We start from the raw sequence: 112547 nt of genomic DNA, 5'->3' as shown, positions 1-112547 counted from the left end.
GCCGACATGCAGCGGGCGGTCCGGATCGGCGAGACGGATGAGCGCGGCGGCCTCGGCCTCCGCCTCGGCGAGGTGTTGGCGCCACGTCCAGGTCCGCTCGCCGTGGGCGATCGCGGCGGTGTCGTCGTTGCGGCGCCGCCGCAGCAGCTGCTGAACCGTCTCCGGCCCTGGTGCGCTCATCGGGTCGTCAGCACCAATCCGGCATAGCCGTGTTCGGCCACCGCCTCGCAATGGCGCCGGTACGTGCCGAATCCGCCGGCGTAGGGCATGAAGACCCGTTTCTTGCCCTCGATGTTGGCGCCCAGATACCACGACGACGAAGCCTTCGGGAACAACGTCTTCCCGGCGGCTTGTGCGACCTCATCGGTCCAGGCGTCCGCCGCATCCCGGCGGGGCTCGACCTCGCGCACGCCCAGCCGGCGGGCCGTCAACATCAGTTCCAGGACCCAGTCGACCTGAACCTCGGCGTGCAGCACCATGTTGGCCAGCACGGACGGGCTGCCGGGGCCGCTGATGGCGAACAGATTCGGCAGGCCGGGGACCATCAGCCCCAGAAACGTCACGGGGCCGTCGGCCCAGATGTCGCGCAGCCGGTCCCCCCGGGGCCCGGTCGGGTCGATGCGGGCCAGCGCGCCGGTCAGCGCGTCGAAGCCGGTCGCGAAGACGAGCACGTCGCACGGGTAGGTCGCCGCGGCGGTTCGCACCCCCTCGGGGACGATCGCGTCGATCGGCTCGCGCCGCAGGTTCACCAGCCGGACGTTGTCCCGGTTGAAGGTGGCGTAGTAGCCGGCGTCGGTGCAGATGCGCTTGGTACCGATCGGGTGGTCGACCGGGATCAGGTCCGCGGCGACGACGGGATCGTGGACGATCTCCCTGATCCGCTCCTCGGCGAACTCCCGGGCGACGTCGTTGGCGGCGGGGTCGGAGTTCTGGTCGGGGAAGGTTTTGGCGAACAGGACCCCGCCCTCGCGCCAGCGCCGCCACAGGGCTTCGGTCCGCTCGTGCGGTTCGGTGTCGAGCGCCTTTTTGTGGTAGGTGCCGTGCGGTGTGCCCGCCGACGCATAGGCCGAGAGCCGGCGCCGCTCGGGATAGTCCTCCCGGATCCGCCGCTGTTCCTCCGCGGTCCACGGGCGATTGGGCATCGGGATGCTGTAGTTCGCCGATCGCTGGAACACCACGAGTCGCTCGGCCTCGCCGGCGATGATCGGAACCGCCTGAATCCCAGACGAACCCGTGCCGATCAGCCCGACCCGCTTGCCGCGCAGCTCGGGATCCTCCCCCGGCCAGGCGGCGGTGAAGTACACCTCGCCCGCGAAATCCCCGACGCCGGGGATGTCGGGGCGGTTCACCGCGGACAGGCAGCCGGTGGCACACACGAGAAACTGCGCGGTGTACGCCTCGCCGGCCTCCGCAACACCGGCCGTGCGCACGCGCCAGCGCCCGGCCGCTTGCTCGAAATCGGCACCGATCACGTCGACGCCGAACCGGTAGTGGCGGCGCAGATGGAATCGATCGGCCACGTGCCGCAGATAGGCCAGGATCTCCGGCTGCGCGGCGAAGCGTTCGCTCCACGTCCAGCTCTGCTGCAGCTCGGCGTCGAAAGAGTATGAGTAGTCGACGCTTTCGACGTCGCAACGCGCGCCGGGGTACCGGTTCCAATACCAGGTGCCCCCCACGTCGGGAGCCGCCTCGATGCCGATCACCGACAGGCCCGCCGAGGCGGCCCGGTGCACGGCGTAGAGCCCGCCGAATCCCGCGCCGATGACGATGACGTCGGCCGAAGGCATCGGGGTCACCTCGACTCACAGCGAATCGGGGCGAGCAGCTCCCGGAGGTCGGCGCATACCAGCTCGCGCGCCGAATCCGCGGGCGGGAAGGGCTGGATCGTCAGGAAGCCGTGGAACAACCCGGGAAAGTCCCGGTGCACGACGGGCACTCCGGCGTCGCGTAGCCGGCGCGCGTAGTCGCATCCCTCGCTGTGCAAGGGGTCCAGGCCCGCGGTCACGATCACCGCCGGGGGCAGGTCGGTGTGACTTTCCGCGCGAGCCGGCGCGACGATCCAGGGTGGGTCGAAATCCCGTTCGCCGCCGAGGTATTGATGCCAATACCACTGCATTGCCGCCCGGGTGTTGAAGTAGCCGGTGCCGTAGCGGTGGTAGGTGTCCGTGTCGAACGACGGATCGACGGCCGGGTAGAGCAACAACTGCGCGGCGGGACGGGCGACGCCGTTCTCGCGGCACAGGATCGCGGTGACCGCGGCCAGGTTCGCGCCGGCGCTGTCGCCGGCGACCGCGGTCCGGCTGGCGTCGACGCCAAGGCCGTCCGCGTGTTCGATCACCCACCGGAATGCCGCGAACGCGTCGAGCGCGGCCGCGGGCGCGGGGTGCTCGGGTGCCAGCCGGTAGCCGACGGACGCGACGACGGCCTGGGTGCCGCGCGCCAGGGCCCGGCAGAAGCCGTCGTGGGATTCGATGTCGCAGAACACGAATCCGCCGCCGTGGTAGAAGACGATCCCGGCGCGCGGGCCGTCGGCCTTTCCGTGCGGGTGATAGACGCGCAATGCGATGGCGCCGGCCGGGCCCGGGATTGCATGGTCGACGGTGTTGCGGACGTCCGCGATGTTGGTGGCCGGCACGCGCCGGGCGGCCACCGCGGCCCGCGCCTCCGGACCGGTCATCGCCTCGACGTGGGGGAAGCCGGCGTTCAACTCGCGCAACATCGCCCGCACGGTGCCGTCGGGGCCGTCGGGGCCGTCGGGGGCCTGGTCCATGTGCGCCTCCGCCCGCACCGTTGCGTCGGTCATGCCGGCCGGTACCTCAGCAAAGTGATTTTGTCGTCAAGATCGTAGAACACGGGCCGCACGCGCATCCCGATCCGAATGTCGCCCGGGTCGACGTCCACCAGTTCGGTGCTGATCCGCGGCCCGGCGTCCCACTGCACCACCGCGAGCAGCTGCGGCACCGCGTCCGCCCAGGGCGGCGCGGTCGGCCTTCGGGCGACCGTGTAGGTGTAGAGCGTTCCCCCGCCGTCGATCTCGCGCCACTCCAGGTCATCGGCGAGCGAACCCGGCGCGAGGGTGCGGGGATAGAAAACGTAGCGCCCCAGCGACGGCGAGTACTGCACGACGATGCGGTGCCGGGCCAGGCCGTCCCAAAAGGGCCGGGAGACCGGCGTCGGCTCGGGCACGGGTACGGGCACTGTCCCCATTGCTAGTCCCCCTGCATCAGCAGCGCGACCTGTTCGCTCATGATGCCGCCGTTGCCGGTGACGAACGCGGTGTGGCAGTCGCGCACCTGCGCGTCGGCGGCCCGGCCCATGACCTGGCGTGCCGCATCCACGACGTGGTGCATGCCGCCGGCCATCCCGGCCTGGCCGAAGGACAGTTGACCGCCGGCGGTGTTGAGCGGGAAGTCGCCGCGGTGGGTCAGGTCGTGGCCGGTAACCCACGACATGCCTTCGCCCTTGCCGCAGAAGCCGGCGTCTTCCAGGCTCATCAGCACCGTGATGGTGTAGCAGTCGTAGATCGACGCGACGTCGACGTCGGCGCGGTCCAGCCCGGCCATCGCGAACGCCTTGCCGGCGGCGCGGGCGATCGGTGTGTGCATCAGGTCCTCGGCGTAGGTGGGGGTCTTGAACGCGATGTGTTCGCCGAAGCCCTTGATCCACACCGGACGACGGCGGCTTCGGCGCGCGATGTCCGCGTTGGCGATCAACACGCCGGCCCCGCCGTGCACCCGCATCACCGTCTCGAGCATGTGGATGGGGTCGGCGATCATCGGGCTGGCGAGCACGTCGTCGACCGTGATCGGGGTGCCGTGGAAGACCGCGCCAGGATGCGCGCACGCGTTGGTGCGCTGGTCGACGGCGATCTTGGCGACGGCCTCGGGGTCGTAGCCGAATTCGGCGGCGTAGCGCTGGGCGATCTGCGCGTACGGCGCGTTCTGGCCCACGTTGCCGTACGGGATCTCGAATTCGGCCTGCGGCGAGCCGTAGTTGTTGGACGACGCCCCATACCAATTCGGGGCGGGTGGCGGCCTGGTGTCGGATTGCGGCTGCGCACCCGAACCCGGAACCACCGCGAGAGCCGCGTCGCAGATGCCGAGCTCCACCGCCGCCGCCGCCCGCCAGACCATCCCCGCCGAGGTGGCCCCGCCCAGGTCGACGCGTTCCCCGAAATCCAGTGCGATGCCGAGGTATTCGCACAGCGTGGCGGGCGCAAACATCGCGGACTCGGCCACCCCGTGGGTGAGCAGGCCGTTGACGCACGCCGGGTCGACGCCGGCGTCCTCGATCACCAGCTTCGCCAGCAGGGCGTACTGGTCGAGCGTGAACCGCGGGGGCCCGGTGGGGCGCCGTTGCGCGGGCAACTCGGCAATGCCGACGATGGCCGCCTCGCCACGCAGACCCGTCACGACGGCGTTCCGCGCCGCGGCAGTTCGACCGTCGCGGTTCCCGGCATCAGCACGGTGGCGTCGCGGCGGCCGGAGATCTCGAGATCCACCAGCCCCGCGCCACTTTCGCTGAGGCGCTTCCCGGTCACCTCGCCGCCGAAGCTGAGGCGCTGGCCGGGATACGCGACGGCGCGGTTCTGCACCGAGAACGACACCAGGCGGCCGCGTCCACCGATCCAGTCGCCGAGCGCGCGGGCCAGCAGCGCCGCCTGCAGCGGGCCCTGGACCAGCACGTCGTCGTAGCCCTCGACCCCGCGGGCCCAGTCCTTGTCGTAATGGATGCGGTGGCCGTTGTAGGTGGCGGCGCTGAAGAAGAAGAGCTGCGTCTCGTCGACGGAGACGGCCAGCGCCGGAATCGAATCCCCCACGCCGACGTCTTCGTAGAACACCTGGTTGCCGGTCACGAGCGATCCTAGGGCCGGGCGATCATCGACGTCGACGCTTCGGCGACGAGATCGCGGTGTTGGTTGCGGTACACCGTGTGCCAGGTGACCAGGACGAATCTCCCCGAGCGGCCATGCTTTTCGACGATCGCCTCGATGGTGCGGACCATCTCGATCTCGTCGCGATGGTAGGCGGGGAGGTGAAAGGTGAAGCTCTCGCCGCCGGCCATCCGCTTGGGTGCGCGGGGAAACGCGAGACCGCCGGAGACGGCGCCGGACGACCCGTCGGGCCGCAGCGCCTCGAGGTGCGTGATGCCGAGCACCGCGTACTGCAGGAACAGCGGAGGGCAGATGATGTCGCGAAAGCCGTTGGCGCGCGCGTATTCCGGGTCGTACCAGAGCGGGTTGTGGTCACCGACCGCGGCCGCCCACCGCTGCCAGTCGCGCCGATTCACCTCGCCGGTGGCAGAGGCGGCAACGGTGCCCACCCGCGATGCCGACTCGGCGTCGATCAGGGAGTCGTCATTCACCGGCTCGCTCCTCTTCCAGCCAGGCCGCGGCGACGTCGGGTCCGCCGCCCAGCGTCGAGCCCAGCCTCGCTCGTTCGCTCCACAGATGCAGGTCGGTCTCGGTGACGTAGCCCATTCCGCCGTGCAATTGGTGGGCGTCCAGGGTGACCAGCCTCGCGGCGGTGGCGGCGTGCAGGCGCGCGATCGCCGTTTCCCTGCTCGCGAGCCGGCCGCGGGCCAGCCAGAAGATCGCCGAGTGCGCGGCCAATCGCGCGGCGGCCAAGGCGATGTGCATGTTGGAGATCAGGTGCTGGGCGGCCTGAAACGACGCGATCGGGCGGCCGAACTGGTGGCGCAGCTTGGTGTACTCGACGGTCCGTTCCAGCACCGCCTGCCCGACCCCGACCAGGTCGAGCGATCCGAGCGCCACCGCCGTGTTCGCGACGCGGCGCAGCCCCCGCCGGTCCGCCTCGGCGAGCAGCGCGCCGGCGCCGGCGGTCACGTCGTCGAAGCGCACGGTGAACGCCCGGTGGCCCCCCGCCATCGCCAGCGGGTCCGCGGTCACCCCGGTCGCGTGCGCGTCCGCGACGAAGACGAGCGTGCGCCCGGCCGCGGCGGCCGACACCACGATCAGGTCGGCGACGTCGGCGTCGGCGACGTAGTCCGCTGTTCCGGTGAGCCGCCAGGCACCGCCGGAGTCGGGATGGGCTGCCAGCGCGGGCGAGACGTCCGCGGCGTCGCGAGCACTCCACAACGCCGTGGTGCCGCGGATCGCGCCGCTCGCCAGCCCCGGAAGCCACCCGGACTTGCCCGCGGGCGGTGCGAGTTGATCGATCGCCAGCGCGGCCGCAATGGTGCTGTGCACGGTCGTCGGGCACAGGGCACGGCCCGCCTCCGTGCAGAACACGCCGAGGTCGTCCAGGGAGCCGCCGGAGCCGCCGTCGTGCGGGGCGACGGCGAGGCCGAAAACACCGGCGTCCGCAAGGGCCTTCCACAGCGCCGGGGTGCTTCGGTCGGCGCCGGGTTCGTGCAGGCCGCGAACGAGGCCGGCGGGGCTCTCCGCCGCGAGCAGCTTGCGCAGCGTCGCGGCGAACTGGCGCTGCTCGGCGCTGGGTCTAACGTCCATACGAGGGCATTCCGTGGCCGCGCTGGGCGATGATGTCGCGCAGGACTTCGTTGGTACCCCCGCCGAACCGCATCAAGGGGGCGGCGCGGTACAGCCGTTCGAACCTGCCGGCCAGCGGCGCGTCCGGTCCGCGATGCGCGAGCAGGCCGTCGGGCCCCAGCAGGTCCAGCGCCAGGTCGGCGATGCGCTGGCGCAGCTCGCTGGTGAAGACCTTCTCCACGCTGACTTCCACGGTCGGGATGGCGCCGCCGTCCAGGATCGACGCGGCCTCGTAGCCCATGAGCGTCGCCACCTCCACGTCGGCTTCGGCACGCGCCAGCCTGCGCCGAAGCGCGGGGTCGTCGGCGGGCACCGTGCCGTCACGCCGTGGGCCGCGCGCGAGCAGCAGCAAGTCGTCGACCGCGCGGCGCAGGTCGCCCGCGTTGGTCAGCGCCCCACGCTCTAAATCGAGCGCGCCGGTGATGTACGTCCACCCCCGGTTGACCTCACCGATCAGGTTGGTGACCGGCACCCGCACGTCGCGAAAATGCACCTCGTTGGTGCGATAGCCCGACCAGGAGTAGAGCGGGCGGATCTCGATGCCCGGGCTGTCGATCGGCACGATGATCACCGAAATGCCCTTGTGCCGCACCGCATTCGGATCCGTCCGCACGCACAGCCATTCGTGGGTGGCACGCTGCGCCGCGCTGTTCCAGATCTTGGTGCCGCTGATCACCCAATCCTGGCCGTCGAGCGTCGCGCGCGTGCGCAGGGCGGCCAGATCGGTGCCCGCGTCCGGCTCGGAATATCCGACCGCGCAGACCATTTCGCCCTTGGCGATCAACGGTAGCCATTCATTCTTGTTCCGCTCGGTGCCGTGGCGCATGATCATCGGCGCCACCGAGGTGACCGTCAGGTCGGGGCCGGGCACACCCCAGTATTCGAACTCGCTCATCAGCAGGTGCTGATGAAGCGCGCCGAGCCCCAGTCCCCCGTACTCGCGCGGCCAGTTGAGGCCGAACCAGCCCTTCTCGCCGATCTTGCGGCGAAACCGTGCCACCTCGCCGTCGCGCAGCTCCAGATCGTGCTCGGCCAGTTCGGCCCGCAACTCGGGGGTGACGTTCTCCTGCAGGAACTCACGAACCTCGCTCAGCCACGCGCGTTGCCCGGCGTCGAGTTCGAAGTCCATCCCGGCAACCTAACCCTTCCATCAGGCCGCGTCAGCGTAACGCCATCGCGAAATTCACTCCGGCATTTCGCCCGGCCTTCACGCCCGGCGCGATGAGCCGGCGCCGCCCGGCGCTCACCGATCGGCTGCGCGTTCACGGCCACGTCACCGAACCGGGCTCGACTGTAAAAACCCTGTCAACCTCCCGTAAAAACGCTTCGCCGCCGTCGCGTATCCGGCCGTTGGCTGCGAAAATTTGTTGCACAGAGTTTCGGTACGGCCTCGTAGAGGAAGAAACCATGCCCACCCTTGAGACACGCCTCCGCCAGGAGTTGCGCGACTGCGCGCTCGAGTTACGGCAACTTGCCTACACGGTGCCGCACGGGGTGGGCGAACATGCTCTGCTGCAGTTGTCGGACCGGATGCGGGCGGCCGCCGAGCAAGCGGTGCGCAAGGGCGCCTAGGGCGTTGAGTGTGAACCCAGGGCGTTGCGTGTGAGCGCAAGGCCTTCTGTGTGAAGCCAGGGCGGAACAATCGCGATTTCGCCGCCCTGAGTGCACACTGAACACCCTGACCGCACACTCAAACGCCAGCTCACGATCACCCGCCCTTGAGGCGAATCTTCCAGCGCACGAAGCCCAGATACACGATGCTGAGCACGATCAGCATGCCCATGTCGAACCACCAGGCGCCGAGCGTGTGACGCCAATGCGAGTCGTGCGGCACCGAGGGGACGGCCTGTTCCAGGGTGAGCAGGTCGACGGTGGAGGCCGATGCCGCGAAGCCCCACCTTGCCGGTGTCGCCCAAGACATTTGGTCCAGGCCGATCCGGCCGGTGACGGGAATCATGCCCCCGGAGAACACCAACTGCGACATGACCGCCACCACCAGCAACGGCATGATCTGTTCGTTGGACTTGGCGATGGATGACAACACGAGCCCGAGCATCGCCGAGGCGACGGTGGTCATCGCGATGTCGACGAACAGCTCCACGTTGGGTATGCCCAACGCCACCGCGCCCTGGGTCGGGCCGCCTTTGCCGACGATCGTGATGATCGTGACGATCGCGGATTGAATGACCGCGAACACCGTGTAGACGAAGACCTTCGCCAGCAGGTACGCCGACGTGGACAGGCCAACCGCCTGTTCGCGCAGGAAGATGGCGCGTTCACCGATCAGGTCGCGGATCGTCAGCGCGGTCCCCATGAAGACCGCACCGACATTGAGCAGCACCAGGATCTGCCCGGGCTCGGTGGGCGCCGCGCCCATCGGGTTCGGTTTGCCGAAGCCGACATCGCCGGGTACCGACATCGACAGCGAGCCCATGATGAACGGCAGCAGCGCCAGGAACACGAAGTAGCCGCGGTCCGAGACGATCAGCCGCACCTGGCGCCGCGCGATCGTGGAGAACTGCCGGAGCAGGCTGGTGTGCGACGGATCGCCGATTTCGGCGGGTTGCTCGGCGGGTGGTGGCGGCGGGGGCGGGCCCGTCCGCGCCAGGTAGCGCGCCTTGGCGCCGTCGGGGTCGCCCGCGACCGTGCTGAAGATGTCGGCCCAGTTCGTCGTGCCCATGGCCGGACCGATCTGGCTGGGCGGCCCGCAGAACGCGGTCTTGCCGCCGGGCGCCAGCAACAGCACCTGATCGCAGACGTCCAGGTAGGTCAGCGAGTGGGTGACCACGAGCACCACACGGCCGGCGTCGGCCAACTGCCGCAGCATCGTCATGACCTGCCGGTCCAGCGCGGGGTCCAGGCCCGACGTCGGCTCGTCGAGGATCAGCAGCGACGGCCCGGTCAGCAGCTCCAGTGCGACCGAGGCGCGCTTGCGCTGACCGCCGGACAGCTTGTCGACGCGGGTGTGCAGGTGCTGGGTCATCTCGAGTTCCTCGAGGACCCGGGCCACCACCTGTTCGCGGTCGGCCTTGGTGGTGTCGGGCGGCAGCCGCAGTTCGGCGGCGTACATCAGGGCCTGCTGGACAGTCAGCTGACCGTGCACCACGTCGTCCTGCGGCACCATCCCGATCCTGCTGCGCAGCGAGGCGTATTCGGCGTGCACGTTGTGGCCCTCGAAGGAAACCGTGCCCTTGCTCGGGTGCGTGTAGCCGGCCACCAACCGGGCGAACGTCGACTTTCCCGCGCCCGACGGACCGATCACGGCCGTCAGCGTGCCCGGTTGTGCGCCCAGCGAGATGTCGTCGAGCAGGACCTTGTTGTTCTCGATCGTCCACGTCACCCCGCGCACGTCCAGGCCGCCGGTGCGCGTCGCGGTCGCCGTCTCGTCACGGCGGGCCAGGGTGCCGCCTGCGAAGACGAGGTCGATGTTGCCGATCGTGACGACGTCGCCGTCGTGCAGCACGGCCGTCTCGACGCGGGCGCCGTTGACGAATGTGCCGTTGATGCTGCGGTTGTCATGGATTTCGGTGCCGTGCGCCGTGGGGATCAAGGTGGCGTGGTGCCGTGAGGCCAACACCTCGGGAATGACGATGTCGTTGTCGTTGGCCCGGCCGATCTTGATCGCGCCGGGCATCGACTCCACCGACGTGCGGCCCGGCCGGAGGATCTTCATCATCGACGTGGCGATGTTGGTGGCATCGGCGACGCGGCCGGTCTCGCCTGCCGCGGGCTCCGCAACGCGGGCGGTCTCCGGCTGCCCCGCGGCGACGTGCGGCAGCTGCCCGGTCTGGGGGCGGTAGATCTTCGGCGCCTGCTGCGGGCCACTGGACGGGTGGACGGGCTGGTATCCGCTCGGCGGATGAACCGGTTGCGGACCGGTGGGCGGGTGGACCGGCCGCGGAGCGGGTGGATGCGGCTGCTGGCGGACTGGTCCCGACGGCTGCTGCGGCGGGCCGGGCCACTGCGGGGCGCCCTGCTGCGGCTGGCTCTGGGGCGCCCTGGCGCCCGGCCCGCTGGCCGGGTTGTAGATCGGTATGGACGTCGTCAGCGGGGGCCGTCCGGCCGAACCTTGGTGGCGGCCGACCTCGAAGGTCAGCGCCGGGCCGTCCGGGTTGCCGATGTTGACCCGCATGCCGTCCTGGATGTCGACGACGGGGACACGACGGTTGTGTACGTAGAGCCCATTGAGGCTGCCGTTGTCGATGGCGATCCATCGCCCCTGGTCGAACCGCACGATGAGGTGGGTCCGCGAGATCAGCGGGTGCGCCACGCGCACGTCCGCGCGGAGATCGCGCCCGATGACGACGTCGGTGCCTGCTGCGAAGGTGCGCTCGGATCCCTCGTACCGCACGGTCAGCACAGGTGGGACTGGTGGGCTCACGAGCACCCACTGTATCGGCAGCGGGCCCGATTGCGGCCCAAGTCGCCGACGCGGTTCACCGGCGGCGGGTCACCGCCGCGTGCACCCGCAGAGTGGGCAAAACCGAGCGACGACGAATGATTGCCGACGGATTTTGCACCCGAGATTCGGTCTGGCGCTTCGGCGGGTCGCCGCGGTATGCGTTATCCGGCCGCGGCGGCGAAATTCGACCGTTGCCGCGCGAGGTCGTGTCGGCGGCGGCTGGGCAAACCCTCCATTGCACCGCTGACTTCTTTGATGAAGTCGCCGATGTAGCGAATCGCCCGCCTTCCTTCCGGCAGGATGTCGGCCGCGATGGGGAAGTCGTGAATTTGGCGGTCCCACAGGTGCAGATCGCAGCGAACTCCGCTGAGTTGCAACCGTTCTGCCATGAGCTCGGCGTCCGGAAGCAGCAACTCGTCGGAGCTGGCGTGGATGGCCACCGGGGGCAACGACGAGAGATCCGCGTCCACCGGTGACTCGATGCGCGTGCACGTTTCCCCGTCGTGCGGAAGTCGCGCCTCGCCGAGGTAGCGGGCAAACATCGACAACGCCGCCCGCGTGAACATGGAGCACCGGCGCGCGTTGCGGTGCCGCAGTTTGCGGGCGGGGTCGGCGTCGGTGAACGGCGAGATCGCCGCGATGCCGGCGGGCCGCAGGAAACGGGTCCGAATGGCCGCCAGCGTGATCATGAACGCCAGGTATCCACCGGCCGAGTCGCCCGCCACGACGATCCGGTCCCCGCCGTAGCCGCGCTCCTCCAGCCAGCGCAGGCCGTTCATGCCGTCCTCGATCGCGTCGGCGATCTGATGTGTGGGCAACTTTCGGTACCCGACGGTCAGCACACCGGCGTCCGCGGCCTTCGACAGGCGCGTCACCAGGGACCGGTGCGTGTTCAGGCCGCAGGTGAGGAACGCGCCGCCGTGCAGGTAGAGGATCGCCCGCTGGGCGGACACGCCGGGCACCCGCACCCATTCGGCAGCACAGTTCTCGAGCCGGATCGGTTCGATCTTTGCCGAGTGCGTGACATGGGGTATCAAGCCCGCCAAACCGTCCACGTATTGAAAGGGCCAGTGCAGATTCGGCTGAATGGCCCAAGCGCGCACCACATTTTTCACCAGCAACCGGCTGGCCAGCGACACAGCAAAGGACTGCGGGCTGTGGCCATGGTGAACTCGCCGGTTCATTGCCTGGCTGGGCAATATGTGATAACGGTTCGCGCTCATGGTCATTCGCATTCAACTCCTAGTGCAAGCGGGAGTACCCGCCGCCGCAGCGCGAAAACGGTGGGTGAATCCTTGGCAAATGTCGCCTTCATCACTGTTTGAGGGGCAGGCGGGGTGGGTACCGCTACCGCTCTCGCAGGTGGCTCAAGATATTGGGCATGGATGAGGCGACGCGCGGAACCGCGCTGCTGGCCGACCGGGTCGCGGTGGTGACCGGGGGCGGTGGCGGTATCGGAGCGGCGACCGCGCGGCTGTTCGCCCTGCACGGCGCGCACGTCGTCATCGCGGACATCGACGAGAAGCTGGCCGGGCAGACCGCCGAGGACATCGCGGCGTCGGGTGGCTCGGCCCTGCCGGTCGTGATCGACGTCCGCGAGGCCGAGCAGGTCAGCGGCCTGGCGCGGTCGGTGCTCGATCGCTACGGCCGCATCGACGTGCTGGTGAACAACGTGGGCCATTGGTTGCGGCATCCGGGCAATTTCGTCGATACCGACCCGCGGCTGTGGGACGACTTGTACCGCGTCAACCTGCACCACGTCTTCCTCCTCACCCGCGCATTCCTGCCTGCGATGGTCGCGCAGCGCGCCGGCGCGATCGTCAACGTCTCGTCGGTCGAGGGGCTTCGCGGCTACCCCGAGGACCCGGTCTATGCCGCCTTCAAGGCCGCCGTCATCCACTTCACCCGCAGCCTCGCGGTGCAGGTGGGTCGGGACGGCGTGCGGGTCAACGCGATCGGGCCCGACGTCACCGAATCGCTGCAGGTGCCGTACTCGCAGTGGCTGTCGGCCGAGGAGCAGACGCAGTGGCCGCAGTGGGTGCCGGTCGGACGGATGGGGCTGCCCGAGGATCAGGCCCGCGTGATCCTGTTCCTGGCCTCCGACCTGTCTTCCTTTGTCACCGGCCACACCATCCCCACCGACGGTGGGACCGGCGCGGCGGGCGGATGGTTCCGCTCGTCGCGCCGGCCCGGGCGGGCGTGGACGAATCGTCCCTTTCAAGCCTGAACACCCTGATCGTTAGGCGTAGCCCAATGCGGCGTTCTCCGCGCGGATCCGCACGTTCAGCACCACCGCGTTGGCGACGCTGAACATGATTGCCGTCAGCCACGCCGAATGCACCAGCGGCAGCGCCGCCACCTCTGCCGCCACCGCCGTGTAGTTGGGGTGCCGGACCCATCGATACAGCCCGTCCCGGATCACCGGCGCACCGGGGATCACGATCAACCGCGGGTTCCAGTGCTTGCCGAGCACGGCGACACAACGCCACCGGACCGCGGTGCTCAGCGCCACGACGCCGAGCATCGGCCATCCGAGCCAACCGATGAACGGCCGGCCCAGGGTCCACACTTCGACGACGCACGAGATCAGCAGCAGCGCATGCATGCTGACCATCGCCGGGTAATGATCGCGGCCGAACTCCTTGCCGCCGTGGGCGAATGACCACCTCGCGTTCCGCTGGGCGACCGCAAGCTCGACCAATCGCTCCGCACCGATGGCGAGGATGAGCAGGTAGTAATACATGGTCTAGTTCCTCACCACTGGAGTAGAAGCAGTTCGAAGCTGAAGCCCGGACCCATCGCGAGCATCACCCCGTAGGATCCCGCCTTCGGCGGCTCGGCCAGGGTTCTGCGCAGGACGTCAAGCACGGACGCCGACGAGATGTTTCCGTTCTCGCGCATGGAGTTTCGGCTGTGCACCAACGCTTGCGGTGACAGACCAAGGGCGTTCTCGATCGAGTCGAGGACCTTCGGACCACCGGGATGGCACACCCAGGTCGTGATATCCGCGACCGACAGGCCGTGATCGGCCAGGAAGGTGTCGACCTCGCCGCGCAGATAGTCGTCGGCCATCTTCGGGACGTCACGCGACATCACCAGCTGGAACCCGTTGGAGCTGACGTTCCACCCCATGACGTCGACCGTCTCGGCGACCACGCGGCTCCGCGTCGCGAGGACGCGCGGACCTTGACTCGCCTTGTCCCCCAACGGGAGCCGGTCCGCACCGGTGGCAACGACTGCCGCCGCGCCGTCGCCGAACAGCGACACGCCGATCAGGGCCGGGATGGAGGTGTCGCTCCGCTGCAGCGTGAGCGAACACAGCTCGACCGACAACAGCACAGCCACATCCCCCGGGTAGCCGTGCAAGTAGTCGTAGACGCGTGCCATGCCCGCCGCACCGGCCACGCAGCCGAGCCCGAACAGTGGGACGCGTTTGATGTTGGGCCGCAGCCCGACTCGCGACATCAGCCGCGCGTCGATCGTCGGCACCGCTATGCCGGTGCTGGAGACCATCACGATGGTGTCGACCTCGGCGGGTTCGATGTTCGCCGCGGCCAGCGCCGAGCGCACCGCCCGCTCGCCCAGGTCGACGGCGACCTCGAGGTAGGCGTTGTTGGCCTCGGTGAACCCGGTCAGCTTCGGGTAACGCGACAGCGGCAGCGCGAGGCTGCGATTGTCGACGCCCGCCGTCCGCGCGAACCGGATGAAGCCCGGTTCCACGAATTCGGTGAGCTCGCGCGCCACCTCGTCCTGGTCGTAGCGGTGCGGGGTGAACGCCACCGCGGTGCCGGCGATGCGCGGGGCGCCTCGCGCGTCGACGGCGGCATGGGTTGTGGATGTGGAATACCTGGTTGCAGTCATGCCCAGCCGACGACCGCCGCCCCACCGCGGTTCATCGGATCGTCGGGAAGGTGAGCCGAAACACAATCCGGCGCGGCCCCTCACAGCGGTGGTGAACCGGGCCGGCGTCCCCGTCGTGTGTGTGGTCAGCTTCCGGGGACCGACAGGGTGGCCTGCTGCTCCACCTGCAGGCCTTGCTGCTCATCTTGCTGGGCTTGCTGAAGGTCCAGTTGCTCTTGCTGTTCGGCCTGCTGCTCGGCCTGCTGCATCTGCTGGTCGGCCTGCAGCTGTTGCTGAAGTTGGGCTTCGTCGTCGTCGCCATCGGCTCGGTTCACCACGCTCATCGACCCTGGTGTCCCAACGGTTTTCGGGTAGTCGGATTGCGCGGCGTGAAACAGCACCAGCGCTGCGAAGGTCGCGACGCCGGCGAAAATCGTTCGTATGATTGTGGTTTGCATGTGCGCCATGCCGCCAAGGCTGCGCCCCGGTGTTAGCAGCGGGCTGGATCGTGGTTATCGATTCGCTGTGAGGTCGGCCCGAAATCGCGCCTGCTCGTCGATGATCGTCACCGGGATGCCGTTCAGGGCCCCGTTGCCCGACGGTTCGTCGATGAACGTCGGCGGTGAGAGCACGTTGGTGTTGGCCCCCGGCGAGCTGTTGGCCACCGACAGGCGGGTGCCCGGCTTGCCGTGCCCCCAGCCGTGCGGCAGGGACACCACGCCGGGCCTGATCGCGTCGGTGACCTCGACGGGCACCCTGATCTCGCCGGCCTCCGACTTCACGGTGACGACGTCGGCGTCGGCGACGCCGCAGCGGGCGGCGTCGTCGGGGTGGATCAGCAGCGTGCAACGGTCCCTGCCCCTCATCAGCGCGGGCGCGTTGTGCATCCAGGTGTTGTTCGATCGCAGGTGCCTGCGGCTCACGAGCACCAGCGGCTCCACCGGCCGCTCCAGCCGCGCGGCCAGCCGCGGCAGGTCGTCGAGCAGGTATTGCGGCGCGAGACGGATCTTCTTGTCGAGGGTGCCCAGGATGTCGGGCAGCTGCGGCACCATCGGGCCGAAGTCGATTCCGTTCGGGTTGGCCTTGAGCATGTCCAGGGTGAGCCCGCCCGGGTTCTTGCCGTACTGATCTCCGAAGGGCCCGGTCCGCAGCGTGAGGTCGAGCATCCGCTCGGGTCCGCCATGCTCGTACAGCTTCCGGATCTCCGCACCGTCGACTCCGCGGGTGAACGCCAGGTAGTCGAAGAACCCGTCGTCGATCGCGGCGACGTCGACGTCCTCGGCCGGTGTGCCGGTGCACAGGCCGGTCAACCGGATCAGGATCTCCCATTCGTGCGGGCGATCGCCGGGATCGAACACCGGCGCCGAGTAGTTCGCGATGCTGTGGATCGCGAACAGCAGGATCAGGTCGTCGTGGTGCGGCTGCTCGAGGGGCGACAGCCCCGGCAGGATGACGTCGGCGTGGCGCGTCGTCTCGTTGAGCCAAAGGTCAACGGAGATCATGGCTTCCAGCATCGGCAGCACCTCGTCGAGCTTGTCGCCGCCGGGTGTGGACAGCACCGGGTTGCCGGCGACGGTGATCAACGCCTTGAGTTGGCCCTCGCCGGGTGTGGCGATCTCCTCGGCCATGCACGACACCGGGGCCTGGCCCAGGACCTCCTTGGCGCCGCGGACCCGGGTGCGCCAGCGACCGAACTCGGGAAGGCCGCCTTCGAGACCCGGCAACGGCTGCGTGGTGATCGACCAGGCCGCCGGCCTGGGGAACATCGCGCCGCCGGGGGTGTCGAAATGGCCGGTCAAAATGTTGATGACGTCGACCAGCCAGCTGGCCAGGCTGCCGAATTCCTGATTGCACAAGCCGATTCGGCCATACACCACCGACCTCTCCGTGCCGGCGAGTTCGCGCGCCAGTGTGCGGATGCGGTCTTCGTCGATCCCCGTGGCGGCGCTGACCCGCTCGGGCGGCCAGTCCGCGGCGACGCGGCGCATCGTCTCCACACCGTCGACGTGCGGGCCGGGATCGACCAGGCCCTCGTCGAAGAGGGTGTGCGCGACGGCGAGCAGCAGCGCCGCGTCGGTGCCCGGCACGATCGGCAGCCACTCGTCGGCCTGGGCGGCGGTCTGGGTGCGGACCGGGTCGATCACGATCACCTTGCCGCGTCTGCGAATCCCGTTGATCAGCCCCATCACGTCCGGCGCGGCCAGCAGCGACCCCTGCGATGCCGCGGGGTTGGCGCCCATGATGACCAACAGGTCGGTGCGCTCGATGTCGGGAACCGGGAAATTCCACCACAGGCCGTACATCAGGTGCGACGACAGGTTTTTGGGCCATTGGTCGACGGTGCCCGGCGAATACGTCACCGGCATCCCCGACATGCCCAGCAGCACGCCCGCATACCGGGCCAACGAAAACGAGTGCGCCAGTGGGTTACCCGTGTAGGCGGTGACCGCAGCGATGCCGTACTTCTCGATCACCGGGGTCAGCAGTTCGGTGCAGCGGCGAAACGCCGCGTCCCAGCTGACCTCGTGCCATTGGCCGTCGAGTTTGATCATCGGGCGGCGGAGGCGGTCCGGGTCGTCGTGCACCTGGGCCAGCGATACGCCCTTCGGGCACAGGTGTCCGCGGCTCCAGACGTCGTCGCGGTTGCCGCGGATGCCGGTGACCCTGCCGCCTTCGACGTGAATCTCCAAGCCGCACATGGCTTCACACAGGGGGCAGGTGCGCAGATGCCTGCCGTCGTCGCCGGTCGCCACCCACCCACTGTATTCCGCTACTGTCGGTAGCGGAAGTGGCAAAATTCCCCGTCAGGACGCCCAGGGGCCGATGCCGCCGACCTTGTCGATGCGGATGCGGGTGAGCAGTCCCGGCGGCGCATCGTCCGGCGGGAATTTCATGTTCGGGTCGCCCAGGACCGGGTTGAGCTCGCTGAGCAGCTCGGGTGCGCCACCCTCGACGATTCGGGCGGTTCCGGCGATCGAGAGGTACGGCCGCATCCCCGGGCTCGGGCCGAGCGACACGATGGTGACGGCGACGCGCGGATCCCTGCGGATATTGCGCACCTTCTTGTGTTCGGCCAGGTGCGCGGTGACGAATTCGTCCCCGTCGGGCGTCGACTGCAGGGCGGCCCAGACCAGGCTCACCTGGGGGCTGCCGTCGGGATTGATGGTGACCAGGGTGGCGTCGGCCCCCTTGCCGATGAGTTCGCGAGCGGCGTCGTTGAGTCTCATGCGTTGTTCTACCGGCACAGGCCGCGATTCATTCCCGTCTGAATCAGATTTGAATATGGCCAGTCGGCTGTACACCCCTGGCCGTCGCTTCTAGCGTCGTCATCGACATGACCGATCACCAGCCGCCGACCTGCATCGAGTACCTTCGCCGCGAGTTGCTCGACCGAATGGACGCCCAACCGTTCGACGACTGGTCCCCCGCGCTGTTGCGTGCCCTCATCGCGGTCTTCGAACTGAACGGGATCACCCCGGCGCCGGCGCACCGCGGTTTCCGGCCCTATCTCGTGAGGTAACGCGATTAGGCTCACGCCGGTGGAGATGTGGGAACTGGCCGCCCGTGAGCGGATCCGCGACACGCTCGCGCGCTACAACTGGTCGGGCGATGCCGGCCGGCCCGACGGCCTCGCCGAAACGTTCTGCGCGGACGGCATCCTCGAGGTTCGCGGGTCGGAGCCGTTGCGCGGGCGGGCCGAGATCGCGTCCTTCCTCGGCGGCATCACCGGGCGCGTCGCCGCCCGCGCCGGCCTCAAGCCCGTAGTCCGGCACATCGTCACCAACGTGCTGTTCACCGGTCTCACGCCCGACGAGGCGCAGGTGGCGTCCTACTTCACCGTGGTCACCCAGATCGGGCTCGATCATTTCGGTCGTTATCGCGACATCCTGGTGCCCGACGGTGGGACCTGGCTGATCAGGCATCGGACGGTGTCGACGGATTGGGCGGCCCCGGGCTCGACGATGGCCCGGCCGCCGCCCCGATCGTCAGGACGCTGAGCCGGCAGCCCTGCGGGCCGGCGAGCCAGGCGTGGTCGACGCCGGTGACCACCACGCTGTCGCCGACCGTCAGCCGGTGCGTTCCGTCGTCCAGGATCAAATCCACCGAGCCCGTCAGCACCACGTCGAAATCGACGGTGTCGGTGTGGTGCATGGAGAACTCCGCGCCCGGTGCGTACTCGATCGCCGTCCAGCGCAGCGCGCCGGGCGCCACCACCAGGTCGAGAAGGTCCGCGGATCGCCCTCCCCCGGTCGACATCGCCGGAAGGGACGGCGAGGCGTAGAGCACCGAATACAGGAGGCCGCCGCGGCCGGCGTCGCCCTGCATTGCGACGGTGGCGTCTTCCGCGGCGCACGACCGCCCCGATTCGTCCACGCCGGTGACCAGCAACCGCATGCCCGAAGACTGTAGACCAGGGCCCGGCCGACCGATGGGCGGAACACCGCTCCCGCTCGGCGGGGCGGCATGGCAGGGTGACATCCGTGGCCAACAGTGCGAAAGCGACCGTCGAGCAAGACCTCCGCGAAATCAGCACCCCGAAAGGGGCTTTGCGCTATTACGAGGGCGGCCCGGATTCCGCTCCGGTGCTGCTCTTCCTGCATGGCTCGGGCCCGGGCGTCACCGGCTGGCGCAACTTTCGCGGGATCCTGCCCGCGTTCGCCGAGCACTACCGCTGCCTGGTCCTGGAATTCCCGGGATTCGGGGTCAGCGACGACTTCGGCGGGCACCCGATGGTGGACGCCTTCGGCGCCGTCTCGCCGTTGCTGGACACGCTGGGCGTCGACAAGGTGCACATCGTCGGCAACTCGATGGGCGGCGGTGTCGGCATCAACTTCGCCATCCGCAACCCGGACCGCGTTGGCCGGCTGGTGACGATCGGCGGAATCGGCACCAACATCTTCAGCCCCAGCCCCAGTGAGGGCATCCGGCTGCTGCAGGAGTTCGTCGAGGACCCGACCCGCCAGCGGCTCGTCGACTGGCTCAAGTCGATGGTGTACGACCAGTCCCTCGTCACCGACGAACTCATCGAGGAACGCTGGCAACTGGCGACCGATCCCGAGACCCTGGCCGCCGCGCGCCGGATGTACGGCAAGGCGGCATTCGCCGCGATGAACGCCGCGATGGCGGCCTCCGACCGGCCGCAGCCGTGGGCGGTGATGCACAAGCTGGCGGCGCCGACCCTGCTGACCTGGGGCCGCGATGACCGGGTGAGCCCACCGGACATGGCGCTGATCCCGATGCGCACGATCCCCAACGCCGAACTGCACATCTTCCCCAACTCGGGACACTGGGCCATGATCGAGGCCAAGGAGGCGTTCGAAAGCACGGTGCTGGCGTTCCTGAAGCGCTAGCGGCCCGCCAGGCCCCTCGTCAAGAGCGCGTGCGCGTCGGGATTGCCGTCGAGGACCCGGCTGGTGCGGGTGGTGATCTGCCAGCCGTCGTCGGTCCTCCACAGCGCGAAGTGGTGGGCGGTGGCCCGCCACACGCGATAGCCGTCACCGTCGCGGACGAGCACCAGGGATTCGCAGACCGCCACCGCCCGGTCGCCGTCGAGCGTGACGACGCACGGCCCCAGGAAGTGGCTGCAGCCCTTGGCCACCAGCTTCTGGTGGGCCTCCGAGGCGACCATCGCGCGAACGTCCGCCCGGCTCGCCATGCACCAGCCGTCGACGTCGTAGACGCCGTCGCTCGCCCACAGCCCCGCGGCCGCATCCGCGTCCCCGGCGTCCACCGCCGGGCCGTAGGACGCGATCAGCTGTCTGATGTCGCGGTCGTCCTCGAGCCGGCGCAGTCGGGCCGCCAGGTCGTCCAGATCGGTCATGGATTGTGCTCCTCCTTTTCGTCCGCTCGCCCGGAATGCCTTCGGGTTTGGCGCAGACTGCGGTAGACCATTACCTAAGCCCCCGGACGTTAGGACGACAAGATGAGCGAGCGGGTTATCGACCACGTGATCGCCATGGCCGATCAGCTGCGCGACCAGGCGGCCGAAGCCGAACGAATCGGCCGGCTCACCGACGACACCGTCAAGCTCATGAAGGGGGCCGGCCTGATCCGGCTGCTGCAGCCCAAGGGCTACCAGGGGTTCGAGGTCCACCCCCGTGAGTTCGCCGAGACGGTGATGGCCACGGCGGCGCTGGACCCGGCCGCCGGCTGGATCGTCGGCGTGGTGGGCGTGCACCCCTACCAGCTGGCCTACGCCGATCCCAAAGTGCCCGCCGAGGTCTGGGCCGACGACGTCGACACCTGGATGGCGTCCCCTTACGCGCCGCAGGGCGTGGCCAAGCAGGTCGACGGCGGGTATGTGTTCAACGGCCGCTGGCAGTTCAGTTCCGGCACCGACCACTGCGACTGGATCATCCTGGGCGCGATGCTCGGCAACGAGCAGGGCATCCCGATCATGCCGCCGCAGATGCTGCACATGATCCTGCCGCGCAAGGACTATGAGATCGTCGAGGACTCGTGGAATGTGGTGGGGCTGCGCGGAACCGGCTCCAAGGACGTGATCGTCAAGGACGCGTTCGTTCCCGCCTACCGGACCATGGACGCGACCAAGGTGATGGACGGCACCGCGCAGCGTGAGGCCGGCATGACCGAGCCGCTGTATCTGATGCCGTGGTCGACGATGTTCCCGCTGGGCATCTCGGCGGCGACCATCGGCATCGCCGAGGGAGCGCTGGCCGCGCACCTCGACTACCAACGGGAACGCGTCGGCGCCACCGGCACCGCGATCAAGGACGACCCGTACGTCATGCACGCGATCGGCGAGGCGGCGGCCGACATCAACGCCGCCCGCCAGGAGCTGCTGGCCAACGCCGACCGCATCTACGACATGGTCGCCGCGGGCAAGGAGGTGTCGTTCGCCGACCGCGCGGCGGGGCGGCGCACCCAGATCCGCGCCGTGTGGCGCGCGGTCGGCGCGGTCGACGAGATCTTCGCCAGGTCGGGGGGTAACGCCGCGCGCATGGACAAGCCGCTTCAGCGGTACTGGCGCGACGCGCACGTCGGCCTGCTGCACGCCATTCACGTCCCCGGCACCACGTATCACGCGTCGGCGCTGAGTTCCCTGGGCATCGAGCCGCCCGAGGGTCCGCTGCGGGCCCTGATCTAGGAGGACGCGACCGTGAGTGACCTGAAAAGCCTTGGCTACATTACGATTTCGACCGCCGAGATCGACCGCTGGCGGCATTTCGCGTTCGGCGTCCTCGGCTTCGCGGAGGGTAAGGGGCCGGACCCGTCGGCGCTGTACCTGCGGATGGACGAGCGTGCGGCGCGGCTCATCGTCTTCCCGGGCGAGACCGACCGGGTGCTCACCATCGGCTGGGAGGTGCGTGACGACGCGGCGCTGCAACGGGTCAAGGCCACCCTTGACGGCGCCGGCGTCGCGTTCAAGCAGCTGTCGGTCGATGAGGCCGAGAGCCGCCGGGTGGAAGAGGTGATCAGCTTCGACGACCCGGCCGGCACCACGATCGAGGTGTTTCACGGCGCGGTGCTGGACCACAGCCCGGTGATCACCCCGTTCGGCGCGAAGTTCGTCACCGGCGACCAGGGCATGGGCCATGTCGTGGTGCCGACTATGGATCCGGGCGGGCTGTTCGACTTCTACACCGAGGTTCTGGGTTTCCGTTCTCGCGGCGCGTTCCGGGTGCCGTTGCCCAAGGAGTTCGGCCCGGTGCGGGTGCGCTTCCTCGGCATCAACGAGCGCCATCACAGCATGGCGATCGTCCCCGCGATGCACCAGCGCGATCCGCGCCTGGTGCACATCATGGTCGAGGTCGACAGCCTCGACGCGGTGGGTCAGGCGCTGGACCGCGTCAACGCCGAGGGCTTCCAGCTGTCGTCCACCCTGGGGCGCCACACCAACGACAAGATGGTCTCGTTCTACGTCCGGGCGCCGGGCGACTGGGACATCGAGTTCGGCACCGACGGCATGCGCGTCGACGAAACCTATTACACCGCAGAGGAAATCACCGCCGACAGCTACTGGGGTCACCAGTGGATCGGTGAGATGCCCGCCGCGATGAAGCCATGACGCTCGACCGGGACGTCACGCCGCTTCCGGCGTCCTCGATCGCGTCGTGGGACGACGAGGCCGACGTCGTCGTCGCCGGGTACGGGGTCGCCGGCGCAGCCGCGGCGGTGGAGGCGGCCCGCTCCGGCGCCTCCGTTCTGGTGCTGGAACGCACCGGGTCCTGGGGTGGCGCGGCGGCGATGGCGGGTGGCTTCATCTATCTCGGCGGCGGCACGCCACTGCAGAAGGCCTGCGGCTTCGACGATTCCGTCGAGAACATGGCGGCCTTCCTCAACGTCGCGATGGGCCCCGGCGCCGACGAGGACCGGATCGCCGACTACTGCGCCGGCAGCGTCGCCCATTTCGAATGGCTCGTCGGCTGCGGCGTGCCGTTCAAGGCGGAGTTCTTCGCCGAACCGGGCTGGGAACCGATGGGCGACCAGGGCCTGATGTACAGCGGCGGCGAAAACGCCTACCCGTTCAACACGATCGCCACGCCGGCCCCGCGCGGCCACGTCCCGCAGATGTCGAACAAGAAGCAGGGCGAAGCCAGCGCCGGCTACATGCTGATGAAGCCGCTCGTCGAAACCGCCACCGCCGCCGGCGCGCGGGCGCTCTACGACGTGCGCGCGCAACGCCTGATCGTCGAGTCCGACGGCAGGGTCGTCGGGATCCAAGCCCGGCAATACGGCAATGAGATGTGCGTTCGTGCCCGGCGGGGCGTCGTACTCGCGACGGGCAGCTTCGCCTACAACGACGCGATGGTGGCGCGGTACGCGCCGCGGATCGCCGGGCGCCCGGCGGCGTCCATCGAGCAACACGACGGTCAGGCGATCCGGATGGCCCAGGCGCTGGGCGCCGACCTGGCCCACATGGACGCCACCGAGGTCGCGATCTTCATCGATCCGCAGCAACTGGTGCGGGGCATCCTGGTCAACGGCCGCGGGCAGCGTTACGTCCCCGAGGACACCTACCCGGGCCGGATCGGGCAGCTCACCCTGTACCAGCAGGACAACATCGCGTACCTCATCATCGACGACGAGGCGCAGCAGGAGGCGATGGCCTCCTGGTCGCCGAAGTTCATGCTGCGGCAACCGACCTGGGTGGCCGATAGCGTCGCCGAGCTGGAACAGGACATCGGCCTGGCGCCCGGTTCGCTGCAGGCGACCGTCGCCGCCTACAACGAGGGCGCCACGCGAGGCGAGGACCCGCTGCTGCACAAGAAGCCGGAATGGGTCAAGCCGATCGGTTCGCCGGTCGGGGCAATCGATCTGCGGGAGAACACCGGCGGGTTCACCCTGGGTGGGCTGGCCACCACGCTGGAAGCAGAGGTGCTGCACGTCAGCGGCGAGCCCATCCCGGGGCTATACGCCGCCGGCCGCTCGACCGCGGGGCTGGCCGCGTGGGGTTACGCCAGCGGCGTCTCGCTCGGGGACGGCAGCTTCTACGGCCGCCGCGCGGGCCGGTCGGCGGCTTGCCGGCGAGCGTAACCACACCGCGAAAACCCCCGCCGAAAATGGCAGCCAGGTTACGTTCGCGAGCCCGTGAGGCGTGACAGCCGGACGCTCGAAGCGCTGCGGCCTTGGTGCCGCTGCAAGGACGAGACTTCTCTTTCGCCGCCGCGGCGGCATACGGTGCTGAACGTGGCCTCGCACAGCAGGACGATCCCGGCCGGCCTCACCGTCGCCGACACGACCGTGGATCTGCTGGTGGTGGGCTCGGGCACCGGCCTGGCCGCCGCGCTCGCCGCCCGCGAACGCGGCCTGTCCGTGCTGATCGTCGAGAAGTCGTCGTACGTGGGCGGTTCGACCGCGCGGTCCGGGGGCGCGCTCTGGCTGCCCGCGAGCCCCGTGCTGCGGGAGGCGGGCGCCGACGACACCGTTGATCGCGCGGCGGCCTACCTGTGCTCGGTGGTGGCCGGGTCGGCTCCCCCACACCGCTCGACCGAATTCCTCGCGCATGTGCCAGCGACGGTCGACATGCTCCGGCGAACGACCCCCTTGCGGCTGTTCTGGGCCCGCGACTACTCCGACTACCACCCCGAGGAGTCGGGCGGCAGCGCGGCCGGCCGCACCTGCGAGTGCCACCCGCTGGACACCGCGATCCTCGGCGAGCACCGCACCCGGCTTCGGCCCGGCGTGCTGGAGGCCGGCTTTTCGATACCGACGACCGGTGCCGACTACCGGTGGATGAATCTGGTGACGCGGGTCCCGGCCAAGGGCATTCCCACCTTCGGCAAGCGGCTGGCCCAGGGCTTCGGCGGCCGGCTGATCGGCCGGCGCTACGCCGCCGGCGGGCAGGGGCTGATGGCCGGGTTGTTCGCGGGCGTGCTGCGCGCCGGGATCCCGGTGTGGACCGACACCGCGCTCACGCGCCTGAAAGGCGACGGTGAGCGGGTGACCGGCGCGGTGGTGGACCACGACGGACGGGAGGTGACGATCGCCGCCCGGCGCGGGGTGGTGCTGGCCACCGGCGGCTTCGACCACAGCATGGACATGCGCTGGAAGTTCCAGTCAGAGTCGTTGGGACCCAACCTCAGCCTGGGCGCGGAGTCCAACACCGGCGATGGGATCCGCGCGGGTCAGGAACTGGGCGCCGACATCGGGTTGATGGATCAGGCGTGGTGGTTTCCCGCCATCGCGCCCCTGCCCGGCAAGGCGCCGGCGGTGATGCTGGCCGAACGGTCGCTGCCCGGTTGTCTGATCGTTGACCACAACGGCCGCCGGTTCGCCAACGAGTCGGCGGATTACATGTCGTTCGGTCAGCGGCTGCTCGCGCTGGAGCGGTCCGGCAGTCCGGTCGAAACGATGTGGATCGTGTTCGATCAGCAGTACCGGAACAGCTATGTCTTTGGCGCCCAACTGTTCCCGCGCATGCGTATCCCGCAGGCGTGGTACGACGCCGGCATCGCGGTACGGGCCGAAGACCTGTCCGGGCTCGCCGCACTGATGAAGGTCCCGGTGCCGGAGTTTCGCGGGACGATGACGCGATTCAATCAAAACGCCGCTGCCGGTGTCGATCCCGACTTCGGCCGGGGCCGCAGCGCGTACGACCGGTACTACGGCGACCCGACGATCAAACCGAACCCGAACCTGCGCCCTTTGCTCAAAGGCCCCTTCTACGCCGTGAAAATGGTGCTCAGCGACCTGGGTACGTGCGGCGGGCTCCAGACCGACTCGGCGGCGCGCGTGCTGCGCGAAGACGGCGGGGCGATCGCCGGGCTTTACGCCATCGGCAATACCGCCGCGAACGCCTTCGGCACAACCTATCCGGGGGCGGGCGCGACGATCGCGCAGGGGCTCGTGTACGGCTACATCGCGGCGCGCAATGCGGCCGGTTAGACGCTTGGCTCGAATGGAAGACACGGACAGAACCGCGCGGTCACGCCGCTCGTGGCCGCGCACCGCCGTCATCGCCGCCGGCGTCTTGGCCGTTGCCCTCGTCGTCGGCGGCGTCATCGTCGGCGTCCGCCTGGCCGGCTCCCGGCACAGCGCTTCCTCGCCGACGTCGGCGACGGCACCGCACGGAGCCCCGGCCTCTCCGAAACCGCCGGGTTGCGACATCACGTCGCTGCTCGCATCGATGTCGAACCGGGACAAGCTGGCGCAGCTGCTGATGGTCGGTGTGACCGATGCGGACGACGCGCGCGCGGTCGTCGCCAACCACCACGTCGGCGGCATCTTCGTCGCCAGCTGGACGAACCTGTCCATGCTCACGGACGGGTCCCTGGCCGAGATCGCCCGCTCGGCGGGGCCCTTGCACCTGGCGGTCAGCGTCGACGAGGAGGGTGGCCGGGTCGAGCGGCTGTCGTCGCTGATCGGTCAGGCACCGTCGGCGCGCTTACTGGCGCGAAGCGAGCCGGCCGACCAGGTATACCAACTCGCGCTGGACCGCGGCCGCAAGATGCGCCAGCTCGGCATAACCATCGATTTCGCCCCGGTCGTCGACGTCACCGACGCGCCCGACCAGACCGTGATCGGCGACAGGTCGTTCAGCGACGACCCCGCGGTGGTCACCCGGTACGCGAGCGCCTACGCGCGCGGCCTGCGTGACGCCGGAGTCCTGCCGGTGCTCAAGCACTTTCCCGGCCACGGGCGCGCGTCCGGTGACTCCCACGCCACCGGGGTGGTGACGCCGCCGCTGGACGAGATGCAAGGGGCCGACCTGGTGCCTTATCGGACGCTGGTCGCCCAGGTGCCGGTGGGAGTGATGATCGGTCACATGCAGGTTCCCGGCCTGACCGGAAGCGAGCCCGCCAGCCTGAGCGCGGCCGCGATCGCATTGTTGCGCAACGGAATCGGCTACGGCGCACCTCCGTTCGACGGCCCGGTCTTCACCGACGACCTGGGGAGCATGCGGGCGATCACCGATCGCTACGGCGTCGCCGAGGCGGTACTGAAGGCCTTGCAGGCCGGCAATGACACCGCGCTGTGGGTGAGCACCACCGCGGTTCCGGCGGTGCTCGACCGGTTGGTGTCGGCGCTCAACGAAGGCGAGTTGAGCCTGCCGAGCATCGAAACATCGGTGCGCCGGATGGCCGCAGCCAAGGCTTTCAATTCGCCTTGCGGTCACTGACTTTCGGACATTGCCACCCGCCCAGGCTCGTCAATCGCGCAGCGTGCGCCCCTGTGCGTCGGGGACCTTGCCCATGATGATCATGATTCCGTCGATCAACGGCCACAGGGCGCCGATGCCGCAGGTAAGCAGCGACACCGCGATCTGGGCGATGGCGATGTTGGTGTAACCGAGGTAGAAGCGACCCACGGCGAACGTCGAGAGAAAGATCTGCAGCAGCCCCGCGACCACCTTGCTCTTGTCGGAGAGCGGGCGGCCGTAGGCGTCGACGCCGTACGGCGCGCCGCCGCCGTACGGGGCGACACCCGAGGCCGGCGTAGCCGCTTCCGCGCGCCATTGCCGGCCGTCCCAATACATTTGCCCGGGCCCGCCGCTCGGGTCGGGGTACCATCCCGCGGCTGGTTGTTCGGTCATCGTGTTGCCCTCTCTTCTGAAGGTCGATCGGTGTTGTTACGGGTCGTTGCGGCCGGTCACGGCGATGTTGGCGTAGACACCTTGGAGGATTCTTGGCGCATGAATTCCACTGCGGCTCAGCCGATTACGCTCCGGCCGGGCGCAGCCTTCACAGTTGGCCTGCTGCATCAGCACCACTTCTCGCCAGGGGCATTGACCTGCCGTGATCAATGTCGAGGCTCATCATTGCACCGGCGACCCGGATTTGTCCCGCGATGGGCTTGATGAGACCGTCAGTCGTCGCGCAGACGTTCGACGATGACGGCGCGCGCGGCGCGGCCCTCCGGCGTCGGCGTGAGCGGATACACGTGGACCAGGCCGCGTCGTTCGTGGTAGTCGACGTCGACGCCGGCCGCCGCGGCCTTGTCGGCCAGTAGCCGCGCGTCGGGGTTGAGGATGTCCCGGGTGCCGCTGAACACCGTCAAGGGTCCCAAGCCGGCCAGCCCGCCGTGCAACGGGCTCACCATCGGGTCGGTCCTCGGCAGGTCGTCGCGCCAGCGAGCGGCGAATGCGAGCAGTCCGTCGCGGGTGAGCCACGGATCGTCGACGCCGGCGATCAACGGGTTCGTCAGCGCAACGTCGAGGACCGGCGAGATCAACACGGTCCGCGGAAACACGAGGCGGCGCTCGTCGCGCAGCATCAGCGCCACCGACAAAGCCATCTGTCCCCCGGCGGAATCTCCGGCCAGACACACGCTGTGGTCGGGCTCCGCCTTCTCGGCCACCAACTCGGCGACCGCGGGCATGACGTCCTTGGCGGTGGCGAACGGCACCAGCGGATAGATCGGCACGACCACCCGCACTCCCGCCTGCGCGGCGATCTGCGCAGCCAATCGCCAATGCTGCGAGGTGATCTCGTTGACCCAGGCACCGCCGTGGAGGTAGAAGACGGTGCGGCGCGCCGTCGTGCCGTCCTTCGGAGTCAGGGTGTATATGGGCCAGTCCGAGCGAAGCTCCATCTGGACGTCGACGTCGGAACGCAACCGGGGCGGCGGCCCGAACGACTGCCGAAGCGACGCCCGCTGCTCGATGTGCTCGCGGGCGCTCTGCGCGGTTCGGTAGGTGCGGCCGCGGGTAAGGCGGAGCACCGTGGGCAGGGCCCGGCTTCGCAGGCTGAGGCTCACCTGATCCGAAACCCCCGCCTGCGGACCCACAGCAGGGCGGCAACGGTCCCCGCAACGTAAACGCCGGTGGCGATGGCCAGGTGGACGAAGCTTTTCGTGTCCCGTCCGAACACCGGCCAGATCAGTTTGGGCACTTGCGTCCACAGCACCCGGTGCTCGACGCCGTTCATCGGGTCGGCGACGTAGTACAGCGCATACGGCAGCATCAGGGCCAGCAGCCAGCCGCGGATGCGGCGGCGATCGCCGCGCTGCCGCCACCGGCGGATCAGCGGCTGAACGCTCACCGGGTGCAGTACCGAGACGAAGTTGCCGACACCCAGCCAGGACACGATGGGCACCGCGACGGTGGGGATCGTTATCCCCAGGCGCGCGGGCGTTTCCAACCACAGCGTCAGGGCCATCGCCGCCACCAATGTCGGCAGGCCGACGATCGTCAGCAGGGCCAGATTCTTGATCAACAGCAGCCGCCAGAACGGCACCCCGTCGGACAGCGCCTGCCGCACGCGGTAGTGATCGGCGCCGAGCAGGTTGGTGGTGGTCACATCGGCGAGCACCCACGAGGAAAAGTACGTGCCGATCAGGATCACCCAGTCGGAGTGGTGGCGGCCGGTGGTCAGCGGCTGCACCAGTAACCACGTCGCGGCGAAGACGATGTTGGCCAGCACTCCCATCAGCCAGGTGCGGGGCGGCGTGAACGCCCAGCGGATCTCGGCGCCCACCGCCGTCCACAGGTCTTGCTGCAAATCCTTGGCGGCCTGCCGAGCCGCCGCGGGGCGGGGGGCCGATGCCCGCACCGCGGCGCGCAGCGCGCCGTCCACCCACGGACGCACCGCCGCGTCAAACTCCGACATCTGCTCCCCCGCAAGGGTCGTTAAAGACTGCCCTCTCAATGCAATTCGTTACCCATCCCGCTCGCCCTTCCCGATGATGCGGCTATGTAACTCCTCGGTGAGGATGTGGATTTGACGGGTCAGCTCGAGGTCGGTCTTGAGCTCCAATTCCTGCGCCTGGAAGTCATGGTCGGCTCGCGCCTGCTGGAAGGCCGCCTGACGGTTCTGCCCGATCATCACAAACGTCGACAGAAAGATCGCCTCCAGCGACACCGCCAGTGTCAGCGTCGGCCAGGGGCTGCGTTCCAACAACAGCATCCACGCGCCGAACAGGGCCGCATGCAGCCAGACGAAATTCATCGATCCGGCAAACGCGGTGATCCGGTCGGCCAGGCGCAGCTGGAAGTTGCCGCTGCGCCTGCGGGCCTCGTCCAGAACGGCCGGGTGGTGAACCTGCCCGCCCCGCAGGAGCCGGCGCGGAATCAACTGCGGATTGTGGCGATGCACGGCGGCCGGTGTCGTCATCTGAGCCGCTCCTTTCGTCGTTCTCGGACAAGTGCTCGACGGGCCGAGGGGCCGCTGGCTCATGCTACTGGCTGGTGGGTGAGCCGACGCCCAATGACGCCCCGGTAGAACGTGTTACAGTTTGCCCACCTGGGGGCGGGGGCGGGACGCCAACCGGGCGTCGCGCGGGAAGGAAAGCGTCGCGTGATGGTGACATGAACCGCAGGCGCGTGGTCATCGCCGGACTGGGCGATGTCGGTGTCCTGACCGCGATCCGGCTGGCCCGGCACGCCGAGGTCGTCGGCATTTCCAGCAAACCCGCGCTGGTCAGCGGCCAAGAGCTCGGCGTCCGGCTCTCCCGCCCCGACGACTGGGCGCGCGACTACTGGATCCCCTTCGACAGGTTTCGCCGTCTCGACGGGGTGCGCACGGAGCAGGCCCGGTTGACGGGGCTGGATCTGGCGGGCCGTACCGTCCTGGGCCGGCGCGCGGACGGCACACCCGTTGCCGAGGAATACGACGCGCTGGTCATATCGACGGGAGTCAGCAACGGATTCTGGCGTCTGCCGACGCTGCAGTCGCCTGGCGACATCGGCGCCGAGCTGCGCGCCGCGCACGACCGGCTGTCCGCCGCCGATTCGGTGATCGTCGTCGGTGGCGGCGCGGCCGCGGTCAGCAGCGCCGTCAACATGGCGACCACCTGGCCGGACAAGCGCATCGACCTGTACTTCCCCGGAGAACGCGCCCTGGGCGAGTACCACCCCGCCACCTGGCGGCGCATCCGCAACCGACTCACCGGCCTCGGGGTGGGCCTGCACCCCGGGCATCGCGCCCTGGTTTGCGACGGTTTCGCCGGCGACCGGATCACCGCCGAACCGGTCCACTGGAGCACCGGCCAGCCGCCGGCCGCCGCCGCCGCCGTGCTGTGGGCGATAGGCCGGGCCCGACCCAACACCGACTGGCTGCCGCGCGAACTGCTTGACGGACACGGGTTCGTGCGGGTGACGCCGGAGCTGCGGGTGCCCGGTCATCGGGGCGTCTTCGCGGTCGGCGACGTCGCGGCCACCGACCCGCTCCGCAGCTCGGCGCGCAATCGTGGGGATGCGCTGGTGGCCCGCAACATTCGCGCCGAGTTCGCCGGCCGTGACCTGCGGCGCTTCCGGACGCCCGGACGCCGGTGGGGTTCGTTGCTGGGTATCCAGCCCAACGGGCTCGAGGTCTTCTTCCCGACGGGTCAGGCGTTCCGCTTCCCGCCATGGGCGGTCGAGCGGGTGGTGATGCCCTGGATCGTCCGGTGGGGCATGTACCGCGGAGTCCGGGAAAACCGGCCACTCGGGGAGTCGCCGGTGCGTGGGATCAGCTCTTGATCTCGCCCGTGTCCTGGTCGCGTGCCCTAATCGCCGGTGCGCGTGAGCGTCTCGTCGTAATCCAGGCTCCACTGGCAGTTGGGGCCGCCGGACTCGTCCAGGTGATTGTGTCCGGTGAGCACCGCGATGGGATCCTGTGGCGGCTGTGGCAGTGGGTATTGCCCCGTGGCTTTCGCGTACACCGGCCCGCCACAGCCGGGGTCGTTGTCGTCATGCTCGACGTGCAGGTTCCAGACTCCGCCCGCAAACAGCAGCGGCGTGTCGATCGTCTTGGAGTGCAGATAACTCATGCACCGGTCCCCGGTTCGCAGGCAGTCGGTGACGACGGCCTGGTCGCCCTGCTGGGGCGGGACGGCTCTCTTGAATTTTCGCGTGACGTGGTAGCGGCCCTGTAGCGCTTCGGCGGGCGACGCGACCCGCGGTGGCAGGGCACCCGGGTCGGGGAGCTTGGTGATGTCGACGTCTCCGGTGCGGGTGAAGGTCACCGTTCGCTTTTCGTTGCAGGCGTTTTCGGATGCGCCCCGGTATTCGCCGGTCAGGGTGCCGTCGGGCCGAGGCTGCAGGGTCAGCACTTGCCAGACCTCGGCCTTCGGGGAGTCCCTGCACTTGTCCGAGCCCAGGCTCACGGCCACCCAGCGCCCGTCTACCTCGTCGAACACCGAGGTCGGCGCGAGCCTCAGCTCGCCGCTGAGCCTTGCCGCGGTCGCCCGGCAGCCGGTCGGCCCGCACGCCGAACGAACCGCGTAGGTGTCCGTCGTCGGCGCGGCGGCCGAGGCAGGGACATCGTCGAGGGTGCCGCCCTGCCCGAAATGCGCCTGGTATTCCCCGGTGAACGGGCCCGTGTTCGGCGCCGGGGCCGCGGAATTGCCCTGCGCCCCAGCCGGATTCGGCCCGACGGCGTGGCGCGAATCGTGGTGCCGCAGGAGTTTCAGACCGGCGAAGACCCCAGCCGACACGAGGAGCAACGCGACACCCGCCAGCGCGCCGATCAGCACGCGCGGACGCCGCCCGGGCCGCATGGCGGCGGTCGGTCGCAAGGCGGGGATGGTCGCCTCCACCGCGGGCTGGGTTTCGAGGAGAGCGGCGGCGCGGGGCCCGGAGGGGCCGGCGCCCAGCGCTGCGGCCAGGTGGTCGGCGAATTCGCGGCAGCTGCCGAACCTGCGCGCGGGCTCCTTGGCCATCGCGGTGGCGAACACCGGATCGAGGGCGGCCAGTTCGGGCCGCCGCGCTGCGAGGGAGGGCGGTGGCGCACCGATGTGTTGGCTGATCACCACCGCGGGATTGGAGTCGAGGTACGGCGCCGCACCGGTCAGCAGGTGAAAGGCCGTGCACGCCAACGCGTATTGGTCGGCGCGCCCGTCGATCGCCTCGCCCTTGAGTTGCTCGGGCGCCGCGTAGGCCGCGGTGCCCACCGTCATGTTGGTCGCCGTCAGCCCGGTCGCATCCTCGACCCGGCGCGCGACGCCGAAGTCGGCCAGCAGGATCCGGCGTCCCTGCGCGTCGGGATCGGTCAGCAAGATGCTGGCCGGCTTGACGTCACGGTGCAGCAGCCCCCGATGGTGCGCGTAATCCAGCGCCGAGCCGACGGCGGTCGCGATGGCGACCACCAATTCGGGCGGCATTCCGCCGGGGTGGCTTTCGCTCAGCAACCGGCCGGCATCGGTGCCGGCCACGTAATCCATTGCGATCCAAAGCCGGCCGTCTTCCTCACCGCGATCATGGATCGCCACGATGTGCGGATGCGACAGCCCCGCCGCCAGGTCTGCCTCGCGCAGGAAGCGGGCCCGGAACTCGGGGTCGCCGGCCGATTCGGCCGACAGGACCTTGAGCGCGTCCTCGCGCGGCAGCCTTGGGTGCGCCGCGAGATAGACCTGGCCCATGCCGCCCGAGCCCAGCATCCGCAGGATCGTGTATCCGGCGAACACCTGGCCGACTTCAAGCGACATGGGCAGATCGTAGATGCTGAGGCCGCCGCCGCACCGGCAATTCGCACAGGACCGGACTCGCCACCGGTGGGGCTGCCGGCACCGTAGGCCTAATCGCCGGTGCGCGTGAAGGTTTGGTCGAAATCGGCGTTGAGCGGGCAGGGCGCGGTCTGTTCCTGGTGGCCGCGCCCGGTGAGCTTCGCGATGGGATCCTGCGGCGGTTGCGGCAACGGGTACTGGCCGGTTGATTTGAGGTGCGTGGTGTCCGACGACCTCGGACACATGCTGGTGGCGTCGACGTTCCAGGTCCATGTTCCGGCCGCGAACACCAACGGCAGGTCGTTCGACGGTTCGTGGAAGTAGCTCATGCAGCGGTCACCGGTGCGCAGGCAGTGGGTGCTGACGGCGGTGTCGAATTCCTGCAGCCGAGTCCCGTCCGCCAGCGTCCACGTCACGTGGTAGTGGCCGAAGAGCCCCTGGGCCGGCGAGACCACCCGCGGCGGGTTGGCGGCCGGGTCGGGAACGGCGTTGACGTCGACGTCCCCGGTGCGGGTGAAGGTCACGGTCCGCTTCTCCGCGCAGGCATTGGCGGTGGTCGCGGTGTAGTCGCCGGAAAGGCTCGCACCGGGGCCCGGTCGCAGCGTGAACACCTGCCAGAACTCCGTTGGCGTGTCGCGGCAGTTGTCCGACGCGGTCGCCACCGCCACCCAGCTTTCGCCGATCTGGTCGAACACCAGCGTGGGTGCGCCCACGGCGCCGCCGTTCAGGCGTTGCGCCGTCATGACGCAGCCATTCGGGCGGCATACCGAACGGAGCCCGTAGGTGCTCGTCAGCGCGGGTGGCGCAGCGGAATCCGCAGTGTCGTCCAGCGCGGTGGGCAGCCCGAAGTCGGTGCGGTACGTGCCCGTGAAGGGTCCCGCGGCCGGGACCGGGTGATGTTGCCCGGTGAGTTTCAGGCCCGCGATCACGCCGGCCGCGACCAGCACCAGGATGCCGGCCACGATGCCGATCACCGCGGCGGGGCGCCGGCCCGACCGGCCCGGCGATGACGCCGTGGGCGGCGCGGCGAGCGCGGGCGCGGTGAGGTGCTGATGCAATTGCCGGGCGAACTCCCCGCAGCTGCCGAACCGCCCGGACGGCTCCTTGGCCATCGCGGTGGCGAACACCGGGTCCAGCGCGGCCAGCTCCGGCCGGTGGGCGCCGATCGAAGGCGGCGGGGCGCTGAGCTGCTGGCCGATGACAACCGCATGGTTGGGGCCGCCGTACGGCGGCACACCGGCCAGGAGATGAAAGGCTGTGCACGCCAAGGCATATTGGTCCGCCCGACCGTCCACCGGTCGGGCCATCAGCTGCTCGGGCGCCGCGTAGGCGACCGTACCGACCGCGAGCTTGGCCGACGTCAGGGCCGCCGCATCATCGATGCGCCGCGCAATGCCGAAGTCGGCCAGAAAGATTCGCCGCCCCTGCTCGTCCGACTCGGTGACCAGGATGTTGGCCGGCTTGACATCACGGTGCAGCAAGCCGCGATGATGCGCGTAATCCAGCGCCGAGGCGACCGCGGTGATGATCGCCATCGCCTCGTCCACCGGCATCCCGCCCGGAAACCGCTCGCGCAGGAGGCGGGCCACGTCGGCGCCGGCGATGTAGTCCATCGAGATCCAGAACCGGCCCTCGAATTCACCGCGGTCGTGGACGCCCACGATGTGCGGATGCGAGAGACCGGCGGCCAGCTCGGCCTCGCGCTCAAACCGCTCGCGGTACTGCGGATCGGCGGTCACTTCCGGCGGCAACACCTTGAGCGCGTCCTCACGCGGCAATCGTGGGTGCGCGGCCAGGTACACCCGACCCATGCCGCCCGCGCCCAGCACCCGCAGGATCGTGTACCCGGCGAACACCCGCCCTGGGTCAAGCGACATGGGCAAATCGTAAGGTCTGCCGCCTCAGGTGCAGTTCAGCAGCAGCATCAGGCCGTAGTCCATGTGGATCTGCTGATGGCAGTGCAACAGCGACAGGCCGGGTTGGTCGGCGACGAAGTCGACCTCCATGCTCTGGTAGCCGCCCAACATCGCGACGTCCTTGCGCACGCCGGCGGTGGGTGTGCCGGCGATCCGGGTGATTTCGAAGGTGTGCCGGTGGACGTGCATCGGGTGCAGGTCGTCGCTCGCGTTGCGGAAGCGCAGCCGGTAGCGCTTGTCCCGTTGCACATCGAGGACGGGTTGGTTGGTGTCCATCGAAAAGGGCGTGCCGTTGATCGTCCAGCGGTTGAAGCCGTTGTCGGCGGCGTTGCGCTTTTCGATCAGCATCTCGATGGTGCGGTCGGGCGCCGGGGGCGGCGCGGGGTTGGGCGGCGCGAACAGCCGGTAGTCCCACTTGAACGGTGGCGGCGGCGCCCATTGCGGGTCCCCGCCGCGCCCGGCGTATTCCACCACGATGCCCATGCCGTGGCCGCGGTCGTCGTCGGAGAGGTCCCCCAGGACCCACACCCCCGGATTGTTCATGGTCACCACCGCCGAAATGCGTTCGGCCGCACCGAGCCAGAGCACCGGCACGGATGCGGGGTTCGGCACCGGGTTGCCGTCCAGCGCGACGACGTTGAAGGTGTGCCCGGGCAACGCCAGGCTGCGGGACTCGGTGGCGCTGCCGTTGAGGACGTGCAGCAGCACCCGCTGACCGGTTTGGACGCGGATGGGGTCGCCGTGGCCGAGCATGCGCCCGTTGATCGCGAACGCCCCGTAGCTGACCTCGTAGCCGCGCGGGTCGCCGCGGTCAAGTGAGGCCTTCATCGACGATTCGCCCTTGTCCTTGAGGTCGGGTTCGGGCTCGCCGGCCAGGAAGTCGGCGGCCATGTCGCCGCCCCGGCTGAAAGTGGGGTCGAATTCCTTGAGGGTCAGGAAGATCTCTTGGTCGTAGGAACCGGCGTTTTCTCGCGGTTCGATGTAGACGGGCCCGACCTGGCCGCTGTATTGGCCGCGGGACAGATCCGCGCGCGGGACGACGTGGGTGTGATAGAAGCGGAAGCCCGCCGGGCCGGGGACGAACGAGATGCGCCGCATGCCACGCGCGGGGATGTAGGGCGTGCCCTCCTCGGCGGAGCCGTCGACGTCGACACCCACGTGCTGGCCGTGCCAGTGCAACTGCTCGGGGGAATCGGTGTCGTTGAAGATGTCCACCCAGGTGCGTTGGCCCTCCTTGAACCGCAACAGCGGACCGGGGAATTGGCCGTTGTAGGTCAGGGTCGACACGATGTGGTCGGGTGCCAGCTCCACCGGTCCGGTGCCGATCCGCAGGGTGTAGTCGGGTTTGCCGTTGGGCGGACCGGGTGGCGCGCTTCGCGAACACGCCTCCGCTGCCAGGCCGGCGCTGCCGCCCGCGGCGATCAACGCCAGCCCACCGCCTTTCAGGAATCGACGTCGATCGACGGTCATCATCACCTTTCCCGGGGCGACGGGTGCAGGGCCAGCACGGGCAGCAGGGAGTCGATGCGACTGTCCAGTTCGGTTGCCACGCGGCGGAATTCGCGGTAGCTCGCCCGGCTTCCGCCGGTCACCGCCGACGGGTCGGGCAGGCTCCAATGCATCGCGGCGGCCACGCCGTGCTCGTGAGCGTATTCGCGGACCTTGTCGCACAACGTGATCACGTAATCGAAGCGCCGGCGAGCGACCGCCGACAGCGGCCGGGGCCGGCTGCCGGCGAGGTCGATGCCGTACACGTCGCGCATGATCCGTACCGCGTTGGGGTGCATCTGCGCCTTGGGATGACTGCCCGCGCTCGCGGCACGGACGCGGCCGCCGCCCTTCTTTCGCAGCAGCGCCTCGGCGATCGGCGAGCGCGCGCTGTTCCCGGAGCACAAGAACAGCACCGACCCGGCCGGCCGTGTCGTCGGGGCCGTCGCGAGCGACGGATGCAGCGCAGTCGCCGCGTCGGCGAACGCACCCGCACACCTGGCCAGGTTCAGCCGGTAATAGGTGTCGCGGCCGTCGAAGTTGCTTCGCCGGGCGTCGATGAGGCCGGCCGAACGCAGGAGCCGCAGGTGGTAGGAGACCAGGTTTTGCGGCTCGTCAACGGCGGCAGCCAACTCCCGCACGCGGTGGTCGCTGTTCGCGAGCTCGGTCAGCAGCGCCCAGCGCACCGGATGCGACGCCATCTGCATCAGCTGCGGGACCACAGCCCGATCGGTCGCTGCCACCCTTCGGACAATACATCAAACTGGTTTGATATGTTAGCGCCCGTGGACGCGACCAACCGTGATCTTCGGCGCACCCTCGGAGTGTTCGACGCGGTGGTGATCGGCCTGGGGTCCATGATCGGCGCCGGGATTTTCGCCGCGCTCGGCCCCGCCGCGCGTGCCGCCGGCACCGGGCTGCTGCTGGGCCTCGCGGTGGCGGCGGTGGTGGCCTACTGCAACGCCACCTCCTCAGCGCGGCTGGCCGCCCTCTACCCCGCCTCCGGCGGCACGTACGTCTACGGGCGCGAGCGGCTCGGCGATTTCTGGGGATACCTGGCGGGTTGGGGCTTCGTCGTCGGCAAGACCGCATCCTGCGCGGCGATGGCTCTGACCGTGGGCGCCTACGCGTGGCCGTCGCAGGCGCACGCGGTGGCCGTCGCCGCGGTGGTCGCCCTGACGGCGGTGAACTACGCCGGCGTGCAGAAGTCGGCCTGGCTGACCCGCATCATCGTCGCGGTGGTGCTGGCGGTGCTGGCCGGGGTGGTCGTCGCCGTGTTCAGTTCCCGCAGCGTCGGCGCCGACCCCCTGCGGCTGACGGGTGTCACCGTCGGCGGAGTGATCCAGGCGGCGGGGCTGTTGTTCTTCGCGTTTGCCGGCTACGCCCGCATCGCCACGTTGGGCGAGGAGGTGCGCGACCCGGCGCGCACCATCCCTCGGGCGATCCCGCTCGCGCTCGGCATCGCCCTGGCCGTCTACGCGCTGGTGGCCGTCGCCGCGCTCACCGCGTTGGGGCCGCGCCGCCTGGCCGAGTCCCCGGCGCCGCTGTCGGATGCGGTGCGGGCGGCGGGGATCGGCTGGCTGGCGCCGGTGGTCCAGGTCGGCGCGACGGTGGCGGCGGTGGGCTCGCTGCTCGCGCTGATCCTCGGGGTCTCCCGCACCACCCTGGCCATGGCGCGCGACCACCACCTGCCGCACGCGCTGACCGCCGTGCACCCGAGGTTTCGGGTCCCGCACCGCGCCGAGCTGCTGATTGGCGCCCTGGTGGCGGTCGCGGCCGCCACCGTCGACCTCCGGGGAGCGATCGGTTTTTCGTCGTTCGCCGTACTGATCTACTACGCGGTCGCGAACGCCTCGGCTTTCACCCTGCGACCCGATGAGGGCCGACCGCACCGCGCGCTCCCCGTGATCGGGTTGGTCGGGTGCATCGTTCTGGCCTTCGCGATGCCGCTGTCTTCGGTGCTGGCTGGCGCGATCGTGCTGGGCATTGGTGTCGCCGCCTACGCGCTGCGGCGGGGGCTGCGCCAAGGCTGACGGCAGCTGGGCTTGCGCACTGATTCGATGAATGCTTATATAGATGGATGTCGAATCAGAGCCGCGGGTGTTGCCCGACGCTCGGCGCCGCCGCCATGGACGAGGCGCAGTCCGCGGACCTGGCGGCGATGTTCAAGGCGTTGGGCGACCCGGTGCGTCTGCGCTTGTTGAGCCTGATCGCCAGCCATCCGGGCGGCGAGGCCTGCGTCTGTGAGATTTCCGCGACGTTCGACGTCTCGCAGCCGACGATCTCTCATCACCTCAAGCTGCTGCGTTCGGCCGGTCTGCTGGACTGCGAGCGGCGGGGCACCTGGGTCTACTACTGGGTGATTCCTTCTGCCTTGCAACAGCTTTCGAATGTCCTGCGCGTGGACACCGGATCATGACCGAAACGGTGACCGCCCCGGACGCCATCGCGCCCCGCCTGTCCATGCTGGACCGGTTCCTGCCGGTGTGGATCGGAGCGGCGATGGCCGTCGGCCTGTTGCTGGGCCGACTCATTCCAGGTCTCGGATCGGCGTTGAGCGCCATTGCGGTACAAGGCATTTCACTGCCCATCGCGATCGGCCTGCTGGTCATGATGTATCCGGTGTTGGCCAAGGTCCGCTACGACCGGCTCGACGAGGTCACCGCCGACCGCCGGCTGATGGTGAGCTCGCTGGTGCTCAATTGGCTGATCGGGCCCGCGGTGATGTTCGCCCTGGCCTGGCTGCTGCTGGCGGACCTCCCCGAGTACCGCACCGGGCTGATCATCGTCGGGCTGGCGCGCTGCATCGCGATGGTCATCATCTGGAACGACCTGGCCCGCGGCGACCGCGAAGCCGCGGCCGTGCTGGTCGCGTTGAACTCGTTGTTCCAGGTCGCCATGTTCGCCGCGCTGGGCTGGTTCTATCTCGCGGTGCTGCCGGGCCTGCTCGGACTGCCGCGAACCGGCATCGACGTTTCCCCTTGGCGCATCGCCCAATCCGTGCTCGTCTTCCTGGGCATCCCGCTGCTGGCCGGGTACCTGTCGCGGCGGCTGGGTGAACGATCCCGCGGGCGCGACTGGTACGAGGCCCGCTTCTTGCCCCGCATCGGACCGTGGGCCCTGTACGGGTTGCTGTTCACCATCGTCATCCTGTTCGCCCTACAGGGCCACCAGATCACCTCGCGGCCTTGGGATGTCGCCCGTATCGCGTTACCTCTGCTGGCCTACTTCGCGATCATGTGGGCCGGCGGATATGCCCTTGGGTTGTTGCTCCGGCTGGGCTACGCCCGCACCACCACCCTGGCGTTCACCGCCGCCGGCAACAATTTCGAATTGGCCATCGCCGTAGCCATCGCCACCTACGGCGCGGCTTCCGGGCAGGCCCTGGCCGGGGTGGTCGGGCCGCTGATCGAAGTGCCCGTGCTGGTCGGGCTGGTCTACGTATCGCTGGCGCTGCGCGCCCGGTTGTTCCGAACCGAGCCGAACCCCACGGGCCGCCGATGACCGACAAACCAAGCGTCCTGTTCGTCTGCGTCCACAACGCCGGACGCTCGCAGATGGCCGCCGCGCTGCTGAGCCGCATGGCGGGACACCGGATCGAAGTCCGCTCCGCCGGAACCGAGCCCGCCGACGAGGTCAACCCCGTCGCCGTCGCGGCCATGGCCGAAATCGGCATCGACATCACGGCCGCCACCCCGACCGTCCTCACCGCCGACGCCGCGCGGACCAGCGACGTCGTGATCACCATGGGCTGCGGCGACGCCTGCCCCTACTTCCCCGGCGTGTCCTACCGCGACTGGCAGCTGCCCGACCCCGCGGGCCAACCGCTGGCGACCGTGCGCGCCATCCGCGACGACATCGCCGACCGCGTCCGCGCGTTGATCACCGAACTCCTGCCCACGTCCACCACCACATGACCCGCACCCGCAAAGGAGCCAACATGTCCCGCGTCCAACTCGCGCTCAACGTCGACGACCTCGACGAGGCGATCGCGTTCTACTCCAAACTGTTCGACACCGAACCCGCCAAGGTCAAACCCGGCTACGCCAACTTCGCGGTCGCCGAGCCCCCGCTCAAGCTGGTGTTGCTCGAGAACCCGGGCCACGGCGGCACCCTCAACCACCTCGGCGTCGAAGTCGCCTCCAGCGACACCGTGCACGCCGAGATCGCCCGTCTCAGCGATCAGGGGCTGGTCACCGACGAGGAGCTGAACACCACCTGCTGCTTCGCCGCCCAGGACAAAGTGTGGGTGACCGGCCCGGGTGGGGAACGCTGGGAGGTCTACACCGTCATCGCCGACTCGGACACCTTCGGAGCAACCACCGACGAGCCCTGCTGCCAGGCCTAGGGGTCCCGCCACGATTCCCGAGCGACCCGAACGGGAAGACTGAGCGGATGGCCGAGCCCGGAGCGGAAGAGTCCGCAACAGCGGAAGCGTTCGAAAAGCTGGTAGCCCTGCTGGACTATCCGATGTTCGTGGTGACCACGCACGCCGACGGCGTCGACGCCGGCTGCCTGGTCGGGTTCGCCAGCCAAACGAGCATCCACCCGCCGCGCTTCCTGGTCGGGCTTTCCAAGAAGAACCACACGTTCCGGGTCGCCGCCGACGCCGGCCATCTCGCGGTGCACGTCTTCGACCGCGAGCACATCGACGTCCCGGAATTCTTCGGCAGCCAGACCGGCGACACCGTCAACAAGTTCGAGCGGTGCGCGTGGCATCGCGGGCCGGCGGACCTGCCCATCCTCGACGACGCGGCGGCCTGGTTCGTCGGCAAGATCCTCGATCGGTTCTCCCTCGGTGATCACGTCGGGCATCTGCTGGAGCCGGTCGACGGTCAGCCGCCCCGGGAGCTGGAGGATTGGGTGACGTTCGGGGACGTGCGCCACCTGGAACCCGGCCACGAGGCCTGACGTGGCCGATCCTGTCCGGGTGGGCGCCGTCGGCGACGTCACCGAACTGGCGTCGCACTACGCCGATCCCCCGGCCGGGGTGCGCGCCAACATGATCTTCAGCGCCGACGGCGCGGCCGCCTTCGGTGGTCGCGCCGGGCCGCTGTCGTGCCCCACCGATCAGCACCTGCTGCGGATCCTGCGCGGCTTCGCCGACGTCGTCCTGGTCGGCGCCGGTACCGCGCGCGCCGAGAACTACGGCCCGGTGCGGCTCACCGATGCCCAACGGGAGAGGCGGGACGCCGAAGGGCGGACGGCGCCGCCCCCGATCGCGGTGGTCAGCCGGACCGGTGAACTGCCGACCAGGCTGTTCAGCGAGCGCGGTCAGCCGCCGATCCTGGTGACCTGCGCCCGGTCCGCGGCGCGGGGCGGCCTCGGCGACGATCGGCGGCCGCGGGCGCTGGTGGCCGGGGACGATTCCGTCGACGTGGGCCGTGCCGTCGCGCTGTTGCACGCACAGGGCATGGACCGCATCCTGTGCGAGGGCGGACCCACCCTGCTGGACGAACTGGTGGACGCCGACGCCATCGCCGAGATCTGCGTGACGCTGGCGCCCAAGCTCGCCGGCGGCCAGCCCGTGGGCCTGCGGCGGACCGCACGACTGTCGGTGCCGGTCGCGATGCGGCTCGAGCACGCGTTGGCCTACGACGACTATCTGTTCCTGAAATATCGCCGCTGAGGGGTCAGCCGCGGGGGTAGCCCCGGCGCACGGTGCGGTCGAGGATGCCGAGGGTCGCCCGTAGGGCGCCCTCGGACAGCACCGGGAAGATTCCGGCGTCCCGCCACTTCGGGTCGATGTCCGACCAGTCGTAAAACGAGGTGACCACGGTGGACGCACCGTCGTCGGCGGGTTCGAGCCGATAACCGTACACGTGGCCGATCTGCGGGCGGATCTGACCGAGAACCGTCCACGAGATCAGCCGATCCCGCTCGAAGTCTTTGATGCTGACGGTGACGCCGTATTTGCCCAATTGCGGGAAGTCGTTGAGCGACTCGCGGTCCATGTGCACCACGAAGCTGTCGCCGGCCGCCGTCACCGGGTCGCCCTCGGCGCCCTGCAGCATGCCCGACGAGTCGATCGCGACGTGGCCCTGCGGGTCACACAGCACGGCGAAGACGTCGGCCGCGGGAGCCGGGATGGTGCGACTGGTCTCGATGCGTTCGGTCATCAGTCCTCGCAGCCGGCGGAGATAGCCATTAATTGCGCTGGAGGTCACTCTACGTCGCGTCGGCCGGTCGACGGGAGTGCCGTCGCGATTGCTGGACGGCCGCTCGGCATGCAGCGGGTGGTGCGGCTTCCTATGATGAAAGCTTGGAATATTTTCGTCGAATTGCCTGCGCGACACTACCTTCAGTCCGTCGTCGTCCAACCACTCGCGGGCACCGGAAAGGAGGGTCAGCGGCCACGTGAGCGATTCGAACGACGAGGACGAATACCGCAATCTGGCGGTCAACCGGCTACGGCCCGGTGAACTGCAGTGGGCGCTCAACCACGACTCGGTGCACGGCATCGCGTACGCGTTCCGCAACCCCGTCGCCGTCGCGGAATCCCTCGACGATCCGCACGACGACCGAAAGACATACCTGATCCGGGTCAGGCGCGACGACCTGGCCAGCGCCCTGGGAAAGATCAACGAGTGGATCGGCAAGAATCCCGGCCCGGCGGGGATGCAGGCTTACGGCTTCGTGCGGGCGCTGTCCCGGGAGGGGCTCAGCGAGCGCAAAGCCGGCGACGAGGAATGTCGCTGATCCGGTCGCGGCCCCGCCCCGCCCCGGCGGTCCGGCCCTGAGGCCCTGAGCCGCGATCGCCAGCAAAGCCGCCGTGAGTCGGCTTTCTCCCTATTCACAGTGCCCCCAAGTCGCCGAAACCATTAGCCTTATGCCTGGCAGGCCACGCTTCCCTGTGTTTGCGGCGCGCGGCGGCGGGTGAGGAGTCGGCGATGGGTGACACGACCGCGGATTCGCGGGAGGGTTCGCAGTTCGGGCCGTATCGGCTGCGGCGGCTGGTGGGTCGTGGGGGCATGGGCGACGTCTACGAGGCCGAGGACACCGTGCGGGAACGGATCGTGGCGCTCAAGCTGATGTCGCCGACCCTGTCCGGCGATCCGGTCTTCCGCTCGCGCATGCAGCGCGAGGCCCGCACCGCGGGCCGGCTGCAGGAACCCCACGTGGTGCCGATTCACGACTTCGGTGAGATCGACGGCCAGCTTTACGTGGATATGCGCCTCATCGACGGCAAGAACCTGGCAACCACGCTGAGTCGCTTCGGGCCGCTCTCGCCGCCCAGGGCGGTGGCGATCGTGCGCCAGATCGGCTCGGCGCTCGACGCCGCGCATGCCGCCGGGGTGATGCATCGCGACGTGAAACCCGAGAACATCCTCGTCAGCGCCGACGATTTCGCGTATCTCGTCGACTTCGGGATCGCGAGCGCCACGTCGGACGAAAAGCTGACGCAGTTCGGAACCACCGTCGGCACCGTCAAATACATGGCCCCCGAGCGGTTCAGCGACGGCGAGGTGACCTATCGCGCCGACATCTACGCCCTGGCCTGCGTGCTGTACGAATGCCTGACTGGCACGCCGCCGTACACGGGCGACACCGTCAGCGTGATGGGAGCCCACCTCAACAAGGCGATCCCGCGGCCCAGCGTCGCGCGCCCGAGCATTCCGACGGCGTTCGATGCGGTGATCGCCCGCGGCATGGCCAAGGACCCCGCCGAGCGCTATGCCACCTGCGGCGACCTGTCGTCGGCCGCCTACGCGGCGCTGGCCACACCCGACCAGGATCGGGCCACCGACATCCTGGAGCGCAGCCAGGTGGCCAAGCTGCCCGCCGCGTTCGCCGGCCAGCAACCAAGCGGGTATGCGTCCGTGCCGCCGCCCGCCATGGCGAACCACGGGCCGCCGCAGGCTCCGGTGTGGCCGGCGACCCCGGCCACCGGGTCACCGGTGATCGGTGGCGGGCCGGTGCCGCAGCCGACGGGGTGGCCCGGCACGCCGACGTGGGGCACGGGCGACATGGGCAGCGGCGCCGCAGCGTTGTGGGGCCAGCCGCCGCGGGCCGGACGCAAGCCGTGGCTGTGGGTGGGCGCGGCCGTGACCGTCGTGGTGGCCGTCGTCGGCGTATTGGCCCTCGTCGCCACCCATCCGTGGCAATCGTCGCCGCCGCGGGCCACGTCCAGCCCGACGCCGGCGCCGCCCCCGCCCGACGCGGTCGAGCTGCGCGTGCTCGACGACGGCGTGTCCATCGGCAGCTCGGCGGCACCGACGACGATCGACATCTTCAACGAGCCCATCTGCCCGCCGTGCGGCAGCTTCATCCGGTCGAACGCCGCCGACATCGACAACGCGGTGAACAACAAGAAGTTGGCGGTGCGCTATCACCTGCTCAACTTCCTCGATGACAAGTCACACAGCAAGACCTACTCGACGCGCGCGGTGGCCGCCACGTATTGCGTTGCGGCACAGGAGGACCCGAAGCTGTACTCCGCCTTCTACTCCGGGTTGTTCGCCAGCACCTTCCAGCCCGCGGAGAACGCCCCCGAAGACCGCACCGATGGCGAGCTCGCCCAACTGGCCAAGACCGTCGGCGTCGACGCCAGCGTGATCGACTGCATCAAAGGCGGCGACGACGTCGGCACCGCCAAAGCCAAGGCCGCGGCGGGCGACGCGACGTTGAGCGGGCTCAACGCCACCGGCACGCCGTTCGTCTGGGACGGCACCAAGTCCGTCAACTACCAGGACGCGACCTGGCTCACCAAGCTGATCGGATGAGGCTGCTGCACTAGCCGATTCGGCGCGCGCGGCGCTTTACGGGTGCGGCGTCGGCGGGGTGGACGTCGTGGGCGTCTGCGGCGGCCCCATCATGCCGCCCGGGCCCATCATCCCGCCGGGGCCCATCATCCCGGGGCCCATCATGCCGCCGGATCCCGTCATCGGGCAGGTGCCGGCGTGGCCGCCGTAATACCCGCGGTACCAGCCGTAGTGGCTGCCGGAGGACCAACCCAACAACAGCCCCCAGAACAGGATCACCGAGACGACGAAGAGCGTCCCGGCGACGATGACCACCCACGCCGCAGCCTGGCCCAGCCGGCTCGGCGCGCCGTATCGGTTGTCATACCGGGGCTGTCCGGTCACTGTGGTCGGTTCGATCGTGGGTTCTGGTGTTTCCGTCATGGCTCGAAGGATCCCACACATATACCCACCGGGGGTAGGGACCATCGGCCCTAGCTCGCGGGCCGCGAAGGTGGTCAGCTTGGCCCCGGACGGTGCGGCAGAACGTGGAGGTAGGGCAATGGCTGAGTTCACGCGGCGGGCGGCACTTGCCGCGCTCGGGGCATTCGGTGCGGCCGGCGCCCTTGGTCTGCGAATAGTGCGCTGGGGCCTGCCCGCATCCGGCAATGCCCAGATCCGCCTCACCAACGGAGGGGGCTTCATGGGTGCCGATTCGATGGACATGAGCCGCTACATGGAGATGTTCGCGCGGCATCGCGAGATCAGCCGCGCCGTGGAAGAGATTCCGGGCGGGGTCCGCACCACCACCGAATCGAAATCCCCGGAGCTTGCGGCCCAATTGCAGGCGCATGTCTCGAGCATGTACGCCCACCTCGATCAGGGGTCCGAGGTCCGATGCATGAGCCAGAGCCTGCCGACGCTGTTTCGCCACGCCGGCGGCTACCGCCGCCAATTCACCTTCACCGCAACCGGTGTGGTTGCCGAGGAGACCGCCGACGACCCCGCCCTGACCGATACCATCCGCGCGCATGCGCGGGAGGTCACCGGGTTCGTGGAGCAGGGCATGCCCGCGATGATGCAGCAGATGATGGGCGGCTGCATGATGGGTCCGCGCGGCGGCCGGTGAAGCCCCCGGCCCCGCCGGCGGCCACGCCGCGGCCAGCGACCGGGCCCGCCTAATCGCCGGTGCGCGCGAACTTCACGTCGATGTCGGTGCTTTTACAAGGCGACGGTGGCCCCGTCACGTCCTCGTGGCCGCGGCCGCTGATCAACGTGATCGGGTCCTCCGGCGGTTGCGGCAAGGGAAAATGCGCCACGATCCTGGTGTGTTCCACGGCAGCGCCCCTGGTGCAGGGCATGTCGAACTCGCGGTCGTAAGTCCAAGCGCCGCCGTCGAATACCAGCGCCATCGCCGACAGGGGTGGTTTGTGGAAGAAGCTCATGCACCGGTCGCCGGTGCGCAGGCAGTCCGTGCGGACCGCAAAGTCGTTCTGCTCCCGGTAGCCGTTCGGCTGGGTGCCCGTCTCCCGGTAATGGCCGTGCACCCCCGCGGCCGGCGACACCACCCGCGGCGGCAGGGTGTTGGGGTCGGCCACGCTCTTGACGTCGACGTCTCCGGTGCGGGTGAAGGTCACGTTCCGTTTGTTGGCGCAACCTTTGGCCATCATCTCGGTGGCCTCGCCGGCGAGCGTGCCGTCGGGACGCGGTTGCAGCGTGAACGTTTCCCAGATTTCGCCCTCGGCGTTGTTGCACGTGCTCGATCCCGCGGTCACCGACACCCAACTCCCGTCGACCTGGTCGAGCACGATCGTCGGCACCTGCATCGTTTCGCCGGTGAGACGTGTCGCGGTTGCCACGCACCCGGTGGGGCGGCATGCCGAGCTCACCCCCCACGTCTCGGTCGTCGGCGCGGCACCCGGCGGCGGCATCCCCTCGATGCTGGTGATCCGCGCAAAGTCGGCCCGGTACACGCCCGTGAAGGGACCGGTGTTGGGCGGCGGGGGCTTGGGTGTCGGCGCCGCGGTGGACGCCGCGGCGTTCGCCGGCTCATGCGACCGGGTGAGCCGGTCCCCCGCCAGGACGCCGCCCGCGATCAGCAGCGCGACGCCCGCGACGGCCGGGACCAGAACGGCGGGGCGCCGGCCCCACCGTTTCTTCGGCGGCAGCGGCACCGTGGGCGCGGCGACGCCGAACGAAGGCTGGGTGGTTTCGCTGTCCGGACGGGGCGGAATCTGACCGGCGTACGCGTAGCCCGGGCTCGCCTGACCGCCCAGCAGGGCGGCGAACTCCCCGCAGCTGCCGAACCGGCGCGCGGGCTCCTTGGCCATCGCGGTGGCGAACACCGGATCGAGGGCGGCCAGTTCGGGCCGCCGCGCTGCGAGGGAGGGCGGTGGGGCGTTGACGTGCTGGCTGATCACCACGGCGGGATTGGAGTCGAGGTACGGCGCCGCGCCGGTCAGCAGGTGAAAGGCCGTGCACGCCAACGCGTATTGGTCGGCGCGCCCGTCGATCGGCTCGCCCTTGAGTTGCTCGGGCGCCGCGTAGGCCGCCGTGCCCACCGTCATGTTGGTGGCCGTCAGGCCCGTCGCGTCCTCGATGCGCCGCGCGATGCCGAAGTCGGCCAGAAAGACCCGCCGCCCTTGCGCGTCGGTATCGGTCAGCAAGATGTTGGCCGGCTTGACGTCGCGGTGCAGCAGCCCCCGATGGTGCGCGTAGTCCAGCGCCGAGGCGACGGCGGTGATGATCGACACCACCTCATCGAGCGGCATTCCGCCGGGGTGGTTTTCGCGCTGCAGCCGGCCTGCGTCGGTGCCGGGCACATAGGCCATCGAGATCCAGAAGTGCCCGTCCTCTTCACCGCGGTCGTGAACCCGGACGATATGCGGATGCGACAACCCCGCCGCAAGGTCGGCCTCGCGCAGGAAGCGAGCCCGGAACTCCGGGTCAACGGTCAGTTCCGGCGGCAATACCTTGAGCGCGTCCTCGCGCGGCAGCCTCGGGTGCGCCGCCAGATACACCTGGCCCATGCCGCCCGAGCCGAGCAGCCGCCGGATCGTGTATCCGGCGAACACCTGGCCGACCTCCAGCGACATGGCGACATCGTACGGCCTGTCATTCGGGCTTTTCGGCACTTCAGATCCTTTCCGCCCGACGAGCGATTGCCCGTCAGCGGAAAGGTTGCGGCACAGGACTTGTCAGATCTTGGTGAAGTCCTTGCGGAATTCTTGCGCTTCCGCGATGCGGATCGCCGGGCGTGGGGGCCGCGGATCACCACCGCTCGCGCGGCCGACCCCCACGCCCGACGAAGTCTGTTCGTCCCTCAGAAGGATTCGGACGAAGTCGCTTAAAGGATGTAGAGCATCTCCTGGTAGGTGGGTAGCGGCCATAGATCGTCGGCGACAACATTTTCCAGCGCGTCGGCGGCCGCGCGCACCGCGTCCATCGCCGGCAGCAGCGCGCGCTGTGCATGTTCGGCCTCTTCGAGAGCCGACGATGCCGAGTGATCCGCCAGCGCCGACTTCAGCGTCACCAGCGCCCCGGACAGATCGGCAAGCGGAGCCGAAACCCCTTCCAGGGCAGCCGTGCTCGCCTCCACACCGGCCTTCTTCAAGGCCGCGACGTTCTGCGCGAGCTCCGTCTGGTACCGGATCGCGGCCGGCAGGATGACCGTCGTCCCGATCTCGAGCGCCAGCTTTGCTTCGACCGCGATGGTCAGTGCGTACTGTTCCAAGCGGACCTCGTAACGGCTGTGCAGCTCGCGTTCGTTGAACACACCGTATTTCTCGAAGAGTTCGACCGATTCGGGCTTGATCAGCTCGGGGATCGCGTCCAGCGTGGTCTTGAGGTTGGGCAGTCCCCGCTCGGCGGCCTCGATCTGCCACTTCTCCGAATACCCGTCGCCGTTGTACACGACGTCGCCGTGCTCGGTGATGACGTCGGTGAGCAGTTTCTGCACCGCCGTGTCGAAGTCCTCGCCGTCGGCGACGGCCTGCTCCAAGATCGTGGCCATATAGTCGAACGAGTCGGCCATGATCGTGTTGAGGACGATCATCGGCACGGCTACGGTCTGCCCGGAGCCCGGGGCCCGGAACTCAAACCTGTTGCCCGTGAACGCAAATGGGCTGGTGCGGTTGCGGTCGCCGGCATCGGTGGGCAGCGGGGGCAGGGTGTCGACGCCAATGATCATGGTGCCCTTGCCCTTCGACGACGTGGCGGCGCCCTTGGCGATCTGCTCGAACACGTCGGCGAGCTGTTCGCCGAGGAAGATCGAGATGATCGCGGGCGGTGCCTCGTTCGCGCCCAACCGGTGGTCGTTGGTGGCGGACGCGACCGACACCCGCAGCAGCCCGGCGAACTTGTGCACCGCGCGGATCACGGCGGCGCAGAACACCAGGAATTGGGCATTTTCGTGCGGGGTGTCGCCCGGGACCAGCAACGAGCCCAGCTCGGAGTTGCCCACCGAGAAGTTGACGTGTTTACCCGAGCCGTTGACGCCGGCGAAGGGCTTCTCGTGGAACAGGCATTCCATGCCGTGCTTCTTGGCGATGGTCTTGAAGACCGTCATGAGCAGCTGCTGGTGGTCCGAGGCAATGTTGGCCCGTTCGAACATCGGCGCCACCTCGAACTGACCCGGCGCCACCTCGTTGTGCCGTGTCTTCGCGGGAATCCCGAGTTTGAACAGTTCGCGCTCGGTGTCCATCATGAAGCCCAGCACGCGCTCGGGCACCGCCCCGAAGTAGTGGTCGTCGAACTCCTGGCCTTTGGGCGGCTTCGCGCCGAACACCGTGCGACCGGCGTTGACCAGGTCCGGCCGGGCCAAAAAGAAGTGCCGGTCGACCAGGAAGTACTCCTGCTCCGGGCCGCAGAACGACACGACCTTGTTGAGCTCCTGGTGGCCGAACAACTTCAGGATGCGTTCGGCGTGGATTCCCATCGCCTGCTGGCTGCGCAACAGCGGGGTCTTGTAGTCCAGCGCCTCGCCGGTCATCGAGACGAAAACCGTGGGGATGCACAGCGTGTTGCCGTTCGGGTTCTCCAGGATGTACGCCGGGCTGGTGACGTCCCAGCCGGTGTAACCCCGCGCCTCGAAGGTGCTGCGCAGCCCACCCGAGGGGAAGCTGGAGGCGTCGGGCTCGCCCTGGATGAGGGTCTTGCCGGCGAACTCGGCCAGCGTCTGCCCGTCCGAGATGGGTTCCAGGAAGCTGTCGTGCTTTTCGGCCGTCAGGCCGGTCATGGGGTAGAACACGTGGGCGTAGTGGGTGGCGCCTTTCTCCAGCGCCCAGTCCTTCATTGCCACCGCTACGGTGTCGGCGACCGCGGTGTCGAGCTTGGCGCCCTTCTCGATGGTCGCCACGACCGACTTGTATACCGATTTGGGCAGCCGCGCTTGCATTTCCGCCTTGGTGAAGACGTTCGACCCGAAGATCTCACCCGGGGGTTCGCCGGGCACGAAGCTGATGGCCGGGGGGACATACGCCTCGACGTTGTTGATCGCCTGCAGGCGGACGGCGTTTCCGCTCAATTGAATTCCTATCGCTGAGGGGGGCCCGCGATTTCCGTTCCGGAAAGCGGACCGCCCCACAGTAGGAACGTTCGATGGCGAATCTGTTACGCCGATGTCAACCCTGGGTCCGCAATGATTGCGATCGTGAGACGCACGACCGGGTCCAGCGCCCCGCGGCCGAGCGCTATCGTGATGCGCGTGCGCCGGCGAAGGCGGCAGCCGAATGCGAGAAGCCTGTGACCGAACCGCGTAACCGCTCGCCGAACCTGATCGTCGTGTCAGCGGTGAATAACTGGACGTGCGCGTCGTGCGGGGGCACGGGCGGCTTCTTGCGGATGGAAGACGGCGGTCCGCTATGCATGGACTGCGCCGATCTCGGGCACCATGTCTTCTTGCAGTCTGGAGATGCGGCTCTGACCCAGGCGGGCCAAGAGACTGAGCGGGCTGTCGGCAGTCGTTGTGCGCTGGAGCCGAGCGCGCCACCGCTACGAACGGCAGGGGATTCTGGCGGAGGCGGACGCGATCGAACGCGCCGAACAAGAGTGTCTATCGGATGCCGAAGCCCGCTCACGCCGCCAGGAGCGGGATCAGGCGCGGCGCGCATCCGAGGATGTCCAGTTCCAAGCGGAATTCGCCGCCGTCATCCGTGACCTGTTTCCTTACTGTCCGGCTGGGCGGGCGGATGACATAGCGCGATACGCGGCGATGCGCGGTAGCGGCCGGATCGGACGCAGCGCGGCCGGGCGGGCGCTCGACCCGGATGCCGTTGACCTCGCGGTTGCGGCATCGGTCCGGCATCTCGACACAAACTATGACGAACTGCTGATGTCAGGTGTCAACCGGGCGGCCGCGCGAGATCGGGTTCGCCAATGCGTCGACGATGTGTTGAAAGTCTGGCGAAAAGGCATGCCAGCGCACGAGTCGGCCTATTAACGATCCGTGAGAACCACGCCGATGTCGGTGTGCGCGAAGTCGTCTCCCTTGAAGAGGAGGGGCTCGCCGCTGACCTTGGCGAGGGCGTAGGAGAAGCAATCGCCATAGTTCAGGCCCGCGCGATGGCGCCCCTTGCCATACTTGCGGTAGGCAACGCGGGCGGCGTCGGCTTGAACGGAGTTGAGGTCGACAAGGTCGACTGCGGCACGATGGAGCCACAGATCCAACTCACGACCGCCCGGTTCACCGAATCTTGTTTCGATCACGATTGCCGTCTCCACGTACGATGCCGTCGACATCAGCCGGACGGGATCTCCCTCCACCGCCGCCTCGAACAGTTCTGCCTCTGCCTCATCGCTGAGCATCGCGACCAACGCGGATGTGTCGAGCACCATCAGGCCGGCAACCCACGCTTGTCGTAGCCGAGAATGTCCTCGGCGGGCCTGGTGTCGAGCACCGGCAACGCCGCGCAACGGCGCCGAATCGCAGCCAGCTCTTCGCGCAACGGGATGGACCTGCTGTGCCCCGCGACACGGGTGAGTCGTTCCCGCAACGCAACCACCACTGCTTCGGTCAATGTCTCGCCCGTCCGCGCCGCGAGCTCCCTGGCAAGCCGATCCGCCTCTTGATCTTTGATGCTCAACGCCATGATCTCGATTCTAGACCGAATTCTATATTCTGGGCGACCCCCGAGGGCTTACGTACGGCGGCGAAGCGCCCGACCGCTTCGCGTGGACAATCAACCGCCGCAGCGGGATTGGCGGCCATGACCGGCCGAAAGGCGGGCCCTGCAGCCGCGCGATCCGCAACGTACCTGCGATCAGCACCGCCGCAAGCGGCAACTCCCCCAGCCCCGCGGTCAGGGCCGATACCATCAAGTCGCCACGTCTGGCCGTTAGCACGTCGAACCAGGCGTCGCACACGAGCAGAACTCCCGTCGCGAAGGCGAACAGCGTGAGCAGGGGGTGCTGCAGGAAGCCGAGTACCGCGGTGGCGATCATGAAGGCCAGCAGCAGAACGTCGAAGCCGACCCAGGTCAGTTGCCAATGCTGAGCCGGGTAGCTCTGCGGCAGCGTCAACGCCAGAAAGATGGTCCACGGGATCAGTGCGATCGCGGCGCACAGCGCCAGCCATTCGCGCAGCCGACGGATCTGAACCAGGCGCCGGGATCGCATCACCGTGCAATTCAACCAATCGCCGTGCCGCCATGCTCGCCGGGCGTCGGCGGCGGTGGCGACGTCTACCCTGCGTCGTCCGGGGCGTCCGCCGGTTGTTCCTCGTCGTCCTCGCGCTGGGCGTCGGCCACGGTGAGGGGCAATGCCAGCTCTTCCAGCGGGCGTCGTTCGGCCGCGACGCCGAGCCAGAGCTCGATCAGGCCGGCGACGGCCATCACCGCCGCACCGATGAGGAACGACCAGACCACCTCGCCGCGCTGTCCGGAGTTGATCAACTGGCCGAACAGCAGGGGGCCGGTGATGCCGCCGATCGCCGTCCCGACCGCGTAGAAGAACGCGATCGCCAGCGCCCGGGTCTCCATCGGGAAGATCTCGCTGACGGTCAAATAGGCCGCGCTCGCCCCCGCCGAGGCCAGGAAGAACGCCACCGCGAGCACGGCGATGAACGTCCAGGCGCCGCCGGTCCCCGTCACGAACAGCACCGCCAGGATGACGGCCACGACGGCCGATCCGAGGTAGGTCGCGGTGATCATCGGCTTGCGGCCGACGGTGTCGAACAGGTGCCCGAGCGCCAGCGGGCCGACGAAATTGCTGAGCGCCCAGAGGATGAAGAACAGCGGCACCTTGGCGGACGGCACGCCGTAGAAGCCACTCAGCAGCGTGCCGAGGTTGAACGTGACCCCGTTGTAGAGGAACGCCTGCCCGGTGAACAACGCCAGCCCCAGCACCGCCCGCCGCGGATACAGGGTGAACGCCACCCTGGCAATCTCCCGGAACGAAATCGTCTCGCGCTGACGCACTTTGAGCGGACGACCGGCCGGCTGCGGCAGCGGCTTGACGGTGTCCCGCTGCACCTCCTGCTCGATTTCGCCGACGACGCGCTCGGCTTCTTCGGCGCGGCCGTGGATGAACAGCCACCGGGGGCTTTCCGGAACGTTGCGCCGGACGAGCAAGACGAAGATGCCGAAGATCGCGCCGACGCCGAACGCGAGCCGCCAGCCGATGTTGGCCGGGAAGTTCGAGGTGTCCAGCAGGACTAGCGCGCCGGCCGCGCCCGCGGCCGAACCGAGCCAGTAGGTGCCGTTGATGATCAGGTCCACGCGACCGCGCACGCGGGCGGGGATCAACTCGTCGATCGCCGAGTTGATCGCGGCGTATTCGCCACCGATGCCGGAGCCGGTGAAGAAGCGGGCAACGAAGAAATACCAAGGCGCAAAGGCGAATGCGGTCGCGACGGTGGCGATCAGGTACACCGCGAGGGTCAGGATGAACAGGTTGCGCCGGCCGAAGCGGTCCGTCAGGTGGCCGAAGAACAGCGCACCCAGGCAGGCCCCGCCGATGTAGAAGGCGGCGGCCATCCCGATCTGCGCCGGGGTGAGTCCGAGGCCGCTGCCCTTCTCGGTGAGGCGGGACGACACGTTGCCGACCATGGTGACCTCGAGCCCGTCGAGGATCCAGACCCCACCGAGACCGATGACGACGCGCCAGTGAAACTTCGACCAGGGCAGCCGGTCCAGCCGTGCCGGCACATGGGTGGTGATGGTTCCGGTTTGCACGCCCGCGCTCATCTGACTCCTATCTGGGTGAGCACAGAATTACCCACCCACGCGGTACGGCAAGCCTCAATCCCGGTCCGGGCGCGACTCCTCGGGGGTCCAGGCCGGTGGCTGGCCGGGCTGACCCGGGAAAAGGTAGTCGATGAAAGCCGCGGCGGTGGGTTGGGGTTCGTGGTTGGCCAGCCCGGGTCGCTCGTTGGCTTCGATGAAGGCGTACTCGGCGCCGGTCACGTCGGGGACGAGCAGGTCGATGCCCGTCACCGGGATGCCGATCGCCTCGGCCGCGGCCACCGCCACGCGACACAGTTCCTGGTTGACCACCGCGGTGACGTCGTGAATGGTGCCGCCCTGGTGCAGGTTCGCGGTGCGCCGGACGCGGAGCCGGGTTCCCTGGGGCAGCACGTCATCCAGCGTCCAGCCGGCCTCGGCGACCGTCGCCTCGGTGAGATCGTCGATCGGGATCTTGGACTCGCCACCGGTGGCCGCGGAACGCCGCCGGCTTTCGGCGGCGATCAGGTCCCGGATGCTGTGCTCCCCCGTGCCGATGATCTCGGGCGGCAACCGCAGCGCGGCGGCCACCACCCGGCCGTCGATCACCACGAGCCGAAGGTCGTCGCCGGCCACCCGCTCCTCGATCAACACCTCCGGGTAGTGCTGCCGCGCCCGCGCGACGGCCGCGGCCAGCTCGTCGGGCCCCTTTTCGGCGGGTATGCCCACGGTGATGCCCTTGCCCTGCTCCCCGCGGGTCGGTTTGACGACGACCTCCCCGACCTCCTGCAGGAATGCGTAGTCGCCATCGTCGAAGGTGGCCAGGCGGGCGCGCGGGACGGTGATGCCCGCCTCGGAGACCAGCCGGCGCGTCAAACGCTTGTCGTCGCAACGGCACATCGCGACCGCCGAGGTGAACTCGGACAGCGATTCGCGGGTGATCACGCTGCGACCGCCGTGGGTGAGCCGCATCTCCCCGGTCTCGGCGTCGAGGACCTCGACCCAGATCCCACGGCGCATCGCCTCGTCGGCGATGATCCGGGCGTAGGGGTTGAGATCCTCGACCGTTTCCGGCGGTGACGTGAACAAGGGCTCGTTGATCGCGTTCTTCCGCTTGATCGCCAGCACCGGAACGCGGACGAAGCCCAGCTTTTCGTAGAGGCCGATGGCAGCGGCGTTGTCGTGCGCCACCGACAGATCCATGTAGGCGCGGCCGGCGCGGCGGAAGTGGTCGGCCAGCGCCCGGGTCAGCGCCTCGCCCACCCCGGGCAGCGCCGCGGCGGGATCGACGGCCAGGGTCCACAAACTCGACCCTTCCTCCGGATCGGAGAAGAGCAACTCGTGGTCGACGCCGGTCACCGTGCCCACCACCGCGCCGTCGTCGTCGCGCACGGCGACCAGGTACGTCACTGCCTCCGCGTGCAGATGGTTGTCCCAGATCGTCTCGACCGGCGCCGGCACCATGCCGCAGCGCACAAAAACCCGGTTCATCGCGTCGGCGTCGGCCGGGTCGTTGAGGGTGCGCACCGTGACGCCGATCGGCGTCGGCACCGACTCTTCATCGTCCGGGTGGAAGCGCAGTCGATAGGTGTGGCTGGGGTCGATGAACAGCTCGGTCGGCGCACCGGCGACCACCACATGGGACTCGCGCGCGTAGATGCAGATGTCGCGCCGGCCCGGCACCTCCCGCCGCAGCGTCTCGGCCAGGGTGTCCGCATCCGCGAAGGTCTGGCCGAAAATGAGCCTGCCCCAACCCATTTCGAGCTCGACGTCCTTGGCCATCGCGTCGACCAGCTCGGGCGGCGACGCGTCGTGCAGGCCCATGGTGATGGCCTCGGTGTGGTCGTCGGAGGGGTCGACGGCGGTCACGCGGCCTGCCCGGTCACGCCGTGACGCTGCAACCACAGCTCCAGCAGGGCGATCTGCCAGAGCTCGTTGCCGCGCAGGGGGGTGAGCTTGCCGTTCGGGTCCGCCAGCAGGGCGTCGACGGCTTCGGCGTTGAACAGCCCGCGCTCCTTGGCCACCGGCGCGTAGAGGGCGTCGCGAACCAGATCGAGGTAAGGCCCCTCGAGGTGGGTCAGCGCGGGCACCGGGAAGTAGCCCTTGGGCCGGTCGATGACCTCCGCGGGAATCACCCGTCGCGCAGCCTGTTTCAGCACGCCCTTGCCCTCGTGGGCGATCTTCAACTCCGGCGGGCAGCTCGCCGCCAGCTCGACCAGCTCGTGGTCGAGGAAGGGCACCCGCCCCTCCAGCCCCCAGGCCATCGTCATGTTGTCCACCCGCTTCACCGGGTCGTCGACGAGCATCACCGTGGTGTCCAGCCGAAGCGCGCGGTCGATGCCCGTTTCGGCGCCGGCGCGCGCGAAGTGCTCGGCCACGAAGCGCCGGCTGGGGTCGCCGTCGGCGAAGTACGCCGGACCGACCAGGCCCGCCAGCTCCGCCGAATCGCGATCGAAGAAGGCGCCGCGGTACTCGGCGACTGCCCCCTGCAGCGTCGCGGCCGCCGGGGAACCCATCGGCGGGTACCAGTGGTAGCCGGCGAACACCTCGTCGGCGCCCTGGCCCGACTGCACCACCTTGACGTGCCGCGCGACCTCCTGGCTGAGCAGGTAGAAGGCCACGCAGTCGTGGCTGACCATCGGCTCGCTCATCGCGCCGATCGCGCCGTCGAGGGCGGGCAGCATCCGGTCGGTGCCGATGCGGATCTGGTGGTGGTCGGTGTCGAAGCGTTCGGCGATGATGTCCGACCATTGGAACTCGTCACCCCGCACGCCACCGGCCGACTCGAAGCCGATGGAGAAGGTCGACAGCCCGTGCTGACCGGCCTCGGCGAGCAGCCCGACGATCAGGCTGGAGTCGACGCCGCCGGAGAGCAGGCAGCCGACCGGCACGTCGGCGACGAGCCGGCGCTCGACCGCGACCCGCAGTGCGGACAGCACCGCGTCCTCCCAGTCGCGCTCGGACCAGTCGGCGCGGTCGTCTCGCCGGGTGAAGTCGGGCGTCCAGTAGGTGGTGGTGGCGCGCCTGCCGTCGGGCTCGATGGCGACGAGCGAGCCGGGCGGGACCTTGCGCACCCCGCGCAGGATCGTCAGCGGCGCCGGCACCACGGAGTGGAACGTCATGTAGTGGTGCAGCGCGACCGGGTCGATCCGGGTGTCCACGCCGCCGCCGGCCAGCAGGGCCGGCAGGGCTGAGGCGAACCGGACCCGCTGCGCGTCCTCGGTGAGGTACAGCGGTTTGATGCCGAGCCGGTCGCGCCCCAGCAGCACCCGGCCGCTGTCCCGTTCGACGATGGCGAAGGCGAACATCCCGTGCAGGTGGCTGACGAAGTCGTCGCCCCAGCGGTGATAGGCCTTCACCAGGACCTCGGTGTCGCTGTGCGAGAAAAACCGGTAGCCGTGCCCGGTGAGCTCGCGCCGCAGCTCCTTGTAGTTGTAGATGCAGCCGTTCCACGCGATCGTCAGGCCGAGTTCCGCGTCGACCATCGGCTGGGCGCCGGCTTCGGTCAGGTCGATGATTTTGAGGCGGCGATGGCCGAGGGCGGCCCGGCCCTGTGACCAGGCCCCCGCCGCGTCCGGGCCCCTGGGCGCCATCACGGCGGCCATCGCCGATACCGCCGCTAGATCGGGGACCCGGCCGTCGAGTCGAACCTCACCGGTGAGTCCACACACTCCTTTGACCCTACCGGGACGCGTTCTGGGTCGTACAGTGCGGCCGCGGCGATGGGTAGCCAACGCCGACCCGGTTCTGCCGTTTTCGTTTCCCGGATAGGGCCGCACCGCTTATCGTTTCCTGGACCACAGTTTGCTGGGAGGCTGATGTGGACGGGACGCCGTTCGGCCGGTACCGCTCGACCGCTCCGCTCCACCGACACGCCTGGCCGCGCTGATGCTCACCGGCGACTCGCTGCGGATCCTGCAATGGGATCGGCGGATGCCGCTCAACTTCGACCTCGGTCCGCTGCACGTGCACCTGTACGCGCGATCGGTGTTCTTCATGTGGGTCACCGTGGTGATCCTGCTGGTCGCCGGCGTCGCGGTGTTCGCGTCGCGCAGGCGGGAGCTGATCCGGCGTTGGACGACGTGGGTGATGATCGCCCCGGTGGTCGGCATCCCGATCTGGATCGGCCGGGGAACCACCGCCGCGCTGGCCGCCGCGCTGGCCGTGGTGGCGGTGTTCGAGTATGCGCGGCTGGTCAAGCTCGGCAAGGTCGACACCTATCTGCTGCTGGGCCTGGCGGTGCTGTATCCGCTCGCGGCGTGGCTGCACCCGCCGCTGCTGCGCCTGGCGCCGATCGTCGTGCTGGCGTGCGCCCTGCCGTCGGTGTTCGGCGGCGACGTCGAGAACGGCAGCAGGCGCACCACGTTCACCGCGTTCGGTTCGGTGTGGATCTGCTGGTCTCTGGCGCACCTGGTGACGCTGTGGTCGGACGCCTACCTGGTGTGCTTCGCGGCGGCGGCCACCGACGTCGCGGCCTGGTGCGGCGGCAAGGGGCTGCGGTTCTTCGGGTGGGCCCGAAAGCCCTTGTCCCCCTTGAGCCCGAACAAGACGGTCGGCGGCCTGGTCGGCGCGGTCGTCGGTGCGTTTCTCGTGTTGATGCTGCTGGGAACGGTCACCGTCGGACTGTGGGTCGCGGTGGCGTTCGGCGGCGTGCTCGGGGACCTGGTCGAGTCGATGGTCAAGCGGCAGGCCCAGGTCAAAGACGCGGGCACGTGGTTGCCCGGCTTCGGCGGCCTGCTCGACCGGATCGACTCGTTACTGCTGGTTCTCCCGCTGGCGTATCTGCTGGCTTAGCGACCGCTCATGCCGCGGCCGCCAGCCGCAGCGGCTGCGACGCCGAGCCGTCCCGCAGCGCCATCACCTGCGCCCGCAGCTCCGACGCCGACGTGCCGGCCGGGTCAACCGGGTCGCCGATGTGGACCCGCATGGACGCATGGGAGATGAAGCCCGCGCCCTTGGGCAGCACCTCGGCGGTGCCCAGCACGGCGACCGGAACGAGCGGGACGCCGCAATCACGCGCCAAGCGCAGCGCGCCGGAACGGAATTCGCCGACGGTCCCGTCCATCGAGCGGGTGCCCTCCGGGTAGATGACGACGGTGCGCCCGGCCTCGAGCGCCGGACGCGCGGCGGCCAGCAACTGGGCGTAGGTGTCGGAGCCGGATCGCCGCACCGGCAGCACGCCGATCAGCGAGGACGCCACGAAACAGCGCACCGGCACGTCGAACCAGTAGTCCGCCGCCGCGGCGAACACCGGCTGGGCGCCGGCGGGCAGCGCGGCCAGCAGCACCGCGGTGTCGGCGTGCGACGAGTGGTTGGCCACCACCACGCAGCCACCCGACACGCGCCACCGCCCGGTGACGGTCAGCCCGCCGGAGACGGCGCACACCGCCCGCCACAGCCGGTGGCGCAGCACGCCGGTGATCCGGGTCGCGGTCATGACGCCGGCACCTCGCCCTCGCGCTTGGCCGTCAGCTCACGGTGCGCCGCCCGCAGCCGCAGCGCGGCGGTGATCAGCGAACCGTTCACCAGCTGGGTGCAGACCACGGGCAGGATGACCGGGAACGCGGTGGCCAGCAACACGAACACGCAGCGTTCGGTCTTGCCGAGCGGGCCGCCGTTGCGCCGCGGCGCGCCGGCCGCCGCGCCGGCCAGCGATGCGAACGTGGGCAGCGTCGCGGCCAGCGCGGCCACCAGCACCATGACCACCGGCCAGGACAACCAGTGCAGCCCGGGGCCGCGCTGCTCGGCCGCCCACACCGCCAGCCCGGCGAAGGTCAGCAGATCCGAGGCGCGGTCCCCGATTTCGTTGACGACGAATCCCCATGGCCGGCTCACGCCGCGCGCGCGAGCGACCGCGCCGTCGAGATTGGCGCCGGCCAGCCGCAGCGCGAGAAACGGCGCCGCCAGGGGCCACCATCCCAGCGCGACGGCCGCGCCGGCGGCGCCCGCCGCCACGACCCCGCCCGCGGTGAACACGTCCGGCGAGATGCGCCGGGCGACGGCGACGTTCACGATCGGTGTCAGCCGGCGGGTGTACCACGGCTTCAGCGCGTAGAGGCCCTGCCATTTCCGGGGAGCGCGTTCGAGCGCTGCCGTGGGCCGCGGGACCACCGCGGTGGTGAGGACATTGACGCGGGGAAGCGTGGCCGTGTCCGTCGACCCGAGCGCCCGCGATCCCGTCGTACAGCAACCGCGGTGGGCGATGCGGGGCTCGCTCGCGGCGGTCAGCGTGCTGACGGTCCGCGTGCGCAGCGTCGGCGCGTTGTCGAGGTCGGCGGTCACGGGGAGTTTCCTCTCGATGAATGGTCTGTGGTTGTGTGCCAGTCGACCCGGTTCGCTCGGCTACCGGTCCCAACATCTCGGACCACGGACGCGCGGTGGGCCGCTCGCATCGGTAAGAGCCACCGCTCCCCCGCGGTCGGACACTTTCTTGCGGACCGGTCGCTGTGACCGGCAGCACAAACGGTGCTCCCCGCCGCTTGCCGCTTGATCGCGAAGTTCTTGCGGAATTCTTGCGGCCGCTCGGCGAGAGGAATGTCTGGATTTCAGCTAGCGTTCAACCAGGTCGTTCTTGACTCGCACCCGTTTCACCCGCATCGAAGGACGCATGGCCCGGACAGACATCGGTCGCGCGAAGTGGCCGGCGCTCGGCGCGATCCTGCTGTCGGCCGCCGGGGTGTTCTGCGCGGCGCCGGCGATCGGCGATCCGACCGACGATGCGTTCGTCTCGGCGCTCGCGAAGAACGGGATCACCATGTCCGACCGCAACGCCGAGGTGTCGTTGGGGCACACCGTGTGCGCCGGATTCGATCAGGGTCAACCCTCAACCGAGGTGGCGATGAGGATCGTCAGGGAAACCCCGCTCTCGCCGAAACAAGCCGGTTACTTCGTCGGCGTTTCGGTGGCCGCCTACTGCCCGCAATATCGGGGCAAGACCGACAATTCGTTCAATTGGGCGGTGCCGTTTCCCCCGATGATGTGAGGCGCGTCTTACCTGAGGTGTGGTCGAGTTATTTTTGCATGGACGCCATTCGTCCGCGCGAAGAGGAACCATGGCCCATTCGAGGGTAGGTGCACCTGCGCGGATTCTCGTCGCGATCCTGCTGGGCGCCGCCGCGGCGCTCACCGCAACTCCGGCAGCCGCCGATCAGACCGACGATGACTTCGTGGCGGCGCTTGTGGGCCAAGGGATTCCGGTGCCTGACGCCAACGCCGCGGTCCAGGAAGGCCGCATCATGTGCACCCTGCTCGACCAGGGCACAACCCGGCCCCTGCTCGTGCTGCGGCTGATGCGGGACACGAATCTCTCCGCAAGGCAGGCCGGCTTTTTCCTGGGCATTTCGACGGCGGCGTATTGCCCGCAATATCGGGTCACGGTGAGCGAATAGGTTCAGCGCCCACGCACTCCGCCGTCGACGACTTTCACCGGCTTGTGCGGAAAACGGCGTTCGGCGTGCGCCTTGGCCCGCGAGTTCGGCAGCACGTACAACGTTTCCCTCTTGTCCTGCAACGGCTTCAGCACCAGGTCCATGAACCCCTTGCGGTTGTCGAGGTACGGCTCGATCACGTCCTCTCCGGCCGGGCACACCGCCAGGCAATAGGCGGCCTTGTAATTGGGCTTGAACGACAGGCTCTGCCACATTGAGGCGTTCTCCGAATCGCTTACCCGCGAACGAAAGTCCGCCGCGTCGGCGCTGTCTGCGACGGTCTGCACCCAATCGGTGAACCCGCCCATGAACTCGCGATAGTTGTGCACCGAACAGGAGACGAAGTCGAAGTCGCCGTCCTTGCCGATCGCGCCGACGGGGCACGCGGCCACACACAACTTGCACTCCAGACAGGGGCTGTAGTCCAGCGGCCGGCCGTAGGCACTGATCGGCGCGTCGACCAGGATCGTCCCGAGCAGGATGAAGTTGCCGAACTTCGGATGAATCACGTTGCGGTGGATGCCCATCACGCCAAGGCCCGCGGCCACGGCGACGGGCTTGTGCGCCACGACCCAGATCCGGCCGGGGAAGTTGTCCATCTCCATCGGGAAGGTCGCCGAGGGGTTCAGCGCCCGGTAGCCGACGTCCTGCAGCCGGCGCACAATGCGGTGGGCCGCCTCGTTGAGCACCTCGCCGCTGCGGTGGAACTCCTGATTTGCCACGCTGCGCGCCGTCGATCGGACGTTGTCGCGGTTCATCTTGACGACCAGCGAGATGTAGCTCTTGGCTCCGGGCAGCGCGGCCTCAACGTGTTCGACCTCGGATGCGAGGTCGGGATTGTCGACATTGGCGAACGCGACGTCGTCGACGCCGGCGTCCAGGCAAATCTCGCGCAGCCACTCGGCGTCCAGCGCACCGGGCCGCCGCCTGGTGCGCGAGCGCACCCGGCGCACGGTGGGGTGGTCGGCCAGCCGCCGGGGAAGTTTTTCCGCCATGCTGAGTATGGTACACAATACCCAGGAGAGCGCGCTGAGTGCCCGTGGCGTCCCGTTTATGAACGGCGTTTGACTTCGCTGTGAACGCATGCGAGCCTGTCGCCGTGATCGAGTTGAGCGAGCAGCAGATCATCGACGGGGTGGCCGGTCGATTGACCAGGAAATATCCAAGCATTTCGGCAGATACCGTGAGTGCGGTCGTGCGGCACATCCATGCCCGCTTCGACGGCAGGCCGGTCCGCGAGTACATACCGCTTCTCGTCGAGCGGTTCGCGGCGCAGGACCTGGAACTGCTGGCGTTGACGCCCGAAGCCGAGGCTGATCAGGCCATCGCGGTTTGACCGCCCGGCGCGCGCGACCCCCGCACCGTGGGGCCGCCGGCGCACACGGCCAGATGCCCAGCAAGCCAGGCGATTTCAGCCCGGACCCTTGTTCGGTCTCGTGGCGGCCCGGCCACGCGCCCTGCATTCGGCGCCACCGGGGGTTACGATCCGTACACGGTCACCTACCCCTCCACATGCCAATCTGTGTTGACTCTGCGGGCCGCTGAGAAGGCCCCAGGGCAGCTTTGTCGGATGCGCGGTCTGACCGTGTGCAACCCATGGTCGCCGATCCCTTTCGCGGCTTTGGCGGATCGTTTGCGATCAACACCCGCCCCCCTCATTTCGGAAGGTGCCCGGCATGTATCGCCAAATCCTTGATCCCGTCGCCCATTCGCTGGCCTGGAGCTCGCTGGTGGCCGTCCTGCCGCTGGCCACGCTCTTCGTGATGCTCGGCGTCTTGCGGATCAGGGCCTGGCTGGCATCGGTGGTGTCCCTCGCGGTCGCGATCGCGATCGCGACCGCGGTCTACGCGATGCCCATCGGGCAGGCCGTGCTGGCGGGCAGCGAAGGCGCGGTCTTCGGATTCTTCCCGATCCTCTGGATCGTGATCAACGCGATCTGGGTTTACCAGATGACGGTCGAGACAGGCCATTTCGATGTGCTGCGGCGCAGTTTCGCTACCGTCAGCGAGGATCACCGCATTCAGGCGATCATCATCGCGTTTTCCTTCGGCGCGTTGCTCGAAGCGCTGGCCGGATTCGGCACGCCGGTCGCGGTGACCTCCGTGATGCTGCTCGCCTTGGGCTTCAAACCGCTCAAGGCGGCGGTCCTTGCGCTCGTCGCCAACACCGCGCCGGTCGCATACGGGGCGATGGCGACACCGATCATCACCCTTGCCAAGACGTCCGGATTGCCGACCGACACGCTCGGCGCCATGGTCGGGCGGCAAACCCCGATCCTGGCCGTCTTCGTCCCCTTGGCGCTCGTCGCCATCGCCGACGGGGCGCGCGGCGTGCGCGAAACATGGCTCACCGCCCTCACCGGCGGCGTGGTTTTCGGCCTCGGCCAATACGCCACCTCGAACTTCTTGTCTGTGCCGCTGGCCGACGTGATCGCCTCCCTGCTTTCCGCCGGCGCCGTGGTGGCGATGGTGCGCGTGCGGCCGCCGCAGGCCGAACACACGCGCGCCATGGTCTCCGCGGGCGCCGGTGCCGATGCGCCGCCCCCCGAGGAGGGTGAGGATGCCGACTCACGCGGCGACGTGCTCCGCGCCTACGCGCCCTACGCGATCATCATCGCCGTCTTCGTGATCTGCCAGATCTCTGCGGTGAAGAAGCTGCTCGATCACGCCACCTTCACCGTGCACTGGCCGGGACTGCATCTCTACACCGCCAAGGGCACCGCGTCGGCGCTGCCCAACTTCACCTTCAACCTGCTCACCACGCCGGGCACCCAGATGCTCGTCGCGGGCGTCCTCACCATGTTGGCGCTGCGGCTGTCGCCGATCAGGGCGCTCAGCGCGTACGCCGCGACGCTGCATCAGCTGCGCTGGGCCATCGTCACCGTGATGTCCGTGCTCGCACTGGCTTTCGTGATGAACGCGTCCGGACAGACCATCACGCTGGGCACCTGGATGGCCGGCACCGGCGGCGCGTTCGCGGTTATCTCCCCGATACTCGGCTGGCTCGGTGTGGCAGTGACCGGATCGGACACCTCGTCGAATTCTCTGTTCGGCGCGCTGCAGGTCACCGCGGCTGCCAAGGCGGGGCTGTCGCCGGTGTTGATGGCCGCCGGCAACAGCTCCGGCGGCGTGCTCGGCAAAATGATCTCGCCGCAGAACCTCGCGATCGGTGCTGCGGCGGTCGGGGTGCACGGCAAAGAGGGCGACATCTTCCGCCGCGTGTTCATCTGGAGCCTGGTGTTCCTGGCATTCATCTGCGTCCTGTCGGGACTGCAGGCCTCGCTGCTGTCCTGGATGGTGCCCTGAATTCCGATGCAGGTGTCGTCGGGCAAACTCAGCCCGGTGTGACGACGTTGTCGGTGCCCCTGATCGAGATCCGTGGCGTCCCGCCGCGATAGACCACCCGGTTTCCGGAGCCATCCGCGTCGATCGCGTCCGCGTTGTCGGCGACCACTTTGTTGTGCGAGCCCCTGACGATGAGCTGCGAGCAGTGGCCGGCCACGTAGGCCGCGTTTGCGTTGCCGGCAATTGTCAGTTCGGCCCGATCGCAGACCACCGTGAACCTGGCGTGGCTGGGCTCCTCGGTCAGGTTTCCACCCGGAACCACGGTGAGCGCCCCCGACAGGTCCGCGGTGGGTTCCGCAGCAGCCGAGGACGTGGCCGGCGCCGGATGCCTCTCGGCCCGGTGGGGATGGAGCACGAGGATGGCGAACAGCAAGGCGAAGGGCGCCAAGGCGATGAGCCAGATGGTGCCGAATCGCCGACGGCGCAGGAGGTCGTACTGGGAACCCGGCTCGTCTCCGGCCGGAACAGACTCCGGCGGGCCGGCTGAAGCGTCAGCGAGCCGCCGTTCCAACTCCCTGATTCGCTTTTCGGGATCGTCGGAGTCCATAACGGGCATGGTCCCACAACTTGCCCTTGGGTTGCCCTCGGGAGCGCCGGGCTCGGGCGCCGACCCACAGCCGGCCGCGGCTTGCCGGCGCGCGATCGGTCGTCGCGCTCGGACCGGGTCCGGCCGTGAAAACACCTGTGCCGCTTGAGGAAACGATCCCGCAGGGCCTCGGGTTCGAGTGCGGAGCCGCCCCCCGCTCGCCGCTCACTATCGCCATCCGGGCCCCTTTCGTCGGGCATCGGAGCGATAAGAAATGGAAAAGATTGCCGCAGGCGTTGCGCACGCCACTAAGCTGCTGTTCGTGGGCAGAGGTGTGTTAGCCGTCGGCAGGAGCCGCTGGCTGGCATTGGCGGCCTCCCTCGTGGTGTCGGCCGCGATCGTCTACGCCCAGGGCGCCAAGCCCCTGCACGCCGAAAGCGCCAAACCGCCCTGCTGCGTGGACAACCCGGCTCCCGGCCCGGCGGCACCGGCGTCCGGCCCCGCCGCCCCGCCGTCCATGGTGGCCGGCGCGCCGCCCGCAGCCGCGGCCGCCCCGCCGCAGATCGCCACCCCGGCCGAGGTGGAAAAGCTGGCGGCAGGTGCTCCCGCCGCTGCCCAGCAATTCCTGTTCCCGTTGTCCCCCGGTGTCGCGTCGGAACAGCGGTTGCAGGTGAAGACCATCTGGGCGGCGCGCGCCATCAGCGTGCTGTTCCCTGAGATCACCACGATCTACGGGTACCGGGAGGATCCGTTGCCGTGGCATCCCAACGGCTTGGCGATCGACGTGATGATTCCCAACCACGCCTCCCCTGAGGGCATCCAGCTGGGCAACGAGATCGCCGGGTACGCATTGGCGAATGCGAAAAGGTGGGGAATCAACCACGTGATCTGGCGGCAGAAGATCTATCCGGGCGTCGGCTCGCCGAGCTGGACCGCGGATTACGGCAACGAAACCCTCAACCACTACGACCACGTCCACATCGCCACCAACGGCGGCGGGTACCCCACCGGGCACGAGACTTATTACATCGGGTCGATGACCCCGGCGCCGCCACAGTGATTCATTGACGGGAAGAGCCCCAATCCCGGCCGGCCTCAAGGATCCTCCAAGGCCTCACCCCCAAGCTGCGGATGACCCTTCGCGCGTTGCGGCAGGAGTCATTCCGGGCGAAGTAACGAGGACGACATGACACAGGTAACCGACCCCCGTGGCGCCGTGTGGTCCGTGCGCCGGCGCCGGTGGTATCGCTTGTCCGCTTGGATGTTCACCGACGCCGGGGGCGTCAGCCCCGCGACATTGGTCACCAGCGTGGTGGTCATCGGGTTGTGGTGGCCCTTCTGGTTTGTGGCGCATTGGCTCGGTTTGCCGTGGCGGATCGTGATCAAGCGCGACGACCACACGGTGGGCGAAGAGCGCGTGCGCGGCTGGGGTCGGTCGCGTCGGCGCATCCGGGAGATCCTGGCGGCGGCGACCGCGGGAACGCCGCGGCCGCAAGGCCTTAGCGAACCGGCCTAACCGAGCAGGCCCAGCAGGCCACCGGTGAGCACCGGGGGCACGGTCAGTTGGCCCCCGCCGAGGCTCGCGGGCAGGGTCAGCACGCCACCGGTGAGAATCGAGGGGATGCCGACGTCCCCACCGCCGGCGACCGGCGGCAAGGTCAGCACGCCGCCGGTGAGGATCGAGGGGATGCCGACGTTTCCGCCGCCGGCGATGGGCGGCAACGTCAACAAGCCGCCGGTGAGGAGCGACGGCACGCTCAGCTGCCCACCGCCCAGCATCGGAGGCAGCGTCACCGCGCCGCCGTTGACGATCGCGCTCACGACACTGGTGATCGGCGGCACGGTATAGATGCCACCGCCGAGGCTCGAGGGCAGACTCAGCAGGCCACCGGTGAGGATCGAGGGCAGGCTCAGGATTCCGCCGCCGAGCGATGCGGGCAGGTTCAGCACACCGCCGGTCAGGATCGACGGCACGTCCAGCTCCCCGCCGCCCAGGAAGGAAGGCAGGGCCACCACGCCGCCGTTGATGATGGGGCTAATGGCGCTGACAACGGCGGGACCGACGCTGGACAGCGGCGGCACGGTCAATTGCGCGCCACCGAGTACCGGTGGCAGAGTCAGCGCACCGCCCGCGATGAGCGACGGCACGCTCAGCACGCCACCGCCCAGGATCGGCGGCAGGCTCACCACACCACCGTCCAGCGACAGGCTTGCGCTGCCGCCCAGGATCGACGACAGGCTCAGGTCGGCGGCGGCGGCTGCTGCACTGTGGATCGACTGCCCGAGCACTCCCTGGACGGGCGCGTTGATGGCGCCCATCGCGGCGGCCGCGGCGTTGGCCACCTCAGTGCTGAGGTAGGCGTCCGCGCCCGCCTTGATCAAACCGACGAACTCCCCGTGGAACGCGCTGGCTTGGGCGTTGAGGGTTTGGAAATCCTGACCGAAATCGTTGAACATCGCTGCGACCAAGGCCGAGACCTCGTCCTGTGCCGCCGCGGCCACCGCGGTCGTGGGCGCCGCGGCCGATGCGGCGGACCCGGCCAACAACGAGCGAATGCCTGCCAGATCGCGAGCCGCCGCCGCCACCTCGTCTGGTGCGGTCACCAGATATGACACATGCGCCTCCAGTTCGATCGGATGCGATGGTCGCCCGACGACCTAAGTGACATGACTCTAATGGGAAAGGCACAAAATAGCCACGAAAATTCGCCTTTTCAGCAATTGGCAACCCGAATGGAATGTCTTTGTCGAGTCATAGGGCCTTTAGCGCCAATTCACGAAGTCCATCGCGCCTCATTGGGCGGTCCAACCGCCGTCGATCGAATAGCTTGCGCCGGTGATGGTGGCGGCCGCGTCGCCGGCCAGGAAGACCGCGAGGGCGCCAATGTCTTCGGGAGTCGTGTAGCGGGACATCGGCTGCTTTTCGGCAACAAATTCTTGCTTGGCCTCGTCAAAGGGCTTGCCCGTCGCGGCGGCGCGCGCCTCGACCTGCTTGGCCACCAGAGGTGTCATCACCCATCCGGGGCTGATCGCGTTGCACGTGACGCCGTGGTCGGCGGTTTCGATTGCGACCACCTTCGTCAGTCCGATTATCCCGTGCTTGGCCGCGACATACGCCGCCTTCCCCGCGCTGGCAACAAGGCCGTGCGCCGAGGCGATATTGATTATTCGACCCCAGCCACGGCCTTTCATCCCCGGCAGTGCACACCGACAAGTGTGAAAAGCGGCCGACAAATTCGTGGCAATCACGGCGTCCCACTTCTCGACCGGGAAGTCCTCCACCTCCGCCACGAACTGGATGCCCGCATTGTTGACGAGGACATCGATTGCTCCGAAGGTCTTTTCTGCGCCGCCGATCATGCCGGCGATCTCGTCCGGCTTGGTCACGTCCGCGCCCGAATAGGCCGCCGCCACCCCGAAATCCTGCTCGATGCCGCGTCGTTGCTCCTCCACGGCCTCCGGTTCGCCGAAGCCGTTGAGGGTCACGTTCGCGCCCTCCGCGGCGAAGGCGCGGGCGATGCCCAGACCGATACCCGACGTCGACCCTGTTACGAGAACAGACTTGCCGCGGATCATCAGCTGTCGGCGCGTCGGTGCTCGGCGGGCGGCGCGGACTCGGTGGCGACCAGCTCGGTCAGACCGCTGATGTTGAGAATCGGCATCAGGAGGGGGTGGGCGACGAGGCGGATGTCGTCGGCGCGGGCGAACAGGGCGTTGATGGCGGCGCTGTCCAGGTACTCCACGGCGCTGAGGTCGACGGTGAGAGGTTCGCCGCTGCCGCCGGCTTCATTGCTGGCGGTGCTGAGGGCCTGGTTGAAGGCGTCGATGTTGCTCAGGTCGATTTCCCCCGCGGCGATCAGCACGAGATTCCCGTCGTTGCGGCGCGCGGTGTCGAGGGTGAGGGGCGTGGTCATCCGGTGATCCTCGCGGATAGGTGAACTGTGGTGCCCGCGGCGCCGGGCCTGATGGTGACGTCCTGCATGAGCCCTCGCATGAGCGTGATACCCCGGCCGCGATTGGCTTCGGCGGCCGGTTGCGGAGGCTTCCACGAGCCGGTGTCGGTGATGGTCAACTGCACCTGGTCTACCAGTGCGGTCGCGCCCAGGACAATCGTGCCCTCCGGGGTGTGGCGGTGACCGTGTTCGATGGCGTTGGCGACGGCTTCCCCGGCCGCGACGAGCACGTCCACGGTCTGGTCCGGGTCCACCCTGGCCTGGGTCAGCCAGGTGCGCAATGCGGTGCGGGCGGGGGCAAGCTGGCTGACGTCCGCGGGGAACTTCAGCTCCAGCGGGGCGGGATGGCGGTAGAGGAGAAGGACCACGTCGTCCTGATATCCGCCGCTCGGCGCGAGGCCCGACATGATCTGGTTCGCCAAGTCATCGAGCGTGGAGGTGCGGCCCTCCTGGAGCAGGGTGGCGGCGCGGGAGATGCCGTGGTGCAGGGCGCTGCGGCGACGTTCGACCAGGCCGTCGGTATAGAGCAACAGGGTCGCTCGCGCCGGGATCGTCACCCGGGCTTCCGGGCGGGGCCAGTTGGATCGCACCCCCAGGGCGATGGTGTGGCCGCCGTCGAGCGTCCGGGCGGTGCCGTCGGCGTGGACCAGGATGGGCGGCGGGTGACCCGCGCTGGAGTACACCAGCTCGCCGGTTGCGCGGTCGAGCACCGCGCAGACGGCGGTGGTGCATTGCGCGCCGGGCAGCCGCGCGGCGAAGCGGTCCATCCCGGCGAGGGCGGCGGCCGGGCTGGGGTTGTCGAACAGCAGCGCCCGGCAGGCGCTGCGCATCTGCCCCATCACGGTGGCGGCGGCGAGGCCGTGGCCGACGCAGTCGCCGACGATCAACGCGATGCGGCCGTCGTCCAGATCGACGATGTCGAACCAGTCACCGCCCACCTGCAGGGGCGCGCTTGCGGCCTGGTAGCGCACCGCGAACCCATGCGGCAGGTCGGCGGGACCGAGGATCGCGTGCTGCAACGCCAGGGCGGTCTCGCGCTGTTGATCCACCTGGTGCACGCGCTGCAGGCCCTGGCCCAGCCGACCCGCCAGCACGGTGAGCAAGGTCTGGTCCTCGAGGGTGAACGGGCGCTGCTCGGCCAGATCCATCCAGACGACGAGCACGCCTTCGGGATGCTGCAGGGCGATGCCGGCCGTCCCGGGCGTGGTCGCGTTGGGGGTGAGTAGATCGCCGTCGCGCAATGCGGCGAGCATCTGTCGCGTAGCCGTGGGCAGGTCGGCCCACTGGGTGGCCTCGCCGACGGACACCACTTGTGGTGCGCTGTAGGCGGTTTCAGCGGAGCTACCGTGGGCCGGGAAGGTAACGGCCAGAACGCGGCGCGCCCGCCACAGCCGTCGCAGTTCCTCGGCGACGGCTTGCAGTGCGTCGTCGACGGTGTCGGCTTGGGCGAGTTCCTGGTTGAGCGCGTGTTCGCGGCCCGCGGCCAGCGCCAAGGCAATCGAGGCGTGGCGGGCGAAATCACTGACCAGTTCGAGGTAATCGTTGCCGAACGGCGGCTGTTGCGGGTGGCGCGCGACCGCGATCACACCGAGCACCCTTTCGTCGGCAATCAGCGGCATGACGATCGCCGACCGTTCACCTACGTCGGTGAACCCCTCGATCGGATACTGGAAGGACTCGGTGATCAGCGGCAGACCCCGGCGGGCAACCCCGCCCGTGGTGGAGCCCTTCATCGGTACCTGCCGGCCGATCACCTCCGAGGAGTAGCGGCCCGCCGTCGCGGCCACTACCAGCGTGTCGACTTCATCGGCGGGCAGATCCGGTTCCCGGGGAACCAGCAGGATCGCCTGCTCGGCGTCGGACAGCTCCAGCGCCCGGTTCACGATCAGCTGCAACGGTCCCGTCTGCGGGGCCCCGGACAGCAGCGCGGTGGTGATCTCGCGGCTGGCCTTCGTCCATTTCGCCGATTCGCGTTCCCGCTCGAACAGCCGCGCGTTGTCGATGGCAGCAGCCGCCGCGGTGGCCATCGCCCGCACGGCGCCCTCCTGAATGTCGGAGAACACCCGGCCCGGCCGGTCGTCGGCCAGGTAGAGGCTGCCGAAGTCAGCCGCGCGCACGGTGATCGGTATTCCGAGGAGCGCCCGCAGCGGCGGATCGTGCGCGCGCAGCCCGCCGGCCTGCGCGTCAGCACTCACATCATCGACGCGCAGACCCGCACCGACCGGCAGGTCGCCGAGCCGCCGCGCCGTTTCATCGTCCATTCCCGCGTAGACGAAAGAGACCAGGGACCCGTCGGGCGCGCGTATGCCCAGCGCCCCGTACGGCGCACCGGTCAACTCCATGGCGGCGTCGACGATTCGGTGCAGCGTCACATCCAGGTCCAGATCGGAACCGATCTCGACGATGACCCGCACGAGTTGCTCCATCTGGTCTCGCGCCGCGACCAGATCGTCGAGCTGTGCATGCACGCGGCTCACCAGCCCGCGCCGGCCCTGCCAGGTGAACGCGGATTCGTCCCGTTCGTCGTCCCCCATACGTACAAACTTAGTTGTTGAATCCAACCCGTATTGGATTTGGGGTATCAGGGCGATGCGCTATCGGCTCAACGGCGGGTTTCTCGGATAAGGGGCGTGGTCCGTCTCGCCGACGCCGGGCAGCGCCGTGCTGATCACCCGCCGGGGAACGAAATGGACGCGCCGGCCGGTCTCGCCGGCGTCGCCCGGAGCGCTCCAGCGAACGCTCGCGCTGCCGGACAGCTGCACCGCGATCCCGGCGCGGAAGTCGAGGAACAGCAGGGCCGCGGTGGGATCCGCGGACAGGTTGCCGAGGCTGTTGAACATGTTGTTGCCGGGGTAGTCGGGCCACCACAGCTCTCCGGGTTCGACGCGAACGAACCCGGGCGGGCCACCGCGATGCGAAGCGTCATTGCCCGAGGCGACGTGGGAGGTGCCCAAGAAGAACGTGTCGGCGTTCTCGATGAGGCGGATATCGCTGGGCCGCAACGCATTTCCCTCATACAGGCGCACCCGGCCGGCGCCCGGGGTTCCCTCGAGTTGGATGCGGCGCTGCTGAATGTATTGCGGGCAGTTGCCGTAGGCCTGGTCGATGTCGACGGTGAGCCCGCCTTCGGTGGAGACGAGCCGGCCGTTGATCCGGGCACGCCGGCGGGTCAGGAAGTTCATCGCGATGAGGCCCACCGGCTGCCCGCTGGGCAGGCCGTGCAGCGGGTCCGCGGACGGCGGCGACGTGCGGATCTGCAGCGTGGTCGGCGACGCGGCGCGCAGGAATCCGGGTGGCCCCAGCAGCGGTGAGGTCCACAGCCGCCCGGTCGCGTCGCGCGCCGCGATCGCCGCGAACGGCGCCTCGGACAGGAATGCGGCCATGCCGGCGCGCAGTACGCCGCCGGCCATCATCGGCGCGAGCCGGGCCGCGTCCGCTTCGACGCCTGCTTGTCGTTGCGTGGCCAACTCGCCGCTGTGAAAGCCCGGCCGGCTCTGGACGGCCATGTTCTCAACTCCCATGGGGCACTTCGGCGAACCCCGGCTCTCCCGCGTCCACGACGGAGTTGAACCGATACCGGGTTAGGAGACGCTCGTTGATCTCGCGGATCGCGCCCTCGGGAAGCGCCGTGACGTCGAAGTTTTCGCGGATGCGCGTGGGCGTCACCGATGCCGTCAGAACGGCGCTCCCGCGCTGGATGCCCCACGCCAACAGCACTTGTGCGGGGGTTTTGCCCACCCTGGCAGCGATCGAGACGATCAGGGGGTCGTCGAGCAGCCGCGGTTCGAGCGCGTGCCCCAGCGACGCGAATGCCAGCAGGACGATCCCGTGCGTCGCGCACAATCCGTGCAGCTCCCACTGCGGGTGGTACGGGTGCGACTCGACCTCGACGACCGCCGGCTTGATCCGGGCGTTATCGATCACGTCGCGGACGCCGGCGGCGTCGATGTCAGACAGGCCGATCGCCCCGGTAAGTCCTTCGTCGACAAGGCTTTCCATCGCCGCCCAGGTCTCATCGAGCGTTACGCCGTCGTCGTAGACGACGGCTCCGTGGGCGTCGCGCGGATCCTGATCATCCCCCGGCCGGAACGCGAACGGGGTGTGCACCAGGTACAGGTCGACCGCCTCGAGGCCGAGCCTGTCCAGGCTGGCCTGCAGGGCCGGCTTGACCCGTTCGGGCCGATGGTTGTTGTTCCACAGCTTGGTGGTGACGAACAGTTCTTCGCGGCGCACGGTGCCATCGGCGAACAATTCTTTCAGCGCCGCACCGACTTGCGCTTCGTTGCGGTATCGCTCGGCGGCGTCGAGGTGACGGAATCCCACCTGCACCGCGGCCCTGACGGCGTCACGCGTCTTGGTGTTGTCGGACAGCGAGGTCCCGAATCCGAGCGCCGGAATCTCTCCCCTGCCGTTGTTCAAGGCGAATCTGCGCTGCCCCAGGTCGTGATTCGTTGCCATTTTCGGCCTCCATCAGGGTTGTCAAATATGGTAGGTGACCAGTCGCCTATTTAACGGCTGGTGCGGGCCGCCCATTCCCTTGCTGACGGATCTAATGCAACAGCGCCGGGACGGTGATCGCTTCGAACCGGTCGTACGGGGTGCGGCTGCGCGTGACTTTCCCGCGCAGGGCCGCGCCTTCCCAGGCTTCGATCAGCCGCGCGGCCAGCTCCCCCGCGTCGAGGTCCCCTCGGATGCCCCCGGGGCCGCGCTGACCGGAACGCACGCAGGCGGTGAGGGCGGCGTCCCAGCGGTCGAGGATGCGGACGAGCTCCGTGCGCACCGGCTCGCTGGACCCGCCGAGCTCGAGCGACAGGTTGCCGACCAGGCAGCCGAGCAGGAATTCGCCGGCCTCGTGTTCGTCGGCGAGCGCATGGAAGAAGCGCGTGATGCGGTCCTGAGCCGGCCCGTCCGCATCCAGGATGGGCAGGAGCCGGGACTCGATATCGGCCCAGTAGTCTTCGAGGATCGCCGCGGCGAAGGCCTCTTTGCTGTCGAAATAGGCGTAAAACGACCCCTTCGGCACGCCGGCCGCGTCGGTGATGTCCTTGACGCCGCTGGCCGTGAAACCCCGCGCGTGTACGAGTTCGCGCCCCGCCTCCAACAGGCGGCGGCGCACCTCCGGGTTCGGCGGGCGCGGCATGGCACTAATATTAGCCGACCGGTCGGCTATCTTACTGTCGAAGTGAGGGTGTCGTTACGAGGCTTTGACGTACCGGCGGACCAGCTCGTCCTCGCCGAACGTGCTCGTGCGCTGCAGGCCGTTGTCGTCGCGGGTGAAAAAGGTCCACTGCCGCGGGGTGGTCTGGGGCCCGCCGATCAGCTTGACGGTCAGGCGCAATTTGGTGGGTTGCAACGTGCCGATGACGTCACCGACCCGGACCTGCGACGGATGGATCTGGGGTGCGTCGCACCAATTCTCTATGGGCATCTCATCCATCCTGTTGTTGTTGCCGCAACCCTACGTGGGATTTGCGTTCCCCGCTGGTCACCCGACGGATCCGCCCGGCCGCGGGTGGCGTAGCGTCAACCGCGAGCCGTTTCGTTGTCAGCTGTGGTCCACCGCCATCCGCGCGGATGACACCCCCGGGCAATGCGATTTCTCCGCTCGGCCCGCACCCGCGGGGCGGGCGATGCAGAACGTGAAGGACCAGCCCGTGGATCGCACAGCGTCAACCGTAGTAATGCTCCTCGCACCGATTCGCTGAGCGATGACGTATCCGCGCGAAGGCCGGCGCCGCATCGATCCCGTCCGGGTGTCCGTCGCTCGCCAGTTGGGCGGCGCCATCGACGGCGCCTGGTGGCCGCGCGCCGACCGGATCACCAATGAACTGCCCAGCCTCGTTGCGGCCCTGACTCCGTTGCTCGGAGGCATCGAATCCATCAACGTCAACTGGCCGCCGTTGCAACGGCCGCCCGACTTCAACTGGGCGGGATGGGAACACAAACGCCAGCACGTGATGACGTTCAGCGGCGGGCAGGCACACGTCAACCTTTTGGTCATCCCGTATGCCACCTACACCGCGCTGGCCGTGATGGTGCTGCGCCGCGCGGCCGATCTGCCGATCGATGACTGCGACCAAGGCAAACCCGCTTTCCTGACCGCCGGCTTGATCGTGCAGGCGGCCCGGCAACAACTCGCCGCGGCGGTCACTGAATAACTTGAGGCGCCTGCGAATTCGCAGTGCGACACTACTTGCATGGCAGCGAGCGGTGACACGGTGCGATCGGCGGTGCCGGAGGACGCCGTCGGCTGCCTCGCGATTTACCGCCCTTACGTTGAGACCACGGCGATCACCTTCGAAATCGAAGCGCCGCCCGCCGCCGAGATGGCCGCGCACATCGCCGCTGCCCGAGCCACCCACGACTGGCTCGTGCTCGAGGATGGCGATCACATCATCGGCTACGCCTACGCGCACGCATTCAATCCCCGCGCCGCGTACCAATGGTCGGCCGAAACCAGTGTCTACGTCGACGACGGACATCACCGCTCTGGCGCCGGCCGCAGGCTCTACACCCAGCTACTGCGCCGGCTCACCGAGCGCGGTTATCGCCGCGCCTTCGCCGGCATCACGCAACCCAACGAAGCCAGCAATGCATTTCACCGCTCCTTCGGCTTTCGGGAGGCGGGGCTGTACCGCCGCGTCGGATGGAAACACAACGCATGGCACGACGTCGCCTGGATGCAACTCGACCTGCCGACCGCTGCCGAGCCGGACCGCCCGCCGAGTCCGCTCAACTCATCGAGCCCGTAACACCTTGCGCGTCAACCAGATAGGTTCCGTGGCCCTCGACGACCAGGCCATCGCTGAATCGGAGCACTTCGCTGACCAGACCACCGTCCTGGTTGCGGTAGGCGATGACGATGGTGTCGATGCCCTCGTAGACGCCCTCGACGGCGAACCGCAGGTTCGCGACGCGCCGCAATGCCCGGGTCCAGTAGTCGCGGAGTGCGGATTTACCGCAAATCACTCCGGCTGTTTCCGTCAGCAACGTGGCGGCCACGGGTGACGTGAACACAACGTTCTCGGCGAAATGCCGGAGGACCGAGTCCACGTCGTGGGCGTTCCACGCATCCACCCACTGCTGGCTGAAGGCAACCGGGTCTGGCTTCACGGTCAAGCACTGTAGTCGCGGCTATAGGCTGGTGCTTTGGACGCCTGCGCTCTCGAGGGGTAACGACATGCCTGCACCATCAGCCTCGGTCTTCGACCGTTTGCGCCAGCTGGCAGCGATCAAGGACACCACCGCACGTGAGACCAAGACGATCGATGAGGTCTTCACCGGCACACCGCTGACCACAATCCCGATCGGCACGGCTGCCGACGTCGAAGCGGCATTCGCCGAGGCCCGCGCGGCGCAGGTCGAGTGGGCGAACCGACCCGTCGGCGAGCGCGTCGATGTCATCCGCCGCTACCGCGACCTGGTCGTCGAGAACCGCGAGTTCCTCATGGACCTGCTGCAGGCCGAGGCCGGCAAGGCCCGCTGGGCCGCCCAGGAGGAGATCGTCGACCTGATGGCGAACGCGAACTACTACGTGCGCGTCGCCGCCGACCTGCTGAAGCCGCGCACGGTGCAGGCGCTGTTTCCGGGCATCGGCAAGACCATCGTCGCCTACCAGCCCAAGGGCGCGGTCGGGGTGATCTCGCCGTGGAACTACCCCATGACGCTGACCGCCTCCGACTCGGTGCCGGCGCTGCTGGCCGGCAACGCCGTGGTGCTCAAGCCGGACAGCCAGACGCCGTACTGCGCGCTGGCCTGCGCCGAGCTGCTGTACGAGGCCGGCCTGCCACGGGCGCTCTACGCGGTCGTCCCCGGTCCGGGCTCGGTCGTCGGCACCGCGATCATCGACAACTGCGACTACCTGATGTTCACCGGCTCGACCGCCACCGGCCGGCAGCTCGCCGAGCATTGCGGCCGTCGGCTGATCGGTTTCTCGGCCGAGCTCGGCGGCAAGAACGCGATGATCGTCACGCGGGGGGCCAACCTCGACAAGACAGCCAAGGCGGCCACCCGCGCATGCTTCTCCAACGCGGGCCAGCTGTGCATCTCCATCGAGCGGATCTACGTCGAGAAGGACATCGCCGACGAGTTCACCAGCAAGTTCGGCACCGCGGTCCGGAACATGAAGCTCGGCACCGCCTATGACTTCTCCGTCGACATGGGCAGCTTGATCTCCGCGGGTCAGCTGGACACGGTGACCGACCACGTTGATGACGCGAAAGCCAAGGGCGCCAAGGTGATTGCGGGCGGCAAAGCCCGACCCGACATAGGGCCGCTGTTCTACGAGCCGACGGTGCTGACGGATGTCACGCCGGAGATGGAGTGCGCGGCGAACGAAACGTTCGGGCCGCTCGTCTCGATCTACCCCGTTGCCGATGTCGACGAAGCGGTCGAGAAGGCCAACGACACCGAGTACGGGCTGAACGCGAGCGTTTTCGCGGGCTCCGCCACCGAGGGTGAGCAAATCGCCGCCCGGTTGCGGTCGGGGACGGTGAACGTCAACGAGGGTTACGCGTTCGCGTGGGGCAGCCTCAGCGCGCCGATGGGCGGGATGGGCCAGTCCGGCGTCGGCCGCCGGCACGGGCCCGAGGGCCTGCTGAAGTACACCGAATCGCAGACGATCGCGGCGGCGCGGGTGTTCAATCTCGATCCGCCGCTTGGTGTTCCGTCGACCCTGTGGCAAAAGTCGCTAGTGCCTATGGTGCGCGCGGTGATGCGGCTGCCCGGCCGCAAGTGACATTGCCATGATCTACTACCTGGCGTAGTATTCGGGGCGATCCCACCGTGCACAAGGAGGTGCAACGTGAGGTGGAGTTTCGCCCAGATCGGGCTCCTGATCATCTGTGTTGTGCACGTCATTCAGGCGGTGATCGGCTTCATCCTGGAGCCCAGCTTCGCGACCGGGCCTGGTGCCCCGACCGTCCAACTGTTCGGGATGGACTACAACGGCTGGCACGCGGTCGCCGGGCTTGCCCTGTTCGGCCCTGGGTTGGTGTTCGCGACGCGCAAGTCGTGGGCGGTGTTGTATCTCTTGCTCGCCGCGATAGCCGGTGCGCTGCCGGGCATTTGGGCGTTCTTCTCACATCAGGTGGCGTTCGTCTTCACGTTCCCCAACAACACGACCGACGCGGTGGTGCACCTGGTGACCGCCGGCGTGATGCTGGCGGTGGCCGCCATCCAGATCCGCATGGACGGTGGGCTGCGCAACTCGCTCGGCGATCTCCGGAAGGCGCGGTAGCCGATTTTTAGCTGCCGCGTCGGCGTGACTTGATGATCTCGAGGCGTTCGTTGAGAAGATCATCGAGTTCCTCGATCGAGCGGCGTTCCCGCAGCATGTCCCAGTGCGTGCGCGGCGCCTTGCCCTGCTTGGGTTCGGCGAGTTCACCGCCCTCGATCAGGGTGCCCTCCATGCCGTTGCGGCACAGCCAGGAGTTAGGCACGTCGGCGTCGGCGGCAAACGGCATGTCGAACTCGTCGCCGTTCTCGGTGCGGTACCGCGCGATCTTGCGCGCCGCGAGGTCATGGTTGCGGTCGGTCTCATAACTCAAGGCGCCGAGTCGACTGCCCCTCATGACGCGGTCAGCCATCGCCAACACTTCGCTGTAGTTCGGCCTGATCGGCGGTAGCGCGCATCCGGCCAGACAAGCCAAGCAGATCGTGCTCGCCCAGACCTCCGGGCAGCGTGTAGGCGAGTTGCCGTAATTCGACGGCGTAGTCGCGCAAGTCCTGACGGAGCTGCGCCTCAACGGTGGGCATGACTTCTTCCTGTGGCAGGGATTTACCGAGACGCGCCGATTTGTCGTGTGGCCGGACTTGAATCTGATGCCGTCCGGCCGGCAATCTGCAATGCACCGAGGGGGTGCAGTTTGGCGTCTCCCAACCGCGCCCACCACCCTACCCTGGTCGCGGGCTTAATTGGCAGAGGTTGTCCGCGGCGCGAATGTCGGCCGGCGCGACCGGGCTATCCTCGTCCCGGGTCTGACGAGGTTCCTCGTCACGAGCCGCACAGGTGGCTCGGCACGAATGCGAGGAGCGCCCATGCGCGGTAGACGAATACTTCAACTGATCGCCAACACCGGTGTTGCGGGCTTGGCGGCATGTAGCAACGCGACAACTAACTCCACCGACAGCGGCAATCCACCGATGCCCGCCGGGCCGCCGTCGATCGCCGGCGAGCCGTTCGGCCAGGTGGACGGCAACCCGGTGAGCCGCTACACGCTCACCAGCGGGGGCGGCATGCGCGTGCGAATCCTGACCTACGGCGGCGTCATCCAATCGATCGAGGTCCCCGATCGCTCACGACATGTCGACAATGTGGTGCTGGGCTTTCCGACGCTGGACGGATACCTGAACAACACCGGGTCGGCCAAGACGTATTTCGGCGCGATCGTCGGCCGTTATGCCAACAGGATAGCCAGGGGAGCTTTCTCGTTGAACGGCAACGAATATCACTTGCCGATCAACAATAACGGCAACAGCCTGCATGGCGGCACTGCGGGCTTCGATACCAAGGTGTGGCGGGCCACCGAACAGAACGGCAGCGACAGCGTGGGGCTGAAGCTTCAATATGTCAGTCCCGCAGGCGAAATGGGCTACCCCGGGACGCTGACGACCACCGTCACCTACACGCTGGACCCGAAGAATGAACTGCGCATCAACTACCACGCGACCACCGATGCGCCCACCGTGATCAACCTGACCAATCACAGCTACTTCAACCTGGCGGGTGAGCACACACGCGACGTCTACGCCCAGAAAATCACCATCAATGCCGACAACTACACGCCGACCGACCCCACCCTGATCCCGACGGGGCAGATCGCCCCGGTCAAGGGCACACCATTCGACTTCACGTCACCGACCGCGATCGGCGCGAATATCACCGCGAATGACCCGCAGCTGCTGGCGGCCCGCGGTTACGACCACAACTGGGTGATCAATCGCGGCAACAACACCGGGTTGGTGGAGGCGGCCCGGGCCGAGGACCCGATGTCGGGGCGCACCGTGACTGTCTCCACCACCGAACCCGGTGTGCAGTTCTACACTGCCAACTTCATCGACGGGGCGTTCGCGGGCACCAGCGGGCGAATCTATCGGCAGGGCGCGGGATTCACGATGGAGACCCAGCACTACCCCGATTCTCCGAATCACCCGGAGTTCCCCACCACGACGCTCAACCCGGGCCAGACGTACGACTCGACAACGGTTTTTGCGTTCGGCGCCCGCTGACCCATGCGCTAACCATCGTTGACCAGCTTTGCGAGGAAAGCGGGCAACCGACCCGCACCGAAGTCATAAAAGCGCGCCCACTGCGGCTCAATGGAGATGCGCACCATCTGCCTATACGTCGACCGCACGTTGTCTTCGAACTCGGCAAGCTCGGTTTCGTCCATTGACCCCCTCGCGGCTGCCAGGTACTCGTCGGTGACGCCGTCGACGGTTTCCAGTGCGGCGAGGCCACGCACCAGGAGGGACTTGGCCTCTTCCGGCGTGGAGCCGGTGTCGATGGTCAATGCGACCTGCGGGCGTGCCGAAAGCGCGCGGGCTTTCGGGGAGGTCGGTGCGGTCGAGACGACGATGCGTTCGCCGGTCCAGTAGAACCCGACGGGGATGACCCGCGGGAAGCCGTCAAGTCCGTTATAGGCGAGCCTCGCCATGGAGCCGGAGAGCAACTCTCGGGCGCCGGGGTGGCCAAGCTCCCGGGTCAACTCCTGCTTGTTCATCACATCCCTAGTCGTACCCGATCCGGTCGCCCCGACGACGAATGCATATTCGTTCAGCCGGCTACTCGGTCGATGTGGGGAGAGAGAATCGTCAACGCCGCGTCGGGCGCCGAAGGAGGCGACGGCCCGAGGCGAGCAGCCTGTCCCGGAGGCCGGCGAGTTCCACTCCGACAAGGCGGTGATTGCGTTTGCGCCACCGCCCGGCGATCATGACCGCTTCGATGTTGCTGATATCCGCGCAGAGCACCGCGGCGATCGCGTCATGCGACGGCCACAGGTTGATCGCCGCAGCATCGATGACTACCAGGTCCGCCTGCATGCCGGGCTGAATCTGGCCGACATGTTCGGCGAGACTCAGTGCACGCGCTCCTTCGAACGTCGCCCACGATAAAGCTTGCCTGCCGGTGGTCGAGTTCGTCGCCGACGAGGCGCCTGTCGCTTCTCGGGTGCGATCGTGCTCGAGGCCGCGCTGATGAGCTAACGCGATCCGTGCGCCGGTGAGGATGTGGCCAGATGACGCGGTTTCGGTGTCGGTGCCCACGGACGGCGCCACACCGGCTCGCAGCAGGGGGCCGGTGATCGGAGTTCCGTGGCCGTGACTGAGCTCGTTTTCGGGTGTGATCGTGAACGTGACGCCGGCTTCGCCGAGGGCCTTGATCCAGCCGGCCGTCAGACCACAGCCGTGCACAATATTTGTCCGCGGTCCGAACAGCCCGGCGGTGCGCACGGCTTCCCATCCGGGCGCGGGTTCGCCACCGCTCTGGTGCATCGAGACGACGAGGTTGCGGTCTTTGGCGGCGCGGAAATCAGTCACAGCCACATCGGGTGTGGAGTATTGCGGACCGCTGATCGCCATCCCGAGACTGACTAACGAATGGTCATGGAACGGGCCGTCGAGCAGTCGGTCGATTTCGTGCAGCGGATGGGCAGTGTCGGCTGACCGGTCCGGGATGCCGTGGAAGAAGACCGCGCGGATGCCGGCATGGCGCAACGCGTCGACGGCCGCGTCCGCATGTTCGGGGGTCCGGTTGTTATGACACCAATCACCGAGTGTGGTTATGCCGCAGTTGATTTGGTTGAGAGCGCCGACCAGGTTGGCGATGTAGATGTCTTCGGCGCTGTAGCGCCGCGCAACGTCGCCGTGCACGTGGCGCAGATATTGCGGCAAGGTCCAATCGGCGCCCACGCACCGCAGAGCGGTTTGCCAGGTGTGCAAGTGGGCGTTGACCAGCCCGGGGATCACGATACGACCAGAAAGGTCAACGATTTCCGCGCCGTCGCTGTCGGGGTGATCGCCGAGGCTTGCGATGCGATCGTCCTCAACGAGGATGTCGAGACTTTCCGTGTCCGGCCGGTGGGGCGCCATCGTGATCACCCGCGCACCGCGCAGCAGCGTCCGCCTCATGGCGAGCCACCCGGTCCTATTCCGGGTCCGGGGCGTCCCAGGGAACGGCGGACCCCAACCAATGATTGAGCTGGGCGACTTGGTCGTTGCGATAAAGGTGCCGCGGCGGCGACGCGAACGTGGCGTACGGTTTGCAACGCAGGACGACACGATCTTCCTTGACCACCATCTCCTCGATGTGGGGCCGGGCTTCATCGCCGAGCGGTTGACCGGACATGCGCCCGGCCACTGCCATCATCACATCCACCACGGTCTCGTGGTCACGGTCGATCACGGCGTCGGCGTATACCTGCAGATACGCGAACGGCCATCGTTCGTCCAGGACGCAAATGCTCGCCTTGCCGTCGCGCTGTACGGCACGGGCTTTGCCGCGGCCCGCCATGGTAGCCACCAGAAGTTCGTCGCCGTCGGTGGGGATGTAGTACACGATGGACATTGCGGGCCCGTCCTGCTTGCGCCGAAAACCGTAGACGCACGTGCGGTGAGTGCGGACGAACTCTCGCCGCTCCGACGGAAGCATGTCCCGGTCTGTCGGGACCGTGAAGGGCTTGGTTGCTAGTGGCAGCAGCATTGGGGTGAAACTCTTTCGATCGGGTTGCATTTGTGGTGCCCGCCAGATAGTTGCGCCTACAAGGCGGCACCCCCTTTGTTTCGGTAACAGTGTTGCCGTTATTGGCGCGGTTGTCAACCAAGGACATACTTGCGTATGTGACGAGCACCCGTGGCGAGAGAACGGCCGCCGAGCCGGTACCCCGCCGTTCCCCTGGACGACCCGCGATCCCGGTGGACGGGATCATCGCCACCGCCCTGCAGATCGTCGACGAGGAAGGGGCTGATGCCCTATCGATGCGTGCCCTCGCGCAACGTCTGGGTTCGGGTACGGCAACGCTCTACCGGCACTTTGCCAACCGAGCCGAACTGATCGCGCATGTCGTCGATCGGGTCTTCGCCGAGATCGAGTTCGACGCCGAGCGGCTGGAGGGCTTGGGGTGGCAGCAAGCCATTCATGCAGCCGCAGAATCCATGTTCGAGGCGTTGCGGCGACACACCAATGCCGCATCCCTGCTCGCCGAGCAGCTTCCGGTCGGCCCCTACGCGATGGCTTACCGGGAAAGATTCGTGGCGCTGCTGCTCGACAACGAGTTCCCCCGTGAACTCGCTGCGCGCTCGTACGCGACGTTGGCTCGTTACGTGTTGGGCTTCGCTATGCAGTGGTCCGGTCACACCACCGCCGAGGGCCCGGCCGATCCGCGATTCTCGGCCCAGTTCGAAGGCCTGGACACCCATGTGTTTCCGGCCACCGCCGCCGTTGCGGAGCACCTTCCCGTGCCGCTGGAGGATGAATTCGAGTTCGGACTGCAACTGATCATCGACGGACTGGCTCGACGGCTAGAGCAAGACAGGTTGCGCCGCAAGACCAAATCGCGGGGCAGGGATTAGGCGAACCGCATCACCGCGGCCCGGCCCAGAGATCAGCGCTGCGACGCTCGGATGCCAGCGGACCACGGGATCGGCTGGCCGCCATAGCATTTGGGCTCATGGTCGGCTGCCGTTTACTTGTCGTCGGGGTTGAGGACGCGGAACATCAGGCCGGCGCCGGCGCCGGCAACCAGTTGTGCGGCCACATAGATCAGCGTCGACCAGGCGAACAGTCCCATCGCCGCGCCGCCCACGACCACGGCGGGGTTGAAGGCGCCCCCCGATATCCCGCCGACCGCGACGGCCCCGACCGCGACCGTGAACCCGATCGCCAGGCCGTAGAAGGAGTTGTCAGCGTTGTCCTTGCTCGTGGCCACGTTGAGCACGACATAGGCGAGTGCGAAGGTGAACAGCAACTCGCCAACGAGCGCACTCGTCATGGCATGACCAGCCGGTGCGACGGCGCGGGCCTGCGAAGCATTGACAACCGCCCGGACCACCGGAGCAGCCGCGACACCGCCGACGAGTTGGGCAATCCAGTACCCGAACGCGTCGGTGCGTTCGATCCGGCCGCGGACGAGCGCAGCGAGCGTCACGGCCGGGTTGTAATGGCCGCCGGAGAGGTGCCCGCCGGCATACACCATCACCATCAGTGCCGACCCGATCGCCAGCGGAGCCAGCGCAGCGCCGCCGCGCACGGTGGCCCCGACGGTGAACACCAAGAAGAATGTGCCGATCAGCTCGACGGTCATCTTGCGGATGGTCGAGGGCCGACGCGCCGCGACCGGCGTCGGAGGTTTTGTGACCGGAAAGGCGTTCGTCATACCAGGCTCCTCTAAAAACTGAACGTTTAGTTTCCGAATGCAGCCAACACGCTGCAAGGCGGCTTTGATCCCGCCGGATCTGTGATGTCAGTCTCAGCGCGCCAGGCCGCGCATCGCCGCGTCCACGATCGCGTCGGCGGCGTTGCGATCAAGCGGTGCGTGACCGGCGACCAGCCGGTACATCGCGGGCCCGAAGATCAGGTCGATCGCGGCCTCTGAATCCACGTCGGGCCGCAGCTCCCCCCGCGCGACGCCGCGGTCCAAGATCGCCCGCACCAATTCCCGTCGAGAGCTCACGAGGTGCTCCCGCAGTTCCTTGCCGATCTGGGGATCGAACTGCGCCTCCCCGATGAGTTGGGCATACGCTCGGCCATTTTTGCTGCGGTAGAAGCGGATCAGACCCCGGAGCGCCTGGCGGAAGTCTTCCTCGGCCGACCCCGTGTCGGGGTCCGGCGACTCCTTCGCCATTTCCGACAGGAACGCCTCGACTGCAACCGCGTATTTGTTCGGCCACCACTTGTAGATCGTCGCCTTGCTCACGCCGGCGCGGGTGGCGATCTCGTCGGTCGTCATCGCACGCAGGCCTACCTCGTTGATCAATTCCGACGTGGCGCGCAGGACGGCCGAACGGGACTGCTCGCTGCGTGGTCGGCCCGGACGAGACCTCGGATCCTCAGCCACCCGTCACCTCTACACGCAAATAACTGAACCCAATGTTCACAATTATGCAGCGTGGCGGCCCGCGCCGGGTCTCCGTTAAGGGCAGCGACTTGGTGGGTGCCTATTCGTCGCGCCGGGAGATCCGTTCGATGTGGGCGAGGAAGTGCGTCAATACCGCGTCGGGCGCCTCGATCTGCGGCCAGTGCCCGATGTCGTCGGCGAGCATCACCACATCGGGGTCGGGGATCACCTCGGCGTAGCGGCGGGCCATGTGGGCACCGGAGTTGGGGTCGACCGGCCCGTCGATCAGCCGCATCGGAACCGTGGTCTGGCGCATGGCGCGCACCCAGCGGTTGCGGTGCTTGTACCGATCGTTGATGAACCGTCCGACCTTGTGCAGCACTCGGCGGCCGTCGTTGTAGTCCAAGATCTGGTTGAACACGTCCATCATGCGCCGGGTCGGCTTGGTGTTGGGCCCGAACATCTCGCGCAGTGTGGGTTCCAGTAGCCGCCGGGACAGCGGACTGTTCTGCACATGGCTGAAGACGTCGCCCAACGGGGTGCCCGACATCAGCTTCTGCGCCGCCCTGGGCGTGTACGACTCGATGAACATGCCGCCGTTGAGCCAGGTGATCGAGTCGATGCGCCATTCGCCGTACGCCTGCTGCCCGAATTCGTGACGGGCCAACAGTTCCTGGCCCACCGAATCGCCGATGTCGTGGGCCAGGATGTGCGCGTTGTGGATGTCGAGGTGCTGTAGGAGCGCCTCGTGCATGTCGGCGTGGTCGGTGACCGAGTATTCGTAGGCCACGGGTTTCGCGGAGAATCCCATACCCATCATGTCGGGTGCGACGACGGTGAACCGTTGCGTCAGTGTGGGCCAGATCGCCGCCCAGTCAAAGGTGTTGAACGGATAGCCGTGGATCAGCAGCAGCGGCGGCCCGCTCCCCTCGACGCGGTAAAAGATGTCGAAGCCGAGGTAGTCGAAGTACTCGCCGGAGTCCAGCCAGCGTTTCAGATCGGCGTCCATGACGGTGATCCTCCTTAGGCCGCGACGCTGTGCAACCGAACCCGAGTCAGACTAACCAGCGTTAGGCGTGGTTCGCGAGGGAAGCGGGGAACCGGCGCGTTACCAGGCGACACCGACGGGAGCACCCGCCTCACCGGTGACCACGGGTGCCGGCGCCGCTGATAACGTGCGGTTCTCTTGGGCTGTTGCGTTCTCGCACCGATGTTTACGCGCTGTGCCCGCAGAATCGTCGGGATGGCCGTTCTGGTTGGGTGCCGGCGATCAAGGGCTTTTGGCGGACGCGTTAGCGTGTAGTTATGCGCTACCAAGTGACCGACGCCGACACCGCCGCACAGATCGGCAGCGGCGATGTGCCGGTGCTCGCGACTCCACGGCTCATTGCATGGCTGGAAGCGGCCACCGTGCAAGCCGCTGCGCCGTTCGCCGGTTCTGGCCAGACGACCGTCGGTACCGCGGTGCGCATCGAGCACCGGCGCGCGACCCACGTAGGCGGCACGGTAGAGGTCACTGCCGAGCCCCTATCGCCGGTCGATGGGCGGCGGCTGACGTTCGAGGTGAAGGCGACCGACGATTCAGGGCAGGTTGTTGCTCGCGGTGAAATCGATCGCGTAATCGTTGACCGCCAAAAGTTCCTCGACCGGTGACCAGCAACTCATCTTGTGCAGAGGCTCATGCGGATTCTGCGAAGGGGCATTGAGATGCCGCGCCCATCGTGACGTGTCAGTACCCGTGACCGCGGCGCGCCTAAGGACCACCGGTCTCGACAAGCGATGTTTCGCGCAACTCTGGTTTCGCCTCGGCGGGGGGCCGCCGCACGTAGACCCACCACGTCAGCACTGACCCAATGAGGTAGCACAACAAGAAAAAGCAGAACGCCGTCGTTTCCGAGCCTGTGGTCAGATAGGACTGTCGCAGTGCCAGATTGATCAATACACCGCCGAACGTGCCGATCGCGGCGACGATTCCGATCACGGCACCGGACATCGCACGAGCCCAGTGGCGGCGTTCGGCCTCGGCGGCGTTCACGGCGCGGCTGCGCGATTCGAAAACCGCCGGGATCATCTTGTACACGGCGCCGTTGCCGATCCCGCACAAAACAAAAAGTGCCATGAAACCGACGATGTAGCCGGTCATGGTGATGGCGCTCAAGGGGCCGGAGCGATTGTCGGCGTGCGCACTCACCTCGATCAGCGCGCTGACAGCAGCAATCATGGCAACCAGAGCTCCCAGGGTGACGGCGCCTCCGCCGAGGCGGTCGGAGAGCCTGCCGCCATACATCCGGGCCAGCGACGCTAGCAGCGGTCCGAGAAAGGCGACGCGGGCGGCATGCAACGACGCCTGCAGCGCACTTTGCCCGGTGGCCATGTAGTTCATTTGCAGCACTTGGCCGAAGGCGAACGAGAATCCGATAAATGAGCCGTACGTCGCGACGTAGAGCACCGCCAGGATCCAGGTGTCGCGGTGCACCAGAGCCGCTCGCATGGGTTTGTGTTCGGCGCGGGGCAGCTCCATGTTGTCCAGAAACCATGCCGACCCGAGCGCGGCCAGTGACAACAGCACCAGATAGATCGCGCATACCCAGTAGGGCTGCCGGTTACCGGCGGTCGCGAGCACTACCAGACCTATCACCTGGATCATCGGCACCCCGATGTTTCCACCGCCACCGGCAATGCCCAGCGCCGCGCCTTTGAGTCGCTGCGGGTAGAAGACGTTGACATTGGCGACCGCAGCGGAGAAGTTGCCGCCGCCCATGCCGGTCAACGCCGCACACACCAAATACATCCATAACGGCCGACCGGGGTTGGCCAGCAGCAGGATCGTGCCAACCGTCGGGATCAACAGCGCCAGCGAAGAGAACACCATCCAGTTGCGGCCGCCGAACTTGGCCACCGCCGCCGCGTACGGGATGCGCAGACAGCCACCGACGAGGGTCGCGGTAGCACCCAGCAGAAGCTTGTCGGCCGGCGAAAGGCCGTACACGGACCTCGGCATGAACAACACCATCACCGACCAGATCGACCAGACCGAGTAGCCGACGTGCATGGCGAACACAGACCAGATCAGGTTCCGCCGGGCGATCTTCTTATTGCCCGCCTCCCAAGCCGCGAGGTCCTCGGGATTCCAATTCGCAATGCGTTGCGCCCGGCTCATCGGCAATCCCCCAGAACTTCCGTGATCAAGGTCGGCCTTCGATGACGCTAAGCACGAAAGCTCCACGGTGCCCTACGAGTAGCTGTGAGTTGACAACGAATTCAGCTCGCCAGGCGCAACGACCCTAGTGAAATCACCATTGATACAAGGCAATTCTCTTTCGATAAGCGAAACTTGTTAATCAGCAACGCCTTACAGCAGCCTAGGAGGCCCAAGCACGTCACTCCACAACGTCAGTCGGCGCCATGGCTACGCTCCGCGCGATCTCCCACCCACGCCCGCTGCGATGGGCTGAGCCGAATCAGACTCCGCTGAAGCAGTCTTGACCGGTCTGAGACGACGACGATGCCGCCGGGATGGTCGCGTTGGTGGTGGAAAACGTTGCCTCCACACCGGTATCCGTGACCTTGACGTTGTCGGCGTGAATGCCGAGCGGATAGTTCTGGGTCGCTTTGGACGTGAGACTGTCTAGATTCGTCTGCACCTTGTCCGTCGACATCTTGGAGCCCAGCGCGGTCAAGTTGACCACCTGCAGTGACAGCCCGTCATTGGCGATCTGCGGCTTGACAGTGGCGCTGTCGAGGAGACCCTTCAACTGGATCGTTCCATCGCCGGGGTTGGTGGTGACTTTGCTCGTCACGAAACTGCCCAGCACCGGGATGGCGTTCTGGATCGATTCCTTGATGCCGTCCGATGACCAGGTGATGGTGCCGTTGAGCGCGCCGATGGTGCCCTTGGAGTTGTTGGTGTCACTGAGGCGAAGGTCCTTGATATTGATGTTGACTTTCATGCCCTTGGCGCTGCGCACCTGATTGCCGGCAGTCTGCACAGAGATGTCGGGATACTGGCCGCTGAAGTACTGCCAGAGCATTGGCGGCATGGAGGCGAACGACACGGTGGCGCTGTCCTGCACCTCGCACGCCACTGCGCTTGCCACCTTGCTGCCGACCAGGTGGCGGAGGAATAGCTCGGCACCGACCACGGCGGCCAGGATGACCACCAGCACGATGGCCAGGACAAGAGCCATCGACCGCCGGTTGCCCCAGAAGCGGCGTCGGCGTGGGGCCGGCGCTTCGCTCCGCGGCTGCTGAGTAGGCAGCCGAGTGGTCGCCTGCTCCGGCTGTCTTGGCGGCGGGCCGGGCTGATGCTGCCGCGGGGTCGGCGGGCGGCCCGGCGGATACGGCTGCGGAGTCGGCGGGCGGCCGGGCGGCTGTGGTCGATTCGGCGGTGGCGGCGGGTATGGCCGGCCGGCCTGAGGAATCTGTCGGGTCGGAGATCCCGATGGGGGCGCGGGCTGGGGCCCTGGACGTACCGGTCCCCCGCTGCGGCCGGGCGGCTCGGCGGGACGATTCCATTCCGGGGAATCGCCGCGCGAGGGCCCCTGGGGAGTTGTCATTAGCGCCATTGTGCCTTGTCAACATGAACGCGTCTGCGACGGACATGAGGTTCGTCGAATACGGGCGCTGGGTTTGCCCGTTGAAGGCAAACTGGCGCAGCGGTCTGGGAGGCATCTCCTCGAGTCGAGTGTCGTGACCGAGCACTTGCGCCTGTTTCGTGCCTCGGACTGACATGGTCGGGCTGACAGGATTTGAACCTGCGACCACTTGACCCCCAGTCAAGTGCGCTACCAAACTGCGCCACAGCCCGGATGCCGCCTGAATCACCGGCAGCAGGTCGACAGCCTACAGCAGACGACCCGCCACCTTACTAATGCCCGAGTGACCTGCGACTCTCCTGCACCCAGGCCAGCAGGGCCTCCGCTAGCTCCGACTCGCGCCGGTAGAACCGCTGCGCCGGAACGGGCACGCTGACCGCCACGAGTTGCTCGCCCACGCCGGGCAGCACGGTGCCGACCGCGCAGACGCCCTCGGTCTGCTCCTCGCGGTCATATGCGACGCCCTCAATCCGGACGCGTTCGAGCTCCCGGCGCAGCGCCGCCGGCGTCGTGATGGTGTTGTCGGTCAGCCGGGCCAGCCGGCTGGGCAAGGCCTGCGCTCGCTGCTCTGGCGGCAGGCTTGCCAGTAGCGCTTTGCCGTTGGCACAGCAGTGCAGCGGAAACGACTCCCCGACCGCGCTGATCGCCCGCAGCCGGTGCGGCGAGACGACCTGGTCGACGAACGTCACGCGGTCGCCGTCGAGGATCGACAGGTCCACGGTCTCCTCGAGCTCGCGCGACAGCTCCTCCATGAGCGGGTGCAGGTCCATCACCACGCCGAGCCGCACGGTGGCGGCCATGCGCGCGATCTCGGGCCCGAGCCGATATGGGCCGCGCGCACCCCGCGAGGCCACCAGGCCTTCGTCGTCCAGTGCCCCCAGGATCCGGCTCACCGTCGAGCGCGCCATGCCCAGCCGCTCGCCGATCTCGGCCTGGCTGAGTCCGCCAGGGTGCGCCTGCAGCAGCCGCAGCATCTCGGCCGCACGCGCGATCACCTGGATGCCGGCGCCGTCGGACGTCACGCCGCCCGCCCGGTCTCGAGGCGATACGTCCCGGTCGGGTCGACGATCGCGACCAGGCGGACGATGCAGCCGTCGCCGCCCACCCAGCGCCAGGGGAACGCGGCGAAGGTGACGCGCTTTCCGGTGACCTTGTCCAGGTCTCCCCCGACGTTTTCGAAGCCGTAGATGCCCTTGGACAGGATCGTGCGGTGGCAGGGCTCCCACTCGGGAAAGTCGTCGAGCGCCTTGCGGCCGGTCTCCTGCTCGTATTCCCTTACCGCCCAGGGCAACAGGCCGCCGGTGTGTTCGGCCGGGCCGTGGGGGGCGATCGAGGTGGCCATCGGGTGGTCCAGCGCCTGGGTGTCGGTGCCCACGGCCTTCACGCCCTTGGCCGCGAACCACTCCCCTGCCTCCTTGTAGAACCCCGGCGAGTAGGCGTAATACTCGGCGCTGTCGGCGTAGGTGTGGTGCCAGCCGGTGTTGACGATGACGATGTCACCGGGCCGGATCTGCGGTGTGGCGTTCTCCAGGTCCTCGGCGGTGACGACCTCCCACTTCTTCTTCGGGATCGAGACGACGACGCCGGTGCCGAAAAACGCGCTCAGCGGGATCTCGTGCAGGAACGGCGTTCCCTCGACGACGTGCGCGGGCGCGTCGATGTGGGTGCCGGAATGCATGACGGTGGTGACCTTTTGGGTCAGCACCCGGCTTCGTGCCATGTTGTGCAGGCGCTCGATCTTGACGTCCTCGAAGTACGGCCACGCCGGCACGCCATGCCCCCACGGATGCGACAGGTCGTAGAACTCCAGCTTCGATTCGGCGTCGCCGAGGGGCCAGGTGATACTCATGATTTCCTTTCGATCAGCACGCGGTGTAGCCGCCGTCGAGATACATCACCTGGCCGGTGAAGAAACTCGACGCGTCGCTGAGCAGGTAGATCAGGGCGCCGACGAAGTCGTCGGGTTCGGCGAAGCGGCGCAACGGGATTCGGGCGAACATGGCCTCGCGGGTTTGGCGGCCCTTCTCGTCGTCGGCGAACATCCACTCGGTCACCTCGGAGCGGAAAACCGTTGGCGCCAGGGCGTTTACCCGGATGCCGTCCGGGCCCCACTCCGCGGCCAGGCTCTTGGCCAGCAGGTCGGTGGCGCCCTTCGACGGGCAGTAGGCGCTATAGCCGGCGGGATGACCGAGGGAGCCACGGACCGAGGACACGAGCACGACGCTGCCGCCGGACCCCTGCTCGAGCAGCACCCGTCCGGCAGCCTGGCACACCAGCCATGCCCCGCGGGCGTTGGCGCCCATCACCTTGTCGTAGTCCTCGACGGCCATCTCGGTGATGGGCGCGACGTGGTTCATGCCCGAGGCCACGAGAACCCCGTCGAGGCGGCCGTGCCGGGCGACGGCGGTCTCGACCATCTCCTGGGCGTCGGCCGGGGTGTCGGCGCGACGGGTGACCACCGCGGCGTCATCGATGCCGAGGTCCCGCAGTGCCGCAGCGTTGCCGCCGGCCAGCGTCAGCCGCGCGCCGGCTTCGGCCAGCGCCCGGGCGGCGACGCTACCGAGGGCGCCGGTCGCGCCGGTGATCAGGATCGACTTGCCCTGCACGCTGAAACGCGACACGGTTGCCTCCGTACTCCCACGATGCGGGCATGTCAACCCGCACTATAAGAGACAGTAGGAGGCCGGGCGGCGCAAAGTCAACAGATCGTCCTGTGATACGGCTTTCACATCCCACACTGCGGGATCGACAGCTCAGTTATACCGCTGGCGCTACCGTTTTCGAGAGCCGCCTAATGGTCCAGAAAAGCCGCGCGCATCCCAGGCGCTCAGCGGCGTTTCGCTCCCCGCTTCTCGCGCACCCGCACGTTGATCCGGATCGGGCTGCCCTCGAACCCGAACGTCTCGCGCAGCCGCCGCTCCAGAAAACGCCGGTAGCCGGCCTCCAGGAAACCCGTGGTGAACAGCACGAACGTCGGCGGGCGGGCGGTGGCCTGGGTGGCGAACAGGATGCGTGGCTGCTTCCCGCCGCGCACCGGCGGCGGCGTGGCCGCCACCACCTCTTTGATCCACGCGTTAAGCTGCCCGGTCGAAATCCGCGTGTCCCAGGACTCCAGCGCGGTCTCCATCGCCGGCACCAGCTTCTGCACGGCGCGGCCCGTCTTGGCGGAGATGTTGACCCGCTGCGCCCACCGCAGCTGCGCCAGCTCGCGGTCGATCTCGCGCTCCAGCAGCTCGCGGCGGTCCTCGTCGACCAGGTCCCACTTGTTGAACGCCAGCACCAGCGCACGGCCGGCCTCGATCACCATCGACAGCACCCGCTGATCCTGTTCGGTCAGGGTCTGCGACGCGTCGATCAGCACGACCACCACCTCGGCCGCGTCGATCGCCGAGTGGGTGCGCACCGACGCATAGAACTCGTGCCCGCTGGCCTGGCCCACCTTGCGCCGCAGACCCGCGGTGTCGACGAACCGCCAGACCTTGCCGCCCAATTCGATGAGCGAGTCGACCGGATCCACGGTCGTCCCGGCGACATCGTGAACCACCGAACGCTGGTCGCCCGCAAGCTTGTTCAGCAGTGAGCTCTTGCCCACGTTGGGCTTGCCGACCAGAGCCACCCGCCGCGGACCGCCCGCCGCCGGCGCCGCCTCCGACACTTCGGGCAGCGCGGCCAGCACCTCGTCGAGCAGATCGGCGACGCCGCGGCCGTGCATCGCGCTGACGGCGTGCGGCTCGCCGAGCCCCAGCGACCACAGCTCGGCGACGTCGGCCTCGGCCTTGTCGCTGTCAACCTTGTTGGCCGCCAAGAAGACCGGCTTGCCCGAACGCAGCAGGATCCGCGCGGCGGCCTCGTCGGCGGCGGTGGCGCCGACGGTCGCGTCGACCACCAGGATCACCGCATCGGCGGTGCGCATGGCCACCGACGCCTGCTCGGCCACGAGCTGCTGCAAGCCCTTGGCGTCGGGCTCCCACCCACCGGTGTCCTGCACGACGAACCGCCGCCCGGTCCACAGCGCGTCGTAGGACACCCGGTCGCGCGTGACACCCGGGATGTCCTGCACCACCGCCTCGCGTCGGCCGAGGATCCGGTTGACCAGGGTCGACTTGCCGACGTTGGGCCTGCCCACCACTGCGACGACGGGCGCGGGGCCTGGCTCGTCGACGTCGGAGAGTTCGGAATCGACCGCCTCCCAGTCGCTTTCGTCGACCCAGGTGCCGTCCTGCGTCACCGCACCGCCCCGCTCTTCTCCCGCACCAAAGCGAGCAGGTGCGCGATCACCTGCGCCTCGGTCATGTCGCTCGTGTCGACGACCACCGCGTCGGGCGCCGCGCGTAGCGGCGACACCGCCCGGGTGGAATCGAGGTGATCGCGGCGCCGTACGTCGGCCAGCACCGCCTCGTAATCACCGGGCAGGCCGGACGCGACGTTCTGGTCGTCGCGGCGCTTCGCCCGGGTTTCAGCCGAGGCGGTCAGGAAGATCTTCACCGGCGCATCGGGCAAGACCACCGTTCCGATGTCGCGGCCCTCGACGACGACGCTGCCCGGCCCCTGGGCCATCGCCCGCTGCAGGGCGACCAGTCGGGCGCGCACCGCCGGCACAGCGGATACCGCCGAGACCGCCCGGGTGACCTCGTCGCCGCGGATCTCCACCGAAACATCTTCGCCGGCAAGGTAACACCGTTCGGCATCGGGATCGTAGCTGACCGACAGCTGCACCTGCGCCGCCAGAGAACCGACCGCCTCGGCGTCGGCGGGATCGACGCCGGCGCGCAGCACCGCCAGCGTCACGATCCGGTACATCGCCCCGGTGTCCAGGTAGCGGGCCCCCAGCGCGCGCGCCAAACCCTTTGACACCGAGGACTTCCCGGTGCCGGCCGGGCCGTCGATGGCAACTACCACGCCGGTCACAGCCCAACCGCCTTGTACAGCTGCCCGACCTCGTCGCGCCGCAACGCGCGGATGCTGCCCGGGCGCTGCTCCCCCAGCGACACCGCGCCGATGTCGGTGCGCACCAGCGACTCCACCGGGTGGCCCACCGCCGCCAGCAGCCGGCGCACGATCCGGTTGCGGCCCTCGTGTAATGTCAAGCGCACCAACGTCTTCCCCGGAATGGCGTCCACCACGGCGAAATCGTCGACGCGCGCCGGCCCGTCCTCCAGCTCGATGCCGGCGCGCAGCTTCTTGCCCAGCCCGCGCGGCACCGTGCCGCTCACCGTCGCCAGGTACGTCTTGGGCACCTCGTGGGAGGGGTGCATCAACCGGTGCGCCAGCTCGCCGTCGTTGGTCAGCAGGATCAGCCCCTCGGTGTCGGCATCCAGCCGGCCGACGTGAAACAGCTTCTTGGTGCCGCGCACCCGGCGCTCCACCAGGTCCCCGATGCACGGCCGGCCGCGGTCGTCGGACATGGTCGAGTGCACGCCGCGCGGCTTGTTCAGGGCCAGGTATACCAGCGAGTCGTCGAGCAGCACCCGGACGCCGTCGACGCGGATCACCGAGGCGTCCGGGTCGACGCGGGTGCCGAGCTCGGTGACCACCTGCCCGTCCACGTCGACGCGGCCGTCGACGATCAACTTCTCGGCGGCGCGGCGCGACGCGATTCCGGCCTGGGACAACACCTTTTGCAGGCGGACCCCTTGACTGTCGTCCATCAATCCTTGTCCACGTCGAAGGACAAGGACTCCGCGGAGGCCGAACCGCCCGCGAGTTTGATGAAACGTGGCTCGTTGTCCAGGGATTCGCTCAGGTCCTCGATGGTGTCGACGTCGGGCAGCAGCGGCGCGATGTCGGGGAGGTCGGCCAGCGACGTCAGCCCCAGCCGCTCCAGGAACAGCTCGGTGGTGGCGAACGTCGTCGCGCCGGTGTCGTCGTCGACGCCGGCCTCGGTGATCAGGCCGCGCGCCAGCAGCGTGCGCATGACGGCGTCGACGTTGACGCCGCGCACTGCGCTGACCCGCGCCCGCGTCACGGGCTGCCGGTAGGCGACCACGGCCAGCGTCTCCAGCGCGGCCCGGGTGAGCTTGGATCGCGCGCCGTCGAGCAGCAGCTTCTCGACGTACGGCGCGAACCGCGCGCGGGTGTACATCCGCCAGCCTTCGCTCGTCTGCCGCAGATCGATGCCGCTGTCGCGTTCGGTCAGCTCGGCGGCCATCTGCTGCAGTCTGGCCGCGATGCGGTAGACGGGTTGCTGCGTGGCCGCGCCCAGCGCCTCCGCGGTGACGGGTGTGTCCACCACCAGCAACAGCGCCTCGAGCACGGAGCCGAGCTCGTCGGCGTCCATCGGCGCCGCCTCGGCGATGTCCGGGATGCCGTAGTCCAGATCGACTTCGGGCAGCTCGTCCGTCATCTGCGCCGCTCCTCCTCACCGCTGCGCGCTGCATCGTCGGCGGCGCGGTCCATTATTCGTCCCGCACTTCCACCGGACGCTGCCCGGTCCACGAAATTTGCAGCACGCCGAGCGGCTCTGACTGGTCGAATGCTACCGTCCGCGTCCGATACAGCTCGAGCAGCGCGAGGAAGCGCCCGACGACCTCGATCGGCGCCTGACAGTCGGCGACCAGTTCGGAAAAGGTCGCCCAGTGGCCGCTGCCCCGGGCCTCCAGGATCGCCAGCAGCTTTTCGGCCTGCTCGGGGACCGAGACCTGCAGCTCATGGAGGTGACCGATGGCCACCGTCGGGACCGGGCGCGGGGTAAACGCGACCGCGGCGATCTGCGCGAACCGTTCGGCGTCGACGCCGAGCATCACCTCGGGCAGCAGCTCGGTGAACCGGTCCTCCAGCGACACCGCGCGCGGGTAGCTGCGCAGCGCCGCGGCCTCCAGCTCGGCGAACATCTCGGCGACGTGTTTGAAGGCACGGTACTGCAGCAGGCGCGCGAACAGCAGGTCGCGCACCTCGAGCAGCGCCAGGTCCTCGTCGTCGTCGACCTGCCCGGCCGGCAGCAGGCGGGCGGCCTTGAGGTCGAGCAGCGTCGCCGCGATCACCAGGAACGCGGTGGTCTCCTCCAGGCCCAGCTGGGAACCGATCTCTTTGGTGTAGGCGATGAAGTCGTCGGTGACCTGGTGCAGCGCCACCTCGGTGACGTCGAGGCGATGGGCGAAGATCAGCTGCAGCAGCAGGTCGAACGGCCCCTCGAAGTTGGTCAGGCGAACCCGGAAGCCGTCCTTGGCTGGCGCCTCACCGTTGGCCCCTCCATTTTGCAAGCCGTTCACGCGCCGAATCGGTGGATGAACTCGCGGGCCAGCGCGCGGTAGGCGATCGCGCCGGTCGATCGCGGCGCCCACGTGGTGATCGGCTCGCCCGCGACGCTGGTCTCCGGGAACCGGACGGTCCGGGTGATCACGGTGTCGAACACCAGGTCGCCGAAGCGCTCCACGACGCGGGCCATGACCTCGCGCGAATTCACGGTGCGCGGGTCGTAGCGGGTGAGCAGGATGCCGCTGATCTCGAGTTTCGGGTTGAGCCGATCGCGCACCTTGTCGACGGTGTCGGTGAGCAGCGCCAGGCCGCGCAGCGAGAAGAACTCGCACTCGGTCGGGATCACCACGCCGTCCGAGCAGGCCAGACCGTTGACGGTGAGCAGCCCCAGCGACGGCTGGCAGTCGATCAACACGTAGTCGTAGCGGTCCAGCACCGGGTACAGCGCGCGGCCCAGGGTCTGCTCCCGGCCCACCTCGTTGACCAGCTGGATCTCGGCCGCCGACAGGTCGATGTTGCTGGGCACCAGATCCATGTGGTTGACCCGGGTGTGGAGCAGCACGTCATCGATCGACACCCGCGGCTCGACCAGCACGTTATGGATCGTCTTCTCCAGCTCGTAGTGCGGGACGCCCAGGCCCGCCGACAGCGCCCCCTGCGGGTCCATGTCCACCAGCAGCACCCGCCGACCGTACTCGGCGAGCGCGGCACCAAGGTTGATCGTCGAGGTGGTCTTCCCGACGCCGCCCTTCTGGTTGCACATCGCGACAACCTTGGCCGGGCCGTGCGACGTGCGCGGCGCCGGCTCGGGGATCGCCCGCGGGGGGCGTCCCGTCAAGCCGATCTCGACGCCGTTGTCCGGGTGCTCGGTCATCACGCCCGGCGTGTTCGGGAGGTGAACATCGCTCGAAAGTCTAGCGGCTTCGACCATTTAAGCCGGGCGCCGCGCGGGCGAGTCACCAGCCAACATGCGCAGAAATCGCTGGTGGAGCGCACCTTTGCGCGCAGGGCTAACTCCAGTCACACCAGCACCATTGCGGTCGCGGCGGGGGCCGGCGCTAACGTGGGTTTACATGGATCTCAAGCGGCGACTGCCCATCCTGCGGTGGTCGGTGTGGCGGATGGCCACCGGCGCGCGCAACATCACCACGACGGGTCAGATCGGCGACGGGCGAGAGGCCGCCGCAGCCGAATACGTGCTGCGGAAAGCCCGCGCCGGCGACATCGACGACGTGCTGGCCACCCTGGACAAGTTCGCGTACGAGAAGTCGATGCTGATGAGCATCGGAGACGAGAAAGGGCAGCTGCTCGATGCGGCCGTGCGGCGCGCCGATCCGGCGCTGGCGCTCGAGCTGGGCACCTACTGTGGCTACGGCGCGCTGCGGATCGCCCGTGCCGCCCCCACAGCGAAGGTGTACTCCGTCGAGCTCGCCGAGGCCAACGCCGCCAACGCCCGACGGATCTGGGAGCACGCAGGGGTCGCCGACCGCGTGACGTGCGTGGTCGGCACCATCGGTGACGGCGGGCGTACGTTGGACGCTCTGGCCAATGAGTATGGATTCGCTTCCTGCGCAGTCGATTTCGTGTTCCTGGACCACGACAAGAACGCCTACCTGGGCGACCTGATGAGCATCGTGGACCGGGGCTGGCTGCGCCCGCGCGCGATCGTCGTCGCCGACAACGTCAGAATCCCCGGCGCGCCGAAGTACCGCAACTACATGCGCGGGCAGCAGGGCCGGCGGTGGAACACCGTCGAGCACAAGACGCACGTCGAGTACCAGTCGCTGGTGTCCGACCTGGTGCTCGAGTCGGAATACCTGGGCTAGCGGTACCCGCCGCGAGCAGACGCAAAAGCCCCTTATTTCGGCACGAAATGGGAGCTTTTGCGTCTGCTCGCGCCAACTACTGGGCCCGGGGATGCGCCCCCGCCCACACCTCGCGCAGCGCGTGCACGGTGACCAGCGTGTAGATCTGCGTCGTCGTCACCGAGGCATGCCCGAGTAACTCCTGCACGACCCGGACGTCCGCGCCACCCTCGAGCAGGTGGGTCGCGAAGGAATGCCGCAGCATGTGCGGCGACACCCCCGAGGTGATGCCGGCGCGCTCGGCGGCGTCCTGCAGCGCCTGCCACGCGCTCTGCCGCGACAGCCGGCCGCCGCGGGCGTTCAGGAAGATCGCGGGCGTGCCGCGGCCCCGGCGCGCCAGGTCGGGCCGGCCGCGCACCAGGTACGCGTCCAGCGCCTGCACGGCGGGCCGCCCGATCGGCACCAGTCGCTGCTTGCCGCCCTTGCCGCGCAGCAGCACCGACCGGGCTTCGGTGTCGATGTCGTCGACGTCGAGGCCGACGGCCTCGGAGATCCGAGAACCGGTGGAGTACAACAATTCCAGCAGCGCGCGGTTGCGCAGCGTGAGCGGGCCGTCGCTCGGGCTGTCGCCGCCGGCGCCCTCCAGCAGCGCCAGCACCTGGTCGATCGTGAGGCTCTTGGGCAGCCGACGGCCGGGGGTCGGCGGCCGCACGGCCCGCGCCACGTCCAGTTCGGCGAGGCCTTCGGCGGCGGCGAACCGGTGCAGGCCGCGCACCGCGATCAGGGCCCGCGCGGCCGACACCGCCGACAGCGCCGCCGTCCCGGCCTCCGGGTCGCCGCGGCGCAACGCCACCAGGAACTCGCTGACGTCGTCCTCGCCGACCTTGGCCAGGTCGTGAATTCCGCGGTCCGCCAGGTGCTTCGAATAGCGGCGCAGGTCGCGGCGATAAGAGCTGAGCGTGTTTTTCGCCACCCCTCGCTCGATCGTCAGGTGATCGAGGTAGCCCTGCAGTTGCACGTCCAGCGCCGGCGCCGTCATTGCGCGGCCTTCCGCGCGGCGAACGCGGTCGGCTTGTCGATCCACGGGCTGTCCGCGGGCCGCGTCAGCATGAACTCGGTGGTGACGACGTGCGCGGCCAAAATCCCCGCCACCGCAATGGCATTGACGATTTCGCCGCTGAGCACCTTGCGGACGGCCTCCTCGAGCGGATACCAGGCCAGCGTCATGTCGGCCTCTTCGTCGTGCGCCTCGGGGCGGTCCACCTGGGTGAGCTCGGTGGCCAAATAGATGCGCACGGATTCATCGCTGAAGCCGGGCGTGGAATCGAGGTCGACAAGCGCCCGCCAGGTGTCGGCCTTCAGCCCCGCCTCCTCGTGCAGCTCCCGCGCGGCTGTCACTTGGGGAGGCTCGCCGCCGACGTCGAGCAGCCCGGCGGGCAGTTCCCACAGTCGTCGCCCGAACGCGTGCCGGTACTGATAGACCATCGGGATGTTGCCGTCGTCGTCCATGGCCACCACGGCCACCGCGCCGAAGTGCTCGACGACCTCACGGGTGACGATCTTGCCGCCGGGCATCCGCACCCGATCGCGGCGCAGCGCGAAAATCTTTCCGGTGTGCACCGTTTCGGATGACGCCGTCTCGAAAACGTGTTCAGCCACGGGCCGCGGGCTCGGGTAGCGGCCGCTCAACGCTGTCTCGGTGCTGGGTGCCGTTGGGCGAGTGCTGCTCGGGGATCTCCACCGGCAGTTGCTCGCCCGCCTGGTAGTCGAGGGCCGCCTTGACGAACGCGACGAACAGCGGGTGCGGCCGGGTGGGCCGGCTCTTCAGTTCGGGATGGGCCTGCGTGCCGACGATGAACGGGTGCACCTCGGGCGGGTATTCGACGAACTCCACCAGGTGGCCATCCGGCGAGGTCCCCGAGAAACGCAGGCCGCTTTCGGCGATCTTGTCGCGGTAGGCGTTGTTCACCTCGTAGCGGTGCCGGTGCCGCTCGGACACCTCCGTGGCGCCATAGGCTTGGGCCACAATCGAATCCGGCTCCAACACCGCCGGGTAGGCACCGAGCCGCATGGTGCCGCCGAGGTCGGCCTCGCCGGCGACGATGTGCTCCTGGTCGGCCATCGTCGAGATGACGGGATCCGGTGTGCCCGGCTCGAATTCGGCCGAGTTGGCCTCCGTGAGACCCGCCGAGCGCGCGGCCTCGATCACGATGCACTGCAGGCCCAGGCACAGCCCCAGCACCGGCAGCCCGCGCGCACGGGCATGGCGGATCGCGCCGATCTTCCCCTCGATCCCGCGGATGCCGAACCCGCCGGGGATCAACACCCCGTGCACGTCGCCCAGTGCGGCCGCGGCGTCATGGGCCTGCGCGCAGTCGTCGGACGGCACCCAGACCATCTCGACCTTGGCGTGATGCTTGAACCCGCCGGCGCGCAGCGCCTCGGTGACCGACAGGTAGGCGTCGGACAGCTCGACGTACTTGCCCACCAAGGCGATCCGCACCGTCTCGTGCGGTTCGTGCACCCGGCGCAGCAGGTCGTCCCATTCGGTCCAGTCGACGTCGCGGAACGGCAGGTTGAGCCGGCGCACCACGAACGCGTCGAGTTCCTCGCGGTGCAACACCTTCGGGATGTCATAGATCGACGGCGCGTCGGGGGTGGAGATGACGCCGTCGATGTCGACGTCGCAGCTGAGCGCGATCTTGTTCTTCAGCGCCTCGGGGACGTCGCGGTCACAGCGCAGGATCAGCGCGTCCGGGGTGATACCGATGCTGCGCAGCGCGGCCACCGAGTGCTGGGTGGGCTTTGTCTTGAGCTCGCCCGAGGGGGCCAGGTAGGGCACCAGCGAGACGTGCAGGAAGAAGACGTTCTCCCGGCCGAGGTCGTGGCGCACCTGCCGCGCCGCCTCCAGGAAGGGCTGCGACTCGATATCGCCCACGGTGCCGCCGATTTCGGTGATGACGACGTCCGGGCGATGCCCGTCGGCATCCGGCAGGGCCATCGCCATGATTCGCCGCTTGATCTCGTCGGTGATGTGCGGAATGACCTGGACGGTGTCGCCGAGATACTCGCCGCGACGTTCCTTGGCGATGACGGTCGAATACACCTGCCCGGTCGTCACATTCGCCGAGCCCGACAGGTCGCGATCCAGGAACCGCTCGTAGTGGCCGACGTCGAGGTCGGTCTCGGCGCCGTCCTCGGTGACGAACACCTCACCGTGCTGGAACGGGTTCATCGTGCCCGGGTCGACGTTGAGGTACGGGTCGAGCTTCTGCATCGTCACGTGCAACCCGCGGGCCGTCAGTAGCTGCCCCAGGCTGCTGGCGGTCAGACCCTTGCCCAGCGAGGAAGCGACCCCACCGCTGACGAAGAGGTGCTTGGTGGCGGTTTGCGGGTGCTTTCGCACAGGCGACCTCCGTGAAGACGGGCAGGGCTTGAAGTTTGTCTAGCGATTAACTAGATGGGCCTGCCGACCCACGGAAATCCACCCTAACATCCACGACGCCGAGTCGCGGGGAACACGCCCGCTACTTCACCCTTACTGAGGCACGGTGATCGAGGTGGCCCCGTGGCCGGTGCCGTACTGCCCGACATGGCCGCCGTTGATCAGGTCGTGCAGGCCCAGGACCGCCGTGATGCGGCCGGGTGCGACGTCGACGTCGTCGACGGTGCTGATGGCCGACGACATGCCGGCGTCGGCCCGGGTGACGGCCACCGCGGCGCCGCCCGTCGCCGCACCGTCGCGCCCCGCCAGCAGGGTGCCCGAGCCGTGCGGGGCCATTGCGGCTGAGAACCGGGCCACGCTGACGCCCTGATTGCCGGCGTCTTGCGGCAGCGCGCCGCCGGTGACGACGAGGGCGGCGTTGGCCGGCCCGAGGTGCTCGGCGGGCTGGTAGGTGATGAACCCGGTGTCGCGCAGCGAGGCCAGCACCGTGTCGCGCTGCGGATCGTCCACGGGCGGCACGGCCGGGTTGGCGTTGACGAGCAGGGCGATGCCCAGCAGATCACCGGCCTGCGAACCCTGGTCGACGAGCTTGGTGCTCAGCTGCTGACCGGCGGGCAGGACCGACGAGTTCACCACCGTCCGAAGCTTCTCCGCGGAGTTGGCGTCGACGAACTCCTGCGTCAGCGAGACCGTTCCGGTCACCGTCCCGCCCGCCTGACCGATGAACTTCGCGACGGCGGCGACGTCGTCGTCCTTGGCGTCGGGGGTGCGGAACACCACCACCGATTTTCCGCCCAGGGCGTCGTGCAGTATCCGGCCGGCTAGCTGGTTATCGAAATTGTTTGCCGCGGCCAGCTTTTCGTTCATCGCGTTCTTTTGGTCGTTGAGCCCGCTGATCTGGGTGTAGAGGTCACGCTTCTCGGCACGCAGGCTGGAAAGCAGCGTGTCCGACAAGAATCCGGAGCCCAGCACGACTCCCACGGCCAGCGCCAGGAAGACGGCGGCCAGCGACAGGGCATGTTGGCGTAACGAGATCATTTACCGCACCGTCCTCGAACTAGGTGATCAGGTGCTGCACCCAGAGGGAGAAGTGGTTCCAGTAGTGGGTGATCCAATGCAGCACCACACCGTCGGTGCGGGACACCCACAGCGCCACGATGACGGCGATCAACATGGTCAGCGCCAGCAATGCGATGGCGCCCGCCGAAATGTGGTTGCGGTACAGCGTGGCAACGGCTTTGGCGTCCACCACCTTCTCCCCCACCCGAAGCCTGGTCAAGAACGTCGAGGGGTTGCTTTGCGCGCGCGTCCGGTCGAAGAACGTCTCGATGTTGGCAGTGTGGCCGGCTGTCACGAGCAGCGCGGCGCCGTGGTGGTCGGCCAGCAGCAGGGCCAGATCCACCGCCGAACCGGCGGCCGGGAACGTCATGGCGCCGACGCCGAGATCCTGAATCCGTTCCAGCCCGGGCGCGTGGCCGTCGGCGTCGGCGGGCAGCACCACGTGGGCGCCGCACTTGAGGGCGTCGGTGCTGATCTTGTCGGGGTCGCCGACGATGATCTGAGGCCGATACCCGGCCTTGCGCAACACATCCGCGCCGGTGTCGACACCGATGAGCACCGGCTGGTACTCCTTGATGAAGGGCTTGAGCGAGCGCAGATCGTCCTCGGCGCTGGGCTCGTCGGCCACGATCACCACGTGCCGGCGGCGCAGGTCGACGTCGATGTCGGGAATGCCGATACCGTCGATCAGCAACGGGCTTTCGCTCTTGATGAACTCAATCGTGTTGCCGGCGAACGCCTCCAGGTGGGCGGCCAGGCCGCTCTTGGCCTCGCGCATCAGGTCGGCGATGTCGTGGTCGGTGCGCTCGGTGCCGCGGACCAGGCGGCGGTCGCCGGAGTACACCCCGCCTTCGTAGAGGCGGATCTTGGCGCCGTCCTTGACCTTCTTGAAGACCTCGGGTCCGGTCTCGTCGATGAGGGTGACGCCGTTGTTCACCAGAACCTCGGGCCCCAGGTTCGGGTAGCGGCCCGAGACCGACGGCGAGGCGTTGACGACGGCGGCGATGTCGGCCTCGACGAGTGCGTCCGCGGTGATGCGGTCCAGATCCAGGATGTCGAGGACCACGATGTCGCCGGGACACACCCTGCGCAGCAGGCGGTCGATGTTCCGGTCGACCCGGGCGGTGCCGGTGAGGCCGGGCCGGGACGTGTTACGCGATAGCAGACCTGACATCTTCATGGGGGCGATTCTGTCCGTGAAGCCCGGGACAGGCGAGTAGGCGCGCCGTAACATCCGCCTCATAAGTTATCTAGAGTCACATCAGTAACAGAGCCATTACGCCTTGGTCGCGGCGAGGGTGCGCAGTTGTACGGGCTGCGCGGCGTGTCGGCGCACAAACACGCACACTCGCGGCATGGGGACGGGTCAGTCCCTGTCGTTCTGCGCGGTTTCGAGCAGTTCGCGGGCGTGCGCCCGGGCGCTGTCCGAGTCGCCCAGCCCGGCCAGCATCCGCGCCAGCTCGGCCACCCGGTCACCGTCGGTGACCCGCCGCACCACGCTGGTCCCCTTGGGTCCAGCGCTGTGCACCACGAGGTGCACGTCGGCGTACGCCGCGACCTGGGGCAGGTGCGTGACCACGATGACCTGGTGGGTGCTGGCCAGCCGCGCCAGCCGCCGGCCGATCTGCACCGCCGCGCGGCCGCCGACGCCGGCGTCCACCTCGTCGAACACCATCGTGGTGCCGGCCGCCTCTTTACGGGAAGTGGCGAGGACCACTTCTATTGCCAGCATCACCCGGGACAACTCCCCGCCGGACGCGCTCTTGGCCAGCGGCAGCACCGTCATCCCGCGGTGGGCCGCGAAGCCGAACTCGACCTGGTCGATGCCGTCACCGCCGGCGCGGACCAGCTCGCCGGAGGGCAGCGCCAGCGTGCCCGGATCGTCCTGGCCCGCGGCGTCGAGGCTCACGTCGATCGTGAACTCGGCGTCGGCCATCGCCAGCCCGGACAGCTCCGCGGTCACCTCCTTGGCCAACCGCTTGGCGGCCTTGCGCCGCACCTTGCTGAGATCGGCTGCGGCCTCGGACAGTTCGCGGGCCAGCTCGTCGACCCGCCTCGCGATTGCCGCCATGCCTTCTTCGGAGACGTCGATCTGCGCGAGCCGTTCGCGCGACTCCCGGGCCCACTCGAGCACCCCGTCGACGTCGGCGGCGTATTTGCGGGTCAGCGTGCGCAGCTCGGCCTGACGGGCCAGCTTGGACTCCAGCGCGCTGGCGTCGACCGGCAGCTCGTCGAGGAAGCCGCCGAGCTCGTGCGACGCGTCGGCGACCACCGTGAGCGCCTCGCCGAGCTGGCCGGCCAACGCCCGCAGCGTCGCGTCGTCGGTGGATTCGAGTGCGGCCCTTGCCTTTCCGATGCTGTCGATGGCGCTTTGGCCGAGCTCGTCCGCATCGTCCGCCGACAGCGCCGCGCGCGCCGTGGCGGCGGCCTCGCGCAGCGTGTCCAGTTCGGACAGCCGCAGGACGTCGGCGACCAGCGCGTCGTCTTCCCCGGGTTGCGGGTCGACGGTGTCGATCTCGTTCAATGCGAACTTCAGCCGGTCGGCCTCCTGGGCGAGCTCGCGGGCCCGGTCGCGGCGGTCGATCAGGTCGCGCCGCGCCGTGAGCCAGGCGTCACGCAGCTTGCGGTAGCGTTCGAGCGCCGCACCGGCGCCGGCGAACCGGTCCAGCGCGCCGCGCTGCTCCTCGGCACGCATCAGCCGCAGCTGGTCGTTTTGGCCGTGCAGGGTCAGCAGCTCGGTGGTGAAGTCGCCCAGCGACTTCGCGGGGACGCTGCGGCCGCCCAGATACGCGCGCGAGGGTCCGTCGCGGCTGACCGAGCGCAGCGCGATCACGCTGCCGTCCTCGTCGCGCTCCCCGCCCAGGTCTTCCAGCATCCCATCCAGGTGCGCCGCCGTCGCGTCGTCGAGATCTGTTGTGGTGAAACGGCCTTCGACGACGGCGCGCTCGGCGCCGGACCGCACCCGCGTGGCGTCGGCGCGGGCCCCGCCGAGCAGGTGCAGGCCGGTCACCACCATCGTCTTGCCGGTGCCGGTCTCGCCGGTCAGCACCGTCAGGCCGCGGCCGAACTCCCCCACCGCGGCGCTGATGGCGCCCAGCGACTCGATGCGGATCTCGGTGAGCACCGTGCGAGCGCCGTTACTTTCCGCGCCAACCGGTCACCGGCAACCGGAACTTGCGGACCAAGCGGTCGGTGAACGGAGCGCTGTCCAGCCGCGCCCATTTGACCGGGGTGTCGCAGCGGGTCACCTCGATCCGGCTGCCCGCCGGGATCACCATCTCGCGGCGGCCGTCGCAGAAGACCAGGGCGTCGTGACCGCCCGCCTCGGTCTCGATCGCGATCGTGGCCTCGGGGCTGGTGACCATGGGACGGCCGAACAGCGCGTGAGCGTTGTTGGGTACCACCAGGATCGCCTCGAGGTCGGGCCACAGCACCGGGCCGCCGGCCGAGAACGCGTAGGCCGTCGAGCCGGTCGGCGTCGACACCAGCACGCCGTCGCAGCCGAACGCGGACACCGGGCGCCCGTCGACCTCGACGACCACGCCGAGCACACCCAGCCGGGGGCCCTTTTCCAGGCTGACCTCGTTGAGCGCCCACCCGTGTTCGACGCGACCGTTGATCAGCACCGCGACGTCCAGCGTCAGGCGATTCTCCACCCGGTAGTCGCGGGCCACCACGTGATCCAGCACCTGGTCGATGGCCTCCGCCTCGGCCTCGGCCAGGAACCCGATGCGGCCCAGGTTGACGCCCAGCACCGGAATGCCGGCATTGCGCGCCAGTTCGGCGGCCCGCAGGAACGTCCCGTCGCCGCCCAGCACCAGCACCAGTTCGCAGCCCTCGGCGGCCGACGGTTCGGCGTCGACCACCTCGATTTCGACGCCCATGGCCCGCATGTCGTCGGGGGCGAGGTGCAGCGAGCCCCGGTCGACCGCCTCGGCGGACAGAAGTCGAAGCCCAATGCCGTTGTCGCCCAGCACTTTTTGCACGCGACGGGCGGTCTCGGTCGCCTCGTCGCGGCCGGTGTGGACCACCAGCAGCACGGTTCGGTGGTCGGTCTTTTCGGGCGTCATTGCGGGCCCTCTGCCACGGCCCGCGTCACCGCGTCCACCAGCCCATCAGCCGACAGCCCCCGATCGGTCTCGGCGCGCAACCACAAGAAGTATTCGACATTGCCCGACGGGCCCGGCAACGGGCTGGCGGTGACGTCGACGGTCCGCCAACCCAGCTCGCCGGCGCGTCGCGCGACGGCCAGCACCGCGTCGGCGCGCAGGCCCGGGTCGCGGACGACCCCGCCGGCGCCGACGCGCCCCTTCCCCACCTCAAACTGCGGCTTCACCATGGGAACGATATCCGCGCCCGGCCAAGCGCATCCAATCAGCGCGGGCAACACGCTCGCCACCGAGATGAACGACAGGTCGGCCACCACCAGCTCGACCGGCCCGCCGATCGCCTCGGGCGTCAGGTCGCGGACGTTGGTCCGCTCGACGACGGTCACCCGCGGGTCGCAGCGCAGCGACCACGCCAGCTGGCCGTAGCCCACGTCGGCGGCCACCACTTCGGCCGCGCCCCGGTCCAGCAGCACCTCGGTGAACCCACCCGTCGACGCGCCGGCGTCCAGGCAGCGGCGGCCCGCGACCCCGATGCCGAAAGCGTCGAGGGCGCCGATGAGCTTGTGCGCCCCGCGCGACACCCAGCCGCGCTCGCCGTCGTCGAGGACGGTCAGGGCGGCGGTGACCTCCACGGCGGTGCCCGGTTTGCGGGCCGGCAGGCCGTCGATGCTCACCTTGCCGGCGCCGATCAACTCCGCGGCCTGCTGGCGGGATCTCGCGAGCCCGCGGCGGACGAGCTCGGCGTCGACGCGGGCGCGCCGTGCCACCGCCGGACTCAGCCCTTCTCCGCCGACTCCAGCGCGGCGAGCAGCACGTCGTGCGCCTCGGACAGGCGGCGCGCGATCTCCTCGAGCTCGTCAAGAGTCGGCTCGCGGTCGGGGTTTTCCGGATCCCCCACCTCGGACAGCTGGGTAACCAGGGCGTCGATTTCAGCGCGAAGCTGATCGGGATCGATAGTCATCGCGTACCTACGTTAGTCGCCGCGCACCAAAGACCAGCGCTGCAGCGCCTCGCGCGCCCGCTCGTCGGCGGCCTCGATGCGCAACGGCCCGGGGCCCTGCACGCCCCACAGCGCGCTGGCGACGGCGCGGACGACCGACAGCCCGTCGCCGTCGTCGGCGCCGTTGGCGCTGACCGTCACCGCCTTGTCGTCGACGTCGATGCGCCAGCCCGGCTGGGGCCGCACCGCGAGCAGGTCGCCGTCGGCGTGCAGCGAGCGCAGGTCATGGCCGATGTAGGTGGGGCGGCGGACGGGGTCGGCGTAGACGGCGTCGCGCGCGGTGCTGACGCCGGTGAGCACCATCAGGCTGGGCAACCGGGCGGCGTTGGCGCCCTCGATGTCGGTGTCCAGCCGGTCGCCGACGACCAGGGGCGTGCGGAAATCGCCGCGGGCGACCGCGTCCTGCAGCAGGCGCGGCGCCGGCTTGCCGGCGACCCGCGGTTCGGCGCCGGTGGCCGCCCGGAGCGCCGCGACGAACGATCCGTTGCCGGGCAGCAGCCCGCGCTCGGTGGGCAGGGTGGGGTCGACGTTGGCCGCGACCCACAGCGCGCCGGCCCGGATGGCCAGTGCGGCCTCGGCGAGGTCCGGCCAGCCGATGGTCGTGGACAGGCCTTGCACGACGGCGACCGGCTCGTCGTCGTAGCGGCGCACCGGGCGCAGCCCGACGGCGGCGATTTCGTTGGCCAGCGCGTCGGTGCCCACGATCAGCACGCGGGAGTCCGCGGGAAGCTGATCGGCCAGCAGCCTGGCCGCGCTTTGGGCGCTGGTGACGACGTCATCCGCCGCGGCGGTGAAGCCGAGGTCGCGCAGGTGCAGCGCAACCTCGTCGGCGCTGCGCGAGGCGTTGTTGGTCACATAGAGCTTGCGGCTGTCCACGTCGTCGAGCGACTGCACCGCGCCCCGGGTGGGCTGGGCGCCGCGGAAGACCGTCCCGTCGAGGTCGACCAGCAGGCAATCATATTGCTGGGCAAGGCTTTTCATCTCAGGCTAGCTCGCTGACCCGCTCTTCGGCGTCGGTGACGCCTTCGACGTCGGCGGCCGCCGACCGCAAAAACCAGTGCAGCGCTTCGTCGGTGCGGCCGAGCGCCAGCAGCGTGTCGGCGTAGGCGTAGAACAACCGCGCCGCCGTCGAACCGGTGCGGCCCGGGTCGAGCTGCGGCGTGGATAACAGGGTCAGCGCCTGCTCGAGTTGGCCGAGGTCCGCGCGCGCGCCGGCGGCGACGATGCGCAACTCGTCGGCGTCGTCGCCGGAGAGCTGGGCGGCCTCCTCGCCGCGCGCCAGTTCGATCGCCCGCTCCGGACGGCCAAGTCCGCGTTCGCAATCGGCGATGAGCGCGAGCAACGGCGACTTGCTGCCCATCCGGCGGGCGGCGCGCAACTCGGCCAGCGCCTGGGCCCAGTCGCCGCAATGGTAGGCGGCGATCCCGACGGCCTCGCGGACCGCGGCGATCCTGCTGGAGCGGGCCCGCGCCGCGCGGGCATGGCTCAGCGCGGCCTCCGGGTCCTCGTCGATCAGCTCTCCGGCGGCGACCAGGTGGCGCGCCACCGCGTCGGCGGTGGCGCGGTCCAGGGTGCTCAGTTCGCGCCGGACGTCGGGCGCCAGCTGCCGGGCCTCGATGCCGGGCGGAATGGGGGGCGCCCCGTGGTCGTCTTGACCGTCCTGGCCGGCGCCGCGGGGCTGCACCGGGCGGGCGCGGCCCGGGCCCGACCAGGATCCGGATGCCGAGCGAGGTCGCCGCCTACCGTCGCGCCCCTGCCTGTCGTCGACCACCCTGCAAAGGATACGGACGCGGCTGCGGCTCGGCCGTTGAGTGTGCGGTGACGGCTTTGAGTGCGCTTCCAGGGCGAGAAAACCGGCTTGGATTCAGCCCTGAGTACACACCGAACGCCGTGAGTTCACACTCTGCGGAGCGAGTCCGCCTAGGCCGGGCCGCGGTCTGTCAGCAGTGGCGCCAGCACCGCCGGGCAGTAGGTCGCGATCGCGACGATGGTGAACACCCCCGCCACCTCCGGGGACATGCCGTGGCCGTCGGCGACGGCGGCGATCACCGAGTCGAACGACCCGCCGGGCTGCACCAGCATCGGGCAGACCGACTGGCCCAACGCCATCGCGGTGTCCGGTTGCGACACCGGAACGCCGGCGTTGGTGAGCGCCCGCAGGAACGCGTTGCCCCGCAGGTCGGCGTGCACGGGGGCGGCCAGCAGCGCGGTCAAACCCGCCACGCCCGCGCCCACTCCGACGACCCGCAGCACCCGTGTCGCGCTAGTCACCGTGACCACAGTGGTCGCCGGCGGTCACGTCCGGGACACGACGCGATAAAGGTTCAGCCGTCCACCCGCTCGATCCCGGCGATGTTGCGTTTGCCCCGCCGCAGCACCAGCCACCTGCCGTGCAGGAAGTCCGACGGCTGCGGCGACCAATCCTCGCTGTCGATGCGCACGTTGTTCACCGACACGCCGCCCTCGCCGATGGTGCGCCGCGCGGCGCCCCTGCTGGCCGACAGGCCGCTGGCCACCAACAGGTCGACGATCCCGTCGGGGCCGCCGGGTTTGAGCTCGGCCACCGACGCCTCGCGCAGCGCCGCGGCCAGCGTCGGCTCATCCAGCCGGTCGAGTTCACCCTGCCCGAAGAGCGCCCGGCTGGCGTGCTCGACCGCCTCGGCGGCCGCCTCGCCGTGCACCAGCACGGTCAGCTCGTGGGCCAGGCGGCGCTGCGCGGCGCGTTGCTGCGGACGCTCGGCGGTGGCCTGCTCCAGCTCGGCCAGCTCGTCGGCCGACAGGAAGGTGAACCACCGCAGATACCGGATCACGTCGGCGTCGGCGGTGTTGACGAAGTACTGGTACCAGGCGTACGGGCTAGTCATCTGCGGGTCCAGCCATAGGCTGCCGCCCCCGGTGGACTTGCCGAACTTGGTGCCGTCGGCGGCGGTCACCAGCGGGACCGTCAGCGCATGCACCGCAGCGCCGAGCGTCTGGCGCACCAGCCGGACCCCGGCGATGATGTTGCCCCACTGGTCGGAGCCGCCGATCTGCAGGACGCAGCCGTAGCGGCGGTGCAGCTCCACGTAGTCGTTGGCCTGCAACAGCATGTAGCTGAACTCGGTGTAGGAGATTCCCTCGCCCTCCAGGCGCCGCCGCACGGTGTCGCGGTCCAGCATCACGTTGACCGAGAAGTGCTTGCCGATGTCGCGCAGGAACTCGATGGCCGACAGCGGGCCCG

Annotated in this window: 115 protein-coding genes, 1 tRNA gene and 2 pseudogenes (2 of these 118 cut by a window edge); 36 read left to right on the top strand and 82 right to left on the bottom strand. The window is 68.6% G+C overall.

Annotated features, from left to right (window positions below):
- The 9 genes in view from fadD1 to A5696_RS13165 are tightly spaced (at most 29 nt apart) and all read right to left on the bottom strand, a layout consistent with a single transcriptional unit that may run on beyond the window.
- Window positions 1-180, bottom strand: partial view of a fatty-acid--CoA ligase FadD1 gene (gene fadD1 / locus A5696_RS13205; RefSeq protein WP_067879003.1) — the beginning only. The gene continues 1422 nt to the left of window position 1, outside the view; 180 of the gene's 1602 nt are visible here — the first part of the coding sequence; its start codon is at window positions 178-180; the stop codon falls past the left edge of the window.
- Window positions 177-1787: an NAD(P)/FAD-dependent oxidoreductase gene (locus A5696_RS13200; RefSeq protein ID WP_067879243.1), complete on the bottom strand. Its 1611-nt coding sequence runs from the start codon at window positions 1785-1787 to the stop codon at window positions 177-179. Before A5696_RS13200 ends, fadD1 begins: the two co-directional genes overlap by 4 nt.
- A 5-nt stretch (window positions 1788-1792) precedes the next feature.
- The gene (locus A5696_RS13195; RefSeq protein WP_082969015.1) at window positions 1793-2770 is read right to left on the bottom strand and encodes an alpha/beta hydrolase; all 978 of its coding nucleotides are present in this window, start codon (window positions 2768-2770) and stop codon (window positions 1793-1795) included.
- A gap of 29 nt (window positions 2771-2799) precedes the next feature.
- Window positions 2800-3207 (bottom strand): Zn-ribbon domain-containing OB-fold protein, encoded by a 408-nt coding sequence (locus A5696_RS13190; RefSeq protein WP_067879000.1) that lies wholly within the window; start codon window positions 3205-3207, stop codon window positions 2800-2802.
- Window positions 3208-3209: 2 nt separating this feature from the next.
- Entirely contained in the window at window positions 3210-4412 is a 1203-nt protein-coding gene (locus A5696_RS13185) for a thiolase family protein (protein ID WP_067878997.1), read from the bottom strand.
- On the bottom strand, window positions 4409-4855 hold the full coding sequence (locus tag A5696_RS13180) for a MaoC/PaaZ C-terminal domain-containing protein (RefSeq protein WP_067878994.1): 447 nt from the start codon (window positions 4853-4855) through the stop codon (window positions 4409-4411). The genes A5696_RS13185 and A5696_RS13180 overlap by 4 nt, the downstream gene beginning before the upstream one ends.
- Window positions 4856-4863: 8 nt before the next feature.
- Window positions 4864-5364, bottom strand: a complete 501-nt coding sequence (locus A5696_RS13175) for a MaoC family dehydratase N-terminal domain-containing protein (RefSeq protein ID WP_067878990.1) — start codon at window positions 5362-5364, stop codon at window positions 4864-4866.
- Window positions 5357-6469, bottom strand: coding sequence for an acyl-CoA dehydrogenase family protein (locus A5696_RS13170; RefSeq protein WP_067878987.1), 1113 nt, complete (start codon window positions 6467-6469; stop codon window positions 5357-5359). The genes A5696_RS13175 and A5696_RS13170 overlap by 8 nt, the downstream gene beginning before the upstream one ends.
- A complete protein-coding gene (locus A5696_RS13165; RefSeq protein WP_067878984.1) occupies window positions 6459-7637 on the bottom strand; it encodes an acyl-CoA dehydrogenase family protein in 1179 nt (392 codons plus the stop codon). The genes A5696_RS13170 and A5696_RS13165 overlap by 11 nt, the downstream gene beginning before the upstream one ends.
- A 278-nt stretch (window positions 7638-7915) precedes the next feature.
- On the opposite strand from A5696_RS13165, the gene A5696_RS28000 reads away from it, so the two are divergent.
- The gene (locus A5696_RS28000) at window positions 7916-8080 is read left to right on the top strand and encodes a hypothetical protein (RefSeq protein ID WP_193376463.1); all 165 of its coding nucleotides are present in this window, start codon (window positions 7916-7918) and stop codon (window positions 8078-8080) included.
- Between the two features lie 136 nt (window positions 8081-8216).
- Here A5696_RS28000 and A5696_RS13160 read toward each other — a convergent pair whose 3' ends face one another.
- Both A5696_RS13160 and A5696_RS13155 read right to left on the bottom strand, forming a co-directional pair.
- Complete coding sequence (locus tag A5696_RS13160) at window positions 8217-10895, bottom strand: FHA domain-containing protein (protein WP_197516965.1); 2679 nt, start codon at window positions 10893-10895, stop codon at window positions 8217-8219.
- A gap of 176 nt (window positions 10896-11071) precedes the next feature.
- A complete protein-coding gene (locus tag A5696_RS13155; protein WP_231964311.1) occupies window positions 11072-12094 on the bottom strand; it encodes an alpha/beta hydrolase in 1023 nt (340 codons plus the stop codon).
- 197 nt (window positions 12095-12291) lie between these two features.
- On the opposite strand from A5696_RS13155, the gene A5696_RS13150 reads away from it, so the two are divergent.
- Entirely contained in the window at window positions 12292-13137 is an 846-nt protein-coding gene (locus tag A5696_RS13150; RefSeq protein WP_067878971.1) for an SDR family NAD(P)-dependent oxidoreductase, read from the top strand.
- A gap of 12 nt (window positions 13138-13149) precedes the next feature.
- On the opposite strand, the gene A5696_RS13145 is transcribed toward A5696_RS13150, so the two are convergent.
- From A5696_RS13145 to A5696_RS13125, 5 genes are all read right to left on the bottom strand, one after another.
- Window positions 13150-13653: an isoprenylcysteine carboxyl methyltransferase family protein gene (locus A5696_RS13145; protein WP_067878968.1), complete on the bottom strand. Its 504-nt coding sequence runs from the start codon at window positions 13651-13653 to the stop codon at window positions 13150-13152.
- An 11-nt stretch (window positions 13654-13664) separates the two neighbouring features.
- Entirely contained in the window at window positions 13665-14771 is a 1107-nt protein-coding gene (locus A5696_RS13140) for a type III polyketide synthase (protein ID WP_082956499.1), read from the bottom strand.
- A gap of 125 nt (window positions 14772-14896) precedes the next feature.
- On the bottom strand, window positions 14897-15217 hold the full coding sequence (locus A5696_RS13135; protein ID WP_067878965.1) for a hypothetical protein: 321 nt from the start codon (window positions 15215-15217) through the stop codon (window positions 14897-14899).
- Between the two features lie 45 nt (window positions 15218-15262).
- Window positions 15263-17503: a molybdopterin-dependent oxidoreductase gene (locus A5696_RS13130; RefSeq protein ID WP_082969008.1), complete on the bottom strand. Its 2241-nt coding sequence runs from the start codon at window positions 17501-17503 to the stop codon at window positions 15263-15265.
- Between the two features lie 51 nt (window positions 17504-17554).
- On the bottom strand, window positions 17555-17977 hold the full coding sequence (locus A5696_RS13125; RefSeq protein WP_067878961.1) for a PPOX class F420-dependent oxidoreductase: 423 nt from the start codon (window positions 17975-17977) through the stop codon (window positions 17555-17557).
- 107 nt (window positions 17978-18084) lie between these two features.
- Between A5696_RS13125 and A5696_RS13120 the strand changes: the two genes are divergently transcribed.
- Together A5696_RS13120 and A5696_RS13115 are read left to right on the top strand one after the other, a co-directional pair.
- Window positions 18085-18270 carry a hypothetical protein gene (locus A5696_RS13120; protein WP_067878958.1) on the top strand — a complete coding sequence of 62 codons (186 nt, stop codon included), beginning with the start codon at window positions 18085-18087 and terminating at the stop codon, window positions 18268-18270.
- Window positions 18271-18289: 19 nt separating this feature from the next.
- Window positions 18290-18748, top strand: coding sequence for a nuclear transport factor 2 family protein (locus A5696_RS13115; RefSeq protein ID WP_067878955.1), 459 nt, complete (start codon window positions 18290-18292; stop codon window positions 18746-18748).
- On the opposite strand, the gene A5696_RS13110 is transcribed toward A5696_RS13115, so the two are convergent.
- A complete protein-coding gene (locus A5696_RS13110) occupies window positions 18666-19145 on the bottom strand; it encodes a cupin domain-containing protein (protein ID WP_067878952.1) in 480 nt (159 codons plus the stop codon). The two genes, A5696_RS13115 and A5696_RS13110, sit on opposite strands and share 83 nt — an antisense overlap.
- An 86-nt stretch (window positions 19146-19231) precedes the next feature.
- Between A5696_RS13110 and A5696_RS13105 the strand changes: the two genes are divergently transcribed.
- Window positions 19232-20101 (top strand): alpha/beta fold hydrolase, encoded by an 870-nt coding sequence (locus tag A5696_RS13105; RefSeq protein WP_067878948.1) that lies wholly within the window; start codon window positions 19232-19234, stop codon window positions 20099-20101.
- On the opposite strand, the gene A5696_RS13100 is transcribed toward A5696_RS13105, so the two are convergent.
- Window positions 20098-20571: a nuclear transport factor 2 family protein gene (locus tag A5696_RS13100; protein ID WP_067878946.1), complete on the bottom strand. Its 474-nt coding sequence runs from the start codon at window positions 20569-20571 to the stop codon at window positions 20098-20100. The genes A5696_RS13105 and A5696_RS13100 overlap by 4 nt on opposite strands.
- A 102-nt stretch (window positions 20572-20673) precedes the next feature.
- Here A5696_RS13100 and A5696_RS13095 point away from each other — a divergent pair, with 102 nt between their 5' ends.
- The 5 genes from A5696_RS13095 to A5696_RS13075 all read left to right on the top strand — a co-directional run bounded on the left by A5696_RS13095 (window position 20674) and on the right by A5696_RS13075 (window position 27333).
- The gene (locus tag A5696_RS13095; RefSeq protein ID WP_067878944.1) at window positions 20674-21858 is read left to right on the top strand and encodes an acyl-CoA dehydrogenase family protein; all 1185 of its coding nucleotides are present in this window, start codon (window positions 20674-20676) and stop codon (window positions 21856-21858) included.
- A 12-nt stretch (window positions 21859-21870) separates the two neighbouring features.
- On the top strand, window positions 21871-22779 hold the full coding sequence (bphC, locus tag A5696_RS13090) for a biphenyl-2,3-diol 1,2-dioxygenase (protein ID WP_067878941.1): 909 nt from the start codon (window positions 21871-21873) through the stop codon (window positions 22777-22779).
- Complete coding sequence (locus tag A5696_RS13085; protein WP_067878939.1) at window positions 22776-24248, top strand: FAD-dependent oxidoreductase; 1473 nt, start codon at window positions 22776-22778, stop codon at window positions 24246-24248. Before bphC ends, A5696_RS13085 begins: the two co-directional genes overlap by 4 nt.
- 153 nt (window positions 24249-24401) lie before the next feature.
- The gene (locus tag A5696_RS13080; protein WP_067879231.1) at window positions 24402-26099 is read left to right on the top strand and encodes a 3-ketosteroid-delta-1-dehydrogenase; all 1698 of its coding nucleotides are present in this window, start codon (window positions 24402-24404) and stop codon (window positions 26097-26099) included.
- 13 nt (window positions 26100-26112) lie between these two features.
- Window positions 26113-27333 (top strand): glycoside hydrolase family 3 N-terminal domain-containing protein, encoded by a 1221-nt coding sequence (locus A5696_RS13075; RefSeq protein WP_067878938.1) that lies wholly within the window; start codon window positions 26113-26115, stop codon window positions 27331-27333.
- A gap of 30 nt (window positions 27334-27363) precedes the next feature.
- Here A5696_RS13075 and A5696_RS13070 read toward each other — a convergent pair whose 3' ends face one another.
- The 4 genes from A5696_RS13070 to A5696_RS13055 all read right to left on the bottom strand — a co-directional run bounded on the left by A5696_RS13070 (window position 27364) and on the right by A5696_RS13055 (window position 30265).
- The gene (locus A5696_RS13070; protein ID WP_082969014.1) at window positions 27364-27747 is read right to left on the bottom strand and encodes an NINE protein; all 384 of its coding nucleotides are present in this window, start codon (window positions 27745-27747) and stop codon (window positions 27364-27366) included.
- Window positions 27748-28019: 272 nt separating this feature from the next.
- Entirely contained in the window at window positions 28020-28910 is an 891-nt protein-coding gene (locus A5696_RS13065; RefSeq protein ID WP_067879228.1) for an alpha/beta hydrolase, read from the bottom strand.
- Window positions 28907-29761, bottom strand: coding sequence for a hypothetical protein (locus tag A5696_RS13060; protein ID WP_231964310.1), 855 nt, complete (start codon window positions 29759-29761; stop codon window positions 28907-28909). The genes A5696_RS13065 and A5696_RS13060 overlap by 4 nt, the downstream gene beginning before the upstream one ends.
- Before the next feature lie 48 nt (window positions 29762-29809).
- A complete protein-coding gene (locus tag A5696_RS13055; protein ID WP_082969007.1) occupies window positions 29810-30265 on the bottom strand; it encodes a DUF1003 domain-containing protein in 456 nt (151 codons plus the stop codon).
- Between the two features lie 194 nt (window positions 30266-30459).
- On the opposite strand from A5696_RS13055, the gene A5696_RS13050 reads away from it, so the two are divergent.
- Window positions 30460-31611, top strand: a complete 1152-nt coding sequence (locus A5696_RS13050; RefSeq protein WP_067878936.1) for an FAD-dependent oxidoreductase — start codon at window positions 30460-30462, stop codon at window positions 31609-31611.
- Window positions 31612-31637: 26 nt separating this feature from the next.
- On the opposite strand, the gene A5696_RS28885 is transcribed toward A5696_RS13050, so the two are convergent.
- From A5696_RS28885 to A5696_RS28880, 4 genes are all read right to left on the bottom strand, one after another.
- Window positions 31638-33557 (bottom strand): serine/threonine-protein kinase, encoded by a 1920-nt coding sequence (locus A5696_RS28885; RefSeq protein WP_067878923.1) that lies wholly within the window; start codon window positions 33555-33557, stop codon window positions 31638-31640.
- Window positions 33558-33646: 89 nt separating this feature from the next.
- Complete coding sequence (locus A5696_RS27995) at window positions 33647-35452, bottom strand: serine/threonine-protein kinase (RefSeq protein ID WP_082969006.1); 1806 nt, start codon at window positions 35450-35452, stop codon at window positions 33647-33649.
- Window positions 35453-35476: 24 nt separating this feature from the next.
- Entirely contained in the window at window positions 35477-36967 is a 1491-nt protein-coding gene (locus A5696_RS13035; protein ID WP_067878917.1) for a multicopper oxidase family protein, read from the bottom strand.
- Complete coding sequence (locus A5696_RS28880; RefSeq protein WP_304442251.1) at window positions 36964-37722, bottom strand: helix-turn-helix domain-containing protein; 759 nt, start codon at window positions 37720-37722, stop codon at window positions 36964-36966. Before A5696_RS28880 ends, A5696_RS13035 begins: the two co-directional genes overlap by 4 nt.
- Window positions 37723-37764: 42 nt before the next feature.
- Here A5696_RS28880 and A5696_RS13025 point away from each other — a divergent pair, with 42 nt between their 5' ends.
- From A5696_RS13025 to A5696_RS12995, 6 genes and pseudogenes are all read left to right on the top strand, one after another.
- A complete protein-coding gene (locus A5696_RS13025; protein ID WP_255381569.1) occupies window positions 37765-39012 on the top strand; it encodes an APC family permease in 1248 nt (415 codons plus the stop codon).
- A gap of 47 nt (window positions 39013-39059) precedes the next feature.
- Window positions 39060-39398, top strand: a complete 339-nt coding sequence (locus A5696_RS13020) for a helix-turn-helix transcriptional regulator (RefSeq protein ID WP_067878911.1) — start codon at window positions 39060-39062, stop codon at window positions 39396-39398.
- A pseudogene (gene arsB / locus A5696_RS13015) lies at window positions 39395-40896 on the top strand (ACR3 family arsenite efflux transporter). Before A5696_RS13020 ends, arsB begins: the two are co-directional and overlap by 4 nt.
- A 23-nt stretch (window positions 40897-40919) precedes the next feature.
- On the top strand, window positions 40920-41327 hold the full coding sequence (locus A5696_RS13005; protein ID WP_067879214.1) for an ArsI/CadI family heavy metal resistance metalloenzyme: 408 nt from the start codon (window positions 40920-40922) through the stop codon (window positions 41325-41327).
- A 47-nt stretch (window positions 41328-41374) separates the two neighbouring features.
- Entirely contained in the window at window positions 41375-41890 is a 516-nt protein-coding gene (locus A5696_RS13000; RefSeq protein WP_067878902.1) for a flavin reductase family protein, read from the top strand.
- Between the two features lies 1 nt (window position 41891).
- On the top strand, window positions 41892-42608 hold the full coding sequence (locus tag A5696_RS12995; RefSeq protein WP_067878899.1) for a pyrimidine reductase family protein: 717 nt from the start codon (window positions 41892-41894) through the stop codon (window positions 42606-42608).
- Between the two features lie 4 nt (window positions 42609-42612).
- On the opposite strand, the gene A5696_RS12990 is transcribed toward A5696_RS12995, so the two are convergent.
- Window positions 42613-43098 (bottom strand): SRPBCC family protein, encoded by a 486-nt coding sequence (locus A5696_RS12990; protein WP_067878896.1) that lies wholly within the window; start codon window positions 43096-43098, stop codon window positions 42613-42615.
- Between the two features lie 238 nt (window positions 43099-43336).
- Here A5696_RS12990 and A5696_RS12985 point away from each other — a divergent pair, with 238 nt between their 5' ends.
- Together A5696_RS12985 and A5696_RS12980 are read left to right on the top strand one after the other, a co-directional pair.
- Window positions 43337-43678, top strand: coding sequence for a hypothetical protein (locus tag A5696_RS12985; RefSeq protein WP_067878894.1), 342 nt, complete (start codon window positions 43337-43339; stop codon window positions 43676-43678).
- A 191-nt stretch (window positions 43679-43869) separates the two neighbouring features.
- On the top strand, window positions 43870-45702 hold the full coding sequence (locus A5696_RS12980) for a serine/threonine protein kinase PknE (RefSeq protein WP_067878892.1): 1833 nt from the start codon (window positions 43870-43872) through the stop codon (window positions 45700-45702).
- A 36-nt stretch (window positions 45703-45738) separates the two neighbouring features.
- Here A5696_RS12980 and A5696_RS12975 read toward each other — a convergent pair whose 3' ends face one another.
- Window positions 45739-46104 carry a hypothetical protein gene (locus A5696_RS12975; protein ID WP_067878890.1) on the bottom strand — a complete coding sequence of 122 codons (366 nt, stop codon included), beginning with the start codon at window positions 46102-46104 and terminating at the stop codon, window positions 45739-45741.
- Between the two features lie 118 nt (window positions 46105-46222).
- On the opposite strand from A5696_RS12975, the gene A5696_RS12970 reads away from it, so the two are divergent.
- Window positions 46223-46789 (top strand): hypothetical protein, encoded by a 567-nt coding sequence (locus A5696_RS12970; protein ID WP_067878887.1) that lies wholly within the window; start codon window positions 46223-46225, stop codon window positions 46787-46789.
- Between the two features lie 49 nt (window positions 46790-46838).
- Here A5696_RS12970 and A5696_RS28875 read toward each other — a convergent pair whose 3' ends face one another.
- Window positions 46839-48755, bottom strand: coding sequence for a serine/threonine-protein kinase (locus A5696_RS28875; RefSeq protein ID WP_067878882.1), 1917 nt, complete (start codon window positions 48753-48755; stop codon window positions 46839-46841).
- 251 nt (window positions 48756-49006) lie between these two features.
- The gene (locus A5696_RS12960; RefSeq protein WP_067878881.1) at window positions 49007-51184 is read right to left on the bottom strand and encodes a glutamine synthetase III; all 2178 of its coding nucleotides are present in this window, start codon (window positions 51182-51184) and stop codon (window positions 49007-49009) included.
- Between the two features lie 230 nt (window positions 51185-51414).
- Between A5696_RS12960 and A5696_RS28345 the strand changes: the two are divergent.
- Window positions 51415-52099, top strand: a pseudogene (locus A5696_RS28345) (DUF2293 domain-containing protein); the annotation flags it as partial.
- On the opposite strand, the gene A5696_RS12950 reads toward A5696_RS28345, so the two are convergent.
- From A5696_RS12950 to A5696_RS12925, 6 genes are all read right to left on the bottom strand, one after another.
- Window positions 52096-52494, bottom strand: coding sequence for a type II toxin-antitoxin system VapC family toxin (locus A5696_RS12950; RefSeq protein WP_067878879.1), 399 nt, complete (start codon window positions 52492-52494; stop codon window positions 52096-52098). The pseudogene A5696_RS28345 and the gene A5696_RS12950 overlap by 4 nt on opposite strands.
- On the bottom strand, window positions 52494-52748 hold the full coding sequence (locus tag A5696_RS12945; RefSeq protein WP_067878858.1) for a type II toxin-antitoxin system VapB family antitoxin: 255 nt from the start codon (window positions 52746-52748) through the stop codon (window positions 52494-52496). The genes A5696_RS12950 and A5696_RS12945 overlap by 1 nt, the downstream gene beginning before the upstream one ends.
- A 22-nt stretch (window positions 52749-52770) precedes the next feature.
- On the bottom strand, window positions 52771-53277 hold the full coding sequence (locus A5696_RS12940) for a hypothetical protein (RefSeq protein ID WP_156738368.1): 507 nt from the start codon (window positions 53275-53277) through the stop codon (window positions 52771-52773).
- Between the two features lie 62 nt (window positions 53278-53339).
- Entirely contained in the window at window positions 53340-54842 is a 1503-nt protein-coding gene (locus tag A5696_RS12935; protein WP_067878852.1) for an MFS transporter, read from the bottom strand.
- Between the two features lie 54 nt (window positions 54843-54896).
- A complete protein-coding gene (ngg, locus tag A5696_RS12930) occupies window positions 54897-56687 on the bottom strand; it encodes an N-acetylglutaminylglutamine synthetase (RefSeq protein WP_067878849.1) in 1791 nt (596 codons plus the stop codon).
- Window positions 56684-58489 (bottom strand): N-acetylglutaminylglutamine amidotransferase, encoded by a 1806-nt coding sequence (locus A5696_RS12925; protein ID WP_067878846.1) that lies wholly within the window; start codon window positions 58487-58489, stop codon window positions 56684-56686. The genes ngg and A5696_RS12925 overlap by 4 nt, the downstream gene beginning before the upstream one ends.
- 217 nt (window positions 58490-58706) lie before the next feature.
- Between A5696_RS12925 and A5696_RS12920 the strand changes: the two genes are divergently transcribed.
- Window positions 58707-59612 (top strand): phosphatidate cytidylyltransferase, encoded by a 906-nt coding sequence (locus A5696_RS12920; protein ID WP_067878843.1) that lies wholly within the window; start codon window positions 58707-58709, stop codon window positions 59610-59612.
- 7 nt (window positions 59613-59619) lie between these two features.
- Here the strand turns inward: A5696_RS12920 and A5696_RS12915 are convergent, their stop codons facing one another.
- Window positions 59620-60255, bottom strand: a complete 636-nt coding sequence (locus tag A5696_RS12915) for a lysophospholipid acyltransferase family protein (protein ID WP_067878840.1) — start codon at window positions 60253-60255, stop codon at window positions 59620-59622.
- Window positions 60252-61100, bottom strand: coding sequence for a CDP-alcohol phosphatidyltransferase family protein (locus A5696_RS12910; protein WP_231964306.1), 849 nt, complete (start codon window positions 61098-61100; stop codon window positions 60252-60254). The genes A5696_RS12915 and A5696_RS12910 overlap by 4 nt, the downstream gene beginning before the upstream one ends.
- 325 nt (window positions 61101-61425) lie before the next feature.
- On the opposite strand from A5696_RS12910, the gene A5696_RS12905 reads away from it, so the two are divergent.
- Together A5696_RS12905 and A5696_RS12900 are read left to right on the top strand one after the other, a co-directional pair.
- Entirely contained in the window at window positions 61426-61800 is a 375-nt protein-coding gene (locus A5696_RS12905; RefSeq protein WP_067878837.1) for a DUF732 domain-containing protein, read from the top strand.
- A 70-nt stretch (window positions 61801-61870) separates the two neighbouring features.
- Complete coding sequence (locus tag A5696_RS12900; RefSeq protein ID WP_067878834.1) at window positions 61871-62206, top strand: DUF732 domain-containing protein; 336 nt, start codon at window positions 61871-61873, stop codon at window positions 62204-62206.
- 2 nt (window positions 62207-62208) lie between these two features.
- Here the strand turns inward: A5696_RS12900 and A5696_RS12895 are convergent, their stop codons facing one another.
- A complete protein-coding gene (locus A5696_RS12895; protein ID WP_067878831.1) occupies window positions 62209-63240 on the bottom strand; it encodes an epoxyqueuosine reductase in 1032 nt (343 codons plus the stop codon).
- Window positions 63241-63344: 104 nt separating this feature from the next.
- On the opposite strand from A5696_RS12895, the gene A5696_RS12890 reads away from it, so the two are divergent.
- Together A5696_RS12890 and A5696_RS12885 are read left to right on the top strand one after the other, a co-directional pair.
- Window positions 63345-63581: a three-helix bundle dimerization domain-containing protein gene (locus tag A5696_RS12890; protein WP_156738367.1), complete on the top strand. Its 237-nt coding sequence runs from the start codon at window positions 63345-63347 to the stop codon at window positions 63579-63581.
- A 340-nt stretch (window positions 63582-63921) separates the two neighbouring features.
- Complete coding sequence (locus A5696_RS12885) at window positions 63922-65550, top strand: L-lactate permease (protein WP_067879204.1); 1629 nt, start codon at window positions 63922-63924, stop codon at window positions 65548-65550.
- A gap of 28 nt (window positions 65551-65578) precedes the next feature.
- On the opposite strand, the gene A5696_RS12880 is transcribed toward A5696_RS12885, so the two are convergent.
- The gene (locus A5696_RS12880; RefSeq protein WP_067878829.1) at window positions 65579-66136 is read right to left on the bottom strand and encodes a DUF3060 domain-containing protein; all 558 of its coding nucleotides are present in this window, start codon (window positions 66134-66136) and stop codon (window positions 65579-65581) included.
- A 301-nt stretch (window positions 66137-66437) separates the two neighbouring features.
- On the opposite strand from A5696_RS12880, the gene A5696_RS12875 reads away from it, so the two are divergent.
- Window positions 66438-67175: a glycoside hydrolase gene (locus A5696_RS12875; protein WP_156738366.1), complete on the top strand. Its 738-nt coding sequence runs from the start codon at window positions 66438-66440 to the stop codon at window positions 67173-67175.
- A gap of 126 nt (window positions 67176-67301) precedes the next feature.
- Complete coding sequence (locus tag A5696_RS12870) at window positions 67302-67631, top strand: hypothetical protein (protein WP_067878827.1); 330 nt, start codon at window positions 67302-67304, stop codon at window positions 67629-67631.
- Here the strand turns inward: A5696_RS12870 and A5696_RS28870 are convergent.
- The 8 genes from A5696_RS28870 to A5696_RS12830 form a co-directional block, all read right to left on the bottom strand.
- On the bottom strand, window positions 67628-68719 hold the full coding sequence (locus A5696_RS28870; RefSeq protein ID WP_304442250.1) for a PE family protein: 1092 nt from the start codon (window positions 68717-68719) through the stop codon (window positions 67628-67630). The two genes, A5696_RS12870 and A5696_RS28870, sit on opposite strands and share 4 nt — an antisense overlap.
- Before the next feature lie 189 nt (window positions 68720-68908).
- Window positions 68909-69691: a 3-hydroxybutyrate dehydrogenase gene (locus A5696_RS12860; RefSeq protein WP_067878823.1), complete on the bottom strand. Its 783-nt coding sequence runs from the start codon at window positions 69689-69691 to the stop codon at window positions 68909-68911.
- Window positions 69691-70029 (bottom strand): STAS domain-containing protein, encoded by a 339-nt coding sequence (locus A5696_RS12855; RefSeq protein ID WP_067878813.1) that lies wholly within the window; start codon window positions 70027-70029, stop codon window positions 69691-69693. The genes A5696_RS12860 and A5696_RS12855 overlap by 1 nt, the downstream gene beginning before the upstream one ends.
- Window positions 70026-72602, bottom strand: a complete 2577-nt coding sequence (locus tag A5696_RS12850; RefSeq protein ID WP_067878810.1) for a SpoIIE family protein phosphatase — start codon at window positions 72600-72602, stop codon at window positions 70026-70028. Before A5696_RS12850 ends, A5696_RS12855 begins: the two co-directional genes overlap by 4 nt.
- A gap of 60 nt (window positions 72603-72662) precedes the next feature.
- Entirely contained in the window at window positions 72663-73574 is a 912-nt protein-coding gene (locus A5696_RS12845; protein WP_067878807.1) for a pyridoxamine 5'-phosphate oxidase family protein, read from the bottom strand.
- A gap of 4 nt (window positions 73575-73578) precedes the next feature.
- Entirely contained in the window at window positions 73579-74526 is a 948-nt protein-coding gene (locus A5696_RS12840) for an aldo/keto reductase (protein ID WP_067878804.1), read from the bottom strand.
- Between the two features lie 91 nt (window positions 74527-74617).
- Entirely contained in the window at window positions 74618-75208 is a 591-nt protein-coding gene (locus A5696_RS12835) for a TetR/AcrR family transcriptional regulator (RefSeq protein WP_067878799.1), read from the bottom strand.
- Window positions 75209-75262: 54 nt separating this feature from the next.
- The gene (locus tag A5696_RS12830) at window positions 75263-75496 is read right to left on the bottom strand and encodes a hypothetical protein (RefSeq protein ID WP_067879198.1); all 234 of its coding nucleotides are present in this window, start codon (window positions 75494-75496) and stop codon (window positions 75263-75265) included.
- A gap of 280 nt (window positions 75497-75776) precedes the next feature.
- Between A5696_RS12830 and A5696_RS12825 the strand changes: the two genes are divergently transcribed.
- Together A5696_RS12825 and A5696_RS12820 are read left to right on the top strand one after the other, a co-directional pair.
- Window positions 75777-76226: a DUF5994 family protein gene (locus A5696_RS12825; RefSeq protein WP_067878796.1), complete on the top strand. Its 450-nt coding sequence runs from the start codon at window positions 75777-75779 to the stop codon at window positions 76224-76226.
- Between the two features lie 72 nt (window positions 76227-76298).
- Window positions 76299-76820 (top strand): N-acetyltransferase family protein, encoded by a 522-nt coding sequence (locus A5696_RS12820; RefSeq protein WP_369803332.1) that lies wholly within the window; start codon window positions 76299-76301, stop codon window positions 76818-76820.
- On the opposite strand, the gene A5696_RS12815 is transcribed toward A5696_RS12820, so the two are convergent.
- Window positions 76801-77181 carry a nuclear transport factor 2 family protein gene (locus A5696_RS12815; RefSeq protein ID WP_067878791.1) on the bottom strand — a complete coding sequence of 127 codons (381 nt, stop codon included), beginning with the start codon at window positions 77179-77181 and terminating at the stop codon, window positions 76801-76803. The two genes, A5696_RS12820 and A5696_RS12815, sit on opposite strands and share 20 nt — an antisense overlap.
- 67 nt (window positions 77182-77248) lie before the next feature.
- On the opposite strand from A5696_RS12815, the gene A5696_RS12810 reads away from it, so the two are divergent.
- Window positions 77249-78805 carry a succinic semialdehyde dehydrogenase gene (locus A5696_RS12810; protein WP_067878789.1) on the top strand — a complete coding sequence of 519 codons (1557 nt, stop codon included), beginning with the start codon at window positions 77249-77251 and terminating at the stop codon, window positions 78803-78805.
- A gap of 66 nt (window positions 78806-78871) precedes the next feature.
- Complete coding sequence (locus A5696_RS12805) at window positions 78872-79306, top strand: DUF4383 domain-containing protein (RefSeq protein ID WP_067878785.1); 435 nt, start codon at window positions 78872-78874, stop codon at window positions 79304-79306.
- Between the two features lie 7 nt (window positions 79307-79313).
- Here A5696_RS12805 and A5696_RS12800 read toward each other — a convergent pair whose 3' ends face one another.
- Both A5696_RS12800 and A5696_RS27990 read right to left on the bottom strand, forming a co-directional pair.
- On the bottom strand, window positions 79314-79655 hold the full coding sequence (locus A5696_RS12800; protein WP_067878783.1) for an RNA polymerase-binding protein RbpA: 342 nt from the start codon (window positions 79653-79655) through the stop codon (window positions 79314-79316).
- Window positions 79648-79824: a hypothetical protein gene (locus A5696_RS27990; protein ID WP_197516964.1), complete on the bottom strand. Its 177-nt coding sequence runs from the start codon at window positions 79822-79824 to the stop codon at window positions 79648-79650. Before A5696_RS27990 ends, A5696_RS12800 begins: the two co-directional genes overlap by 8 nt.
- A 387-nt stretch (window positions 79825-80211) precedes the next feature.
- Between A5696_RS27990 and A5696_RS12795 the strand changes: the two genes are divergently transcribed.
- Window positions 80212-81297, top strand: coding sequence for an aldose epimerase family protein (locus A5696_RS12795; protein ID WP_231964305.1), 1086 nt, complete (start codon window positions 80212-80214; stop codon window positions 81295-81297).
- An 8-nt stretch (window positions 81298-81305) separates the two neighbouring features.
- On the opposite strand, the gene A5696_RS12790 is transcribed toward A5696_RS12795, so the two are convergent.
- The 3 genes from A5696_RS12790 to A5696_RS12780 all read right to left on the bottom strand — a co-directional run bounded on the left by A5696_RS12790 (window position 81306) and on the right by A5696_RS12780 (window position 83767).
- Window positions 81306-81791: a pyridoxamine 5'-phosphate oxidase family protein gene (locus tag A5696_RS12790; RefSeq protein ID WP_067879196.1), complete on the bottom strand. Its 486-nt coding sequence runs from the start codon at window positions 81789-81791 to the stop codon at window positions 81306-81308.
- A 91-nt stretch (window positions 81792-81882) separates the two neighbouring features.
- Complete coding sequence (locus A5696_RS12785; protein WP_067878778.1) at window positions 81883-83196, bottom strand: amidohydrolase family protein; 1314 nt, start codon at window positions 83194-83196, stop codon at window positions 81883-81885.
- A gap of 16 nt (window positions 83197-83212) precedes the next feature.
- Entirely contained in the window at window positions 83213-83767 is a 555-nt protein-coding gene (locus tag A5696_RS12780; RefSeq protein ID WP_067878775.1) for a pyridoxamine 5'-phosphate oxidase family protein, read from the bottom strand.
- A gap of 212 nt (window positions 83768-83979) precedes the next feature.
- Here A5696_RS12780 and A5696_RS12775 point away from each other — a divergent pair, with 212 nt between their 5' ends.
- Entirely contained in the window at window positions 83980-84636 is a 657-nt protein-coding gene (locus tag A5696_RS12775) for a TetR/AcrR family transcriptional regulator (protein ID WP_197516963.1), read from the top strand.
- Window positions 84637-84749: 113 nt separating this feature from the next.
- On the opposite strand, the gene A5696_RS12770 is transcribed toward A5696_RS12775, so the two are convergent.
- The 3 genes from A5696_RS12770 to A5696_RS12760 all read right to left on the bottom strand — a co-directional run bounded on the left by A5696_RS12770 (window position 84750) and on the right by A5696_RS12760 (window position 87129).
- Window positions 84750-85439, bottom strand: a complete 690-nt coding sequence (locus A5696_RS12770) for an MIP/aquaporin family protein (RefSeq protein WP_197516962.1) — start codon at window positions 85437-85439, stop codon at window positions 84750-84752.
- Window positions 85440-85532: 93 nt separating this feature from the next.
- On the bottom strand, window positions 85533-86120 hold the full coding sequence (locus A5696_RS12765; protein ID WP_067878772.1) for a TetR/AcrR family transcriptional regulator: 588 nt from the start codon (window positions 86118-86120) through the stop codon (window positions 85533-85535).
- Between the two features lie 100 nt (window positions 86121-86220).
- Complete coding sequence (locus A5696_RS12760; RefSeq protein ID WP_067878769.1) at window positions 86221-87129, bottom strand: alpha/beta fold hydrolase; 909 nt, start codon at window positions 87127-87129, stop codon at window positions 86221-86223.
- A gap of 296 nt (window positions 87130-87425) precedes the next feature.
- Here A5696_RS12760 and A5696_RS12755 point away from each other — a divergent pair, with 296 nt between their 5' ends.
- Window positions 87426-87773 (top strand): thioesterase family protein, encoded by a 348-nt coding sequence (locus A5696_RS12755; RefSeq protein ID WP_067878767.1) that lies wholly within the window; start codon window positions 87426-87428, stop codon window positions 87771-87773.
- 100 nt (window positions 87774-87873) lie between these two features.
- Here the strand turns inward: A5696_RS12755 and A5696_RS12750 are convergent, their stop codons facing one another.
- The 12 genes from A5696_RS12750 to A5696_RS12695 form a co-directional block, all read right to left on the bottom strand.
- Window positions 87874-89280 carry a NarK/NasA family nitrate transporter gene (locus A5696_RS12750; RefSeq protein WP_082956508.1) on the bottom strand — a complete coding sequence of 469 codons (1407 nt, stop codon included), beginning with the start codon at window positions 89278-89280 and terminating at the stop codon, window positions 87874-87876.
- A 301-nt stretch (window positions 89281-89581) separates the two neighbouring features.
- The gene (locus A5696_RS12745; protein WP_082956509.1) at window positions 89582-90307 is read right to left on the bottom strand and encodes a DUF2993 domain-containing protein; all 726 of its coding nucleotides are present in this window, start codon (window positions 90305-90307) and stop codon (window positions 89582-89584) included.
- 543 nt (window positions 90308-90850) lie between these two features.
- Window positions 90851-90927: transfer RNA gene (locus A5696_RS12740), tRNA-Pro, on the bottom strand.
- Window positions 90928-90987: 60 nt separating this feature from the next.
- The gene (locus A5696_RS12735) at window positions 90988-91737 is read right to left on the bottom strand and encodes an IclR family transcriptional regulator (protein WP_067878761.1); all 750 of its coding nucleotides are present in this window, start codon (window positions 91735-91737) and stop codon (window positions 90988-90990) included.
- Complete coding sequence (locus A5696_RS12730) at window positions 91734-92564, bottom strand: cyclase family protein (RefSeq protein ID WP_067878758.1); 831 nt, start codon at window positions 92562-92564, stop codon at window positions 91734-91736. The genes A5696_RS12735 and A5696_RS12730 overlap by 4 nt, the downstream gene beginning before the upstream one ends.
- Window positions 92565-92577: 13 nt before the next feature.
- Entirely contained in the window at window positions 92578-93372 is a 795-nt protein-coding gene (locus tag A5696_RS12725) for an SDR family NAD(P)-dependent oxidoreductase (protein WP_067878754.1), read from the bottom strand.
- A gap of 170 nt (window positions 93373-93542) precedes the next feature.
- Window positions 93543-94943, bottom strand: coding sequence for a ribosome biogenesis GTPase Der (gene der / locus A5696_RS12720; RefSeq protein ID WP_067878752.1), 1401 nt, complete (start codon window positions 94941-94943; stop codon window positions 93543-93545).
- The gene (gene cmk / locus A5696_RS12715; protein WP_067878750.1) at window positions 94940-95623 is read right to left on the bottom strand and encodes a (d)CMP kinase; all 684 of its coding nucleotides are present in this window, start codon (window positions 95621-95623) and stop codon (window positions 94940-94942) included. Before cmk ends, der begins: the two co-directional genes overlap by 4 nt.
- Window positions 95620-96363 (bottom strand): pseudouridine synthase, encoded by a 744-nt coding sequence (locus tag A5696_RS12710; protein ID WP_067878748.1) that lies wholly within the window; start codon window positions 96361-96363, stop codon window positions 95620-95622. The genes cmk and A5696_RS12710 overlap by 4 nt, the downstream gene beginning before the upstream one ends.
- Entirely contained in the window at window positions 96363-97058 is a 696-nt protein-coding gene (gene scpB, locus A5696_RS12705) for an SMC-Scp complex subunit ScpB (protein WP_067878746.1), read from the bottom strand. The genes A5696_RS12710 and scpB overlap by 1 nt, the downstream gene beginning before the upstream one ends.
- A 52-nt stretch (window positions 97059-97110) precedes the next feature.
- Window positions 97111-97923 carry a segregation/condensation protein A gene (locus A5696_RS12700; protein WP_067878743.1) on the bottom strand — a complete coding sequence of 271 codons (813 nt, stop codon included), beginning with the start codon at window positions 97921-97923 and terminating at the stop codon, window positions 97111-97113.
- Entirely contained in the window at window positions 97920-98783 is an 864-nt protein-coding gene (locus tag A5696_RS12695; protein WP_067878740.1) for a ParA family protein, read from the bottom strand. The genes A5696_RS12700 and A5696_RS12695 overlap by 4 nt, the downstream gene beginning before the upstream one ends.
- A gap of 199 nt (window positions 98784-98982) precedes the next feature.
- Here A5696_RS12695 and A5696_RS12690 point away from each other — a divergent pair, with 199 nt between their 5' ends.
- Window positions 98983-99735 (top strand): O-methyltransferase, encoded by a 753-nt coding sequence (locus tag A5696_RS12690; RefSeq protein ID WP_067878737.1) that lies wholly within the window; start codon window positions 98983-98985, stop codon window positions 99733-99735.
- 76 nt (window positions 99736-99811) lie between these two features.
- Here the strand turns inward: A5696_RS12690 and xerD are convergent, their stop codons facing one another.
- From xerD to tyrS, 13 genes are all read right to left on the bottom strand, one after another.
- Entirely contained in the window at window positions 99812-100753 is a 942-nt protein-coding gene (gene xerD, locus A5696_RS12685; protein ID WP_067878734.1) for a site-specific tyrosine recombinase XerD, read from the bottom strand.
- Window positions 100750-101373: an NUDIX hydrolase gene (locus A5696_RS12680; RefSeq protein ID WP_067879186.1), complete on the bottom strand. Its 624-nt coding sequence runs from the start codon at window positions 101371-101373 to the stop codon at window positions 100750-100752. Before A5696_RS12680 ends, xerD begins: the two co-directional genes overlap by 4 nt.
- Entirely contained in the window at window positions 101366-103120 is a 1755-nt protein-coding gene (locus tag A5696_RS12675; RefSeq protein WP_067878718.1) for a CTP synthase, read from the bottom strand. Before A5696_RS12675 ends, A5696_RS12680 begins: the two co-directional genes overlap by 8 nt.
- Window positions 103121-103252: 132 nt before the next feature.
- The gene (locus A5696_RS12670) at window positions 103253-104197 is read right to left on the bottom strand and encodes a copper transporter (RefSeq protein WP_067878714.1); all 945 of its coding nucleotides are present in this window, start codon (window positions 104195-104197) and stop codon (window positions 103253-103255) included.
- Between the two features lie 19 nt (window positions 104198-104216).
- Window positions 104217-105398, bottom strand: coding sequence for a putative cytokinetic ring protein SteA (steA, locus tag A5696_RS12665; protein ID WP_067878712.1), 1182 nt, complete (start codon window positions 105396-105398; stop codon window positions 104217-104219).
- Window positions 105399-105584: 186 nt separating this feature from the next.
- Window positions 105585-107342: a DNA repair protein RecN gene (recN, locus tag A5696_RS12660; RefSeq protein WP_067878710.1), complete on the bottom strand. Its 1758-nt coding sequence runs from the start codon at window positions 107340-107342 to the stop codon at window positions 105585-105587.
- Window positions 107343-107355: 13 nt separating this feature from the next.
- Window positions 107356-108288: an NAD kinase gene (locus A5696_RS12655; protein WP_067878708.1), complete on the bottom strand. Its 933-nt coding sequence runs from the start codon at window positions 108286-108288 to the stop codon at window positions 107356-107358.
- On the bottom strand, window positions 108285-109094 hold the full coding sequence (locus tag A5696_RS12650) for a TlyA family RNA methyltransferase (RefSeq protein ID WP_067878706.1): 810 nt from the start codon (window positions 109092-109094) through the stop codon (window positions 108285-108287). The genes A5696_RS12655 and A5696_RS12650 overlap by 4 nt, the downstream gene beginning before the upstream one ends.
- A gap of 8 nt (window positions 109095-109102) precedes the next feature.
- The gene (locus A5696_RS12645; RefSeq protein WP_067878704.1) at window positions 109103-109288 is read right to left on the bottom strand and encodes a hypothetical protein; all 186 of its coding nucleotides are present in this window, start codon (window positions 109286-109288) and stop codon (window positions 109103-109105) included.
- Between the two features lie 12 nt (window positions 109289-109300).
- The gene (locus tag A5696_RS12640; RefSeq protein ID WP_067878702.1) at window positions 109301-110308 is read right to left on the bottom strand and encodes an HAD-IIA family hydrolase; all 1008 of its coding nucleotides are present in this window, start codon (window positions 110306-110308) and stop codon (window positions 109301-109303) included.
- Between the two features lies 1 nt (window position 110309).
- Window positions 110310-111098, bottom strand: coding sequence for a tetratricopeptide repeat protein (locus A5696_RS12635; RefSeq protein WP_156738365.1), 789 nt, complete (start codon window positions 111096-111098; stop codon window positions 110310-110312).
- Between the two features lie 149 nt (window positions 111099-111247).
- Window positions 111248-111607 carry a DUF732 domain-containing protein gene (locus A5696_RS12630; protein ID WP_067878699.1) on the bottom strand — a complete coding sequence of 120 codons (360 nt, stop codon included), beginning with the start codon at window positions 111605-111607 and terminating at the stop codon, window positions 111248-111250.
- A 44-nt stretch (window positions 111608-111651) separates the two neighbouring features.
- Window positions 111652-112547, bottom strand: the 3' portion of a protein-coding gene (gene tyrS, locus A5696_RS12625; RefSeq protein WP_067878695.1) for a tyrosine--tRNA ligase. The gene runs 391 nt beyond the window's last position; the window shows 896 of its 1287 coding nt (coding positions 392-1287); the start codon falls outside the window, past its right edge — the gene reads right to left on this strand; its stop codon occupies window positions 111652-111654.

This window comes from Mycobacterium sp. E2699, assembly GCF_001666745.1.
Classification (GTDB): Bacteria; Actinomycetota; Actinomycetes; order Mycobacteriales; family Mycobacteriaceae; genus Mycobacterium.
Note: the sequence above shows the minus strand (reverse complement) of the source record. Positions and strands in the feature narration are given on the sequence as shown.

What these genes read in the sequence shown, in the direction of transcription:
- A5696_RS12645 (WP_067878704.1), bottom strand. Translation starts at nt 109,288, where the DNA reads ATGACTATCGATCCCGATCAGCTTCGCGCTGAAATCGACGCCCTGGTT.
- A5696_RS13145 (WP_067878968.1), bottom strand. Translation starts at nt 13,653, where the DNA reads ATGTATTACTACCTGCTCATCCTCGCCATCGGTGCGGAGCGATTGGTC.
- A5696_RS13070 (WP_082969014.1), bottom strand. Translation starts at nt 27,747, where the DNA reads ATGACCGAACAACCAGCCGCGGGATGGTACCCCGACCCGAGCGGCGGG.
- A5696_RS12695 (WP_067878740.1), bottom strand. Translation starts at nt 98,783, where the DNA reads ATGACCGAGCACCCGGACAACGGCGTCGAGATCGGCTTGACGGGACGC.
- A5696_RS12750 (WP_082956508.1), bottom strand. Translation starts at nt 89,280, where the DNA reads ATGAGCCGGGCGCAACGCATTGCGAATTGGAATCCCGAGGACCTCGCG.
- A5696_RS13125 (WP_067878961.1), bottom strand. Translation starts at nt 17,977, where the DNA reads ATGAGACTCAACGACGCCGCTCGCGAACTCATCGGCAAGGGGGCCGAC.
- A5696_RS12845 (WP_067878807.1), bottom strand. Translation starts at nt 73,574, where the DNA reads ATGGCCGTCCAGAGCCGGCCGGGCTTTCACAGCGGCGAGTTGGCCACG.
- A5696_RS28875 (WP_067878882.1), bottom strand. Translation starts at nt 48,755, where the DNA reads ATGTCGCTGGAGGTCGGCCAGGTGTTCGCCGGATACACGATCCGGCGG.
- A5696_RS12920 (WP_067878843.1), top strand. Translation starts at nt 58,707, where the DNA reads ATGCTCACCGGCGACTCGCTGCGGATCCTGCAATGGGATCGGCGGATG.
- A5696_RS12935 (WP_067878852.1), bottom strand. Translation starts at nt 54,842, where the DNA reads ATGAGCGCGGGCGTGCAAACCGGAACCATCACCACCCATGTGCCGGCA.
- A5696_RS12730 (WP_067878758.1), bottom strand. Translation starts at nt 92,564, where the DNA reads ATGAGTATCACCTGGCCCCTCGGCGACGCCGAATCGAAGCTGGAGTTC.
- A5696_RS12780 (WP_067878775.1), bottom strand. Translation starts at nt 83,767, where the DNA reads ATGCTGCTGCCACTAGCAACCAAGCCCTTCACGGTCCCGACAGACCGG.
- A5696_RS12950 (WP_067878879.1), bottom strand. Translation starts at nt 52,494, where the DNA reads ATGGTGCTCGACACATCCGCGTTGGTCGCGATGCTCAGCGATGAGGCA.
- A5696_RS27995 (WP_082969006.1), bottom strand. Translation starts at nt 35,452, where the DNA reads ATGTCGCTTGACCCAGGGCGGGTGTTCGCCGGGTACACGATCCTGCGG.
- A5696_RS13140 (WP_082956499.1), bottom strand. Translation starts at nt 14,771, where the DNA reads ATGACTGCAACCAGGTATTCCACATCCACAACCCATGCCGCCGTCGAC.
- A5696_RS13170 (WP_067878987.1), bottom strand. Translation starts at nt 6,469, where the DNA reads ATGGACGTTAGACCCAGCGCCGAGCAGCGCCAGTTCGCCGCGACGCTG.
- A5696_RS13000 (WP_067878902.1), top strand. Translation starts at nt 41,375, where the DNA reads ATGGCCGAGCCCGGAGCGGAAGAGTCCGCAACAGCGGAAGCGTTCGAA.
- A5696_RS12760 (WP_067878769.1), bottom strand. Translation starts at nt 87,129, where the DNA reads ATGGACGCCGATCTGAAACGCTGGCTGGACTCCGGCGAGTACTTCGAC.
- A5696_RS12840 (WP_067878804.1), bottom strand. Translation starts at nt 74,526, where the DNA reads ATGGCAACGAATCACGACCTGGGGCAGCGCAGATTCGCCTTGAACAAC.
- A5696_RS28885 (WP_067878923.1), bottom strand. Translation starts at nt 33,557, where the DNA reads ATGTCGCTTGAAGTCGGCCAGGTGTTCGCCGGATACACGATCCTGCGG.
- A5696_RS12790 (WP_067879196.1), bottom strand. Translation starts at nt 81,791, where the DNA reads ATGAACAAGCAGGAGTTGACCCGGGAGCTTGGCCACCCCGGCGCCCGA.
- A5696_RS12800 (WP_067878783.1), bottom strand. Translation starts at nt 79,655, where the DNA reads ATGGCTGACCGCGTCATGAGGGGCAGTCGACTCGGCGCCTTGAGTTAT.
- A5696_RS13055 (WP_082969007.1), bottom strand. Translation starts at nt 30,265, where the DNA reads ATGACGACACCGGCCGCCGTGCATCGCCACAATCCGCAGTTGATTCCG.
- A5696_RS12830 (WP_067879198.1), bottom strand. Translation starts at nt 75,496, where the DNA reads ATGCCCATAGAGAATTGGTGCGACGCACCCCAGATCCATCCGTCGCAG.
- A5696_RS27990 (WP_197516964.1), bottom strand. Translation starts at nt 79,824, where the DNA reads ATGCCCACCGTTGAGGCGCAGCTCCGTCAGGACTTGCGCGACTACGCC.
- A5696_RS12945 (WP_067878858.1), bottom strand. Translation starts at nt 52,748, where the DNA reads ATGGCGTTGAGCATCAAAGATCAAGAGGCGGATCGGCTTGCCAGGGAG.
- A5696_RS12990 (WP_067878896.1), bottom strand. Translation starts at nt 43,098, where the DNA reads ATGACCGAACGCATCGAGACCAGTCGCACCATCCCGGCTCCCGCGGCC.
- A5696_RS13060 (WP_231964310.1), bottom strand. Translation starts at nt 29,761, where the DNA reads ATGTCGGAGTTTGACGCGGCGGTGCGTCCGTGGGTGGACGGCGCGCTG.
- A5696_RS13050 (WP_067878936.1), top strand. Translation starts at nt 30,460, where the DNA reads ATGAACCGCAGGCGCGTGGTCATCGCCGGACTGGGCGATGTCGGTGTC.
- A5696_RS12870 (WP_067878827.1), top strand. Translation starts at nt 67,302, where the DNA reads ATGACACAGGTAACCGACCCCCGTGGCGCCGTGTGGTCCGTGCGCCGG.
- A5696_RS13120 (WP_067878958.1), top strand. Translation starts at nt 18,085, where the DNA reads ATGACCGATCACCAGCCGCCGACCTGCATCGAGTACCTTCGCCGCGAG.
- A5696_RS12670 (WP_067878714.1), bottom strand. Translation starts at nt 104,197, where the DNA reads ATGATCTCGTTACGCCAACATGCCCTGTCGCTGGCCGCCGTCTTCCTG.
- A5696_RS12745 (WP_082956509.1), bottom strand. Translation starts at nt 90,307, where the DNA reads ATGGCTCTTGTCCTGGCCATCGTGCTGGTGGTCATCCTGGCCGCCGTG.
- scpB (WP_067878746.1), bottom strand. Translation starts at nt 97,058, where the DNA reads ATGACGGACGAGCTGCCCGAAGTCGATCTGGACTACGGCATCCCGGAC.
- A5696_RS12915 (WP_067878840.1), bottom strand. Translation starts at nt 60,255, where the DNA reads ATGACCGCGACCCGGATCACCGGCGTGCTGCGCCACCGGCTGTGGCGG.
- A5696_RS12640 (WP_067878702.1), bottom strand. Translation starts at nt 110,308, where the DNA reads ATGAAAAGCCTTGCCCAGCAATATGATTGCCTGCTGGTCGACCTCGAC.
- A5696_RS12785 (WP_067878778.1), bottom strand. Translation starts at nt 83,196, where the DNA reads ATGAGGCGGACGCTGCTGCGCGGTGCGCGGGTGATCACGATGGCGCCC.
- A5696_RS12855 (WP_067878813.1), bottom strand. Translation starts at nt 70,029, where the DNA reads ATGACCACGCCCCTCACCCTCGACACCGCGCGCCGCAACGACGGGAAT.
- A5696_RS12880 (WP_067878829.1), bottom strand. Translation starts at nt 66,136, where the DNA reads ATGGACTCCGACGATCCCGAAAAGCGAATCAGGGAGTTGGAACGGCGG.
- A5696_RS13165 (WP_067878984.1), bottom strand. Translation starts at nt 7,637, where the DNA reads ATGGACTTCGAACTCGACGCCGGGCAACGCGCGTGGCTGAGCGAGGTT.
- A5696_RS13110 (WP_067878952.1), bottom strand. Translation starts at nt 19,145, where the DNA reads ATGCGGTTGCTGGTCACCGGCGTGGACGAATCGGGGCGGTCGTGCGCC.
- A5696_RS12975 (WP_067878890.1), bottom strand. Translation starts at nt 46,104, where the DNA reads ATGACGGAAACACCAGAACCCACGATCGAACCGACCACAGTGACCGGA.
- A5696_RS28000 (WP_193376463.1), top strand. Translation starts at nt 7,916, where the DNA reads ATGCCCACCCTTGAGACACGCCTCCGCCAGGAGTTGCGCGACTGCGCG.
- A5696_RS12755 (WP_067878767.1), top strand. Translation starts at nt 87,426, where the DNA reads ATGCGCTACCAAGTGACCGACGCCGACACCGCCGCACAGATCGGCAGC.
- A5696_RS12980 (WP_067878892.1), top strand. Translation starts at nt 43,870, where the DNA reads ATGGGTGACACGACCGCGGATTCGCGGGAGGGTTCGCAGTTCGGGCCG.
- A5696_RS12655 (WP_067878708.1), bottom strand. Translation starts at nt 108,288, where the DNA reads ATGACGCCCGAAAAGACCGACCACCGAACCGTGCTGCTGGTGGTCCAC.
- A5696_RS13150 (WP_067878971.1), top strand. Translation starts at nt 12,292, where the DNA reads ATGGATGAGGCGACGCGCGGAACCGCGCTGCTGGCCGACCGGGTCGCG.
- xerD (WP_067878734.1), bottom strand. Translation starts at nt 100,753, where the DNA reads ATGACGGCGCCGGCGCTGGACGTGCAACTGCAGGGCTACCTCGATCAC.
- A5696_RS13075 (WP_067878938.1), top strand. Translation starts at nt 26,113, where the DNA reads ATGGAAGACACGGACAGAACCGCGCGGTCACGCCGCTCGTGGCCGCGC.
- A5696_RS13135 (WP_067878965.1), bottom strand. Translation starts at nt 15,217, where the DNA reads ATGGCGCACATGCAAACCACAATCATACGAACGATTTTCGCCGGCGTC.
- A5696_RS13095 (WP_067878944.1), top strand. Translation starts at nt 20,674, where the DNA reads ATGAGCGAGCGGGTTATCGACCACGTGATCGCCATGGCCGATCAGCTG.
- A5696_RS12885 (WP_067879204.1), top strand. Translation starts at nt 63,922, where the DNA reads ATGTATCGCCAAATCCTTGATCCCGTCGCCCATTCGCTGGCCTGGAGC.
- A5696_RS12795 (WP_231964305.1), top strand. Translation starts at nt 80,212, where the DNA reads ATGCCCGCCGGGCCGCCGTCGATCGCCGGCGAGCCGTTCGGCCAGGTG.
- A5696_RS12905 (WP_067878837.1), top strand. Translation starts at nt 61,426, where the DNA reads ATGGCCCGGACAGACATCGGTCGCGCGAAGTGGCCGGCGCTCGGCGCG.
- A5696_RS13200 (WP_067879243.1), bottom strand. Translation starts at nt 1,787, where the DNA reads ATGCCTTCGGCCGACGTCATCGTCATCGGCGCGGGATTCGGCGGGCTC.
- A5696_RS12900 (WP_067878834.1), top strand. Translation starts at nt 61,871, where the DNA reads ATGGCCCATTCGAGGGTAGGTGCACCTGCGCGGATTCTCGTCGCGATC.
- A5696_RS13155 (WP_231964311.1), bottom strand. Translation starts at nt 12,094, where the DNA reads ATGAACCGGCGAGTTCACCATGGCCACAGCCCGCAGTCCTTTGCTGTG.
- A5696_RS12860 (WP_067878823.1), bottom strand. Translation starts at nt 69,691, where the DNA reads ATGATCCGCGGCAAGTCTGTTCTCGTAACAGGGTCGACGTCGGGTATC.
- A5696_RS13085 (WP_067878939.1), top strand. Translation starts at nt 22,776, where the DNA reads ATGACGCTCGACCGGGACGTCACGCCGCTTCCGGCGTCCTCGATCGCG.
- A5696_RS12770 (WP_197516962.1), bottom strand. Translation starts at nt 85,439, where the DNA reads ATGACGAACGCCTTTCCGGTCACAAAACCTCCGACGCCGGTCGCGGCG.
- steA (WP_067878712.1), bottom strand. Translation starts at nt 105,398, where the DNA reads ATGAAGATGTCAGGTCTGCTATCGCGTAACACGTCCCGGCCCGGCCTC.
- A5696_RS12850 (WP_067878810.1), bottom strand. Translation starts at nt 72,602, where the DNA reads ATGGGGGACGACGAACGGGACGAATCCGCGTTCACCTGGCAGGGCCGG.
- A5696_RS13195 (WP_082969015.1), bottom strand. Translation starts at nt 2,770, where the DNA reads ATGGACCAGGCCCCCGACGGCCCCGACGGCCCCGACGGCACCGTGCGG.
- A5696_RS13020 (WP_067878911.1), top strand. Translation starts at nt 39,060, where the DNA reads ATGTCGAATCAGAGCCGCGGGTGTTGCCCGACGCTCGGCGCCGCCGCC.
- A5696_RS12835 (WP_067878799.1), bottom strand. Translation starts at nt 75,208, where the DNA reads ATGCCGCGCCCGCCGAACCCGGAGGTGCGCCGCCGCCTGTTGGAGGCG.
- A5696_RS13190 (WP_067879000.1), bottom strand. Translation starts at nt 3,207, where the DNA reads ATGGGGACAGTGCCCGTACCCGTGCCCGAGCCGACGCCGGTCTCCCGG.
- A5696_RS12895 (WP_067878831.1), bottom strand. Translation starts at nt 63,240, where the DNA reads ATGGCGGAAAAACTTCCCCGGCGGCTGGCCGACCACCCCACCGTGCGC.
- A5696_RS12810 (WP_067878789.1), top strand. Translation starts at nt 77,249, where the DNA reads ATGCCTGCACCATCAGCCTCGGTCTTCGACCGTTTGCGCCAGCTGGCA.
- A5696_RS13100 (WP_067878946.1), bottom strand. Translation starts at nt 20,571, where the DNA reads ATGACCGATCTGGACGACCTGGCGGCCCGACTGCGCCGGCTCGAGGAC.
- A5696_RS12970 (WP_067878887.1), top strand. Translation starts at nt 46,223, where the DNA reads ATGGCTGAGTTCACGCGGCGGGCGGCACTTGCCGCGCTCGGGGCATTC.
- A5696_RS12710 (WP_067878748.1), bottom strand. Translation starts at nt 96,363, where the DNA reads ATGGACGACAGTCAAGGGGTCCGCCTGCAAAAGGTGTTGTCCCAGGCC.
- A5696_RS12690 (WP_067878737.1), top strand. Translation starts at nt 98,983, where the DNA reads ATGGATCTCAAGCGGCGACTGCCCATCCTGCGGTGGTCGGTGTGGCGG.
- A5696_RS12825 (WP_067878796.1), top strand. Translation starts at nt 75,777, where the DNA reads ATGACGTATCCGCGCGAAGGCCGGCGCCGCATCGATCCCGTCCGGGTG.
- A5696_RS13005 (WP_067879214.1), top strand. Translation starts at nt 40,920, where the DNA reads ATGTCCCGCGTCCAACTCGCGCTCAACGTCGACGACCTCGACGAGGCG.